Source organism: Erythrobacter sp. HKB08 (assembly GCF_004114695.1).
Lineage (GTDB): Bacteria > Pseudomonadota > Alphaproteobacteria > Sphingomonadales > Sphingomonadaceae > Parerythrobacter_A.
Window position 1 is genome coordinate 1,875,319 of sequence record NZ_CP035310.1, and the last position, 113,078, is coordinate 1,988,396.

Below are 113,078 nucleotides of genomic sequence, written 5' to 3' on the forward strand. Positions count from 1 at the left end.
TGGTCGGACACGATCGGGCGCAAGAGGCCGATTATCATCGGCGCGGTTGCAACACTCTTCCTGCTGTTCCCGGCGTTCTGGGGTCTGGGCAGCCTCGCCAATCCGGGGCTCGCGGAAGCGTCGGAACGCACGCCGATCGTCGTCACCGGACAGCAATGCACGACCGATCCCTTCGCCGACCTGTTCGACCGCGAGCAGACCGATTGCGGCAAGGTGCTGGAGACGCTGACGGCATCGGGTGTCGCCTACACCGTCGAAGCGGGGGGCACCCTCGGCATGTCGGCAGGCGGCAATGCGATCCCGATCGCGCCGGAGTGGCTCGAGAACGCAGGCGAGCGCCGCGACGGCATCCGCGCCGCACTGAGCGAATACGGCTTCGACTTCACCAAGCAGCAGCCCGGTATGGGCGCGATCCTCGGTATCGTCGCGATCCTTCTCGGGCTCGGCGTGTTGTCGGCGCTGACCTATGGCTCGGTAGCTGCGCTGCTGAGCGAAATGTTCCCGCCGAAGATCCGCTATTCCTCGATGTCGATCCCGTATCACATCGGTGCCGGCTACCTTGGTGGCTTCCTGCCGCTCATTGCAGGGGTGATCGTTGCGAGCACCGGGAATATCTATTCCGGCCTGTGGTACACCTGGGTCGTGGTAGCCTTCGGCGTGGTCGTCGCATGGTTCGGCTTGCCGTCGGGCCCACCGAAAGATTTCGAAGAGAATGGCTGACCTGCCGCCGGCTTCGCTCAGGCTCAAAATCGACCGGGATGCGATCGCGCATAACTGGCGCACGCTCGATCGCATGTCCGGCGCCGCGGCAGCAGGCGCTGCGGTCAAGGCCGATGCCTATGGGGTGGGCGTCGACCATGCGGTGCCTGCCCTGCGGGATGCGGGTGCTCGCGCATTCTTCGTTGCGCACTGGAGCGAGGTTCCTGCGGTCCTGAAGCATGTCCCGGCGGAACAGGTCGCGGTACTGCATGGCCCTGCGAATGCAGCCGATGCAGCTTTCGCCCGGGCGACAGGCGTCCTGCCCGTGATCAACAGCATCGCGCAGGCGCGTGTCTGGGCGGAAAGCGGCGGCGGACTGTGCCATGTGATGGTCGATACGGGCATCAATCGCCTCGGCCTTTCGTTGGGCGATATCGGGGACGTGGCAGTCCAGGCACTCGAGGTCGATGTGCTGTTGTCGCACCTCGCTTCGGCGGACGAGGACATTGCGAGCAACCGGAAGCAGCTAGAGCGTTTTGAAACCGCCATCGAGGCAGTCCCTCATCGCCGAACGAGCCTTGCCAACAGCGCGGGCATCGGGCTCGGCACAGAATACGCCTTCGACCTGACCCGACCGGGCCTTTCGCTGTATGGCGGCGTCCAGCGAGAGGAGCTGGTTCGAGAGATTAGGCAGGTCGTCTTTCCGCAGGCTGCAATCCTCCAGACCCGCCGGATCGAGGCGGGTGAGGGTGTCGGCTACAACGCCCAGTTCGTCGCGCCTTGCGACATGGGTATCGCGGTGGTTTCGCTCGGCTATGCAGATGGCTTCTTGCGGATGCTCGGACCCGATGCGGTATTCAGGTTCGACGGCAAGGAGCTGCCGGTTCTGGGCAAGGTCTCGATGGACATGATCGTCGTCGATGCCAGCGAGGTAAAGGACCTGCGCGAAGGGGACTGGGTGGATATACCTCTCTCGCTGCCCGAGACCGCCGCACGTTCCGGCCTGTCGCAGTACGAAATCCTGACCACGCTCGGTTCGCGCTATGATCGGGGGCTTGTTTAGGACGGATATGTTGCACTGCACTTGCTGCACCTGCTAATGCAGCAAAATTGCAGCATGAGAGGTGCTTACATGGCCAAGCGCAGCGCGCAGGATGGCGATACCATCATCATCAAGAAATACGCCAACCGCCGACTCTACAACACCGGGTCGTCGAGCTACATCACGCTGGACGATCTGGCCAAGATGACCCGCGATAACGTCGACTTCAAAGTGGTCGATGCGAAGAGCGGGGACGACATCACCCATTCGATTCTCACGCAGATCATCATGGAGGAAGAGGCGAGCGGAAAGCAGATGCTGCCGGTCAGCTTCCTGCGTGACCTGATCGCCATGTATGGCAATTCGATGCAGGCGATGATGCCTAGCTATCTCGAAGCCAGCATGGCGAACTTCCGCAAGAACCAGGCAAAGATCCAGGAAGCCTTCCAGAACGGCCTTTCCGGCAATCCGATTGCCAAGATCGCGGAAACCAACCTCGCCGTGATGAAGGCAATGGGCGAGGCTCTCCTGCCCGGCACCAAGGCCGATGCCGCCAAGCAGCCGCCAGAGGAAAAAAGCGAAATTGAGGCCTTGCGCAAGCAGATGGCCGCGATGCAGAAGAAACTCGACGAACTCGATAAATAGGCGCCCATCGCGCCGACCAGATCAGCAGGAAAAACAGTGTCCAATATCCGCCACGCCCTGTCGGTGAAGCGCGCCGACGATTTTGCCCAATGGTACCAGGAGGTCATCTCCGCCGCCGACCTCGCCGAAGAATCCGGTGTGCGCGGCTGCATGGTCATGAAGCCGTGGGGCTACGGCATCTGGGAGCGCATCCAGCGCGTGATGGACGCCCGCATCAAGGAAGCGGGTGTCGAGAACTGCTATTTCCCGATCTTCATCCCGCTCTCGAACTTCGAGCGCGAGGCAGAGCATGTCGAAGGATTCGCCAAGGAAATGGCGGTCGTCACTCATCACCGCCTGATTGCGGGCGAGGATGGCAAGCTCATTCCCGATCCCGAGGCGAAGCTCGACGAACCGCTCGTCGTGCGTCCGACCTCGGAAACGATCATCGGCGATGCGATGGCGCGCTGGGTGCAGAGCTGGCGCGACTTGCCGCTGCTCACCAACCAGTGGGCTAATGTCGTGCGCTGGGAGATGCGCACCCGCATGTTCCTGCGCACCAGTGAATTCCTCTGGCAGGAAGGGCACACCGCGCACGAAACACGCGAGGATGCGATCGAGGAAACGCACCGCGCGATCGAAATGTACCGCGCCTGCGCGGAAGACGACCTGTGCATTCCGGTCATCGTCGGCGAAAAGCCGGAGAACGAGCGCTTCCCCGGCGCGGTCGAGACCTGGTCGATCGAAGCCATGATGCAGGACGGCAAGGCGCTGCAGGCGGGCACGAGCCACTATCTCGGAACCAATTTCGCCGAGGCGAGCGGCATCCGCTTCCAGGACCGCGAAGGACAGCAGCAGCTGGCGCACACGACCAGCTGGGGTTTCTCGACCCGCATGGTCGGCGGCGTCATTATGACCCATGGCGATGACGACGGGCTGCGCGTCCCGCCGGTCATCGCGCCTTGGCAGGTCGTGATCCTGCCGATGCTGCGCGACAAGCCCGAAGACGAGGCCCTGCTCGATTATTGCACCAAGCTGGCGAACGAACTGAAGGGCAAGAGCGCGCTTGGCGAACCGCTTCGCGTCCTGCTCGACAAGAAGCCGGGCAAGGCCGCGGCGAAGCGCTGGGACTGGGTTCGCAAGGGCGCGCCCGTCATCATCGAGGTCGGTGGCCGGGACATGGAGAACGGCGTCGTCAGCCTGCTGCGCCGCGATCGCCTGTGGAACACGGACAACGGCAAGCCTGCCTTCCAGACGCCCGCCGTCGGCGAAGCTGCCGACATGCTCCCGGGCCTGCTCGAGGAAATCCAGAAGTCGATTTTCGAGGAGGCGCGCAATCGCCGTGACGAGAACATCACGCGCGGTGTGACGACCTTCGACGAGCTTGCTCAGTTCTACGACGGCAAGACCCGCTATCCGGGCTGGGTCGAAGTGCAGTGGTCGAAGCCGACCGGCGATGCTCTCGAAAAGGTCGTCGAAAAGCTGAAATCGCTCAAGCTCACAATCCGCAATGTGCCCATGGATGCGGAGCCGGTCGACGGCCCCTGCATCTTCACGGGCGAGCCTGCGGTAGAGCGGATCTACGTGGCACGCGCGTACTGACGGGCGAGGGAGGGGACCATGATCGAATCGGTAAAATACAACCTGTCGAACCTGACCAATTTCGAAGGCCGCGATGCGCGCCAGACATTCTGGTTCTACGTGCTGTTTCTCATCATTCTCCAGTTCGTGGCGAGCCTGATCGTCTCGATCCCGATGATGGTTGGCATGTTCCAGGGAGCTTTCGAAGCGGCGCGTTCGGGCGCCGACCCGCAGCAGCTCAACGCGGCGATGTTCGAGCAATTGGAAGGCTCGCTCAAGACGCAGATCTGGATCAGCGTGATCCTAGGCGTGCTGTCTGTGCTCCTTTTTGTCGCAGCCTTCGTCCGCAGGCTTCATGACAGCGGCAAGCCGGGTTGGTTGGCCCTCTTGGCGATCGGTCCTTACCTCGCAGCGCTGGCTATCAACGTGTCGTCTTTCGACAAGATCATGGCGAGCACGCGCGAGGCGATGACAGCGACCGATCCCAACCAGGCGATGGCGATGCAGTCCGAACTCTACGCCTACAGCATCCTGCCATGGATCGGTTATCTCGTCGTGATCGCGTTCGGGGTGATGAAGTCGGACGAGGGGCCGAACAAGTATGGCGAGGCACCTGTCAGGTTCTGAAAAATCGCTTAGGCCGTGACACTTGGCGCGGGCGGTCCCATATGGGCCGCCTATGGCCAAACGCCCTCATAACAAGCGCCCCCAAGGGCTGCCGTCGCGCGAGCAGGTTCTCGAATTCATCCAATCCGCAGACGGCATCGTCGGCAAGCGGGAAATCGGCAAGGCATTCGGGCTCAAGGGTCAGGAGAAGATCGCTCTCAAGCGCCTTCTCAAGGACATGGCCGAGGAAGGCCTGATCGACGGCAAGAAGACGGCCTATCACCGAATGGGCGGTGTCCCGAAAGTGACCGTATTGCGTGTCGTCGATATCGAGGACGGCGAACCCTACGCCATTCCCGATGCCTGGCAACCCGAGGACGGAACCACCCCTCCGCGCCTGCGCGTGATCGAGAATAAGAAGGGCCGCACTCGTCAGGCTGCGCTCAGAACCGGCGACCGGATACTTGCACGGACGGAAGAGACCGGCGGCGGTTGGCGCGCGCATGTGATGAAGAAGCTCCCGGCCCGGACCGAGGGGCTGATGGGCGTGGTCGAGATGGACGGCAGCGGAAAGCCCTGGCTCGCCCCTACCGACAAGCGCGTGCGCAACTCATCCCCGATCGCCGATTTGGGCGGTGCGGAAGAGGGCCAGCTCGTCGTGGCCGAACCCGCCGGTCGCTCGCCGCGATCCGGAGTGAAAGTCGTCGAGGTGCTTGGCGATCCGCTTGCTCCGAAGAGCTTTTCGCTCATCGCGATTTCGAAGCACGGCATCCCGCACGTATTCCCCGAGCAGGCGTTGGAAGAAGCGCGCGCCGCTTCGCAGCTGCATTTGCATGAAGACCACCGCGAAGACCTGCGCGATGTTCTCATCGTCGCGATCGATCCCGCCGATGCTCGCGACCACGACGATGCGATCTGGGCCGAGCCGGACGGGAAGGGCGGCTACAAGGCTCTCATCGCGATTGCGGATGTCTCCTACTACGTCCGCCCGGGCGGCGCTCTCGACCGCGAGGCGCGCAAGCGTGGGAACTCGGTCTATTTCCCGGACCGGGTCGTCCCGATGCTTCCGGAGATCCTGTCGGCCGACAAATGCTCGCTCAAGCAGGGCGAAGACCGCGCCTCGATGGTCTGCCACCTGCACATCGACAGCGAGGGCAAGGTGCTCTCGCAGCGTTTCACCCGCGCAATCGTGCGGATTGCGCAGAATATCGCCTACGAGGATGCGCAGGCGCAGATCGACGACGACAGCGCGCCCGAATACCTGAAGAACCTGTGGGGTTGCTGGAAAATTCTCGCCGCCGCGCGAGATGATCGCGACCCGCTTGAGCTCGAACTGCCCGAACGCCGCGTGATGCTCGACGAGCAGGGCAAGATCGCCGAAATCGCAGTGCGGGAACGGCTCGATGCCCACCGTGTCGTTGAGGACTTCATGATCGCCGCCAACGTCGCGGCGGCAAAGGCGCTGGAGAACAAGTCGGCGCCAGTCGTCTACCGCGTGCACGAGCCGCCGAGCCGCGAAAAGCTGGTTGCGCTTAAGGACTATCTCGCGACGTTCGGACGCAACTTCGCGCTCGGCCAGGTGATCACCCCGGGGCTGTTCAATCGCATGCTCAAGGACGTGACCGACGATGCCGAGAAGGCGCAGGTCATGGAAGCGGTGCTGCGCACGCAAACGCAGGCCTACTACGGGCCCAAGAATGCGGGCCACTTCGGCCTCGCGCTCGGTTCCTACGCGCACTTCACCTCGCCGATCCGCCGTTATTCGGACCTGCTGGTCCACCGCGCGCTGGTCGATGCATACAAGCTCGAACAACCCAAGCCGACGGGCGAACTCCCGCCGACTACCGGCCTCTCGGACCGCGATCGCGAGGACCTCTCGCGCATCACCGATGCCATCAGCCAGGCGGAGCGCCGCGCGATGGAGGCCGAGCGCGAGACGATCGACCGCTATGTCGCAGCATGGTTGTCGGGCCGCGTGGGCGAGACTTTCGACACGCGGATTACCGGCGTCCAGCCTTTCGGTTTCTTCGCCACAATCGAGAAGCTGGGCGGCGACGGGCTTGTGCCTGTGTCGACGCTCGGCCGTGAGCACTTTCGCTACGACGAGGCGGCGCATGCACTGGTCGGTGAGGACAGCGGAACCCGCTACGCGCTGGGCGACCGACTGAAGCTCAAACTGGGCGAGGCGAATCCGATCACCGGCGCTCTCAAGTTCGTGCCGCTCGATACCGAGGGCAATCCGATCGAGGCGCGCGGTGCGCGGCCCGTTCCGAAGCGCAAGGGCAAGTATGTCGGTGGAAAGCGCGGGCGACCGGCAAATATCCGGCACCAGGGCAAGCGTAAACGCTAGGCGGCGAGCCGGTCGATCTCTTCGTTCGTGAAGCGGCCGGGCACGATGTAGAGCGGGCAGGGCAGGTCACCCGAATGGCCCGCGAAGTGCGTAATGAGCGGTCCCGGAGGCCCCTCGGCCGCCGCACCCAGCACCAGCGCTGCCACTTCCGGATGGTCGGCGAGATATTCCTTGATGACCGTCTGGCCATCACCGATCTTGACGGTGATCACCGGCATGCGCCCGCTTTCGGAGAACAGGTTGCCGGCGGCGCTGCTCGCGATCACTTCGGCCCTGTCGCGCGCTTCTTCCTCAATGGTCGCTTGGACCGCGCCAAAGGCGTTGAAATTCTGCTTGGGTACGAGGGCCAGGATGTGGACCGCATCGCCGCTCTGCATCGCTCGCCGCGAGGCAAATCGCAGGGCTTTGCGAGCTTCGTCCGTCTCGTCCATCACCACCAGGTAAACGCGCATCCATCTCTCTCCCGTGGCGCAAGCTATCCGCTGAAAACGTATTCGGCGCAAGAACCTTGCCCGAATGTGCCAAATTGGCCAAAGCAGAGCCGATTTGCCTCCCCAGCGAAGGAAAACCATGCCGACGCCTATCAAGATGCCCGCCCTGTCACCGACCATGGAAGAGGGCACGCTCGCCCGCTGGCTGGTCAAGGAAGGCGACACCGTCAGTGCCGGTGACATCATGGCCGAGATCGAGACTGACAAGGCCACGATGGAATTCGAAGCCGTGGACGAAGGCACGATCGCCAAGATCGAGGTTCCCGAAGGCACGGAGAACGTAAAGGTCGGCACCGTCATCGCGATCCTCGCCGAAGAGGGCGAGGACGTGGGCGAGGCGGCTGCTTCCGGTGGCGGTGCTGCGCAAGAAGCTCCGAAGGTGGAAGAGCCGAAGGAAGAGGCCACTCCTGCGCCAGCGCCCGCTCCCACACCGGCCCCGGCACCGACTCCAGCTCCGAAGGCTGGCGGCGACCGCATCATTGCATCACCCCTCGCCAAGCGCATCGCCGAGCAGAAGGGGCTCGACCTCGCAAGCATCAAGGGTAGCGGCCCGAACGGCCGTATCGTCAAGGCCGATGTCGAAGATGCGCAGCCCGGCGCGGCTCCGGCCAAGGATGCGACCGCGGAAATGGCTGCGCCCCGCACGCCTTCGCAGACCCCGGCGGAGAGCGAATTCGGCGCACCGTTCGAAGCGCACAAGCTCAACAACGTCCGCAAGGTTATCGCCCGCCGCCTGACCGAAGCGAAGCAGCAGATCCCGCATATCTATCTGACCGTAGATGTCCGGCTCGATGCGCTGCTGGACCTGCGCAAGCAGCTCAATGCATCGCTCGAGGCGGACGGCGTGAAGCTGTCGGTCAACGACCTGCTGATCAAGGCGCTCGCCCGCGCGTTGCAGCGCGTGCCGAGCTGCAACGTCAGTTTCCAGGGCGAGGAACTGCACCAGTACAAGCGCGAGGATATCTCCGTCGCGGTCGCCGCGCCCTCGGGGCTGATCACCCCGATTATCGTCGATGCCGGTCGCAAGGGCCTCGCGCAAATCTCGACCGAGATGAAAGAACTTGCGGGCAAGGCGCGCGACGGCAAGCTTCAGCCGCACGAATACCAGGGCGGCACTGCTTCGCTGTCGAACCTCGGGATGTTTGGCACCAAGCAGTTCGACGCAGTCATCAACCCGCCGCAAGCAATGATCCTCGCCGTTGGTGCTGGCGAGCAGCGCCCGTGGGTCATCGATGGCGCGCTAGGCGTCGCGACCGTGATGAGCGCGACGGGCAGCTTCGACCACCGCGCGATCGACGGTGCGGACGGTGCCCAGCTGATGGAAGCGTTCAAGAACCTCGTCGAGAACCCGATGGGGCTGCTGGTTTGAAGCTGATAGCCGCCATTTGCGCGCTCTGTGTTGCGAGCGTTGCAGTTGCGGCACCGCGGCTGGATCGTGCCGTAATGATCGGCCACGATGGGCCGGACTTCGACGCATGCGGAGCGGTCGGCCAGGTCGTGAACCTCAAGCCCGATGGCGATAATTTTCTGGCCGTGCGTTCGGCACCCAATGTCTCGGCGAAACGCATCGATACTCTCGGACCGCACCAGATCGTCTGGATGTGCGACCATGTCGAGGGCTGGCACGGCATCGTTTACGAGGGCTCCGAGGACCAGGACTGCCAGACATCCTCTCCGGTCGACAGCTACCGGGCCTACGATGGCCCGTGCAAGGCTGGCTGGGTCTCCGACCGTTACATCCAACTGATTGCAGGCTGACCATGGCGTCGAATGACAGCAACCTGATGATGCGCGCGACCGCCATGCCGACGGACCTCAATCCCTATGGCGGGGTTTTCGGCGGTTGGCTCATGGCGCAGATGGCGCTGGGCGCAGGTGCGCTCGCTAGCCGGGTCGGGAAAGGCAAGGCGGTCGTCGTTTCGGCCAGCGACTTTGCATTCCCCGGCGCGATGAGCGTTGGCGACGAGCTGTCGGTCTATTGCAATCTCGCCGGTGCAGGTCGGACCTCGGTCACGATTTCGGCCGAGGCGATTTCGCGCGAGCGCCACGGCGAGGCTACGACGAAGGTGGCCGAAGGCGTGTTCAAATTCGTGCTGCTGGATGACGACGGGCGACCTCGCCCGGTTGGCGCGGCAGCGGAAATCCTCCCCAAGGAAGCATAGGTATCATGGCAAACTCCTACGACGTCATCGTTCTCGGTTCCGGCCCCGGCGGCTATGTCGCGGCGATCCGCTGCGCACAGCTCGGGCTGAATACTGCGATAGTCGAGCGCGAGAACCTCGGCGGAATCTGCCTCAACTGGGGCTGCATCCCGACCAAGGCGCTGCTGCGTTCGGCCGAGATATTCCACTACATGCAGAACGCGGGCGACTACGGCCTCAAGGCGCAGAAGATCGAGGCCGATCTCGAAGCCGTGGTAAAGCGTTCGCGCGGTGTGGCGAAGCAGCTCAACCAGGGCGTTGCGCACCTGATGAAGAAGAACAAGATCGCCGTGCATATGGGCGAGGGCACGCTCACCGGCCCCACCTCGCTGACAGTGAAGGGCGAAAAGGGTGAGGAAAAGCTCACCGCCAAGCACATCATCGTTGCCACTGGCGCCCGCGCCCGCGACCTGCCGTTCGCCCCGGCCGACGGCAAGCGCATCTGGACCTATCGCCACGCAATGGTGCCGCCGGAAATGCCGAAGAAGCTGCTGGTTATTGGCAGCGGCGCGATCGGTATCGAGTTTGCAAGCTTTTACAACGATATGGGCGCGGAAGTTACCGTGGTTGAAATGCTTGATCGGATCGTCCCGGTCGAGGATCACGAGGTCTCCGCTTTCCTCGAAAAGTCGCTCACCAAGCAGGGCATGAAAATACTCACCGGCGCTGGTGTCGAAGACCTCAAGGCCGATGCGAAAGGCGTGAAGGCCAAGATCAAGGACAAGTCCGGCAAGGTTGCCGATCACGAGTTCACCCACGCAATCGTCGCCATCGGCATCCAGCCAAACACCGAGAACATCGGCATCGACAAGCTTGCGGAGATGGATCGCGGCTTCATCCAGATCGACGACTACGGCCGCACGAAGTCGAAGGGCCTTTGGGCGATCGGCGACTGCACGCCGGGACCGTGGCTCGCCCACAAGGCCAGTCACGAAGGCGTGACGGCAGCCGAAGCGATCGCGCAGGAACTCGGCAACAAGGAGGTGCATCCGCACGCCCTCGACCGCCGGAACATTCCCGGCTGCACCTATTGCCACCCGCAGGTCGCCAGTGTCGGCCTGACCGAGAAGGCGGCGAAGGAGCAAGGCTACGACCTCAAGGTCGGCAATTTTCCCTTCATCGGCAACGGCAAGGCCATCGCGCTCGGTGAAGCGAACGGCTTCATCAAGACAGTCTTCGATGCGAAAACCGGCGAGCTTCTGGGCGCTCACATGATCGGCGCGGAAGTAACCGAACTGATCCAGGGCTACACGGTCGGCAAGCAGCTCGAGACCACCGAGGCGGAACTGATGCAGACGGTCTTCCCGCATCCGACCCTGTCCGAGATGATGCATGAAAGCGTGCTTTCGGCCTACGGGCGAGCACTCCATATTTGATTTTTGACAGGATTGCGGGGAAGGCGGTGAACGAATGACCGACTTTCTCGTAATCGCCTTCACCATCCTCGCTGCCGGCGTCATCGCGGTGCCTATCGCGACGCGCCTGGGGCTCGGATCGGTACTGGGTTACCTGCTCGCGGGCATGGCGATCAGCCCGCTGCTGATCACACTCGACGTCGATATCGAACAGCTGCAAGTCTTCGCCGAATTCGGCGTCGTGATGATGCTGTTCCTCGTCGGCCTCGAGCTCGAGCCGCGCAAGCTGTGGGAGATGCGAAACCGCCTCCTCGGTCTTGGCGGAGGACAGGTGCTGCTGACGACGCTGGTCCTGACCGGGATCGCGCTGCTCAATGACAATCCGTGGCAAACCGCAGTAGCGATCGGGCTTGTCCTCGCGCTCTCGTCGACCGCGATCATCGTGCAGACACTGAACGAGAAGGGCCTCCTGAAAAGCGAGGGCGGGGAGGCGAGTTTTTCTGTCCTTCTGTTCCAGGATGTCGCGGTCATCCCGATCCTCGCGATCCTGCCGCTTCTCGCCCTGCCGGAACTGGCTGCGGCAGGCGCAGGCCATGGCGAGGGGGCACATGGCCATGGCGGCGGCTTCTCGCTCACCGAGGGCTTGCCTGCATGGCTTGCAGCCATCGTTACCGTCGGTGCGGTCGCGGCGGTGGCGCTGATCGGAAACTACCTGACCCGGCCGATCTTCCGGTTCATCTCCGGCGCCGACCTGCGCGAGCTCTTCACGGCGGTAGCCCTTGCGTTCGTGATCGGCATTGCGCTGCTCATGAGCGCAGTCGGTCTGTCGCCGGCCCTCGGAACCTTCATCGCCGGCGTGGTGCTTGCGAACAGCGAATATCGCCACGAACTGGAATCCGACGTCGAGCCGTTCAAGGGCCTGTTGCTCGGCCTGTTCTTCATCACCGTCGGTGCGGGCATCGACTTCGTGCTGGCCTTCGAGCGCGCCGGAGAGGTCGTGTTCTGGGCGGCCGTCATTATTGCCACCAAGGTCCTGATCCTCCTCGGCATCGCGAAGTTCGCAGGCATCAAGCGGCAGGCGAAGTGGCTGTTCTCGCTCAGCCTCGCGCAGGCTGGCGAGTTCGCATTTGTCCTGATCGCTTTCGCCGTCGCCAACGCTGTGTTCGATACCGAACTGGCCGACCTCTTGCTGCTGATCGTGGCGCTGACCATGCTTGTCACGCCGCTGCTCTTCATCTTCTACGACAAGGTCATCGCGCGCCTGTACTGCAAGGGGCAGGAGCGCGAGCCCGATACGATCGACGAAGAGAATTCGGTGATCATCGCCGGGCGAGGGCGTATCGGCGGGATCGTCGATCGCATCCTGCAGGCGGCGGGCTATTCGACCACCGTCATCGACTACGATTCCAAGCATCTCGAGGTTGTCAGGAAGCTCGGCTACCGGACCTACTTCGGCGACGCGACGCGTCCGGACCTGCTGCATTCGGCGGGCATCGCGCAGGCAAAGATCCTAATCGTGGCGCTCGATGAGCGTGAGCAGATCGACAAGCTGGTGAAATACGCGATTGCCAATTTCCCGAACCTGCATGTCACTGCGAGGGCGATCGACCGGAACCATGTGTTCGACCTGTGGTCCTACGGTTGCCGCGACATCATTCGCGAGACCTACGACAGCTCGCTTCGTATGGGCCGCTCGGCGCTCGAAGCGCTCGGAATCGACCGCCAGCGCGCGCAGGCGATGACCGATGCATTCGAGGAAATGGATCGCAGCTCCATGCGCGAGGTCGCCGACGTCTATCGGATCGACGTGCCCTTCGACGAGAACGAGGCGCTGATGGAGCGGGTGAAAGAGCTTCGGTCGAAGTGGGACCCGGTGTTGCGGGACCAGATGGACGAAATTCTCAAGCGGGGACATTGAGCATGGCAAAGGGCACGCACGACTTCGAAGCCGATCCGCGCAACGAGACGATCCTGATCAATGTGAACGGCGATCTCGTTCCGCGGGCCGAAGCGATGGTTTCCGTCTTCGACAGCGGCTTCATGCTCGGTGACGGGGTGTGGGAGGGGCTGCGGCTGCACCTTGGACGCCTTGCTTTCCTCGATGAACATCTCGACCGGCTGTACGAAGGCGCGAAGGCCATCGCGATGGATATCGGCCTGACGCGCGAGGAGCTGACCACCCGGCTCGAGGAAACGATCGATGCGAACGGCATGCGCGATCAGGAGGGTGTGCATATCCGCCTGATGGTGACGCGAGGCATCCGCTCGACGCCTTATCAGGACCCGCGGGTGGTTATCTCGCCAGCAACAATCGTCATCATCCCGGAGTATAAATCTGCGCTTCCGTCGACGATTGAGCAGGGCATCCGCCTCTTCACAGTCCACGTGCGACGCGGCGATCCGGCGGTTCAGGACCAGAAGCTCAACTCGCATTCGAAGCTCAATTGCATCACCGCCTGCATCCAGGCCGCGCAGGCCGGAGCCGACGAGGCGCTCATGCTCGATCCGCACGGCTTCGTGGCGACTTGTAATTCGACGCACTTCTTCATCGTGCGCAAGGGCGAGGTTTGGACCAGCAGCGGGGACTACTGCCTCGGCGGCATTACCCGCGCCAACGTCATCCGCATCTGCCGAGAGAACGACATTCCCGTGTTCGAGAAGAACTTCTCGCTCACCGATGTCTATGGCGCGGACGAGGCTTTCGTCACCGGAACCTTCGCCGGTGTCGTTCCGGTAACCGAGGTCGATGGCCGCAAGCTGACCGATGCGCGGGGCCCGATGGTCGAGCGACTTCAGGGACTCTACAGAGCGCTGATGGATCGGGACGCGGCGGCATGACCATCCGCATCGCCATGTGGTCGGGACCGCGCAATATCTCGACCGCGATGATGCGCAGCTTCGGGGCGAGGGCGGACTGTGCGGTATCCGACGAACCGTTCTACGGCGCCTTCCTGAAGACCTCGGGCGAGCAGCATCCGATGACCGAAGAGACAATCGCGTCGATGGATTGCGACTGGAACTCGGTCTTGCATACCCAGTCGGGGGATCCACCGGGCGGCGAGCCGGTCTGGTATCAAAAGCACATGCCGCACCACATGGTCGGCCCAATCTCCATCCGCGACATGGCCGACCACCGTCACGCCTTTCTCATCCGGGCACCCGAACGCGTCGTGGCGAGCTACCGTGCCAAGAACGAACTGCGCGAAGCAGAAATGCTCGGCTTTGCGAAGATGCGCGAATATTTCGATTACGAATGCGAGCGTTCGGGGAGAACGCCTCCTGTGGTCGATAGCGACGACATTTTGCGCGATCCTGCCGGGGTGCTTTCGAAGCTCTGCGAAGCGCTCGGCATCGAATGGGACGATGCGATGCTGTCCTGGACAAAAGGCCCGCATCCGGAAGACGGCATCTGGGGAAAGCACTGGTACGACAAGGTCAATTCTTCGACCGGTTTCGGCCCGCCTCCGGGAGAGCTGCCTGAGCTCCGAGGAGAATACGCCGAAGTGGCCGAGCAATGCCGCGCGGATTACGATGCCATGCGGGCATTCCGCATTCGCTGATCGCAACGGTTTAGGGCTTGGCGGACAGGGTGGGATTCGAACCCACGAAGGGCTTGCACCCTTGCCGGTTTTCAAGACCGGTGCATTCAACCGCTCTGCCACCTGTCCGCTGACCGGGCTCGCTAATCGTCTTGCCCTGTCTTGTCACGCCTTTCCGCGCGGATTTCGCGCCCAACTGAACGAGCCTTTGGCGAATTGTGTTTAAGCGCCACGCCGCTTGTGGCACATTGACGTCATGAGGAAATTCAAGGTCGCGCTTCTCGCTTTCGCCGCATTTCTGGTCGCTTCACCGGCAACCGCACAGGACTTGTCCTTCGATGCCTACCTGCAATTGGTGATCGCCAAGGCGCGTGCGGAAGGGGTGAGTGAGAGCACCATTCGCCGCATGACCGAAGGCCTGACGCCCAACCCGCGCGTGATCCAGCTCGACCGCGCACAACCGGGCACGCCGACCAGCAGCGGTTACCCAGCGATGGCCCCCTATATCCGGACCCATGTGAACCCGACGCGGATCGCCCGCGGCCGGGACATGTATTCGGCTACGCGCGGACTGCACGCAGGGATCGAGGCGGAATACGGCGTGCCGGTCGAAGTGCTCATGGCGATCTGGGGACACGAGACGAATTACGGTGGCTACAAGGGCGACTTCGACCTCGCGCGCTCGCTTGCAACGCTGGCCTGGGAAGGGCGCCGCCGCGAACTTTTCGAGAGCGAATTCATCGCCTTGCTCAAGGTTGCTGACAAGGGATACTCGCGCAACCAGCTGGTCGGAAGCTGGGCAGGGGCATTCGGCAATCCGCAATTCCTGCCGAGCGTGTACCTGCGCCTCGCCACCGATGGCGACGGCGACGGGCGGGCCGACATCTTCAACAACCGCGCCGATACGCTCGCCTCTATCGCACGCTATTTCCGCGACAGCGGATGGCGGGCGGGCCAGCCATGGGGTGTTCGGGCGACCGTGCCGGCTGGCTTCAACTGGTCGGCTGTCGAAAGCGAGGTCGTCGCCCCCGTCTGTCCGCGCGTGCACGAGCGGCACAGCCAGTGGAAGACCGTTGCCGAATGGCGCGAACTCGGCGTTCAGCCGCAGCGTTATCTTGCGCCCGACGCGATGGCTTCGCTGTTCCAGCCCGACGGGGCGGGGGAGCCGGCATGGCTCTTAACCGCAAATTATAGGGTTATCCTCGAATATAACTGCTCGAACTACTACGCGATGAGTGTGGGGTTACTTGCAGATGAGATTGCCCAGTGATTACCGGTTTCGCCTCGCCATAGTCGGCGGAACGCTTGCGCTAGCCGCCTGCTCGGGCGGAATGAGCGCGTCCTACGACCCCGCACCGGTGCGCGCGACCAGCGGGCCGGAAGCCGATTATCCGGTCGTGGTCGGCGAACCGTTTACCGTGGACGGTAAGCTATATACGCCGAGCAACAGCCTCAATTACGACGAGGTGGGCTTCGCAGCGCTGGAACGTGACAGCTTCGCCGGCGTGACGGTCGCGCACAAGACGCTTCCGATGCCGAGCTATGTCGAAATCACTGCACTCGACAGCGGCAAGACCATCCTTGCCCGCGTGGAGCGACGCGGTCCGATGACCTCGAGCCGCGTGGTCGCCCTGTCACAAGGGGCTGCAAGCCAGCTTGGAGTAGCCGAAGGTGCACCGGTTCGCGTTCGCCGTGTCAACGCGCCGGAGATCGACAGGGCCAAATTGCGCTCAGGGGAAGCAGCACCCGACCGGATGGAGACGCCGAGCTCGTTGCTCACGGTTCTCAAGCGCAACCTTCCCGAGAGCGGTTCGGCCAACCTGCTGCCGTCAAAAGCGGCGGAACAGGTCGAAGCACCGCAGCTTGCCGAGCAGGCCGTGGAGCTTCCGGAAGTCGCAACGGTCGTTGGGGAGCAGGCGGAAACCGCACCTGTCGAAATCGCACAGGTCGAACCTCAGGCGGAAGTTGAAGCAACACCTGTTACATTCGACGACGCATTTGCCGTCGCCGAGGTGCAACCTGTTCATTTCGTCGAAGAACCGCTCGTCCAACCGGTTGAAGCTGCGAGGGCTGTCGCGGCCAGCACTGCAACTGCAGACGAGGTTCCAGCTTCCGAAGCCGAAGCCGACGGAAATTTCGTCGTCCAGGCCGCTGCTTTCGCCAGCAAGGACAACGCGACGCGCGCGGCAGAAGCGATCGGCGGTTTCGTGGAAACCAGCGGGCGCTTCCACCGCGTCCGGATCGGCCCTTTCACCAGTCGTGGACAGGCCGAAGCCGCGCTCGCCAAGGCACGTGCTGCCGGTTATAGCGACGCAAGAGTTTTCACCCTGGGTTAGAGCGCCGGTATCTCCGGCGAGGAGCCGGTAAGATCCGCAAGACCGTCCTGATTGCATCGCTTGCCGCGCTGGTTTCTGGCGCATCGATCGCCGGTGCGCAGGACACATCGGCGCCCGATCTGGCGGACGTGCCTGTTGTCCTGCTGGCCGATGCCAATACCGGACAGGTGCTGGCCGAGAGGCGCAGCACCCACCGCTTCATTCCTGCGTCCGTTACCAAGGTGATGACGCTCTTCCTTGCTTTCGAGCTGATGGCTGACGGGAAGCTCGATCCCGCCCAGGAAATCACCATGCGCCCCGAAACCCACGAAGAGTGGTTTCGCAAGGGATCGAGCATGTTCATCGAGGAAGGGCAGGCAGTCCCGCTCGATACGATCCTGCAAGGAATCGCTGCCGTGTCGGCGAACGATGGCAGCGTCGCGCTTGCCGAAGCTGCCGGGGGTTCGATCCTGGGCTGGACGGTCATGATGAACGAGAAGGCCCGCGAGATCGGCATGACCGATAGTCATTTCGCGACGCCCAATGGTTGGCCCGATGGCGGCAAGACTTTCACCAGCGCGCGCGACCTCGAAATCTTAGCCCGCGAAATGATCAGGCGGCATCCGGACAAATATGCGCGGTACATCGGGCTGAATGGTCTGGACTTCAACGGGATCGCCCAGGCGAACCGCGATCCGATCACGCGCCGTGTCGAAGGCGCGGACGGCATCAAGACTGGATATACTCGCCACGCCGGGCACTCGTTTCTCGGCAGTGCGGAACGCGACGGAACGCGGCTGATCATGGTCGTGGCCGGAGCCGACGACTACCTCATTCGCGGCGACCTCTCCCGCCAACTGATCGACTGGGGCTTCGAGGGCTTCGATCGGATGACCCTGTTTCCGGCAGGCCGTGAGGTCGGCACCGCGCAGGTGCAGGACGGTTCGCTCGACACGGTGGGGCTGGTCACGATGCAGCCCGTCCGCGTCGCCATCCCGAAAGGTTCGACCGCGTCGCCCGAGCTTTCGATCCAATATCGTGGCCCCCTGCGTGCTCCGCTCGCCGATGGTAGCGAAGTGGCGCAGCTGGTCGTGACGATCGAAGGTATGGCACCAGTCTCCTTCCCTCTGACCGTCGAAACCGAGGTCGAGAAGGCAGGCGTGTTCACCCGGATCCGTCACGGCATTACGAGCTGGTTCTCGTGAAGCGCGGGAAGTTCATTGCGCTCGAAGGCGGCGAAGGCACCGGCAAGTCGACGCAGGCGCGCAAGCTTGCAGAAGCGCTCGAGAACGCGGGGCACGAAGTCGTCACGACAAGGGAACCTGGCGGCACGCCGGGTGCGGAGGCGATCCGCTCGCTCCTGCTCGATCCACCGGGGGAGGGGTGGGGGCCGAAGGCTGAAGCCCTGCTCTTCGCCGCTGCACGTTCCGACCATGTCGAGAGGCTTATCCTGCCATCGCTCGACGCAGGGCGCTGGGTCGTATGCGACCGCTTCGTGGATTCGAGCCGCGCGTACCAAGGCTTCGCCGGCCAGCTCGGCGACGACAAGGTGCGGGCGCTTCATGCCGTCGGCTCGGATGGTATCAGGCCCGATCTCGTGATCCTGATCGACGTGTCGCCCGACGAGATCGCGCGCAGGCTCAGCGTTCGGGACGCAGACGGAAGCGATGCGATCGGCGGGCGGAGCGCAGACTATCACTCGCGGGTCGCTGCGGCCTTTCGCCAGATGGCGGAAGAGGATGCGGCGGGTTTTGTCGTCGTCGACGGGAATGCGGGCGAAGAGACAGTCCACGCTCGCATCCTCGATGCGATTTCGGGCCGGTTCGGAGACAAGCTTTGACCGCGAAATGGCATGACCGCGCGTGGCAGGAATGGCGCTCGGCCATGAACGGTCCGCGCATGCACCATGCGTGGTTGCTCGCGGGGAAGAAGGGCCTCGGCAAGACGGAATTCGCGCTCGCTGCGGCAGCCGAGCTGGTCGGGCACGGTCCGCTTGGGGATGACGAGCATCACCCCGACATCATCTACCTCGACCATCCTCCCAAGGACGACAAGGAAGATCGCAAGCGTGCCGAGGGGAAGCCTTACGAGCGTAAGCGGAACATCACCGTCTCGCAAATCCGCGCAATGCAGCAGCGCCTTACGACCCGCCCGACGCTCGGCGACAAGCGGGCGATCATCATCGATCCGGCCGACGACATGGAGAAGGGCGCCTCTAACGCGCTTCTCAAGAGCCTGGAGGAACCGCCTGTCGGTACGGTCTTCCTGCTGGTGTCGCACAAACCATCGCGCTTGCTGCCGACGATCCGCTCGCGGTGCCGCATGCTGCGCTTCAACGCCTTGGCTGACGAAGAGATCGAGCAATTGCTCAGAAACCAGGCGATGGATGCCGATGGCGGAACGCGCGTTGCAGCCACCATCGCCGCGAACGGTTCGCCCGGCGTGGCGCTCGATTTCGTCGAGCAGGACCTCGGCCGCTTCCTCGATCCGATGCGCCTGCTGCTGGAAAACGGCGACCCGGATTTCGCGCTTCGCGGCAAGCTGACGGAGGCTGTGGGTGCACGTCCGAAGCGTGAAACGCTGGAGGCCGTCATCGACCTTGCGCGCTCGCTTTTGCTGGCCCAGGTCGCCGAAGCCGACCGCGCCTCGCAGGGCCGGATGATCGACGCACATGCGAAGCTGGTCGAACTCTCCGGCCAGGTCGCAACTTACAATTTCGACCCCGGCCTGCTCGTCGCGCAAATCGGGACCTTGCTTGCCTCTGCCGCGCCCGCTAGCGAGCGGGCCAATGTCTGAACCCTATTACATCACGACGGCCATCAGCTATCCCAATGGCCGCCCGCATATCGGCCACGCCTACGAAGCGATCGCGGCCGATGTCATCGCACGTTTCCAGCGTCTTCGCGGACGCGAAGTCCGTTTCCAGACCGGTACGGACGAGCATGGCCTCAAGATGGCCCGCAAGGCCGAAGAGCAGGGCAAGACCGCGCGCGAACTGGCTGACGAGATGTCGGGTTATTTCCGCGACATGTGCGATGCGCTGAACGTGAGCTACGACCGCTTCATCCGCACGGTCGAGGACGATCATCACAAGGCGAGCCAGGCAATCTGGCGTGCGATGGAAGAGAAGGGCGACCTTTACCTCGACCGCTACGAGGGTTGGTACTCGGTCCGCGACGAGGCCTATTACGACGAGAAAGAACTGGTCGAGGGCGAGGGCGGCGAGAAGCTGTCCCCGCAGGGCACTCCGGTCGAGTGGACGGTCGAGGAAAGCTGGTTCTTCCGCCTGTCGAAATACCAGGAGCCGCTGCTCGAACTGCTCAGGACGCCGGGTTTCCTCGAACCGGAGAGCCGCCGCAACGAGATGATTGCATTCGTCTCGGGCGGGCTCAAGGATCTCTCGGTCAGCCGGACCAGCTTCGACTGGGGCGTGCCGGTGCCGGGTAGCGACGGGCATGTGATGTATGTGTGGGTCGATGCGCTGACCAACTACATCACGGGCCTCGGCTATCCCGACGACACGGAGAACTGGCGCAAGTTCTGGCCCGCCGACCTGCATCTCATCGGCAAGGACATCGTGCGCTTCCACACGGTCTATTGGCCGGCTTTCCTGATGAGCGCGGATATCGAGCTGCCCAAGCAGGTGTTCGGCCATGGCTTCCTGCTCAATCGCGGCCAGAAGGAATCGAAGTCGCTCGGCAACGTAACCGATCCGCTCGCACTGGCGGAGCAGTTCGGCGTCGATACGCTGCGCTACTTCCTGCTGCGCGAAGTAGCCTTCGGCCAAGACGGGTCCTATTCGCCCGAAGCTATCGTGACGCGTTCCAATGCCGAGCTTGCCAACAGCTTCGGCAATCTCGCCCAGCGCACCCTCTCGATGATCGCCAAGAACCTCGAAGGCGAAGTTGCCGCGTTCGAACAGGCTGACGACGACACGGCGCTGCTCGCCAAAGTCCGCGAAGCATGTGCCGTGACGCTTCCGGCAGAATTCGAGAAGCTGGCGTTCTCGGTCGGGATCGAGGCCTGGATCCAGGCGGTTTACGCCTGCAACCAGTATATCGACGAACAGGCGCCGTGGACGCTCAAGAAGACCGATCCGGAACGCATGCGCGCGGTATTGCTTACGCTCTATATGGCCATCCGTGACCTCGCCATCGCAATCCAGCCCGTCATCCCGACGAAGGCTGCAGACGTGCTCGACCAGCTTGGCATTCCGCAGGGCGACCGCGCCTATGCAGATCTGGACAACGCGGGCTGGTTCGATGCGCTCGTCGCCGGCGGTCATGCGATCGACAAGCCGACGCCCGCCTTCCCGCGTCTCGAGCTGCCGGAGACCGACGCGGCGTGATGCTAATCGATAGCCACTGCCACCTCGAGTACGAGGGACTTGTCGACCGGCAGGGCGAAGTGCTCGGCCGTGCGCGCGAGGCCGGGGTGGGGGGCTTCCTCAACATCTCGACACGCCACAGCGAGTGGGACCGCGTCGTCGGCACGGCAGAGCGTGAGGACGATGTCTGGGCAAGCGTCGGCATCCATCCGCACGAGGCCGACAATCACGAAGACCTAGGCGCGGACATCCTGCGCAAGGCGACGGAAAACCCGAAGGTGATCGCCATCGGCGAAACCGGGCTCGACTACTATTACGACAAGTCCGACCGTGATGTGCAGCGCGCGCTGTTCCGCATGCACATCGGCGTGGCGCGCGAGACGCAGCTGCCGCTGATCATCCATACCCGCGATGCCGACGAGGACACGGCGCAGATCCTGGCCGAGGAGATGGAGAAGGGCGAGTTTCCCGCGCTGATCCATTGCTTCACCGCCTCCGCCGATTTCGGGAAGAAGGTGCTCGATCTCGGCCTTACGATTTCGCTGTCTGGCATCGTAACTTTCAAGAATGCCAACGACTTGCAGGAAATTGCGAAGACGGTCCCGTCCGACCGCCTGCTTGTCGAAACCGACAGCCCGTTCCTCGCTCCCGTGCCGCACCGCGGCAAACCGTGCGAGCCTGCTTTCGTTCGCAACACGGCCGAATTCCTAGCGGATCTGCGCGGCGAAGAGCTTGAAGAGCTGGCTGAAAATACCACCCGCAACTTCTTAAATCTCTTCGGGAAAGCGACAGCATGAAGCTGATCATGCTGGGCTCCGGAACGTCTAGCGGCGTGCCACGGGTCGGCAATGATTGGGGTTCTTGCGATCCCGAGGAGCCGAAGAACCGGCGGACGCGTGTTTCGATCCTGGTCGAAAGCAAGGACGGCAGCCGTTTGCTGGTCGATACATCGACCGACCTTCGCCAGCAGATGCTCGATAACGGGATAGACCGGATCGACGGCGTATTCTGGACCCACGACCATGCCGATCATTGCCACGGGATCGATGACCTGAGGCCCATGCGATATGGCAGGAAAGCCCCGATCCCGGGATTTGCTTCCCAGGAAACGGTGCGGCGCCTTCGCCAGCGGTTCGACTACGTTTTCGCCGGTCAGTATGGCTATCCGACGATCGTCAAACTTGAGACGCTCGACCGGATGCGCCTGTGCGCCGGCTTCCGGGTCGAATGGTGCCAGATGCCCCACGGGCCGACCGAGACGACTGCTTTCAAGTTCGAAACTGACGGTAAAACAATCGCCTATTGCACGGACTTCAGCGAGATTACCGACCGTACCGTCGATCTCATCTACGGCGTCGATATCCTCGTGACCGACTGCCTTCGCCGCGATCCGCATCCGACCCATGCGAACCTGGACATGGCATTGGAACTGGCGCGGCTGAGCAAAGCCAAGACGACCGTTCTTAGCCATTTGGACAAGAGCATGGATTATGCGACGCTCGCCAGTGAAGTGCCCGAAAACGTGCTGGTCGGGTATGACGGTCTGGAGCTCGAGGCATGAATGAATTCAATGCGCTGTCGCTGGTTTATCTCATCGGCGTGCTGGCGCTGGCGGGATCGGCATTCGCGTCATACCGGATGAATTGGCAGCGCAGTGTGACTTACATGCTGATCTGGGGCGCGATCTTTGCATTGGCATTCCTGTTGATGAGCGCCTTTGCCTGAGAGGGCCTTCCTTAGACCCCTTCGATATTTTACATAATATATATTATCGTTCCAAGGCTAGCGGCGTATCAGGCCGCCCTCTCGCCAGACAATCGCGCTTCGCCACGTTCGATTACCTTGGTGCTTGCGACCTGCGCTTCGAAACGGTCTTCGATTACCTCGATCGCAGCCTGAAGGTTCGATCCACCGCACAGGAAGATGTCGACCGCCGCGTAGTCATGCTCGGGCCACGTGTGGATCGACATGTGCGATTCAGCCAGCAGCACGACCCCGGTGACTCCGAAGCCTTCACCGAAATGATGCATGTGCGCGCCAAGAATGGTCGCGCCTGCAGCCGAAGCCGCATCGCGAAGGATGCTTTCAACGAAGTCCAGGTCCTCAAGCCCGCGCGCGCCGTGGAAGTCGAGCAAGGCATGGACGCCGATCGGGACGGATTCAAAAGCCATAGCGGCGCCATTCCTCGGTAAAGAGCCGGACCAGCGCCTGGTTCTCGAGGCGATTGATGTCGGGCGCGTCGGCAAGCATGTCGGGCGCGAAGGAATACATGCGCAATTCCTCTTCAGGGGTCAGGTATCGCAGGTCATCCGGCAGCGTGCCGAGTTCGCCGACCGGTCCCTTTGACGCGAGAGTGAAGCCCCAGTCGCCAAAGCTTGGTACGTAGGCGTGATAGGACCGGGTCCGGAAACCCGCAGCTTCGAGCGTCGCGGAAATCATCGCGAAACTCTGGGATGCGATAAGCGGAGCGGTACTCTGGATGGTCACGACGCCGCCCGGGGCAACAACCTTGCGCATACTCTTGTAGAATTCGAGGCTGTAGAGCTTGCCGATCGAGTAATTCGTCGGATCGGGGAAATCGACCAGCACGACATCGAACTGCTGGTCCGTGTCGCGCACCCAGGTGAAGGCATCGGCATTGATCGTCCGCACCCGATCATCCGAGAAAGCGTCGCGATTGAGACGGCGCAAGGCCGGCGCACTGCTGAACAGTTCGGTAATCGCAGGGTCGAGGTCGACCAGGGTAACGTTCTCGACGCCTTCATGGGTGAGGACTTCACGAAGGGCCAGCCCGTCACCGCCGCCTAGGATCAGGACGCGCCGCGGGTTCGCTACCCTCCCCATCGCCGGCCATACGAGCGCCTCGTGGTAGCGATATTCATCGCGCGACGAGAACTGCAGGTTCCCGTTGAGGTACAATCGCAAATCGTCCCCACGACGCGTCAATGCGATGCGCTGGTAGTTGCTCGATTTCGCATAGATGAGCGGATCGTCATAAAGCTGCGCTTCCGAGAGCCGCTGGAGGCGCTCGGCCCCGAGCGCTCCTGCGAAAAGAACCAGAGCGACCGCGACGGCGGCAAACCGGTCGAGCAGCAATGACTTGTCGCCCCTCAGCCGGAAAACCAGCAGGACGGCGACGAAGATATTCGCCAGCCCGATGATGAAGCCGCCCCGGATCAGCCCCACGAACGGGACGAGGACGAGCGGGAACAGCAGCGAAGCTGCCAGCGCGCCTATGTAATCGTAAGTCAGGACATTCGAAACGAGATCGCCGAGGTTGTATCGCCCCTTCAGGATCCGCATCAGCAGCGGGATCTCGAGCCCGACAAGGAAACCGATGACGAGGACGATGCCGTATAGGATCGGCCGGAAATCATCGACGATCGGGAAAAGCAGGAACAGCGCCGCTCCCGACACGCCGCCTATCAGAGCAACGAGGATCTCGACCCGGATAAACCAGGCCAGGAAGTTCGAGCGCACATAGCGCGAGAACCAGCTGCCGATCCCCATGGCGAAGAGATAGGTGCCGATGACGGTCGAGAACTGGGTAACGCTGTCGCCCAGCAGGTAGCTCGCGATGGTCCCCGCAAGCAGCTCGTAGACGAGGCCGCAGGTCGCGACCACGAACACCGAAACGAGAAGGATGAGCGACAGGTCGGACTGCGCCGCCGGCGCAGCTGCCCCCTGCCCCGGACCGTGTCCGGTTGCATCGATCGTTCCGGCAGAAGTGTCAGCCATGGATTGCCGCGCCGACCACGATTGCGATGGCGATGGCGCATGCACCGGCCATCGTCGCTACCGCGCGGTTCTGCTTCTCGATGATTTCCTGCCACAGCTTCCCGGGCGTCAGCAGGTCGACGACGACGAATGTCACGATGAACAGGGCGATGCCCATGAGCGAATAGGCCAGACTGGCCAAAAAGGTATCCATATTCAGCATATTGCCTCCCGTATTTGGCAAATCGTTTCGCGGCCAGGCCGCAGCAAATCACTTGTGCCGCGGCCCTCCCCCGGCGGCGTAGACGTTGCGGTCCTGTCGGCCATCGCCGAAGGGTGAGTATCCAGCGAGCGCGGCGGTAACGAACAGCCCGAGCGCGACTAGCGCCCAGACAAGATAAAACAGCTTTCTCATGTGGTTACCGCCCGAAGTTGCTTGAGGTCAGTCGTCATCGTCGCTGCCTCCGTAGTCGTAGTCGCTCCGCCGCGCGCTCTCGAATGCCATCGCACGATACAACGCCCAGCCAACCGGCGCGAAAAGCGCGAGGAACAGCAGGAAAAGGTTGGACCAGAATACCCCGCCCGGTCCGGCCCGGACGATCACCGTCCGGGTAGGAAAGTTGGTATTGTCGAGCCCGAGGTTCCGGCGCCGGGCAACGGAGTTTGGCTCGTCTTCGGGACGGAAAACTTCCGCGCTCAGTTCATACCTGCCGGCCGGGACCGAGGAGATTTTGATCGTCCCGCTGCGATTGTCTTCCTTCCAGTCGGGGCCGTAATAGTACTCGATAGGCTGGTTCGCGACATATTCCTGACCGGTATCGAGCTCTGTCAGCGTGTAGGAAACGTCGAGCCAGTTGTTGTCGCCCGGAAAGCCCTGGGTCTCGATCGTGAATGGCTGCGTTCGATCGACGGTGAACGGACCGAGAGTCGCGGTTTTGGTCGAAGGAATTCCGGTCGTGTCGAGCCTCACTTCCGAGCGTGGCCCCGACGAACCGAGAGCAATGATGAAGACGATAGCGATGAGCAATGCGGCCGAGGCTTCGATCCCCCATTCCTTGAAGCGCTTCCAATGCGGGTTGGGCTGGTGCGCCTGCGGGATCTCGCCGACCTGCGGGTACTGGCCGGTATCCTCGATCCCGAATGCGGCGGCTACCTCCTCGGAGGAAATCCACTGCTCCAGAGTCCAGTTGAACTCGTCACCGCTGACCTCGCAGGCCAGCATCTGGTCGCCCGAAACATATTCGGTGACTTCGCTCTCGTCACCGCGCCTGACCTGCCAGTAAAACTCACCCAGGGCGTATTCGACCTTGTTGGTCGTCAGCGCAAAGCACTTGTTGAACAGCCGTCCGTTGTATCGCTGCGTGAGCGAGCGCGGGTGGCCCGGCTGCGTCATCAGGGATGTGCCGAAACTCCACCCGTTCACCGAATGCGTCAGCCAACGATAGCCGTGATACGGGTTGAACAGCAGGAATTCGGACCACAGGCCCCACCCGTCGTCGCGCTCGATGTAGCCGGTCACGACCCAGTCGATACCGTTGAGCGTGCCCTTGGTGCCGAGCGGTATGGTCAATTCGCCCGCAGCTTGCGCGTGCTCGGAGATCAGCTTCACGTCCGGATTGCTGAGGTCGAGCTCGCTGCTGCAATACTGGCAGACAAGCAGCGTCGTGAAGCCTGCCGCGCGCAGCTCGATCGAGCCGCCGCACGAGGGACAAGTGATGGCCTTGACCGACGGGGTTTCGATGGCGGTCACGCCGAGACCTCGAAGCGGGGCCGGTTCCAGCCCTCCATTGCCCTTAGGTTACCCGGTCGGAGTTCGGCCAGCTCGTAATAGCGGCCGACCCAGCAGCTCGCTCCATTGCGGTCCGACTGGAAAGTGAAGGCACCGCCATCGCCGGTGCGCAAATCGATCGATTCGCGCGGGAAGTTTGCGGTGATGACCTCGGGCAAGTGCCCTTCGCTCGCGATGCAGCGGATCGTCTTGATGTCGGCCACGGTATAAACCGTGTTCTCATGCTGGACCGTCATGCCCAGCGCTGCATTATCGTGCCGGTCGATCTCCTTCAGCCGGTTGACGACATCGCTGCGCGGATTGGCAGGCGACATGACCATGTAGAGGCCGGATTCCTCGGCAACCCAGCGCAGATCGCCTCCGGGAAGGTAGAGTAGCCACTCGTTCCACGATCCGCGCTCCCAGCCCCAGCGCTCACGCCCGACGATCTCGCCACGCGCCCCCTCGACCTGCAAGGTCGTGCCGACCTGCAGGGGGCTGACATCGAACGGTACGCGCCCGCTGTCGCCGACTGCCGAGATCTGGCCGTCGCTGATGACGAGCATCGCGTCGCACGACGAGCAGGTGGTTACCGGCAGGCCCGGCATCGCAGCCTCTACCGCTGCGCCGCACTGCGGACAGTTCGCTCCCCCCACCATCGGATTAGCCCAGGCGCTTGAGCAGCTCGGCCTTCTTGGCGTTGAATTCTTCCTCGCTCAGCGCGCCTGCGACATGGAGCTTGTGAAGCTTTTCGATCAGTTCGAGCGGGTCCCCGCCCTCGCCTCCGGTTCCGCCTGCCGCGGCCGGTTGGGGCGCGGCCTGGCCGCTCAAGCCGCCGCTCATGACCTGGCCCAGCGCCATGGCCGCAGCAACACCCGCACCTGCGCCTGCAACGCCGCCGGACGCTGCAGCGGCTTCATCGAGCGTGTCGGCCGCCTTGAACTTGGCATAGGCATTAAGATCGCCCAGCGCCCGCATGGACGAACCGCTGTCGATCGCTTCCTGCACGGCTTCGGGCAGTGAGAGGCTTTCGACGAAGAGCGTCGGGATGCCGATACCCCACTGGTCGGTGGCATTGTCGGCAGCCTGGCGCAGCTTGTCGGAAAGCAGCTGCTGGTTGGCAGCGAGATCGAGGAAGGCGTTCCCGTCGGCACCAAGCGTCGCTGCGAGGCTCGTCGCGATGATCGAGCGCATCTGCGCTTCCATCTCCGCCATCCACAGTTCCTGCAGGTTGGCGAAAGTCGTGCGGTAGAACTGGCGCACGTCGTTGATGCGGAACGAGTAGGTGCCGAATGCACGGATACGGATCGCACCGAATTCCGGATCGCGCACAGTGATCGGTTGCGCGGTGCCCCATTTCAGGCCCGTAATCTCGCGTGTCGAGAAGAAGGTGACATCGGACTTGAAGGGTGACTTGAAGCCCTTGTCCCAGTTTTCCAGATTGGTGAAGATCGGGAGCGTGTCTGTGTCGAGCGTATAGAGGCCCGGCCCGAAATCGTCCGCCAGCTCGCCCTTGTCGAGGAAGATCGCGTGCTGTCCATCGCGCACCGTGAGCTGCGCGCCATACTGGATTTCGTTGTCCTCCATAGGCACCCGCCAAGCGAGTTGCCCGCGGCTCTCCTCCCACTCGATGACATCGATGAACTGTTTGGAAAAGAACCCCATTTCGTCGAAACTCCCTCGCGCCAAGTATTGGGAACCCTATACAAATATCGAGGCCGCAAAAGGGCGCGGCAGGACTTTCCCACATGGTGGCTGGAATAGAGCCGGACGCGCGCTATAGCTTGGATATGAGCGACACGATTGACCGGCTTCTGCAGATCATGGCGCGCCTTCGCGATCCGCAGGACGGATGCGATTGGGACCTGGCGCAGGATTTTTCGACCATTGCCCCCTACACTCTCGAAGAAGCCTACGAAGTGGCCGACGCGATCGAGCGCGGCGACATGGCAGAACTGAAAGAAGAACTCGGCGACTTGTTGCTGCAGGTCGTCTTTCATTCCCGCATGGCGGAAGAGGCCGGACACTTCAACTTCGGTGACGTCGTGAAGTCGATTTCCGACAAGATGGAAGCGCGCCATCCGCATATTTTCGGCGACGAAGGCGGTTCGATGGGCGAAGCTCGTTGGGAAGCGCTCAAAGCCAAGGAGCGCGAGGCGAAGGGAGCCTCCAGTACTATGGACGGGGTCGCGCTCGCCCTGCCCGCGCTGCAGCGAGCGGAAAAGCTCCAGAAGCGTGCATCGCGCGACGGCTTCGACTGGGGGAATACCGAAGGGCCCACGCAGAAAATTCACGAGGAAATCGCCGAGCTCGCTGAAGCTCCCGATGACAAGCGCGAAGAAGAAGCGGGCGACCTGCTGTTCGCAGTGGTCAATCTCGTGCGGGCCTACGGCATTGCGCCCGAGACCGCGCTGCGCCGTGCGAACCTCAAGTTCGAGAAGCGTTACCGCACGATGGAGCGACTTGCCGAGGGTTCGTTCCCCGAGCTCTCGCTCGATGAGCAGGAAGAATTGTGGCAATCGGCCAAGCGAGCCGAAGCCGACAGCGCTTAAAGCGTTTCGAACTGGCCGAATTCCTTGGGGCTCAGCCGGACTTCGATCAGCCGGCCGGGTTCATCCCCCGTCGCATCGCTTTCCGACAGGACATGTCCGTGCTGGTGCAGCCAGGCGATCTTGTGCCCTTCGCTCATCGGGATTTCGAAGCGATAGACCTTGCTGCCTTCGGTCAGGATCGCATCGACCCGCGCCAGAAGATCGTCAACGCCCTTCCCCTCGATCGCGCTGATGGCGACAACATCCTCGTCGCTTTCGGCGAGCCCCGTCAGCTCGGTCCTCAGCTCGTCATCGAGCAGGTCCCACTTGTTCCATGCCTCGACGATGGGAATGCGGCCCTCGCCTTCCGGGCCATCCATGATGCCGAGGTCTTTGAGGACCGCGAGCACTTGCTGCTTCTGCGCCTGGGCGGCCGGATTGGCCATGTCGCGCACATGCACGATGACGTCGGCGCCGGTCACTTCCTCCAGCGTCGCACGAAAGGCCGCGACGAGTTGGGTCGGGAGGTCGGAAATGAACCCCACCGTGTCGGACAGGATCGCCTTTTCGACACCGGGTAGCCGGATCGCCCGCATCGTCGGATCGAGCGTCGCGAACAGCAGGTCTTCGGCCATCACCTCTGCACCGGTCAGGCGGTTGAAGAGCGTGGACTTGCCCGCGTTGGTATAGCCGACGAGCGCGATGACCGGCCAAGGCGCCCTGCCCCGCCGTTCACGGTGTAGCGTTCGGGTCTTGCGCACCTGCTCGAGTTCGCGGCGCAAGCGCCCCATCCGCTGGCGGATCATGCGCCTGTCGGCCTCGATCTGCGTCTCGCCCGGACCACCGAGGAAGCCGAAGCCGCCGCGCTGGCGCTCGAGGTGGGTCCAGCTCCGCACGAGCCGGCTCTGCTGGTAGTCGAGATGGGCGAGCTCGACCTGGAGCCGCCCCTCGGCAGTCGCCGCACGCTCGCCGAAGATTTCGAGGATAAGCCCGGTACGGTCGATGACCTTACGCTTCAGCCGATCTTCGAGATTGCGCTGCTGGATCGGGCTGAGCGCGCCATCAACGATGACAAGCTCGGCCTCATGCAATTCGCACTGGGTCGCGATGTTCTCGACCTGACCCGAGCCGAAGAGCGTATTCGGCTTCACGCTGCGCACGGGCAGCACGAAGCTCTCGGCAATTACGATCCCAATTGCGAGCGCAAGGCCGCACGCCTCGGCCAGACGTTCGTCGGCATCGAGGTCGTAATTCTGCCCGCGAATGTCGGGACATACGACAAGGGCCCGCGCGCCGCGGGAAACCTCGCCCATCAGGTCATCGTCGAAACTCAGTCTTCGTCGCCTTCCCAGTCGCCCGACAGGTCGACGGGCGTTGCAGGCTGGATCGTCGAGACGGCATGCTTGTAGGCAAGCTGCACATAGCCTTCGCGTTCCAGCAGCATGCAGAACAGATCGTATGCCGCAATCGCGCCCTGCAGCATCACGCCGTTGACGAGGAACATCGTCACCTGAGCTTCGGCATCACGGACACTGGCAAGGAAAACGTCCTGCAACAGGCGCTGCTTCTTGCTGGTATCGGTGCTCGAGAACTGGCGCGCATCCATCGGCTGCGACGGCATGATCGTGCTGATCGCATGCTTGTAGACCAGCTGGGATTGGCCGTCGCGGCGCAGCAGGATCGAGAAATTGTCGAACCAGGTCACGATGCCCTGAAGCTTGACGCCCTTCACCAGGAACATGGTGACAGGCATCTTCTCCTTGCGCAGGGCATTGAGGAAAGCGTCTTGTAGGTTGCCCTGCTTGACGGACTGTGCCGCCTCCTTGGGCTTGGAAACCGGGCGCGCGGAGAGGGTGCGGCCATCCGACATAATATTCTCCATTATTGGCAGCCGCTCTGACGGCGACCGCAATCTGGCGCCATATTGGGCATGGCGCCGGTTAGACCCTGATTTTGGGACGTTTTGAGAAGGATTTCAACTCGAAATCCAACTTTGTCATATTGCGCAAGGCTTTAATCGGAACGGTCTTTCTTTCGTTCGCCCATTCCGAGCAGCTTCAGCTTGCGGTGCAGCGCGGAGCGTTCCATCCCGATGAAGCTCGCAGTCTTAGAGATATTGCCCGAGAACCGTCGGATCTGGACGCTGAGATATTCGCGCTCGAAAGTCTCGCGGGCTTCGCGCAGCGGCACACCCATCAGGGCCGAAATACCCCCTCCCCCGCCGAGACGGTTGCCGGTGACTTCGGTTGGCAGCATGTCCGCCTCGATCACCGAGAGTTCTTCGCGCGGCGTGAGGATTATCGTGCGCTCGATCACGTTGCGAAGCTGCCGCACATTGCCCGGCCAGTCGTAGGCCTGCAGCGCAGCCATCGCTTCCTCGGAGATTTCCGGCGCACGGATACCTTGCTCGGCGGCGTGGTGGGTGAAGAAATGCTCCGCGAGCTCGGGGATGTCGTCGCGGCGCTCGGCAAGCGAGGGGACCGTGACCGGCACGACGTTGAGGCGATAGAACAGATCTTCGCGGAAGCGCTTCTCTTCCATCTCGCTCGGCAGGTCGCGTGCCGTTGAGGAGACGACGCGCACGTCCACGCCGATCTGCCGGCTGCCCCCGACACGCACGAAGCTCTGTTCAGTCAGGACACGAAGGATACGCGCCTGCGTACTGAGCGGCATATCGGCGACCTCGTCGAGGTAGAGCGTGCCACCATCGGCGATCTCGAGCAGGCCCTGCCGCACGAGCTTGCCGTTCGCTTCCTCGCCGAACAGTTCCTGCTCGAAGCGCTCTGGCGTGATGCGCGCGGAATTGACGATCACGAACGCCTTCTCGGCGCGCGGGCTCCAGCTGTGCAAGAGGCGCGCGGCGACTTCCTTGCCCGCGCCGGCCGGGCCGGTGATCATCACGCGGCTGCCGGTGTTCGCGACGCGTTTGAGCGTTGCCCTGACCTGGTTGATCGCGGGGGAATTGCCGGTGAATTCCTCTCCGCGGCTGAAGCCCTGGCGCAGCTGGTTGTTCTCGCGGCGTAGGCGCTCGGTCTCGGTGGCGCGGGCGACAAGGTGCAACAGGCGTTCTGCCTCGAACGGCTTCTCGATGAAGTCCATCGCGCCGCGGCCGACTGCGGATACGGCCGTGTCGATATTACCGTGCCCGGAGAAGATGATCACCGGAAGCGCCGGCTCGCGCTGCTTGATCGCGTCGAGCACTTCGAGGCCATCCATCGGGCTGCCGTGCAGCCACACGTCGAGCAACACGACGCTGGGTCGCCGCTCGTCGATTTCATTGAGTGCGGTCGTACTGTCACCCGCGGTCCGGCATTCGTAGCCTTCGTCCGAGAGGACGCCGGATACGAGATCGCGAATGTCTTGCTCGTCGTCGACGATCAGGATGTCTACCGCCATGGGCTGGCTCCGATTGTATTGGTCATTGTGCTGCGGCCTCGACCTCGACACGCGGATCGCGCGCGAAGCTCATTGTCACCCGAGTGCCCCCCTCGGGTGCGTTGGCGAAGGCCATTTCGCCTCCGTGTTCCTCGACGATCTTGTTGACGATCGCCAAGCCGAGCCCGGTGCCCTTCTCGCGGTGGGTCACATAGGGCTCGACGATACGTTCGCGGTCCTGTGGCAAACCGATGCCGTTATCTTCCACCGACACGGTCACGAATGCATCGTCGGCAACGATCTCGACTGCGATGCGGCCGCGGAAATCGGGTTCGCTCTGCTTGGCCTTCCCCTCGACCGCCTCGACCGCGTTCTTGAGGACATTGGTGAGCGCCTGCCCGACCTGATGCCGGTCGCAGGCGATGCGGGCATCGGTCTCGATATCGGTAGCAAGGCCAAAGTCGAGATTGGGATGCGCAACTTCCTGCAGGAACAACGCCTGTTTGACGAGATCCAGCGCGTCCTCCTGCCGGAAGACCGGCTTGGGCAACCGCGCGAAGGAGGAGAATTCGTCGACCATTTTCCTGAGATCGCCGACCTGTCGTACGATCGTATCGGTCAGATCGTCGAACAACTCGCCGTCCTTGACGATGTCCTTGCGATAACGACGCTTGAGGCGTTCGGTCGCGAGCTGGATCGGGGTCAGCGGGTTCTTGATCTCGTGTGCAATGCGGCGTGCCACGTCGGACCAAGCTGCCTGGCGCTGGTCGAGCAGCTGGCGCGTGATGTCCTCGAAAGTGATGACCTTGCCATCGGGCGTCTGGGTGATCTTCACCGCGAGGGTGAGCAGTTCGCTACCCTTCGCATGGGTCACGATACCGTTGGCAACACCCGCCTCGAGCAAGGCAGCAATTTCAGGTGCGATGGCCTGCAGGTCTTTCTCATCGGCGCTCTCGTCGACGAGAAGGAGCCGCTGGGCCGAGCTGTTCATCAGTGTGATCTGACCATCGTGGTCGAGCGAGATGATGCCGGCCGTAATGGATTCGAGCAGCGCTTCCATGAAAGCGCGGCGCTCGTCGAGCTGCGCATTGGCGCCGACCAGCGCATCAGTCTGCCGCTCGATCTGCGCGGTCATCCGGTTGAAGGCGCGGTTCAGTAGGCCGATCTCGTCTGCGCCCGTCCGGCCTTCGACGCGCATTGCGAAATTGCCTGCCCCGACTTTGCGCGCAGCCGCGACGAGGTCGGTCAGCGGCTCGACTTGGCGATCGGCGAAGCGAAGAGCGAACCACACGGCCAGTCCGACGAGGGCCAGCGACACGAAATAGAGCGCCAGATTGAACCGCAGCTGGAGGGCGCGCGCCCGGGTCGTCAAATCCTGGTAGGCACTGGCGATGGCACTCGCACGCTCCCACGATCCGAAGCCGCGTTCCTCGAGATTGCGAACGGCATAAAGATACACGCCGGCTTCACGGTCGATTGCCGCTATCGCCTCGATCCGCGCGTCATTGGCTTCCATGACGGAGCGCTCCCCGGCGCGGAGCCGCTCGAGCGCCCTTGTTCCGAAGGCCCCCGGATCGCTGGCTTCGGAAATGTCGTAGACGGCGACAGTCTGCGCCGAACCATCTTCGCTTTGCCGCAGGATGGCGGATTCATTGATGTTCCGCCCGCCCATCTGGAAGGTCACGAACTCGACGAAGTCCACATCGGTGAACGAAGTCTCTTCGCTGTTCTCGAAATAGTAGCGCAGGTCGCCAGCCATCGCGACGGTCTCGTTCGCGACCTGCGACTGGTTCTGCTCGTAATAGATGCGCGAGAACTCGTTCGCATTGCGCATGAGCCCGCGCGAATTGTCGGAGAACCAGAAATCGACACCCGACTGGAAGAGGAAGGCGGCGAAGCCGGCGACCAGCAGCGTCGGGATTGCAGCGACGAGCGAGAAGAAGAACACCAGCCTCACGTGGAGCCGCGCGGTGCTGCCTGCCGCCCGTCGAAGCGCCATGCGGCGGCCTATCAGGACTATCAGCGCCAGCGACGGAATCAGCGTGCCGATCAGGAGCGTCGCGACCTGCCTTGCAGGCAGCAATTCACCGTCGGGCGGTGCGCTCGAGAAGGTGTACCAGGTGAGCCCAGCCATCGCGATGACCGAAACGACAGCAAGGATCTCGAGGTATCGGAAGACATTGGCGCGGCGCGAGGCCACGATGAACCGCCGCCACCAGCGGGGACTTTTCTGGCTCAGGGGGATGGCGGCGTCAGCCATAGTTGCGTTCTTACAACGCGACTGTTGCATCGTTGCAAGAGTTTTCTCGCAACACTCTGTGGATCACTTTCCACCAGTGCAATTCTAGCGATCGGTGAAAGCGTCCGGCTCGATCGAAAGTTCGTCCAGTTTCTTGCGCAATGTGTTGCGATTGATGCCGAGCAGGGAAGCCGCGCGGAGCTGGTTGCCGCGCGTTTCCTGCAATGCCCATTCGATCAAGGGCTTCTCGAAAGCAGCCTGGGCCCGGTGATAGACCGTTCCGCTCGGCGGATTGTTCTCGACCAGCCAGTTTCGCACAGACGCTTGCAAGTCGCCGCCCACCACCGGGTCGGCCTCCTGCGAAGCCTTGCCGATGATCTCTTCGACGGCATTCGCGTCGATGATGTCTTCGCGAGCGAGCAAGGCGAGGCGCATGACCGTGTTGCGGAGCTCGCGAACGTTGCCCCGCCAGGGCATCCGCTCGAGCAGCGCCACCGCTTCCGGGGAAAGCTGGTGCGCAGGCAAGCCCTCGTTAGCGGCCAGCTTGAGGAAGTGCGCTGCAAGCGACCCGACGTCCTCGGTGCGCTCACGAAGCGGCGGAATCTCGATCGGGACGACGTTGAGGCGGTAATAGAGATCCTCGCGGAATTTGCCGGCCTCGATCATCGGCTGAAGGTCGCGATTGGTCGCCGCCACGATACGCACGTCGATGGCGATTTCCTGTCGTCCGCCGACCCGCCTAATGCGTCCCGACTGCAATGCCCGCAGCAAGCGCGTCTGCGCCTCGAACGGCATGTCGCCGATTTCGTCGAGGAATAGCGTGCCGCCATTGGCTTGTTCGAACTTGCCGATGGTCTGCGAGACGGCACCGGTAAACGCGCCCCGCTCATGCCCGAAGAGCTCGCTTTCTATGAGCTCGCTCGGGATGGCGGCCGCATTGACGGGGACGAAGGGGCCGGTCTTGCGTCGACCGAGCTGGTGGATCGCTTCTGCAACCAGTTCCTTGCCAGTGCCGGATTCCCCGAGGATCAGGACAGTGAGGTCGTTGCGCAGCACGCGGGTGATCATGCGGTAGACGCCCTGCATTGCCGGGCTCCGGCCGACGAGGCCGAGGCTGTCTCCCATGTCGCCTTCGTCGGCCGATGCGGCGCTGCTCGTGCCGACCGCTTGCGAAACCGCGCGGACGAGCTCGTTGAGGTCGAACGGCTTGGGGAAGTACTCGAACGCGCCCGTCTCCGTCGCGCGCACTGCCGTGTCGAGCGTGTTCTGGGCCGAAAGCACGATGATCGGCATCTCGGCGAAGCTGTCGCGAATGGTCGGCAAGTCCTCGATGCCGTCGCCGTCTTCAAGGACGACATCTGTCAGCATCGCATCGAAGCGGTCGGCGGCCAGCAGCCGGTCGCGCTTGGCAATGCTGGCGCAGCGCGAGACGTCGAAGCCTTCGTCCTGCAGCGCCGCAGTGACCACGGTCGCGATGGCGCTGTCGTCCTCGACCAGCAGGATGCTCTTAGCCATTGGCCATCTCCAGGTCGCCGTCGGCAACCGCAAGGTGCAGTTTGAAAATCGTCAGCCCGGCCCGCTGGTCGCGCCGATGGGCGACACGCCCGCCCATATTGGCAATCATCTTCTTGACGAGAGCAAGGCCGAGGCCCTGACCGCTTTTCTTCGACGTCACGAAGGGCTCGAAAATATGATCAGCAAGATCGGGATCGATGCCGGGGCCGTTGTCCGCAATCGAAACTTCGATCGGCAGGCGCAGCGCCACACCGAAGCGAAGGACGTTGGCGGCCAGCCCGCTCACGAAACGCGTGCGAACCGATATGCGTGGATCGTCGGCAGCTGCGGCTGCATCGCTCGCATTGGTCAGCAGATTTATTAGCACCTGCTCCAGCTGGTCGCGATTGGCGAGGACGGGCGGCAAGGAAGGGTCGAACTCCTCGACGAACTCCACCCTCGATCCCGGCTTGGTGCGCACGGCTGCAATCGCCTTGCGGATCGACTCGTGCAGATTGACTGGGCCGAGCGGTTCGAGCGTGCTGCTGCCCAGTTCCTGCATGCGGTCGATCAGGCCTGCGATCCGGTCGACCTCGGTCGAAATGAGCGATGTCAGGTGCTGGTCGCTGGCAGCGAGCTTGCGTGAAATGAGCTGGCCCGCACCGCGGATCGCGGACAGCGGGTTCTTGATCTCATGCGCGAGTATTGCCGGTGCGCGGAGCGACGCGTCCGCACCTGTCTCGCCCGACATGTCGGCCTGACCCGCGTCCGTCAGCGTCAGTACGCGCCATCCCGGGTGCGAATGCATCGGGCTGACAGTCATGTTGACCTCGCGTTCCACCCCGTCGATGCCGACCGAAACGCCGCGAGCAACGAGCTGGTCGTCAGCCTGCAGCATCCGCTCGCGCAGATTGCCTTCGGGCAGGTCGATGATGTCGAGCAGCGGCGTTCCGACCAAGCGTTTTGCGCTTCGCCCGAGAAGGTCTTCGGCCGCCGGATTGGCCTCGGTGATGACCATGTCGGGATCGAGCGAGACCAGCGCAAAGACCAGTCCCGAAATCTGAGCCCGCGCATCGGGGCCACCGCCGGCCTCGTTCACGCAGCCTGCCTGTGGATGAAGGGATCGTAGAACCGCTCGATTTCACCGAGCACTTGGCGGGGATCGTCGATGAAGTTCACGTGGTTCCGGAACTCGGCCGAACCATGCATTCCCTTGGTGTACCAACCGAGATGCTTGCGGGCGACCTTGGTGCCGACATCCTCGCCGTAATGGTCGAGCATCCGCTGATAGTGTTCGACGAGCACGTCGTATTGTTCCCCGAAGCTCGGGCTCTCGCGAAACTCGCCGGTATGCCACCAGTGCATGACTTGCCCGAGCAGCCACGGCTTGCCGTAAGCCCCGCGCCCGATCATCAGGCCGTCCGCGCCCGATTGCTCGAGCGCCTTTGCAGCATCCTCGATGCCGCAGATATCGCCGTTCACGATGACGGGGATCGAGACCGCATCCTTCACCTTGCGGACGAAGCTCCAGTCGGCACTGCCCTTGTACATCTGGTTGCGCGTGCGGCCGTGCACGGTGATCATCTTGACGCCGAGGTCTTCGGCGATCCGCGCAAGCTCGGGTGCGTTGAGACTTTCGTGGTCCCAGCCCATGCGCATCTTCACCGTGACCGGAACGTCGACCGCCTTGACGGTCGCTTCCATCAGCTTGGTTGCCAGCGGCACCTCGCGCATCAGCGCGCTGCCGGCCATGCCGTTGACGACCTTGCGGACCGGGCAACCGAAATTGATGTCGATGATCGCCGCGCCGCGATCGGCATTGAGCTTGGCAGCCTCGCCCATGCTTTCCGGATCGCAGCCGACTAGCTGCATCGAGACGGGCTCCTCGATCGGGTCCCATGCCGCTTTCTGGATCGACTGCCGCGTCTCGCGGATCGCGGCCTGGCTCGCGATCATCTCGGTGACGTTGAGCCCCGAGCCATAGCGGCGCACGAGCGTGCGGAACGGCAGGTCGGTGACGCCCGTCATCGGAGCGAGCAGGACCGGCGTGTCGATCGTGACCGAGCCGATGTCGATCGGCTTCACGGCAGGAGGTTTGGGGAGCGAATTCATGTCTGTGCCTAAAATTTAGGCAGCCAATAGTGGATTGCCGACCACGGTGCAAGGCGCTAGCGCCCGCATCCGCATGACTGACCACTCCCCTCGCCCGGCGTTCAGTGCCGTCATCGTTGCCGGCGGCAGCGGGACGCGTGCAGGGCTGGGTGTCCCAAAGCAATATGCGCCATGGAAGGGCAAGCCGGTTCTGGCTCATTCCCTTGATGCGTTTGCCAAGGCGGGTGCGCAGGAGCTCGTTGTGGTGGTCCCCGATCCATCCGACTTGACGGCGCAGGACATTGCCCGCCCCTTCCCAACCGCCAAACTGGTACGGGGCGGAGAGACGCGTCGCCTTTCGGTGAAGGCGGGGCTCGAAGCATTGTCGGGCGGTCCCGACCAACCGGTCCTGATCCACGACGCCGCACGCCCGGGGCTTTCGGGCGAGGTGATCGACCGACTGCTCGATGCGATCGGCCCGGCTCGTGGCGCGATCCCGGTTCTTCCGGTGGTCGACAGCCTTGCGGTTGCTGGCGACGGATTGATGACCGGCACGGCAGTCCGTGAGGAATTGCGGCGCGTGCAGACCCCGCAGGCATTTCGCCTCGGCGAGATCCTTGCAGCCCACCGCGCCTGGAACGGCCAGAGCGAAGCCGGTGACGACGCGCAGGTCGCCCGAGCACACGGGATGCAAGTCGCACTCGTCGAGGGCGACGAGGGCCTCGCCAAGCTTACATTCGCAGAGGATTTCGCCGTGACGACAGCATTCCCGCGGATCGGAACCGGGTTCGACGTTCATCGCCTTGCAGAAGGCGAGGAACTGTGGCTCGGCGGTCTCAAGATCGAGCACGATCGCGGTCTTGCGGGACACAGCGATGCCGATGTCGCGCTTCATGCGATCACCGACGCTATTCTTGGCGCTGCCGCCGCGGGCGATATTGGGCAGCACTTCTCGCCCAAGGACGAGCGTTGGCGCGGTGCATCCTCGGACCGGTTCCTCCGCCACGCGCAATCGCTTGCAGCGGAGCGCGGCTACGTGGTCGGAAATGTCGATCTCACCATCATCTGCGAAGAGCCGAAGATCGGTCCGCACCGGGAAAAGATGCAGCAGCGGATCGCTCAGATATTGGAAGTCGATCCGGTTCAGGTTAGCGTCAAGGCGACAACCACAGAAGGCCTGGGAATGACCGGTCGTCGTGAGGGCATTGCCGCGCAGGCAGCCGTCACGCTTTTTCCAGAGGGATAATTCATGAGTTCACGTAAAACCTTCAAGCTGGCTGCCGCGATGACGGCCACGCTCGCCATCATGCAGCCGTCGGTCCTCGCCGCGCAGGAGTGCATCGAGCAGGACGACCTGTCCGACACGCTGATCTACGCGATGCCGCTGATGGTCGATGCGGTTTCGACCAAGTGCAACGGCTCGCTATCGCCCACCGGTTTTCTCGCCACGAATGGTGATACCTTTGTCGCTCCCTACGCCGCGCTGCAGGAAAACTCGTGGACAGGCGCCTTTCGCGTCCTCCAGCAGTTTGCCGGTGCCGGCAGCAAGGACAAGGCGGGCAGCGACGAGATGGCGCAAATGCTCGGCGCGCTCCCGCCCGAAGCGCTTCGCCCCTTCGTCGATGCGATCGTCGTCCAGAAGCTCGGTGAAGAGATCAAGACCAAGGATTGCTCGAAGATCGAGCGGGGCATGGAACTTCTCGCCCCCCTTCCCCCGGAAAATGCCGGTGGCCTCGTCGCCTTCCTGTTCGACCTGGCAAAGGTCGACCGCCCGTCAGTCTGCGCTTACCGCCCGGAATGACCGACACGCTCCTCCCTGCCGAAGTTCGCGACCTTGCTGCCAAGGTCGTTGAAGCCAACCGGGTCGCCGGTCGCACGATCGCTCTTGCGGAATCGTGCACCGGCGGGCTCGTGTCTGCTGCGCTGACTGAAATCCCGGGTTCGTCGGCCGTGCTCGACCGATCCTTCATCACCTATTCGAACGAAGCGAAGATGGAGAGCCTTGGAGTCGCCAGCGACATTATCGAGACCTTCGGTGCCGTCTCGATCGCCTGCGCATGGGCGATGGCGCAGGGAGCGCTCGATCACAGCAAGGCAGATATCGCCGTCGCGATCAGCGGTGTTGCTGGGCCGAGCGGCGGGACGAAGCTCAAGCCTGTCGGAACGGTAGTTTTCGCGCGAGCGATCCGCGGGAATTCTTGCACCGAAGAAGGCGACTTGAAGCAGTTCGGCGACCTCGGACGCGCCGAGATCCGCCGTCAGGCGACCGTCTGCGCGCTGGAATTGCTGCTGCCGTAAAGCTCTTCCGCACGCGCTTCGAAAGCGCCCATCAGCTTGCGGAATGCGCGGTCGACATATTGGCCCGCCATTGCCTCGAAAACGCGGTTCTTGAAGGTGAAGTCGACGCAGAAATCGACCTCGCTTACGCCGTCCTCGGTCGCTGAAATCTGCCAGCTGTTGTCGAGATTGCGCATCGGGCCGTCGACATAGTGCACGACGATCCGGTTCGGACGCGACTTTTCGACGCGCGACGTGAAACGCTCACGCAAGGATTTGAAGCCGACCACCATGTCGGCGACCATTTCGGTCTCGCTGTTCGAGCGCACCCGCGTCGCGACGACCCAGGGCAGGAACTTGGGGTAGCTGTCGACATCGGCAACGAGGTCGAAGATCTGCTCCGGTGTATAGGGCAGTTTGCGATGTTCGCGGATGAGCGGCATCAGGCTTTGGTCTTGGCCGCCTTTGCCAGCTTGGCCTCGCGCGCAGCCCGCATTTCCGCGAAATCGTCGCCGGCATGATAGCTCGAGCGTGTGAGCGGGCTCGAGGCGACCTGGAGGAAGCCCTTGGCCCGTGCGATCGCGCCATAGGCGGCAAACGCCTTGGGCGTGACGAAATCCTCAACCTTCGCATGCTTGGGCGTCGGCTGGAGATACTGTCCCATGGTGATGAAATCGACGTCCGCGCTGCGCATATCGTCCATCACCTGGTGCACTTCGAGCCGCTGCTCGCCAAGGCCAAGCATGATGCCCGACTTGGTGAAAATCATCGGGTCGTGGCTCTTCACCTCCTCGAGCAGGCGCAGCGAAGCATAGTAGCGCGCGCCCGGCCGGATCGTCGGATAAAGACGCGGCACGGTTTCGAGGTTGTGGTTGTAAACATCTGGACCGGCTTCACAAATCGCCTCGACCGCCGCGCGCATCTTGCCGCGGAAGTCGGGCGTGAGGATTTCGATCGTCGTGTCCGGAGTCTCGCGGCGCAGGGCCTTGATGACTTTCACGAATTGCCCTGCCCCGCCATCGGGCAGGTCGTCGCGGTCGACGCTGGTGATGACGATGTGTTCGAGACCCATCTGCCCTGCCGCGATCGCCACGTTCTCCGGTTCCATCGGATCGACGAGACGCGGCATGCCGGTCTTCACATTGCAGAAGGCGCAGGCGCGCGTGCAGACATCGCCCAGGATCATGACGGTCGCATGTTTCTTGTCCCAGCATTCGCCGATGTTGGGACAGGCCGCTTCCTCGCAGACCGTGTTGAGCTTGAGGTCGCGCATCAGCTTGCGCGTTTCGTGATAGCCCTTGCTGACCGGGGCCTTGACGCGGATCCAGTCGGGCTTGCGCTGGCGAGCCGGGCGCTCGCCGTCCGGCTGCGGAGCTGATGACAGGTCGTTCATGGCGCCCATCTAGTCGGGAGGGGCAAGCGGCGCAATGCCTGCGGAAACGAATGCGTATGCATCTTGCCTAAGCCAAAAGGCTCGGCTAGCCGCGCCCACATGGACCAGCTTGCGATACAAACCTTCACATCGCCAGTCGTTCTCTTCTTCGTTCTCGGCTTGCTTGCCGCCTTCGCGCGCTCCGACCTCGCCATTCCCGAGGCGCTGGCGAAAGGCATGTCGCTCTATCTGATGGCAGCGATCGGCCTGAAGGGCGGCGTCGCGGTTTCCAAATCCGGCTTCGACACCACGGTGCTCTCGGCTCTCGGTGCCGGGATCGCGGCAGGCCTCCTCCTGCCCGTATTCGCCTATGTGGTGATCAAGAAGTTCGGCAAGCTCGACCGGATCAATGCCGGCGCGGTCGCCGCGCATTACGGCTCGATCAGCGTCGTGACCTTCGTGACCGCAGTCGAAATCCTCGAATTCCAGTCGAAGCCCGCGGGTGGCTACATGGTCGCAGTGATGGCGGCGATGGAAAGCCCGGCGATCCTCTCCGGCCTCCTGCTTGCACGCGGGCTCGGCTCGCAAAGTGGGCAGAGCACCAAGGAGATGCTGCACGAGGTCGCTTTCAACGCCTCGGTCGTCTTGCTGCTGGGCGCATTCGCGATCGGCCTGATCGGGGGCGCGGACGGCTTTGCGGACGTCAGCCCCTTCTTCGAAGCCGGCTTCAAGGGCGTGCTGTGCATCTTCCTGCTCGACATGGGCCTGATCGCCGCGCGCCGCATCATGGACAGCAGGGCGATCACCTGGCGCCTTGCCGTGATCGCGATCTTCCTGCCCATCGTGAATGGCGCGGTCGGGACGCTTGTCGGCGTGGGCATCGGCCTCGATGCTGGTTCGGCAGCGGCGCTCGGCGTACTGTGTGCGAGCGCGAGCTACATCGCGGTTCCCGCCGCCATGCGCCTCGCCCTGCCCGAGGCTGACCCGGGAATTTACCTGACCATGTCGCTCAGCATCACCTTCCCGTTCAACGTGCTGATCAACATCGGCCTTATCAGCGCTTTCGCATCGATCCTCACCGGTAACCCAGGAGTTTCGCCATGATCGAAACCGTGACCCGCAAGCGGATCGAAATTCTTGCCGATGCGGCGCTCATCAAGCGCGTGACCACTGCCATCGACGCTGCCGGGATTACCGGTTGGACCGTCACTCCGGTTCAATCCGGCAAGGGGCGCGACGGATACTGGCGCGAAGAACGCGTGACCGGTTCGGACAAGGTCTTCATCCTGACGATCGCGCCTGAGGACAAGGCGATGAAGCTCGCCGAAGACCTTGCGCCCATTCTTACTTCGCACCGGCTCCTCCTCACCATGTGGGATGTTCAGGTCATTCGCGGCGAGAGGTTCTAGAATGCCCGAATTTGCAGCCCTTCTCGAAGGTTATCGCCGCTTTCGCACCGATGGCTACCCACGCCAGAAAGCGCGCTACGACCACCTCGTAGCCGAGGGTCAGAGCCCCAAGCTGATGATTATCGGTTGTTCGGACAGCAGGGTCGATCCGGCGCAGATCTTCGATGTCGACCCGGGCGAGATTTTCGTCGTTCGCAATGTCGCAGCGCTCGTCCCGCCTTTCGAGACGACACCTGGCCAGCACGGCGTTTCGGCAGCGATCGAATTCGCGGTGCAGGTCCTTGGCGTGAAGCAGATCGTCGTCATGGGCCACGGCATGTGCGGCGGTTGCAAGGCGGCTCTGACGCAGGAGATGCACGGCAATGAGCCGGGCGCAGGCGGTTTCGTCGCCCAGTGGATTCACCTGCTCGACGATGCCCGCGAGCCGGTCGCCGAAAAGTTCGGCACGGAATCGCGCGAGGCGGAGCGGGCGATGGAACTCGCTGCCGTTCGCGTAAGCCTTGCGAACCTGCGGACTTTCCCCTGGGTCGCCGACAAGGAAAAGAGCGGCGAGATCAAGCTTCGAGGAACATTTTTCGCTATTTCTGAAGGCGTTCTCTACCACCTTGAAGACGAGAGCGGCGAGTTCGAAGCGGTCGAATAGCGCTTGAGGATATCCCGCCAGCGCCCCATGTAGCGCGCATGGATAGCAATCGCCCGAGAAACATCGCCCTCCTGATCGACGCCGACAATGCGCGCGCAGAAGGTATCGACCCGGTCCTGACCGTTCTTGCAGAGCTCGGTTCGGTCAATATCCGCCGGGCCTATGGCAACTGGCGCAAGACGTCGCTCAAGGGCTGGGCCGACCGGGTGCACAAATACGGCATCGAGCCGCAGCAGCAGTTCGACCTGACCAAGGGCAAGAACGCGACCGATATGAAGATGACGGTCGACGCGATGGACCTGCTCTACAGCGGCCGCGTGCACGGTTTCGGCATCATGAGTTCCGATAGCGACTTCATGCCGCTCGCGATGCGCATCCGGCAGGATGGCTACCCGGTCTACGGTTTCGGCCAGGCCAAGACGCCGGAAGGCTTTCGCGAGGCTTGCTCGCGTTTCATCGATGTCGATGCCCTCATCAAAGCGGAAAGCGAGGATCGCCGAGACACCCCGGGAGGCTCGATCCAGGACGAACTCGTCCAGTTGCTGATCGATGCCTACAATAACTCGAAACGCGACGCTCAGGGCTTTGCCAAGCTGTCGGAAGTCGGCCAGCGGGCTGGCAACCGCTCCAGCTTCGATGTCCGCAATTTCGGCTTTGCGCGCCTCACCGACATGATCGAGGCAGCCGATATCTTCACCCACGAACGCCGCGACAATGGCGAGGTTTTCATCAAGCGCCTGCGCTGAGGAAAAAGAAAAAGGGCGCGAGCCAAAGCCCGCGCCCTCTTCAACCTAGCGAAGGATGACCGGTCACATCGTGCCGGCAGCACCCGCGCCCTGGATTTCGGCATAGACCGACCACAGGCGAGCGATCGGTGCGCGCTTGCCGTCAACCTTGGCAAAGGTTTCCTGAGCTTCGGCAACCTTGCCCTGCAGGAGCTGGGCAATACCGAGACGCGTGTTGAGGCGCGCGGTGTCGGCACCCGGCTTGGTCAGCGCGATTTCGTACATCGCTTCCGCCTTGTCGCCCATTTCGTAGGCGAGGAAAGCATCGCCCGCACCAGCCACCAAGCTGCCACTGGCGCCTGCTGCCCGTGCATCGCTTTCGAGGCCGGCAAGGTCTGCCTTGTCGGCTGCGATGCGTGCATTAGCCGAACGCAGGGTTTCCGCGATCAGGGTCTCGCTCGGATCGACGACGCCGGAAGCGACGCCCTTGTCGATAATGCGCTTCACTTCACCCGGGAAACGGAGGACGTTCGCTGCATCGACATAGTCGACGTAGTCGCGCAGCTGGACCATCGTGTTGGTCTTGTCGGCGAGACGCATCAGGTCGAGCAGTTCCGGGTTCTCGTAGAGGAACAGGTTACGCTGGATGTTGATCGCATCCTTCCAGCTCGTGTCCGACGGGTAGTGACGCGCATACATGGCGGAGAACTCGACTGCCTCGGCAGCCATGTCGTTGTTGTATGCGTTCGCAACGCCGCGCTTGAGCCAGTCTTCCGGCGGCTTCTCGCCAGCCTGCAGCTTCGCGTCGATGCGGCCCTTCATGTATGCGAGGCCTTCACCGTACTGTTCCTGCTGGAAATAGGTGTCGGCGATGACCGGAACGAGGTCCATACCGGTGTAGCCGGCAGCGTCCGCCTTGCTCAGCTGCTCGCGGGCGACCTGGAAGTCGTCGTCGTTATAGGCGAGCTGGCCTGCGGTGTAATAGAACTGGCCGAGACGCTCGGGAGCGACCTTGCCGCTTTCGAGCATCATGTTGATGCCCTGGCGCATGAGCGCGCGGTCGTCGAGAGCGACGCCGATGTTGTTCAGGATGCCGCCAGCGGCATTCTTGTCGTCGTCGTTTTCGATTGCTGCGATCATCGCCGGGATGCCCGCGCGGATAGCAGCTTCGTCCTTGGCTTCTGCGTTCAGAGCCTCGTTCACCGGCGTATAGGCGGCAATGAAGCCTTTCGAGTAGCTCGGCTTGTCTTCCTTATCGCGCTTCTTCTGCGCGTATGCCGGAGTTTCGAGTGCAGTGACGCCGACGGCGGCACCGGTCATGAGGGCGATCGCCATTGCGATCGACGATCCGGCACGTTTGGCCTTCTTGCGGGCAAGGAAAGTCATTCGGGTGTCTCCCAAGAGTGGAAAGGGTATGCCTTTTAGGGGCGAAAAACGGTTCACACGCGCGCTACTGCCGCTTCGCGTTCCGTATTGCAAATCCTGATAGGGATCGGCGGCTGAACGGGCTTTGAATAAGGCCCGTGCCTGCCGTTCAGCCAAAACCCACGCACATGTGGAAAAACCGCAGAAATAAGAGGGTTTCAGACCTCCCAAACTGGCGAAATCGCGCCCCCTTCCCTACATTGCAGGCTCGAATTGTCCGTCCAATGGACGCAGCAGAAAAGATCTCTCTTGAGCGACGATACCGAAACTCTCGAACCGCCGGTTCCCTCCAACGATTACGCACGCGTCGACATCGTCGACGAGATGAAGACGAGCTACCTCGATTACGCGATGAGCGTGATCGTCAGCCGTGCTCTTCCCGATGTGCGCGATGGGTTGAAGCCGGTTCACCGCCGCATCCTATTCGCCAGCCAGGAAGGCGGCTTCGTCGCAGGGCGCCCCTATCGCAAGAGCGCCAAGATCGTCGGCGACGTGATGGGTAACTATCACCCGCATGGCGACGCCGCGATATACGATGCTCTCGCGCGCATGACGCAGCCCTGGTCGCTGCGCGTGCCGCTGGTCGATGGTCAGGGGAACTTCGGTTCGATGGACCCCGATCCGCCGGCATCCATGCGCTATACCGAGGCGCGCCTTGCCAAGGTCGCGAACAGCCTGCTCGACGACCTCGACAAGGACACGGTCGACTTCGCCGACAACTACGACGGTTCGCGCCAGGAGCCGACGGTCCTTCCGGCGCGTTTCCCGAACCTGCTGGTTAACGGCGCGGGCGGCATCGCGGTCGGCATGGCGACCAATATCCCGCCGCACAACCTCGGCGAAGTGATCGACGGCTGCCTCGCTTTCATCGAGAATCCGGGCATCACCTCGGAAGAACTGTTCGAGATCATCCCGGGGCCGGATTTCCCGACCGCCCCGCTGATCCTCGGCCAATCCGGTGCCCGCGCGGCCTATACTACCGGTCGCGGTTCTATCCTGATGCGCTGCCGCCACGAGATCGAGACGAAGCGCGGCGACCGCCAGAGCATCGTCCTGACCTCGATCCCGTTCCAGGTCGGCAAGTCCAATCTGGTCGAGAAGATCGCCGATGCCGCGAAGGAAAAACGGATCGAAGGCATCTCCGACATCCGCGACGAGTCGAGCCGCGAAGGCGTGCGCGTAGTCGTGGACCTGAAACGCGATGCGTCACCGGAAGTGGTGCTCAACCAGATCTGGCGCTACACGCCTGCGCAGGCGAGCTTCCCGGCGAACATGCTCGCCATTCGCGGCGGTCGCCCCGAAGTGCTCTCGCTGCGCGACATCGTGCAGTCGTTCATTGGCTTCCGCGAGGAAGTCATCACCCGTCGGACCAAGTTCGAGCTCAACAAGGCCCGCGAACGGGCGCACATCTTGCTCGGTCTGGTCGTCGCGGTATCGAACCTCGACGAGGTCGTCGCAATCATTCGCGGCGCGGCAAACCCTGCCGAGGCGCGCGAGAAGCTGATCCGCAAGGAATGGCCGATCGGCGACATCGCCCAGTACATCAAGCTGGTCGAGGCCATCGAGCCGACTGCCGATCAGGAAGGCGGTACTTATCGCCTTTCCGAGCGTCAGGTGAAAGCGATCCTCGACCTGCGCCTCCATCGCCTGACGGCGCTCGGCCGCGACGAGATCGGCGACGAGCTCAAGGAACTCGCCATGGCGATCGAGGAATATCTCTCGATCCTCGCCGACCGGGTGAAGCTCTACGGCGTGATGCGCGAAGAGCTCGAGGAGATCCGCGAGCAGTACGCAACGCCGCGTGTCAGCGAGATCGCCCCCGCATGGGACGGTATCGAGGACGAGGACCTGATCGAGCGCGATGAGATGGTCGTGACCGTCACGCATGACGGCTACATCAAGCGCACAGCGCTCTCGACCTTCCGGGCCCAGAACCGTGGCGGCAAGGGCCGCGCCGGCATGGCGACGAAGGATGAGGATGCCGTCAGCGAGCTGTTCGTTACCAGCACGCACAATCCGGTGCTGTTCTTCTCGACCAAGGGCAAGGTTTACCGCCTGAAGGTCTGGAAGCTGCCCGAAGGCGGGCCGAACACGCGCGGGCGCCCGATCATCAACCTGCTGCCCTCGCTCGATGACGGAGAGACGATCCGCACCGTCCTGCCGCTGCCGGAAGACGAGGATAGCTGGGGCGCGCTCAGCGTCGTCTTCGCCACGGCGAAGGGTAACGTGCGTCGCAACAGCATGGACGCCTTCACCAACATCCCGTCGAACGGCAAGTTTGCCATGAAGTTCGACGAAGACAGCGACGATCGCCTGATCGGCGTAAAGCTGCTGGAAGCGGGCGACGACGTCCTGCTTGCGACCCGGATGGGCAAGGCGATCCGCTTCGCCGGCACCGACGTCCGCGAGTTCACCTCGCGCACCTCGACCGGTGTTCGGGGCATGAAGTTCAAGGAAAAGGGCGACGAGGTCGTCTCGCTTGCCATCCTCCACGAAGGTTCGGCCACTCCCGACGAACGCGACGCCTACCTCAGGGTCGCCCCGTGGAAATCGGACGAAGACGCGCCCGAGCTTTCCGAAGAGCACCGCAAGATGGCGGAGGAGGAAGAGTTCATCCTCACCGTCTGCGCCAATGGCTACGGCAAGATCTCGTCCGCCTACGAATACCGGCGCGCCGGTCGTGGCGGCATGGGCATCACGAATATCGACAATATCGAGCGCAACGGCCCGGTCGTGGCGAGCTTCACCGCTACCAAGAACGACCAGCTCATGCTGGTGACCGACCAGGCGAAGCTGATCCGCATCGGCCTCGACACCTTGCGCGTCCTTGGTCGCAACACGGCGGGCGTCAGGCTGTTTAACGTTGCGAAGGGCGAGACGATCGTCAGCGTTGCTCGCCTCGATGAACAGGAAGAGCCGGAAAACGCTGCCGAGGAAGCGATAGCGGAAGAGATCGTCGGTCGCGGGACCGAGGAAACCACTCCGGACACGACTGCGCATTCGGACAAGAACATCGACGGCGAAGCCGGCGGATGACATTGGCGGTAGAGCGGTCGGACAGCAGTTGCGGAGCAACCATCCGCGGCGTCGACCTGTCCGGCCCGCTCGACCCGGAACTCGTTTCACAAATCCGCTCGATCTGGCTCCAGCACAAGGTCGTCGCATTTGCCGATCAGCAGATGGACGACGATGCCCTCGAACGCTTCACCCTCGCCATGGGCGGCTTCGGGGAAGATCCGTTCTTCGATCCCATCGCTGGCAGCGAGCATGTCGCGGCGATCCTGCGCGAAGCGGACGAGACCTCCGGCTTGTTCGCCGAAAGCTGGCACAGCGACTGGAGCTTCCTGCCCAAGCCTCCCGCCGGTACCTGCCTGTTGGCAGTCGACATCCCGCCGGTCGGTGGGGACACGCTATTTGCCGACCAGGTCGCCGCTTTCGCGGTCCTTCCCGAAGAGCGCAAAGAATACCTTCGCAGCCTGACGGCCATTCATTCGGCCCAGCGGGGCTATGCGCCGAGCGGCCTTTATGGCGATGCCGACGAAGGCAGGTCGATGGCAATCCGCTCCGATGAGAGCGCGAACGAAACCTTCGAGCACCCTCTCATCATCACCCACCCCGAAACCGGGGAGGAAGCGATCTTTGCATCCTTCAGCTACACGGTCGGGATCAAGGGCATGAGTGACGAGGAGGCACTCGCCTTCGTCCTCGATCTCCAGTCATGGCAGACACGTGACGAGATCGTTTATCGCCACCGCTGGGAACCAGGCATGCTGCTGATGTGGGACAACCGCTCCGTCATTCACCGCGCGACCGGTGGGTACGAGGGTTATCGGCGCGAATTGCACCGCACGACCATTGCTGCTGCGGCCTGAGGGCTCAGTCCCTGTCGAGCGGCAGGTCGTTGCGCAGCGACTGGACCACCCCGGTCGCAATCATGAACTGGCCCGAATAATAGAGCGGCCACACCAGCCAGTCTGCCAGCGCGCTCTGCCCGCCCTGCCCCATGCGGTAGAAAATGAGCCAGTCGGAAACGACGAACAGGACGGCGCCGACCCCGACGCGGTAGCGCGGAAAGCGGCTCAGCCACGCAAGCGCTGCCATCGTGCCAAGCCCGGCCGCGTAGAAGGTAACGCCCGCATCCTTCGTCAGCAGGTAGGATATCACCGGCGTGAAAATGAACAGCGCCGCCCCGGCCAGTTTCTGGCTGCTTGTGGGGTGCTGCCTTCGATGCCTGAAGTAGAGCGCAATCGCCGCGATGTGCGCGAGGAAGAACGCAGCGCCGCCAGCGATAAAGCTGACTTCGATCGCCATGTCGCCGATGGCGGAAAGCGCCATCACGGCTGCCAGTATGCCGCCATCGACCGAGAGATGGCGCCGCAGCACATAGATCGCGAGCAGGGCAACGCCCAACCCCTTGAGCAGCATCAACTGGATACCGCCGATGGGATCGTTCGACAGGAAGTAGAACGCCGTTGCCGCAGCTACGCTGGCGAGAAGCCAGGGGCGATGTTTCAGAAGTGCGCGTTTGGGCATTTTGCCTCCCGGGCGAAGCTTGGGCTTGAACCATAGGGCAAGCAAGCACTAGGTGCGCATCCATGTCCCACGATGTCCACATAATCGGCGGCGGCCTCGCCGGAAGCGAGGCTGCATGGCAGCTCGCTCGCCGCGGCTACAAGGTACGCCTGTCGGAAATGCGCGGCGGCGGCGATTGCACGCCCGCGCACCAGACCGATGGCCTCGCCGAACTCGTCTGCTCGAACAGCTTCCGCAGCGACGACGACGAGCGCAACGCGGTCGGCCTGCTGCATCACGAAATGCGCCGCCTCGACAGCCTCGTCATGCATGCCGGTGAAGTCGCCCGCGTGCCGGCGGGCAGCGCGATGGCTGTAGACCGCGATGTCTTCTCCGCCGAGGTCGAGCGCACCCTTCTCGAGCATCCCAACGTCACAGTGGTGCGCGAGCGGGTCGATACCCTCCCCGAAGCCGGTCTTACCATCGTCGCCACGGGACCGCTGACCGCGCAGTCGCTGGCCGACAGCATCGTGAAGGCGACGGGGCAAGACCGTCTCGCCTTCTTCGATGCAATCGCGCCGATCGTGCACCACGAGAGCATCGACATGTCGAAGTGCTGGATCCAGTCCCGCTGGAACAAGCGCACGGAAGCTTCGAACGAGGGTGGCGATTACATCAACTGCCCGATGACGAAGGAGCAGTATCTCGCCTTCCACCAGGGCCTGATCGACGGCGAGAAGACCGAATTCCGCGAGTGGGAGAAGGATACGCCCTATTTCGACGGCTGCATGCCGATCGAGGTGATGGCGGCGCGCGGCGTGGAGACTCTGCGATACGGTCCGATGAAGGGCGTGGGTCTCGACAACCCCTACGACACGACCGAGGAACATCCGCAGGGGCGCTGGCCCTATGCCGTCGTCCAGCTGCGGCAGGACAACAAGATGGGTACGCTGTGGAACATGGTCGGCTTCCAGACGAAGCTGAAATACGGCGCACAGATAGAGCTGTTCCGAACAATTCCCGGCCTCGAAAACGCCGAGTTTGCGCGCCTTGGCGGGCTGCATCGCAATACCTTCATCAACTCGCCCATGGTGCTCGACCGGCAGCTACGCCTGCGCGGGGCCGAGCACATCCGCTTCGCCGGGCAGATCACCGGTTGCGAGGGTTACGTGGAAAGCTCGGCAGTCGGGATCCTCGCCGGGATGATGACTGCATTCGAACTTGGTGGGGAAACATGGGAATCGCCGCCGCGCAGCACTGCGATGGGTGCGCTTCTCGCGCATATCACCGGTGACGCGGAGGCCGAGACGTTCCAGCCCATGAATGTCAATTTCGGCCTGTTCGATCCCCTTCATGACGTGAAGAAGAAGCAGCGCAAGGAAGCCTACACCTCGCGCGGCAAGGCGGATTTCGGCGAGTGGCTTGCGAAGCGGGAGAAGGTCGCCGCCTAGCAGCGGCAGCGCTGTTTGCGTGCACTGCGCTTCGGCGCGGTGGTCGCGAACTCGTCCTGCGTAAGTTCCCGATTGCCGTCGGCATCCGCCTGGTCGAAGCGCGTGGCGGTGGCGACGGCCCATTCCTCGAACGTCAGCAGATTGTTGCCGTCGACGTCGAGCTTGCGAAACGCGTCGGTCCGGCTCGAGAGCATTTCCGCGCGCGTGATGCGCAGGTCGCGGTTGCGGTCGTAGCGGAAGAAGCGCCGCTGTTCGCGCGTCAGTTCGCTCGCCTCGGGAGGTTCGGGGCCCTCCATGTCGGCGGGATCGGAGATCGGGATGTCCGGCAGGTTTAGCGTGGCTTCGGGCGCGGGAGGCGGCGGTGCTGCGGCCTCGACCTGTGCCCTTCCCTGCCACCAGAATGCACCCAAACCGACCAGCGCCAGCGCACAGACGGCGCCCAGCAAAATCCTGTTCATGCGACCTTCCCTTCGGGCCGCATGATAACCTAGCGCCCGAACATTCCAAGCCGCATTACAAGGAGATAGTCGCTACGTGTCTCGATCAGGGGCGAGCCTCCCCTAGCCAGCGAGCGCCGCGCCAGTTCCCCGAGGATCGTCAGGTGGCGCAGGCTTCGCGGCAGCGCATGGCGATCGCTCGCCAGACCGCCGAACTTCTCGAGCAGGAAACCGCGCTCGCCGTCATCGCTGGTGCGCGCGATGAGGTCGGCGGCGGCCCACGTCCGGCCCATCTTGAGTGCCTTGCCCGCCAGCGAAGCCTGTCCGGCCTTGCTAGCGAGCAAAGCGAAGATGCCCGCCCGCGCGCCGACGAACTCTTCAGCTGCATCCTCCGGCAGAGGCGGTTCGGCAAGCAACCGTTCCCACCCGTCGACCAGAGCTGTCATCTCCCCTTCGACCTCCGGCCAATGGTGCGAGAGCGCATCGAGAACCTCGTCGCCTTTCGGTCGCTGGTCGGCAGGCTTGGCCAGCTGCTCGCGCCACCAGGAGATACGCAGTTGCGCCACCAGCGGCTCGCTCGCCTGGCTGACGAACTGGCCGAGGCGTGAGTCCAGCGCGAACAGCGCGTGGGCGGCAGGCCGCTGCGAAAGCGGGGCGTGCGTCAGCGCCAGTCGCACCGGGAAAGAGGAAATAGAGTTCTCGAGGCCGTCCATCCCGCCCGCCCTTCGGCAGAGGACATCCGATGTCAAGCCACGGCCGAATCCGTGAAACCGCGTTTACCCTTTCCCTCCGCAGAAAGCCCCTAAACGCCGGGTGCGAAACTCCATTTTAACCCTCTGGCTTCATAGGACACTCACAACTCGCCCTTAAACGGGCACGATGTCTGTGGACCATTCGAGGAATTGGCAATGAGGGCTGTTCGCAAGCTCTGCAAAGCACTGACCAGGAGCCGGACCGGCAACGCGACGATGCTCGTGGCAATGGGCGTGCCCGCTCTCATCGGCGGGGCCGGTTTCGCGGTCGATACTGCGCAGTGGTACATGTGGCAGCGCGAGCTGCAGCACGCAGTCGACCAGGCCGCCTACGCAGGCGCATGGGCGCTCGCCCGTGAAGATAGCGAAGGCTATTACGAGAAACGCGCGCTGCAGGAATACGGTGCGAATATCTCGAAGACCGACGACTTCGACACCACCCCGACCGTGCAGCTTGCCGACTATGCTGGCGGTACGGACAACAGCCTGATCGTCAGCTCGACGGCGACCAGGACCCTGCCCTTCAGCAGCTTCCTGACCGGCGGATCGACCACGATCCGTGCGACCGCGCAGGCCAGCTTCGCCGAAGGCTACGACTTCAACGCCTGCCTCACGTCGCTTAAGACGACTGGTACCGGGACCATGATCGGCGGTAGTGCGAAGGTCCGTGCAGCATGCGGTCTAGCTGCGCTGAGCTGCTCCGAAGATGCCATCACGATCGATGGCAACGCGGACGTCCTGACCGATGTCATCGTCGCCTGCGGTACGATCGATGCCGAGGACAATGACGACGTAATCGTCGAAAACGTCCGCGGGCTGGAGGATATTTACGCCGATCTCGAGCCGCCGACCAACGATACGCCGCGCACCTACAATTGCACCGGCAAGGGCAAGAACAAGCAGGCATCGCTCCTGCCCGGGACCTACAGCGGTCTCGTCGTGAAGTGCACCACGACGCTGTCGAGCGGCATTTATGTGATCGACGGCGGCACGCTCGACCTTACCGGTAACTTCGATGTCACCGGTTCGGGCGTCATGTTCGTGCTGCGCAACGGGGCGCATGTGAAGCTTGGCGGTAGTGGCAACGGCAACAGCCTCAACCTGACCCCGATGTCGGCTTCGGACTTCATCGGCACGGCCTATGAATCGCAGGCCGACCAGCTGTCCGACATCCTCATCTTCGAGGAGCGCGACAACGATCCGGGCCAGGACCACATCTTCAACGGCAACTCCAACTCGATCATCGAAGGCCTGATCTACCTTCCGTCCGGCAACATCCGGATCAACGGTACGGCCGACGTCGTGGCCCAGTGTCTCCAAATCTCGGCCTATTCGATCGACATCCGCGGCGGCGCGTTCCTCGAAACGCTTTGCCCGACCAAGGACGCGACGAAAGTCGGGTCGTCCACCCCCGATGTGAGGCTGGTAGGCTAAGTCATGAAGAACCTTTGTTCCCTCATCCGCGATATCCGCGGCACGATGGCTATCGAAACCGCCATTGTTGCGCCCGTCCTCGTGCTTCTCGCACTTGGTACGTTCGAGGTGAGCAATATCGTCTCGCGCCAGCACGAGCTGCAGACCGCGGCGAACGAGGGTGAGGTCATCGCCCTGGCAACCGCACGCGGTGCAACCGTGGAAGTAAGCACGATCAAGGAAATCCTGGCCAAGTCGGTCAGCCTGAGCGACGACCAGATCACCATCAGCCGGTTCTATCGCTGCAACGACAGCGACGTGACCACGACCGACCCGGACAGCTGCGGAACGGATGCCGTCGTTGCCTCCTATATCGAACTCGACATCACCGACACCTACACGCCCGTCTGGACGCAGTTCGGTGTCGGCAAGCCGATCGATTTCAACGTCGAACGCACGGTGCAGCTGTCATGAAGCGTTTTGCCAAACATCTCGCCCGCGACCTTCGCGGTGCCATCGCGATCGAATTCGCCCTGCTCGCTCCGGTGCTGATCACCATGATGGTCGGCGTGTTCCACATGGGCGTCTACATGCAGAACTACAACGCGGTCCGCTCGATCGCGTCGGACGCTGCCCGTTACACGATGGTGGAATACCAGAAGGGCAATGAACTCACGACGACGCAGATCCGTTCGGTCGTCCTCGCGAGCGCGGTGAACACGCCCTACATGCTCGATTCCGACCGCCTGACCATCTCGGTCCGGGAAGTCGGCACGAGCCGCGTCACCGATGCGACGGAGCTCGATCTCGACATCACCTACACGATGGAAGACTGGCTGCCGTTCGTGACGCTTCCGGCGACCACGTTAACCTACTCGCGGCCCATTTTCGTCGTCGAGACCTGAGGTTGCAGGGCTTCTGCGCCCTGCCCTTCACCATCGCTTAACCATGTGCATTTGCGAAACCTTCTCGCCTGCTCGCTAGGGGGCGGAAGGTCGCATAGTTTCGAGGACGAGCAAGTCGGTGCAAAAGCACAATTGCCAGACCAGGTTGCAGCAGGCGGGCGAGTTCCTTCGCCGCCTTGCGCGCGACCGTGCCGGCAATACGCTTGCACTCATCGCCGCCGCGATCCTTCCCCTTCTGGGCATGGTCGGTGGCGGCATCGACATGGGCCGCGCCTACCTCGCCGAGAACCGGCTGCAGCAAGCATGCGATTCCGGCGTCCTGGCCGCGCGCAAGGTGATGGGCACGGAGGTCGTATCGAGCGGACAGGTTCCCGACGATGTCGAAACCTTCGGCACGCGCTTCTTCGATGTGAACTTTCGCGACGGCGCCTACGGCACGCAGAACCGTGATTTCCGCATGACGCTGGAGGCGGACTACGCAATTTCCGGGGTCGCCTCGGTCGACGTGCCGACGTCGGTCATGGTGGTCTTCGGGATCGACAAGGTACCCCTGTCGGTCGAATGCCAGGCGCGCCTGAATTTCCCGACCGTCGACGTGATGATGGTGCTCGATGTCACCGGTTCGATGCGCCACACCAACCCGGGCGACCCCAAGTCGCGTATCGAAACCCTCAAAGACGTCATCCGCGACTTTCACACCCAGCTGGAAGGCAGCAAGGCCAGCAGCTCGACCGTGCGCTATGGCTTCGTGCCCTACGCGACCAATGTGAACGTGGGACACTTGCTCGAAGACGACTGGGTCCAAACGGACTGGACCTATCAATCGCGCGTCAGCCGCGGCTTCGTCGCTACAAGAGAAGAGCAAACCTACAGTCGCAACTGGCGGTTTGTGGGCGGCAACCGATCCTCGAAGATCATAGTCGAAAGCTACGCGGCGACCTTCAATCCGAACGCAAGCGGCGACCAAGCCAGCAGTTGGAGTTGCAGCAGGCCAAATCCTGCAAATACCTTGACGCAAAACTTCTCTGAGAACGGCGATATTTACACCGAGATCAAGCGCCAGCCACCTGCGGTCCTTTACATCACACCCATGAAACGCATCCAGAACGGACGCATCTATCGGACTGAACTGAATGGCTCCATCTGCGAAGTAAGCTATGTCGAGCACACCAATTACACGCACACATATGAAGACGTCCGCGAGGTTCCGCGTCTCGACGAACGCTGGCGCTACAAGCCGGTCGAATACGACATGTCCGACTGGCGCACGACGACCGGCGGCTGCATCGAGGAACGCAAGACGACGCAGATCACCGATTTCAGCAATGTCGACCTGAGCGAGAATCTCGACCTCGACATCGATCTCATCCCCTCGCCCGGCAACCCGGATACGCAGTGGAAGCCGCGCAATCCGTCGGCCATTTTTGTCCGCTCGATTCAGCGGAACGGTTCGGGTTCCATCTCCGTGCCGGAAGTGACCACCACCGATGACTATGCAGACACCGGGAACTGGTGGTTCTCCGATTGTACGCGCGCCAAGGCGAAGAAGCTGGAGACCATGACGTCGGCTGAGCTCGACACCTATCTTGCAACGCTGACGCCCTATGGCGCGACCTATCACGACATCGGCATGATCTGGGGCGCGCGCCTCATCTCGCCGAGCGGCCTGTTCGCCGACGAGAATGCCGCCGCCGACGGCTCTTCCGTCTCGCGGCACATCATCTTCCTCACCGACGGCCAGACCGAGCCGTATGACATTTCCTATGGCGCATACGGCGTCGATGCACTCGACCAGCGTCGCTGGGACCCGACCGACAATTCGATGACCCTTGCCCAGGTCGTCGAGGCGCGGTTCGGCTTTGCCTGCAACGAGGTCAAGAAGCGCAACGTGACCGTCTGGGTCGTCGCTTTTGGTACGAGGGTAAATGATGCCATGGTCGACTGCGCGGGCGCGGGCCAGTACTTCGAGGCGAAGAATGCCTTCGAGCTTGGGGTGGCCTTCGCGACCATTGCGCGATCGATCGGCGACCTGAGGATTTCGCGGTGATGGTCGGACTTCTCTCTCGCCTCAAGCGCGATCGGACGGGTGCCTCCATCGTCGAATTCGCGCTCATCGCGCCGACGCTGATGGTGCTGCTCATGGGCGGGTTCGACATTTGCTATAACGTCTATTCGGGCATGATGCTTCGCGGCGCAGTGCACGAGGCGGCGCGCGATTCCGCCATCGAGAATGCGACGCCCGCCGAGATCGACGCCCATGTCGCTGGAATGATCCACCACCTCGTGCCCAACGCCGAGCTCACATTCTCGCGCAAGGCGTATGGCAGGTTCGACGACGTCGGACGGGCGGAGGAATACAACGATCTGAACGGCGACGGCTATTGCAACGATGGCGAGCCTTACATCGATGCGAACCGCAACGGATCATGGGATTCCGATCGCGGCGAAGCGGGCCTCGGCGGTGCGCGCGATGCCGTGCTCTACGAAGTGGACATCACCTATCCGCGTGCCTTCCCGGTCGCCAATCTGATCGGGCTGCCGAACACGCACAGCACGACCGTTTCGACCATCATGCGCAACCAGCCCTTCACCAAGCAGCAGTCGCGCGACCGGACGGAGAATTGTTCGTGAAGCATTTCCTCTCCACACTCGCCCGCGATCGCGCCGCGGTTGCCATGACCGAGTTCGCTCTTGCGACCCCTCTCATGCTGACGGCAATCCTCGGCGGCGTCGAAATGACGCACTATATTTCGACCACCATGCGGGTCGAACAGGTGGCCGCCAGCGTGGCGGACAATATCGGACGCGTCGGTGACCAGACCGAGTTGCAGGATCGCAAGCTCTACGAGAACCAGATCAACGATATCCTGATGGGCTCGGAGTACACCGCGACGGAGGAGATCAACTTTCTCAAGCGCGGTCGGATCATCGTCAGCAGCCTGGAGATCTTCAGTACCCTCACCCATTGCCGGGGCGGTGCGTGCAACAGTGGCGGCAAAGCCAGCCTAACGGACGGCGACCAGTTCATCGCCTGGCAGCGCTGCCTTGGCGAGAAGAACGCGACCTCGAGCTACGGCACGCTCTATTCGCTCCAACCCGATGGGATGGGCCCTTCCGATGCGCGGGTTTACGCCGAACCGTCGGGCTCCACGATCTTCGTCGAAGTTACCTACGACTACGAGCCGATCTTCACGGATACGATCATCCCGACGACCGAAATCCGCGCTGTGTCCTCCTTCATCGTGCGCCACCAGCGCGACCGCAGCGAGATCTACAAGCGCAACGACTTCGGCACGTCGACCGAAGCACGCTGTGACGTCTATACCGACACGATTAGCTGACGTGCCGGCCCGCTACGCTCAGTCGACGTAGCAAACCTTCTTCACCGCTTTGACGATCTTCGCCGCATCGATCAGCGCGAGCTTTTCGAGGTTCGCTGCGTAGGGAAGCGGCACGTCTTCGTCGCATACGCGCAGGACCGGGGCGTCGAGGTGGTCGAAGCCCTCTTCCATGCAGATCGCGATGATTTCCGATGCGATGGAGCAGGTTGGCCAGCCCTCTTCCGCGACCACCAGGCGGTTGGTCTTGGCGAGGCTTTCCAGCACGGTCTGCTTGTCCAGCGGACGAAGCGTGCGAAGGTCGATCACTTCCGCATCGATCCCTTCCTCGGCAAGCTTCTCGGCTGCCTCGAGCGAGAAGCCGACGCCGATCGAGTAGCTGACGATGGTGACGTCCGAACCCTCGCGCATGATGCGCGCCTTGCCGATCGGCAGGACATGGTCATCGAGTTCCGGAAGCTCGAAGCTCTTGCCGTAAACCAGCTCGTTCTCGAGGAACACTACCGGGTCGTCGCTGCGGATGGCGGCCTTGAGCAGGCCCTTCGCATCCGAGGAATCATACGGCGCGATGACGATGAGGCCCGGCACGCTCGCGTACCATGGGCCGTAGTTCTGGCTGTGCTGCGCGCCCACGCGGCTTGCGGCAGCGTTCGGACCGCGGAATACGATCGGGCAACGCATCTGGCCGCCGGACATGTAGTTGGTCTTCGCGGCCGAGTTGATGACGTGGTCGATCGCCTGCATCGCGAAGTTGAAGGTCATGAACTCGACGATCGGGCGCAGGCCGCCCATCGCCGCGCCCGCACCGATGCCGGCGAAGCCGTACTCGGTGATCGGGGTGTCGATGACGCGCTTGGGGCCGAATTCATCGAGCAGGCCCTGGGTGACCTTGTAGGCGCCCTGATACTGCGCGACTTCCTCGCCCATCACGAAAACGCGTTCGTCGCGCCGCATTTCCTCGGCCATCGCATCGCGCAGCGCTTCGCGGACCGTGACGCTCGCCATGTTGGTACCGGCGGGAATTTCCGGATCGGATTTCGGTTCGCGCGCCGGAGCCTCGGGAGTGATCGAGCCGTCCTCGTCGGAACGGCCTACGTCCTTGCCCTCGCCCGGAACGTCGGCCGGAGCTTCGTCGGAAGCTGCGGGAGCTTCGACGCTGCCCGCGTCCTCGCCCTCGCCCGCCAGCATGGCGATGACCGTGCCGACCGCGACATTCTCCGTACCTTCGGGAACGAGGATCTTGGCAAGCGTGCCTTCGTCGATCGCCTCGAATTCCATCGTCGCCTTGTCGGTTTCGATCTCGGCGATGATGTCACCCGGCTCGATGGAGTCGCCTTCCTGCTTCAGCCACTTGGCAAGCGTGCCCTCCTCCATGGTGGGCGAAAGGGCCGGCATCTTGAGTTCGATAGCCATCGATCAATACTCCCCGACCAGGACATCGGTGTAGAGTTCGCTCGGATCTGGTTCGGGCGAGCTTTCCGCGAAGTCGGCCGCTTCCGACACGATCTTGCGGATGTTCTTGTCGATCGCTTTCAAGTCGTCCTCGGTCTTGCCCTTCTCCATCAGTGCCTTCTTCAGGCCCTCGATCGGGTCCTTGGTATCGCGGTAATCCTGCACTTCCTCGCGCGTGCGATATTTCGCCGGGTCGGACATGGAGTGCCCGCGATAGCGATAGGTGTTGAGTTCCATCAGCACCGGGCCATTGCCTTCGCGAACATGCTTGAACGCGATCTCGGCCGCGTTGCGCACTTCGAGCACGTCCATGCCGTTCACGTCCATGCCGGGAATGCGGAATGCCGTGCCGCGGCGGTGGAATTCGGTTTCGGCCGAGCTGCGAGTGACCGCGGTTCCCATGGCGTACTGGTTGTTCTCGATCACGAAAACGATCGGCAGGTTCCACAGGGCGGCCATGTTGAAGGTCTCGTAGACCTGGCCCTGGTTTGCCGCGCCGTCGCCGAAATAGGCAAGGCAGAGGCCACCGTCGTTGTTGTACTGGTGAGCGAGCGCAAGACCGCCGCCGAGCGCAACCTGCGCGCCGACGATGCCGTGGCCGCCGTAGAATTTATGCTCGGTGCTGAACATGTGCATCGAGCCGCCCTTGCCCTTCGAGATGCCGGCCTGGCGCCCGGTCAGTTCCGCCATGATGACGTTGGGATCGATACCGTAAGCGAGCATGTGGCCGTGATCGCGGTAGCCGGTGATCACGCTGTCCTTGTCGCTGTCGAGCGCGCTCTGCAGGCCGATGGCGACCGCTTCCTGGCCGATATAGAGGTGGCAGAAGCCGCCGATCAGGCCGAGGCCGTAAAGCTGGCCGGCCTTTTCCTCGAAGCGGCGGATAAGCAGCATTTGCTCGTAGAAGTGCAGCATTTCCTCGACGCTTGCATCATAGCGCGGCGATTTCTCGTGCGCTTCCTGCAGGCTGTGGAGGACGAAATCCTCGTCGGTCGCGATCGCTTTCGACTTCGACGGCGTTTTCTTCGCTGCGGCGGGTTTCTTTGCCGCCGGTTTTTTCGCCGGTGCTTTTTTGGTCCGGGGTTGCTTGGCCAAGGCTGCTCATCCCTGTTTTGTGTTCACCTGGGGAGGTTTGTGCCAGCCTCTTGGCGCAAGACGTAGCGTCACGCAACGGGGGCGTGAGCCATGCATACGAAATTCAAGGGATTGCCCGAGGGCGGAGCGTGTCAGTCAGCTTCGGGAAGCGTCAGGACGACCTCGTCCGGATGGATCATGTTCTGGTTACGGCGAAGCAGTTCGCCAACGAGATCCGGATCGGCATTGTTGAGATTGAGCAGGTCGACCCGATTCTTCAGCGCATCGCGCTCTTCAACCAGGGCTGCCACCTGCATCTTGCGCTGCTCGAGGAGCTGGCTGTTTTCACCCCATGCGAGCAGCCCGCTGGGCCCGGCAATCGCAAGTCCCGTGATGGCGAGCAGGATCGCAAGGGCAATGCCCTGCATCATCTGCTCCCTCGGGAGTGAAATTTTATGCCCCTCTCGCGTCACGTTAACTACAGAATCACAACTGATTCAGCGGGTCAAGAAACATTTGCGAATTATCAGTAGGAACGCGGCAGGCCGAGTACGTGCTCGGCCAGGTAGCTGAGGATCAGGTTGGTCGAAATCGGCGCCACCGTATAGAGCCGCGCCTCGCGGAACTTGCGCTCGACATCGTATTCCTCGGCGAATCCGAAACCGCCGTGAGTCTGGACGCACATGTCCGCTGCCGCCCAGCTCGCTTCGGAGGCGAGCATCTTGGCTATGTTTGCCTCGGCCCCGGCATTGCCGCCCTCGTCATAGACCTCGGCGGCGTGGTGAACCATCAGTTCGGCAGCCCGCATCTGGGCGTAGCAACGCGCGATCGGGAACTGCACGCCCTGGTTCTTCCCGATCGGCGCGCCGAAGACATTGCGCTCTTTCGCATAGTCGCTCGCCTTCTCGATGAACCACTTGGCATCGCCGATGCACTCGGCGGCGATCAGGATGCGTTCCGCGTTCATGCCCGACAGGATGTAGCGGAAGCCCTTCCCTTCCTCGCCGATCAGCGCACTGGCCGGGATGCGCATGTCGTCGAAGAACACCTCTGTGGTCGAGTGGTTCATCATCGTGCGGATCGGCTTGATGGTCATGCCATTGCCGACGACTTTGCGCATATCGACGAGGAACAGCGATAGCCCGTCCGTTTTCTTGGCCACTTCCTCGCGCGGAGTCGTGCGCGCGAGCAGCGCCATGAGGTCGGAATGCTCGGCGCGGCTCGTCCAGATCTTCTGGCCGTTGATGACGTATTCGTCGCCTTCGCGCTTAGCGAATGTGCGCAGGCTGAGCGTATCGGTCCCGCTGGTCGGCTCCGAAACCCCGAAGGCCTGAAGGCGCAGCTCTCCGCTGGCGATACCTGGAAGATATTCCTGCTTTTGCTCTTCGGAGCCGTAGCGAAGCAGCGTGTTCATCACGTACATCTGCGCGTGAGCGGCCGCGCCGTTGCAGCCTGCTGCCTGGATTTCTTCCATGATCACGGCTGCCGCATCGAGCTTGAGCCCGCTGCCGCCATATTCGTCGGGAATGAGCGCCGCGAGAAAGCCCGCCTTGGTCAGCGCGTCGACGAACTCGCCGGGATAGGCGCGTTCGCGATCCTTCTCGCGCCAGTACTCGCCCGGAAACTCGTCGCACAGCGCTCGTACCGCGCGGCGGATTTCGGCAAGCTCTTCATTCTCTCGCATGGTCTCTCCCAATCTCGCGATTGATGGAGCGATTAGCGCGACAATGCGTTGTGTCAAATGATGCAGACCGCTTGATTTCCTCGAGCAAACTGGTTACAAATGAAACCAATCTTGGAGGATCTGATTTCTATGGCTGACCTGTTCGAAAATCCCGCTGGCCTGGACGGCTTCGAGTTCGTCGAATTCTGCGCCCCCGAGAAGGGCGTGCTGGAGCCGGTGTTCGAAGCAATGGGCTTTACCCATGTCGCGACCCACCGCTCGAAAGACGTCCACCTGTGGCGCCAGGGCGGCATCAACCTGATCGCCAATTACGAGCCGCGCAGCGCAGCTTGGTTCTTCGCGCGCGAACACGGTGCATCGGCTTGCGGCATGGCTTTCCGTGTCCGTGATGCGCAGAAGGCGTGGGACCACCTGATCGAACAGGGCGCAGAGCCCGTGCATGTCGAAACCGGCCCGATGGAACTGCGCATCCCGGCGATCCGCGGCATCGGCGGCGCAATCCTTTATCTCGTCGACCGCTACGAGGACGAGAACGGCGACGGCCTGTCGATCTACGACATTGATTTCGAATTCCTGCCGGGCGTCGAGAAGCACCCGGAAGGTGCCGGCTTCAAGCTGATCGACCACCTGACGCACAACGTCTACACCGGTCGTATGTCCTATTGGGCGGACTACTACGAGAAGCTGTTCAACTTCCGCGAGATCCGTTTCTTCGACATCAAGGGCGAGTACACCGGCCTCACCTCCAAGGCGCTCACTGCGCCCGACGGCAAGATCCGCATTCCGCTCAATGAAGAAGGCGAAGGCGGCAAGGGCCAGATCGAGGAGTTCCTGCGCGAGTTCAACGGCGAAGGCATCCAGCACATTGCGCTGATCTGCGACAACCTTGTCGAAGCATGGGACCGCCTCAAGAAGCTCGGCGTTCCGTTCATGACCGCACCGCCGGAAACCTATTACGATATGCTCGACGAGCGCCTCCCCGGCCACGGCGAGAATGCCGATGAGCTCAAGATGCGCGGCATCCTGCTCGACGGCACGACCGAAGGCGGCCAGCCCCGCCTGCTGCTTCAGATTTTTGCCGAAGCGCAGGTCGGTCCGGTGTTCTTCGAATTCATCCAGCGCAAGGGTGACGAAGGCTTCGGCGAAGGCAACTTCAAGGCGCTGTTCGAAAGCATGGAACGCGACCAGATCCGTCGCGGCGCCCTGCAGGTCGACGAAGCCGAAACGGAGCCGGCGGAATGAGCGAGCACCCGGTAAAGCTGGGCGGCGTCCACCACGCTGCCTATCGCTGCAAGGACGCGAAAGAGACGGTCGAGTGGTACCAGAAGGTGCTCGGCATGGAGTACACCACGGCCTTTGCCGAGGACCATGTTCCTTCGACCGGCGCCTACGATCCCTACATGCACGTCTTCCTCGACGCGGGTAACGGCAATATCCTCGCCTTCTTCGAGCTGCCGAACCAGCCCGACATGGGCCGCGACGAAAACACGCCGCAGTGGGTCCAGCACCTCGCATTCCGCGTCGGCAGCGAAGAAGAACTGCTTGCCGCCAAGGACCATGTCGAGAGCCTCGGCATCGACGTTCTCGGCCCGACGCATCACGGCATCTTCAAGTCGATCTACTTCTTCGACCCGAACGGCCACCGCGTCGAGCTGGCTGCCGATATCGGCACCGATGAGCAGTATGCCGAGCTGAAGCGCGTCGCGATGCCGATGCTCGAGGAATGGTCGCAGACCAAGAAGGCTCCGCAGCACGCGGCCTGGCTCCACGAGATCGCCCGCAAGGAACATGGCAACGCCTGATTGCCGCGATCGGCACGGGCCGACGGTCGGAACTGCCCCTCCCTTCACCCGTTGAGGGCGAAAACGAAGGGGACATCATGAGCAATCCGACCGCCGGCGCGTCCGGCGAAACTTACGACCAGACCGTGAACACCCTGGCGACGCTGCAGGACCAGCTCGTCGGCATGGCGGAGGGCTTCGTTCGCGCCCTGCCCAACATGGTGATCGCGCTGGTCATCCTGCTGATCACCTGGATCGTCGCGAAATTCGCAATGCGAATCGCCGACCGGCTGGTCGGCTCGACCGAAATCCGGCCCAGCCTTAAGAACCTGATCGACACCGTCGTGAAGCTGGTCATCTGGCTCGTGGGCCTGATGATCGCGCTGATCGTCGTCATGCCGGGCATGACCCCCGCCAGCCTCGTTGCGGGCCTCGGCATCGGTGCCGTCGCCATCGGCTTCGCCTTCCAGGACATTTTCGAGAATTTTCTCGCCGGCGTGCTCATCATGCTGCGCGAGAAGATGCGTATCGGCGACATCATCGAGTGCGAAGGCATAAAGGGCAAGGTCGAGCACATCACCCTTCGCGAAACTTATGTCCGCAAGCTTTCGGGCGAAGTGACGCTCGTTCCAAACGCGATGCTGTTCAAGAACCCGGTCGAGATCCTGACCGACGAAACGCAGCGTCGCCACGAGGTGGTCGCAGGCGTTTCCTACGACACCGACCTCGACCACGCAGCCGAAGTCATTCGCAAAGCGGTCGAAGGCGTGGAAGGTATCGATGCCGACAAGGGCGTCGACGTGTTTGCGACGACCTTCAACTCCAGTTCGGTCGACTTCAAGGTGCGCTGGTGGGCTGGCTCAAAGCCGCGCGACATGTGGGTCTCGACCGACAAGGTGGTGCGCGCAATCAAGCGTGGTCTCGACGATGCGGGCATCGAAATTCCGTTCCCCTACATCACGCATACCTTCAAGGAGCGCGTGCCAATGGGCAATGCGCCCGGCGAAGCGAAGTAACGCCAAGCTAAAGAGAAGCGATCTGGCGCAGCACCCGTTTCCAGCCTAGTCGGCGGAGACGGGTGCGCGTTTTGCGTCATGATGGGGACACGGTGGAAACGGCGGCAATGAGCGCATCAGCCTATCTCTCGCGCAGGCAGGAGTTCGCGCTTTCCGTCGTCGTGGCGGTGGTCACCGCGAACGCTTATTACATCCACCCGATTATCGGCGAAGTCGCCGCACATTTCGGCATCAGCGAAGCGCGCATCGGGCTGGTCCCGGCACTCAACCAGATCGCGCTGGCGATCGGCATCTTCCTGCTGCTGCCCCTGGGCGACAGGTTTTCCAACAAGCGCCTTACCGTCGTATTCGTGAGCGGCCAGACACTGTCGCTCGCCGCGATGACGCTGTCGGATAGCTTCACGGTCTTCACCATCGGCTCAACCGCGCTCGGCTTCTTCACCATCGCGCCATACCTGCTGCCCGCCTATGCCTCGAAGCGCGTAGCGCCCGAGCGATTGGGACAAGTCACCGCCCTGCTCACTGCCGGCGTAATTCTCGGCATCTTGATCGCACGGGTCGGCGCAGGCGTGGTGACCGAACATTTCGGGTGGCGCGCGGTTTACTGGATCGCGACGAGCCTCATGCTCGCCATCACCCTCGCCCTCCCCTTCCTTATGGAAGGTCGCCGCGGGGGTGCCGATGAAAACCGGACCGGATACGGAGCACTCGTCGCTTCCCTCTTCCCTCTGATGAAGCAGCATCGCGAAGTCCTGTTGTCGGGCGCGATCCAGGCACTCAACTTCGGCGGCTTCATTGCATTGTGGCTCGGTCTCGCGCTGCATCTCACCAGTGATGAGATGGGATACGGCGTCGATACGGTCGGCTACCTCGCGGGCATTTCGGCGGTCAGCATTTTCTCGACTCCGCGTCTGGGGCGCTGGGCGGACTCGGTCGGTCCACGCAAGGCGCGCTTCGTGTTCGCGCTGATCCAATTCGGCGGCCTACTTCTGCTCTGGCCACTCGGCCAGTCGCTGTGGTTGCTGCTCATTCCGCTGTTCATCGGCAATCTCGTCGGCCCCGGTATCGACGTAACCGGCCGGATGACCTTCCTGTCGCTCGAGCCGAGCCTGAGAACCAGGCTGACGACGATCTACATCGTGCTCATGTTCATCGGCGGCGGACTGGCCAGCATCCTCGGCACGACCGTCTACGATGCGTTCGGCTGGGCCGGAACCTGTGCATTGCTTGTCGGGATTTCCGGATCGCTCGGCGTGTTGTCTTACCTGGCGCGAAGCTTGTACGAGCAGCGCGTGCCCGCCTGATGAGCCCTACCCGCCGAACTGCTCGAACACTTCCGCCAGCCCGGGAACGTCGGTTTCCTGCTTGAGCGTTGCGAGCGCGTTTTCGATGTCGATCTCGAACTGCGATACGCCGGATTCGTAGCCGACATGCTCCGCGCCAAGCGATTTGGCGAGCGTGAGCGCAGGCTTGTTCTCCGGCAGGATATGGACCGACAGCCGGTCGTAATCCTCGTCGCGGCAGTCGAGCAGCAGCACCGCCGTCAGCAGGCGTGCAAGGCCGCGCTTGTGATACTCGTCGATCACCGCGACCGAGAAATCCGCCACCGAAGCGTCTTCCCTATCGCGAAATGCATGGACCACGCCGATTGCCGGCGCCTCATCCAGATCGGTCCGGATCGCGCCCCATGCGATATGGTCGTGGCCGTCGACATCGAGCAGCCGGTCGAGCACCGTTTGCGGCGGCTGGGGCATGCCGGAAAAGAAACGCAGGTATCGCGACTGCGGCGAGAGTTTCGCAATGCCTTCGCGCAGGCGCTCCTCATCCTCCTTGCGCACCGACCGGATGCAGACCGGGCTGCCGTCGTTGAGATGGGTTTCGATGATCATCAGCCGAAATAGCCCCTGCGTATGCGACCACGCATATGCAGAGTGCCGCAACGGACGGCTGCAACTCAAGCTGAATTTCGCGGGAAGTGGTGCGCCCGACAGGATTCGAACCTGTGGCCCCCAGATTAGGAATCTGGTGCTCTATCCGACTGAGCTACGGGCGCCCCGGAAGGCTCCATAAGGGGCGCTCCGAACCGATGCAATCAGTTGAGTTCGTCGGGCTCGGCGATCGGAAACGGCAGCGGCGCGACGTCGATGCCCTCGTCGAGCAATTCCTTAGCTTCCTTGAGCGTCGCCTTGCCGTGGATCGCCTCGAGGTCCTTCTCGCCGTAATGCATCGCGCGCGACTGTTCGGCGAAGTCGTCGCCAACCCACTTGCTCTGCGCGAGAGCCTTCTTCTGCGCTTCGGCGAGCGCCTTCATCGCTTTCCTCACCTCGGGCGGGATTTCGCCGCTGGTCATCGGGGTGCGATTGTCGGTGGTGTCGACCTGCTGGTTACCCTTGCGCGGGACGGCAGGAGCCATCGGCGCTTTCGACACTTCGGGCGAAGCGCATTCGGGACAACTTACCAGGCCGCGATCCTGCTGGTCTTCGAAGTCGCCGGACGAGCCAAACCAGCCCTCGAAACGGTGGCCGTTTGCGCAGTGGAGGTCGAAAACGATCATCGCGCCTAAATGGCGATTTTCCGCCGGTTGGCAAGGCTCGGCACCTGGCGCCTGACCTCCTCGATCCGAGCGGGATCGATCTCGGCAAAGGCGAGACCCGGGCCCTCCCCGCCCATATCGAGCAGCACTTCCCCCCACGGATCGACGACGAGGCTGTGGCCGTATGTTTCGCGCCCGTCCTCATGTTTGCCGACCTGCGCGGCCGCGACGACAAATGCGCTCGCCTCGATCGCCCGCGCGCGTTGGAGCACGTGCCAATGCGCCTTGCCGGTCGGGCGAGTGAAAGCAGCTGGGATGGCGATCGCATCGCATTTCGCATCGCCGAGGGCTGCAAACAGAGAGGGGAAGCGGATATCGTAGCAAACGGTCAGGCCAAGGCGTCCAACCGGGGTTTCGGCCGTCACCACCTTTTCACCGGCAGCATAAGCGTTCGACTCCCGCCAGCTTTCACCGGTCGAAAGCTCGACGTCGAACATGTGCATTTTGTCGTATCGCTCGACGATTTCTCCGTCGCTTCCGACGACGAACGACCGGTTCACCCACTTGCCGCCCTCGCCCACCAAGGCGAGCGATCCGATTGCAACCGTCACCCCGTTCTCTCGTGCGGCCGTCCTGACTGCAGCCAGCACAAGGTCGCTGTCCTCGCTCGATACATGCTTGGCAGCCCGCTCGCGGTTGCGGTCGAGCATGCCGGACATTTCAGGCGTAAAGAGCATTTCCGCCCCACCCCTCGCGGCTTCCCCGACTGCGCCGACGAGCACTTCGGCATTGGCTTCGGGATCGACGCCCGAAGTCATCTGCAAGACGGCGATGCGCGTCATTCAACCGGCCAGCAGCGCGTCGAGCTTGCCTTCGCGCTCCAGCGCGTGGAGCTCGTCCGAGCCGCCGACATAGGTGTCCCCGATGAAAATCTGCGGCACCGTGCGGGCATCGGGTGCGCGTTCGAGCATTTCCTCGCGCTTCGGCCCGCCCATGGTGATGTCGAACTCGTTGAATTGCGCGCCCTTGCGTTCGAGCAACTGCTTCGCGCGGTAGCAATAACCGCAGCCGAATTTGGTGTAGATGTCGATTGTCGGTCCGCTCATGAAATCACCTGCATTCCGGCCCGTTGGCCGAATCTTGAAATACCCATCCACCCACCTATCTGGGACATGGAGCCCGTCGCCGCAACGGGGCAGGCTTCTCGACTGGAAGGTGCCGGATGTCCGGGCCATCCGATAGGCAAGTTGCTCAATGGAGGATTTGAACAATGTCACGTTTCGATTTCACCCCCTATCGCCGCTCGACCGTCGGTTTCGACCGCCTGTTCGACATCCTGGAAAACCAGGCGCGTGCGAACTCCGGGGACAATTACCCGCCTTTCAATATCGAGCGCCGCGGCGATGACGAATATCGCATCACGCTGGCCGTCGCCGGCTTCAAGCCTGCTGACCTCGATATCACCGCCCAGCAGAACCTGCTCGTAGTCCAGGGCAAGAAGCGCGACGAAGCGCAGGACGGCGAAATGCTGCACGTTGGCATCGCCAACCGCGGTTTCGAACGCCGCTTCGAGCTGGCCGACTATGTCCGCGTTGAAAACGCCGCGCTTGAAGACGGCCTGCTGGTGATCGACCTGCTGCGCGAAGTGCCCGAAGCCATGAAGCCGAAGAAGATCGCCGTGAACGGCCAGTCCGGCCTTTCGGTCATCGAAGGCAATAAGGGCGACGAGGCCGACGCCGCGTAAGAACGCCCTAAGCTGAAACGAATACGGCCCGCTCCTCACCGGATGCGGGCCGTTTTCTTATGCGAAGGGGGCGAACCCGAAAGCCCGCCCCCGCGACGTTAACGCCGCCTTGTCCGGAAAATGACCGTCCGGGTCGCAGAAGACGATCAATTTCGGACAAGCACTTTAACCGGGGCAGCGCCCGGCAAATGCTCCAATCCCATGAGTGGGTTGTCCTCCAGTCGCTTCATGCGGGAAAACTATCAAAAGATAAAGAGTGATAGCCTGAAAATGGCTATGAAAATTGCGTCACGCTAAGCGCATATAAAGCATCGCGTTGCACGCAGGTTATATAACTGCGCGCAACGCGTTGAATTTGTGCAGATTGTATCAGACGAGGCGTGATTGGTGCAGCGCGGCCTTGATGAAGCCATCGAACAGCGGATGTGGCTCAAAAGGCTTGGATTTCAGCTCCGGATGGAACTGGACGCCGACGAACCAGGGGTGGTCGGGCCGCTCGACGATCTCCGGAAGAAGGCCATCGGGCGACATTCCCGAGAACACCAGCCCCGTCCCTTCGAGCGAGTCGCGGTAAGCGCCGTTGACCTCGTACCGGTGGCGATGCCGCTCGGAAATCTCGGTCGCGCCGCCGTAGATCGCGCTAACATGGCTGTTGCCGGCGAGTTTCGCCGGATAGGCGCCGAGCCGCATGGTGCCGCCAAGGTCGCCGCCCGCCTCGCGGGTCTGCAGGCCCTCCTCGGTCATCCATTCGGTGATGATGCCGACGACCGGTTCTTCGGTCTCGCCGAACTCGGTCGAGGAAGCCTTGTCGTGTCCGGCTTGGCGTGCCGCCTCGATGCAGGCCATCTGCATGCCGAGACAGATGCCGAAGAACGGCACGCCTCGTTCGCGCGCGAAACGCACGCTGGCAATCTTGCCTTCGCTGCCGCGCTCGCCGAAGCCGCCCGGCACGAGGATGCCGTGCATCGGCTCAAGCTTGGAGGCGATCGCCGCGTCGTCTTCCTCGAAGATTTCCGCGTCGATCCACTTGATGTTGACCTTCACGCGGTTGGCGAGGCCGCCATGGATCAGCGCTTCGTTGAGCGACTTGTAGGCATCCTGCAGGCCGACATACTTGCCGACGACGCCGATAGTGACTTCGCCTTCCGGGTTGAAATAGCGGTCGGTCACGTCGTTCCAGCGCGCAAGGTCCGGTTCGGGTGCATCGGTGATGCCGAAACCGCGCAGAACCTCGGCGTCGAGGCCTTCCTGGTGATATTGCAGCGGAACCGAATAGATCGACGGCGCATCGAGTGCGGGAATGACCGCCTCGGGACGCACGTTACAGAATTGCGCGATCTTGCGGCGCTCGTTCTCGGGCAGCGGATGCTCCGCACGGCACAGCAGCACGTCGGGCTTGATCCCGAGCGACGCCAGTTCGCGAACCGAGTGCTGCGTCGGCTTCGTCTTCAGCTCGCCCGCTGCCGCGATATAGGGCACGAGCGTGACGTGGACGCTGAGCGTTTGCATCGGCTCGAGCTCGTTCCGCAACTGGCGGATGGCTTCCATGAAGGGCAGCGACTCGATGTCGCCGACGGTCCCGCCGATCTCGCACAGGATGAAATCGAGGTCGTCTTGGTCGGCGAGCGCGAATTCCTTGATTGCGTCGGTCACGTGCGGGATCACCTGGACCGTCGCACCGAGGTAGTCGCCGCGGCGCTCCTTCGCGATGATCTGCTGGTAGATCCGGCCAGAGGTGATGTTGTCGCTCTGCCGCGCCGAAACGCCGGTAAAACGCTCGTAGTGCCCAAGGTCGAGGTCGGTTTCCGCCCCGTCGTCGGTGACGTAGACCTCGCCATGCTGGTATGGGCTCATCGTACCCGGATCTACATTGAGATACGGATCGAACTTGCGAATACGGACCTTGTATCCGCGTGCCTGCAGCAAAGCACCGAGGCTTGCTGCCATGAGACCTTTACCGAGCGAGGAGACCACGCCGCCGGTGATAAAAATATACCGCGCCATGGGAGTCGGCCCTTACGCTTGAAATCGGATTCGGCGCAAGCGGATTGCTGCGGCAAAATGCCGCAATCCACAAACGCAGGTGAAATGCTTACTCGGTCGCGCCGGAAAGCGGGTCGTCTGCCGGAGCCGTTTCGGCCGGAGCAGGCGTCGAGCTGGTGCCTCCACCGGTGATACCGGCAAGCGGGTCTTCCTCGGCAACGACGTTACGATCGATGGTCGAGGTGATTTCCGCATCCGAGCCCTGGCCCACGGCAACGGCAGCTAGCGCAATCGACAGGATCACAAAGGCAATTGCGAGCCACTTGGTCGCGCGCGACAGGAAATCCGCCGCGCCGCGTGCGCTCATCATGCCGTTCGGGTTGCCGCCGATACCGAGGCCGCCACCTTCCGAACGCTGCATCAGGATTACACCGACTAGCGCTGCGGCGACGATCGCCTGGAGCACGGTGAGGAAAAGAAAAAGGGACATTGGGAAATTCTCGATCTGTGTGCTGGCACGCATCTAGTGCCGCACAGGGAAAACGGCAAGTTCGCTCAGGCCGGCTGGTCCTGCAGCTCCGCAGCGGCAATCACGATGCCGAGGAAGCTCTCTGCAGTGAGGCTCGCACCGCCGACCAGTGCTCCGCCGACTTCGTCTGCTGCGAGCAGGTCGCGCGCATTGTCGGCATTGACCGAACCGCCATAGAGAATGCGGACGGCCTGCCCCTGCTCTTCACCGTATAGCTCGACCAGCGTCGCGCGGATCGCGCAGTGCATCGCGCCGATGTCTTCGACGGTGGGCGTCCGACCAGTGCCGATGGCCCAGATGGGTTCGTAGGCGACGGTGAGGCTTTCTTCCGGGTTGTCGAGCGTCTCGGGCAGCGAGGCCTTGAGCTGGCGAGTAACGAAGCTTTCCGCCTTCCCTTCGTCGCGGGTCTCTTCCGATTCGCCGACGCACAGCAGGATGCGCATGCCGGCTTCGAGCGCAGATGCGCCCTTCTCGCGGATCAGCGTGTTCGTTTCGCCATGGTCCTGGCGACGCTCGCTGTGGCCAAGGATGACGAATTTCGCACCGGCGTCGGCCACCATCGACGCCGAGATGTCACCGGTGTGCGGCCCGTCTTCACCCGGATGGCAATCCTGCGCGCCGACGCCGATCTGCTCGGCTTCGCGGTGAACGGGGTGGATAAGCGTGTAAGGCGGCGCGAGCGCGACTTCGACCTTCATCAGGTTCTGAGCGGCGCGGTCGATCGAGCGCGCCTGCGACAGCATCGCGCGCGTCCCGTTCATTTTCCAGTTGCCAACGATATAGGGCCGGTCGGCCATACGACATTCCTGCGATTTAATGTGAGTTGGCGCACCTATATGGGTGCGGGGGCGCGGTCCGCTAGCGCGACTTGTCGATAAGGTCAAAACAAAGCGGCGAGTGTTGCGGCGAGGTCGCAGGGCGGATAAAGCGCCCCTTCACATCACCGGCCACGCGCCGCAGCAATTTCCGGACCGACCACCACATGCAGTTTTTCCGTAATTTCTTCAAATCGAAGTTCGGCGTTCCCGTTACCCTGGCCTTCGTCGCCCTGATCGGCTTCGCCTTCGCGACGAGCGATGTGGCGATGAATTCGACATTCGGCGGCATCGCAGGTGGCGAGCGCGTCGCAGTCGTCGGTGACGAGAAGATCAGCAGCTCGGACCTGACGACCGCTGCAGCATCCGCGGTCGATTCGGCACGCCAGCAGAATCCGACGATCTCGATGCCGGTCTTTATCGAACAAGGCGGCCTCGACGACGTGCTCGACCAGCTGCTCGAACGCACGGCGATTGCGGTCTACGCGAAGAACAACGGCCTGCGCGCCGGCGACAATCTCGTGAATAGCGAGATCATGAATATCCCGGCCTTTCGCGGGGCGGACGGCAATTTCGACCAGGAAGCCTATCGCCAGGCGCTCGCCTCGCGCCGCCTGACCGATGCGCAGGTCCGCGACGACCTTGGCCAGGGCCTGCTCGCACAGCAGGTGCTCGTGCCCGCCGCATTCGGTGCCAAGGCACCCGACAGCATCATTCGCCGCTACGCCGCGCTTCGCAAGGAAAGCCGCGAAGGTTCGATCGCCATCCTGCCGAGCGCCGTCTTCGCCCCCTCGGACGACCCGTCGGCCGATGCACTGCAGAAGTTCTACACCGCGAACCGTGGCGACTTCATCCGTCCGGAACGTCGCCAGATCCGCTACTTCACTTTCGGCGCAGAACAGCTCGGCGATCGGGCCATCCCGACCGATGCCGAGATCGCAGCTTATTACCGCGAGAATTCTGCCCAGTTCGCAGCGATTGAACGTCGCACGGTCACGCAGCTGATCGTCCCGACCCAGCAGGCGGCCGAGGCTATTCGTAACCGGGTCCGCTCGGGTGGATCGCTCGAACAGGCGGCGCGCGAGGCGCGTCTCAGCACGACGACCATCGACAATGCGACCAAGGCGGAGTTTTCCTCGCAGACTTCCTCGGCAGTGGCGAACGCCATCTTCGCGGCAGAGCGCGGGACGGTTGCCGCCCCGGCTCGCAGTGGCCTCGGCTTCCACGTTGCCCGGGTCGATGCGATCGACCGGCAGGCTGCCCGCACCCTCGACCAGGCTCGCAGCGAAATCCGTGCAGCACTCGAAGTGCAGAAGCGCCGCACGGCCCTCACCGATCTTGCCGAGCTGGTCGACGGGCTGATCCAGGAAGGCGCCGCCCTCCCCGAAATCGCCGCCGAAGTCGGTGCTCAGGTACAGACCACGCCGGCCCTCACCGCGGCGGGCGCAGTGTACGGGACGCAAACGCGCGCTCCCGACGCGATCCTGCCGGCGCTGCAGACCGCATTCGAGATGGATGAAGGCGAACCGGAAATCACCGAGATCCCGCCGGGCGGCACGTTCCTCGTCTTCGAGACGGCCGACATCACCGAATCCGCAGCCGCTCCGCTGGCCGAGATCCGCGACCAGGTCATTGCGGCCTATCGCCTGTCGGAAGGATCGAAGCTCGCCAAGGCAGCCGCAGATCGCGTCCTCGAACGCCTGAAGGACGGCCAGACCCTCGCCGCAGCCATTCGCGCTGAGAGCAAGCCGCTCCCGGCTGTCGACAGCATCAACCTCTCGCGTCAGCAGCTCGAGCAGTCGGGGCAGCGCGTTCCCGCCCCGCTCGCGCTGATGTTCAGCATGGCCGAAGGCACCGCGAAGAAGCTGGAAGCACCGTCGAACGCGGGCTGGTTCATCGTCGACCTCGAAAACATCGAGACCGGCACGCTGGCGGACAACGATCCGGCTCTCGAGCAAACCCGCCGCGAACTCGCCCAGCTCTTCGGCCGCGAATATGCCGAGCAGATGCGCGATGCGATCAAGGACGATGTCGAGATCGAGCGTAACGAGACGGCAATCGAGGCAGTGCGCAAGGCGCTCCTCGGCGAACGCTAAGGGGCCGCATGCCCCGCGAGGCCCAGCCTTCCAGCGCCGCACCGATCAATGCGGATGACGCGATTGCCGCCCTCGGCAGGGGCGAGGCATCGCTCGTCTGGCGCCGAGTGGTCGCGGATACCGAGACACCCGTTGGCGCAGCTGCCAAGCTGATCGAGGAAGGCCGTGGCGATTTCCTGCTGGAATCGGTCGAGGGTGGCGAGATCCGCGGGCGCTACAGCCTGCTCGGCCTCGCTCCCGATCTCGTCTTCCGCGCCAAGGGCGAGGAAGCGGCGATCAATCGCAACTGGCAGCATGACCGAGACGCATTCGACGCATGCACGGTCGATACGATGGCGGCGCTGCGAGAACTGGTCGCTGAATGTCGGATCGACGTGCCCGAGGGACTTCCACCGGCGCTTGCCTGCCTCGTGGGCTATTTCGGCTACGAAACCATAGGCCTCGTCGAGAAATTGCCGCGCGCGAAGAACGACGGGCTTGGCCTGCCGGACATGCTGTTCGCCCGGCCGACGGTCATCCTCGTTTTCGATGGATTGAAAGAAGAGCTTTTCGCGATCGCGCCGCTTTGGCCTTCCGACGCCGAACCTGCGAAGCAGGTTGATCTGGCCGGCGAACGTATCGACGAGACGCTGCGCGCGCTCGCCCGCTCCGCCCCGCCGCAACAGCGCCTGCCGGTCGCTCCCGACATGGCTCTCGAGCCGCAGATGGATGCGGCCGACTATGCGGGAATGGTCACCCGGGCGAAGAGCTACATCGAGGCGGGCGACATCTTCCAGGTCGTCCTCTCGCAGCGCTTCGAGTGCCCCTTCCCGCTCCCGCCGATCCAGCTTTACCGGGCGCTTCGCAGGGTGAATCCCTCGCCCTTCCTCTATTTCCTCGATCTGCCCGGCTTCGCGGTTGTCGGTTCGAGCCCCGAAATCCTTGTCAGGGTGCGCGATGGCGAAGTCACCATTCGCCCGATCGCCGGCACGCGGCCGCGCGGTGCAACGCCGCAGGCCGACCGCGAGGCGGAGGAAAGCCTGCTCGCCGATCCCAAGGAACGCGCCGAGCACCTGATGCTGCTCGACCTTGGGCGCAACGACGTTGGCCGGGTTGCTGCGAAAGGCACGGTCGAGGTGACCGACAGCTTCACCATCGAACGCTACAGCCACGTCATGCACATCGTCTCCAACGTGGTCGGTCAGCTCGACCCACAGCACGATGCGCTCGAGGCATTGTTCGCAGGATTTCCCGCAGGGACGGTCAGCGGCGCCCCGAAAATCCGCGCCTGCGAGATCATTGCAGAGCTGGAGCAGGATGCGCGTGGTCCCTACGCCGGCGGTGTCGGCTACTTCGCACCGGACGGCTCGGTCGATAGCTGCATCGTCCTGCGCACCGCGGTCGTAAAGGACGGAACCATGCACGTACAGGCAGGCGCCGGCATCGTGGCTGACAGCGATCCCGCCTATGAACAGCGCGAATGCGAGGCCAAGGCAGGCGCCCTGCTGGCTGCCGCGAAAGAGGCTGCGCGCGTGGCAAGCGAGCCGGAGTTCGGCCAGTGAAACGCCTCCTTCTTATCCCACTGCTCGCGTTGACCGCCTGCGACCCCGCGCCCGAAGGCAAGCCGGTCATGCGGACCGAGATCGGGAGCGGCGTCGCGGAGGAACCGGCACTTCCGGCGCGTGAGTCGGCTTGTCGGACTGTCGAGTTCGAAGCGTCGACCTTCACGCATTGCATCGCCGATCCGGCCAAGCACAGCATCACCACCGATCTCGGCCCGGACGACGGTGCACCCTATCGCAGCCTGCCCAACCTGGCCGGAAGCCGCGCCTCCGACGCGCCGCTCGTCGCATTCGCCGTCAATGGCGGAATGTTCGACGGCGAAGGCGATCCGATCGGATACTACGTCGAGAATGGCGAAAGGCTCGAAGAGCTCAACCGCAATGACGGCCCAGGCAATTTCCACCTCAAGCCGAACGGCGTGTTCTTCGGGACCGGTGGCAAATGGCAGGTGCGCACAGCCGACGACTTCTACTCCAACGTCGGCGATCGCCCGGCTTTCGGCACCCAGAGCGGCCCGATGCTGGTGATCGACGGCAAGATCCACCCGGAAATCACCGAAGACGGACCAAGCAAGGCGATCCGCAACGGCGTCGGCATCGATGCCCAGGGCCGCGCGCATTTCGTCAAGTCGGAGGACGCGATCAGCTTCGGCCGCCTCGCCCGTTTTTTCCGCGACGAACTCAAGACACCAAACGCGCTGTTCCTAGACGGCAATATCTCCGCACTTTGGGACCCGGCGAACGACCGCCTCGACAATGGCGCGGCCCTTGGCCCGCTGATCGTGGTCGAAGAGAAGGAATGATCCGAGCATGACCATCCAGTACGAACGCACGCTCTATCCCGAGATCGAGCCCTACGAGACCGGAATGCTCGATGTCGGCGAAGGCCACTCGCTCTATTACGAGCGCGTCGGTACGCCGGGCGCGAAACCTGCCGTCTTCCTGCACGGCGGACCCGGCGGCGGCATGAGCCCGTCGCACCGCCGGCAGTGGGACCCCGACCTCTACGACGTTCTGCTGTTCGACCAGCGCGGTTGCGGCAAATCGCTTCCCTTCGCCGAGATCGAGAACAACGACACCTGGCGCATCGTCGAGGATATCGAGCGGCTGCGCGAAATGTGCGGTCACGATGCATGGCAGGTCTTCGGCGGCAGCTGGGGAGCGACCCTCGCACTGGCCTACGCCCAGAAATATCCCGAGCGCACGACCGAACTCGTCCTGCGCGGCGTCTTCCTCGCTCGCCAGAAGGAGAAGGACTGGCTCTACACCTACGGCGCCAGCGAGATCATGGCCGAGCAGTGGGACGACTTCTCCGGCCACATCCCGGAAGAGGAGCGCGGCAACCTCGTCGAGGCGTACCACACCCGCCTCACCAGCGACGACGAAGCCACCCGCCTCGCTGCTGCGAAAGAATGGTCGCTGTGGGAGGGCAATGTCGCGACGCTGCTGCCCGACGAAAACCTGCTCGACGATTTCGCCGACCCGTCGAAAGCCGTCCCCTTTGCCCGCATCTGCGCGCGCTTCTTCCTCAACGATTTCTACCTCGAGGAAGCGCAGCTTCTGAAGAATGTCGACAAGCTGAAAGGCATTCCCGGCATTATCGTGCAGGGCCGCCACGACATCTGCACCCCGCCGACCTCGGCATGGGCGCTCAAAAAGGCATGGCCCGAAGCGGATCTGTGGATCGTGCATGATGCCGGTCACAGCGCAGGCGAGCCGGGCATCATCGACGGTCTGGTCCGCGCGACCGACAAGCTTGCCGGCAAGACCGCCTGAAACCGAAACTTTCTTGATTGCCCGCGTGATAAGGGCGAAGGCCGCACGGCAATGATCCTCGTCATCGACAATTACGACAGCTTCACCTTCAACCTCGTCCATTATCTGATGGAACTGGGGGCCGAAGTTCGTGTCGAGCGCAACGATGCGATCTCGGCCCGCGAGGCACTGGCGACAGGCGCGAAGGGCTTCCTGATTTCGCCGGGTCCGTGCACGCCGAACGAGGCCGGCATCAGCCTGGATCTGGTTGCTGCCTGTGCCGATGCCGGAGCACCGCTGCTCGGCGTATGCCTCGGGCATCAGTCGATCGGGCAGCATTTCGGAGGACGCGTGGCCCGCGGCGGGCTGATGCATGGCAAGACCTCGCCGGTCGACCATAATGGGACGGGCGTCTTCAAGGGCCTGCCTTCGCCCTTCACCGCCACGCGCTACCACTCGCTCATCGTCGAGGACATTCCCGAGGTGCTGCAGGTCAATGCAACGAGCGAAACGCCCGGTCTCGACGGCACGAGCGTAATGGGCTTCCGCCACCGCGACCTGCCCATCCACGGCGTCCAGTTCCACCCGGAAAGCATCGCGACCGAGCATGGTCACGACCTGCTCGCCAATTTCCTCGCGATCTGCGGCATCGAAGCAAAGGAGCCCGCATGAAGACCCTTCCCCTCGAAGTCCCGCACATGAGCGAGGCAGAGGCCGAGGAGGTTTTCGGCTGGATTCTCGATGGCGAGGCTACGGACGAGGAGATCGCCCGATTCCTCCTCGCGATGACCGAACGCAGCGAGACCTCGGACGAGATCGCTGGCGCGGCTCGCGCGCTGCGGGCACGGCTCATCCCGATCGAAGCGCCCGATAACGCAGTCGATTGCTGCGGCACCGGCGGCGACGGTCACCACACGCTCAATGTTTCGACGGCGGTCAGTCTCGTCGTGGCTGCGACCGGTGTTCCGGTCGCGAAGCACGGCAACCGGGCAGCCTCCTCGAAATCCGGCGCGGCGGACACGCTAGAGGCACTGGGGCTCAACATGGAAGCGGCCGGGCGCACGGCGGAGAAGACGCTCGCCGAACTCGGCATCTGCTTCCTGTTTGCCAAGAACCACCACCCGGCGATGGGCCGCATCCAGCCCATCCGGCAGAAGCTCGGCAAGCGTACGATTTTCAACCTGATGGGGCCGCTTTCCAACCCGGCCGGCGTGAAGCGCCAGCTGATCGGCATCGCGCGCCCGGGCTACGTTCCGATCTATGCGGCGGCCAAGGCCAAGCTCGGGACCGAGCGGACTTTCATTGCGTCGGGCGACGAGGGCCTCGACGAACTCTCGCTGGCAGGCGGCAACGAGCTGGCGGACGTGGTTGGCAACGACTTCGAGATGCGCCGCGTCGATGCATCCATGGCGGGGCTCGACCATGCACCGGTCGAGGCAATCCGCGGCGGCGATGCGCAGCACAATGCGAAAGCGCTGAAGGCGCTGCTCGAAGGGACGCCCGGCCCCTACCGCGACGCGGTCCTGCTCAATGCTGCGGCAACGCTGATGGTGGCCGGCAAGGTCGAAGGCTGGAGCGAAGGCGCAAGCCTCGCAGCCGAGGCACTCGATAGCGGAAAGGCAGCCAAGCTCCTCGCCGACTGGATCGAGATGGCGGCGTGAACAAGCTCGAGGAAATCTGCGCAACCAAGCGCACTGAAGTCGCCGACCGCAAGGGCCGTGCGACAATCGACGATCTCGACCGGATTGCGCTCGAGGCCACTCCTCCGCGCGGTTTTCGCGCCGCTCTCGAAGCCAAGTCGCAGGACGGTTTCGCATTGATCGCGGAGATCAAGAAGGCCTCGCCTTCCAAGGGCCTGATCCGCGCCGACTTCCGCCCGCACCAGCATGCGATGGACTATGAGAAAGGCGGCGCGGCATGCCTCTCGGTTTTGACAGATGCCCCCTATTTCCAGGGCCACGAGGACTACCTCGTCGAAGCGCGAAAGAGCTGCGCCCTGCCCGTCCTGCGCAAGGACTTCATGGTTGATCCCTGGCAGGTCGCCGAAGCACGCGCGCTGGGGGCAGACGCGATCCTCATCATCGTTGCCGCGCTCGATGACGGGCTCATGCAGGAAATCGAAGCCGCTGCTATCGAGCGCGCCATGGACGTTCTCGTAGAAGTGCATGACGAGGGCGAGATGGAACGCGCCGCAGCCCTCAAATCCCGCTTGATCGGGGTAAACAACCGCAATCTCAAGACCTTCGAGACCGACCTTGCGACGACCGAACGCCTTGCGCCGCTTGCGCCGGAAGGTTCACTGCTGGTCGGTGAAAGCGGCATCAACACCCATGCCGATTGCCAGCGGCTCGCGAAAAGCGGGGTGCGCAGTTTCCTCGTCGGCGAAAGCCTCATGCGGCAAGACGATGTGGAAGCAGCGACGCGGGAACTTTTGGGCGGGTGAGCAAGCCGCCGCTCTCCCATATCGATGCGGAAGGCACCGCGCGCATGGTCGATGTCGGAGACAAGCCTGCCACGAAACGCGTGGCCATCGCCGAGGGGCGTATCTCGATGTCATCCGATGCATTGCAAGCTGTCCGGCAAGGCGATGCTCCGAAGGGCGACGTCCTCGGCACGGCCCGCGTTGCGGGGATCATGGCGGCCAAGCGCACCGGCGACCTCATTCCCATGTGTCACCCGCTTGCGCTCGATCATGTCGACGTCGAATTCGCCTTCGCAAGCGATGCGATCTCGGTGCGCGCCACCGCCTCGCTTCGCGGAAAGACCGGCGTGGAGATGGAGGCGCTGACGGCGGCTTCGGTTGCATTGCTCACGATCTACGATATGGCAAAGGCGCTCGATAAGAGCATGGTGATCGAGCAGGTCATGCTCGTCGAAAAGCGCGGCGGAAAATCGGGCCACTGGTCGCGGGAAAATGGCTGAACCGCCGCTGGACCTGGACGAGGCGCAGCGCAGGCTTTTGGCGCTCGTTTCGCCCGGTCCTAGCGAGATCGTCAGTCTGGCAAAGTCGCTCGGGCACTATCTTGCGGCCGCACCGGTTGCCCGCCTTTCCCGCCCCCATGCCAACCTCTCGGCAATGGATGGTTTCGCAACGAGCGGCGACGGTCCTTGGGCAGTCGTAGGCGAAAGCCGCTGCGGGTCTGCATTTGCCGAAGCGCTCTCGGCAGGCCAGGCGGTCCGAATTTCGACTGGAGCAGAGATACCGCTCGGCGCCGATGCGATCGTCATCAAGGAGGAGGCGCAGCTTTCGGGCGATCGACTTTCGGCTACCGAATTGCCCCAGCCCGGCCGCTATATCCGCCGGGCCGGAGAGGATTTTGAGACCGGCGAGGAACTGCTCGATGCAGGTCGACGGATGGGGGCAGCTCAACTATCGCTCTGCAAGGCAGCAGGCGTCGACGAAGTGGCTGTGTTCAAGCCTCCGCGCATCGTCGTCCTGGAATGCGGCGACGAACTGATTGCCGAACCGTCGCGCGCTACCAACGGCGACATGCTGGCGGCGATGTTCTCGGGAGAGCACGCCACTGTAGCTGTCGAGCCACCCCTGCCCGACGATCTCGAGACGATCTCGCGAGCGCTGGCTAGTCACCGCGATGCCGATCTGATCGTGATATCCGGCGGTGCATCGGTCGGCGATCACGACCTAGTGCGACCGGCCCTCGCCGAGATTGGCGCCACGATCGACTTCTGGCGCGTCGCCATGAAGCCCGGGAAACCCCTCATGGTCGCGACACGTGGCTCGCAGCTTATTCTCGGCCTGCCCGGCAATCCGGTCAGCAGCTTCGTGACCGGGTTTCTGTTTGCGCTCCCCGCCGTTCGAGCGATGGCCGGGGCATCCGACCCTTTTCCGAAAGTTACGATGCGACCTTGCGCGACGGCCCTTCCCGCGAACGGCAAGCGACGCCAGTTCCTGCGCGCAAGGACAACCGCCAATGGATCCGTCGAACCGCTGGAGAACCAGGACAGCGCTGCGCTCCATGCTCTCGCCCGAGCAGATTGCCTTATCGACCGGCCATGTGATGCCGGGGAGACCAAAAGCGGAACGCCTGTTCCGGTTTATCCGCTCCAAAATGGCGGAATCGCTTGACCTCACCAAATTGGTTGCTTACTTGTTCCGCATTCGTTCGCATTTTATGAACGACACACGCGGCGACGAGGGAGTACACCGCAATGCTGACGAAAAAGCAGCACGAACTGATCCGCTTCATCCAGGAAAGGTTGGAGGAAACCGGCATTTCCCCCTCATTCGAGGAAATGAAGGAAGCGCTCGATCTGAAGAGCAAGTCCGGCGTCCATCGACTGATCTCGGCTCTGGAAGAGCGCGGTTTCATCAGGCGCTTGCCGAACCGCGCGCGTGCGCTCGAGGTGCTCAAGCTTCCGGAAGATAGCGTCGGCGGGGCGAAGCCTGCTGCCAACGATGTCGTCGCCCGCGCGACCGCCAAGCCAAGCGCTGCTCCCGAGCCTGCAAACGACGTGATCGAAATCCCGCTCCATGGGCGGATCGCAGCCGGCGCCCCGATCGAGGCGTTCGAAGGCCAGTCGAGCCTTCCGGTCCCGGCAGCCCTGCTCGGACCGGGTGAGCACTATGCGCTCGAGGTATCCGGCGACTCGATGATCGAAGCAGGCATCTTCGACGGCGACTTCGCACTTATTCGCCGGACCGATACGGCACGCGACGGCGAAATCGTGGTTGCACTGGTGAACAACGAAGAAGCGACGCTCAAGTATCTCCACAAGGACGGCGGCCTTGTCCGGCTCGATCCGGCTAATGCGAGCTACGAGCCGCAGGTCTATGCACCCGACCAGGTACAGGTGCAGGGCAAGCTGGCGGGTCTGCTGCGCCGCTACCACTGATTGCAGGCTGCGGGCGGGCTAGTCGGCTAGTCGGTCCGCCCGCGCCACCATCCATGCTGCCCCTGCCCTTCGGCAACGGTCCTGAATTCCTCATTCGACAGATCGATCGCCAGGCCGCCCGTTCGATCCAGGAAGTTTCGATCAGCCTTGAGCCACCGCGGCCGACAGCTTCGCGGCAGGTAGCGATCGGCAATCACGATATCACTTCGCTCGCAGGCTGCCGCCAGCGCTCGCTCTTCGATCCGTTCGCGTGAGCGCGCCATCAGGAGCGACCAGTTCCGGCCCTCCCGCTCGATCGCGAGAACACAAAAGTCCCGCGAGCACTGCGCATCAGGCCATTGCGCCAGCGGCACCGGCTCCCCGTCCATGCCGGCCAGTTCGAGCAGATTGTCCTTTGCATAATCGCTCCTGCTTTCACGCAGGACTAGAAGGCGCTCGCCTCCGCTGACTATCCCGACATGGCGCCCATCTCCCGACACCAGCACATCCGGCGTGGGAGAGACGAGAAAAGCGGCCAAACCTATCAGCCAAGGCAAGAAACCCAGTAGCCGCATCCTTGATTGCCAAAGGGCCAGCCAAAGCGATCCCGCCACGAACAGCGCAAAGACGTAGAGCGGCATCTCCGGCATCAGCTTGACCGAACCCGGTTGTTCGGCAGTGAAATGCGCGATCGCCAGCAACAGTTCGAGCGAATTGTCGACGATCCACCATGCCGGCGCGCCGAGGCCGACGAGGTCGAGAGTAAGAGCAACTGCGAGCGCTGGCATCGCCACGAAGGTGACGAGTGGGATCGCGACGACATTCGCGAATGCGCCATAGACTCCCGCCCGATGGAAATGGAACAGGACGATTGGCATCAGCGCAATCTCGATCACCAGCCCTGTCACCAGCAACATGATCGCACGCCGCCCCAGCCTGCTCGCCCAACTTTCTTCTCGGGGGGCAAGGAACGCCTTTACCGGGCCGCTGTTGTGAAGCGCGACGATCGCCAGCACCGCCGCAAAGCTCATCTGGAAACTTGGCCCGACGAGCGCTTCGGGCCATGCGAGCAATACCGCAAATGCTGCAGCTGCGACCATGCGCATCGACAATGGCTCTCGCCCGAGAGCAAGCGCCGCAAGGACCAGCAAGGCTCCGATGCAGCTACGAACGGTCGGAACTTCCGCGCCCGTGAGCAAGGTGTAGCCGATACCCGCCAGCGCTCCGACGCTTGCTGCGACCAACGGCAATCGGACCCTCAACGCAATCCAAGGAAACAGTCCGACCAGCTTGAGCGCCAGCAGATACGCCGCTGCGATCACCGCGCTGACATGAAGACCGCTGATCGAAAGCAAATGGGTCAAGCCAGCATCGCGCATCGCCTCCTCATCGGCCTCGGCAATCGCGCCTCGGTCGCCGCTGGCGAAGGCGGCTGCGATCGCGGCAGGCGATCCGTCGAGCCGCTCGCGAACATGGCTGGAAAGGCCGCGTTGCAACGGTGCGATTCGAGAGCCCGCCTGCCCTTGTTCGATAACCTCCATCTCACCGATCAGCGAGCCGGTGGCGGACAAGCCGTCGAACCAGGCGGTTCGGGCGAAATCGTATCCTCCGGGCAACATGGGCGCGGCAGGCGGCATCAAGCGCGCACGCAGCCTTACCACAGCGCCCTCCGACGCCGCCGGCACATCGCTTTCAAGCGGAATGTTGATCCGAACCTTGCGGGCGATCCCGTAGCTGGCATCGCGATATGCGAGGATCACCCTGACGCGCTCGCGCGCTGGTTGCTCTTCCCGCTCGAGGATGCGTCCTTCGATAGTTTCGACCCGTGGTCGGTCGATAGGCTCGGCCCCGGCGATCTCCGACCGGACCCACACGAGGCTCAGGCCGATAGCGAAGCAAATGCCAAGCCCGCTCGCAGCCAAGCGAAGATTGCTCCGCTCCTCGCGCCCCTTCCAGACTGCATTTGCAGCTACGACCACGAGCAGCGCGGCCCCGATCGCAGCACACCACTGCCACGGACTGTCGAGCAGGAACCAGCTGGCAATTCCGCATGCCAGGGCGACGGTCAGCCACGGCGCCCTGTCGAACCCGTTGGCGCCCAGAAGACGCTCTGCCGCATCGCCAACACTGGACAATCGCGCCCTGCTGCGCCAAGGGCGCTGCACTGCAACATTGCCGTTATCGGGGCCATCCCCCATCGGCACGCCGGGCGCTGAATGCGTCGCCATGCAAGTGATTGAAAAGGAAGCGAGACGTTATGGCAAGCGATAGTGGCGCGGTTGGTTCGAAAGTTGTCACGCGCTTCGCTCCTTCGCCGACCGGCTACCTGCATCTCGGGGGCGCTCGTACCGCCCTGTTCAACTGGCTTTTTGCCCGGCACCACGGCGGCAAGGCGCTGCTCCGCATCGAAGATACCGACCGCAAGCGCTCGACCCAGGATGCAATCGACAAGATTCTCGAAGGACTCGACTGGCTGGGCCTCGAATATGACGAGGCGCCCGTGTTCCAGTCGCAGCGCGCAGATCGCCACCGCGAAGTCGCGCTGAAGCTGTTAGAAGCCGGTCACGCCTACAAGTGTTTCGCCACGCCTGAAGAGCTCGAAGCAATGCGCGCCGAGCAGCGCGCCAACAAGCAGCCGCAGCGCTACGACGGCCGCTGGCGCGATCGCGACGCTTCGGAAGCTCCCGAAGGCGCGCCCTATGTCGTGCGCCTGAAAACGCCGACCGAGGGCGACACCGTCATCGAGGATGCCGTGCAGGGCAAGGTGCGCGTGGCCAATGTCGAGATCGACGACTATGTCCTGCTTCGCGCTGACGGCACGCCGACCTACATGCTCGCGGTGGTGGTCGATGACCACGACATGGGCTGCACCCACATCATCCGCGGCGACGACCATCTGAACAATGCTTTCCGCCAGTTGCCGATCATCAAGGCGATGGACGAGATCGAGGGTGGCTGGCCGATGCCGGTCTACGCCCATGTCCCGCTGATCCACGGTGCCGATGGCGCGAAACTTTCCAAGCGCCACGGCGCGGTCGGCGTAGAAGCCTATCGCGATGAGCTCGGCGTGCTTCCGGAAGCGCTCTTCAACTACCTCTTGCGCCTTGGCTGGGGCCACGGGGACAAGGAAGAGTTCACCAAGCAGGAAGCGATCGAGCTGTTCGAACTCGACGGAGTCGGCAAAAGCGCCGCTCGCTTCGACCTGAAAAAGCTCCTCAACCTCAACGGCCACCACATTCGCGAAGCCGATGATGCCCGCCTGGCGAAGCTGGTCGCGCAAGAGCTCGGCCCGAATGCCGACGAAGCGATCCTGACCGAGGCCATGCCGGTCCTGAAAGTTCGTGCGAAAGACATCCACGAACTTGCTGAATGTGCAGCCTTTTTGTTCAAGAAGCGCCCGCTCGAAATGACCGAGAAGGCAGCCGGCCTGCTCGATGACGACGGTCGCCAGCGCTTGAAGGCGATCCACGGGCGCCTCTCGGCGGAAAATGACTGGACAATAGAGGCACTCGAAGCCACTACGAAGTCGCTCGCCGAAGAGCTCGAACTGGGCCTCGGCAAACTGGCGCAGCCCATGCGAGCGGCGCTGACGGGGACCACCACGTCCCCGGGAATTTTCGACGTACTGGTCCTGCTCGGACGAGAGGAAGCCCTCGCGCGGATCGAAGCGCAGGCTGCCTGAGCAGGCAAGAAAGACAAACGCAGGAGACTGACATTGGCTGACAAGCAGGCGAAACTCGAAATCGGCGGCCAGAATTACGAATTCCCGGTGCTGGAAGGCAGCTGCGGCCCCGACGTCGTCGACATCCGCAAGCTCTACGGCCAGACCGGTCACTTCACCTTCGATCCCGGCTACAAGTCGACCGCGAGCTGCGAGAGCGCCCTCACCTATATCGACGGTGACGAAGGCGTCCTGCTGCACCGCGGCTATCCGATCGGCCAGCTGGCCGAGGATTCCTCCTTCATGGAAGTCAGCTACCTGCTGCTGAACGGCGAACTGCCGAACCGTGAAGAGCTCGACGACTTCACCTACACGATCACGCGGCACACCATGCTGCACGACCAGCTTCGCCAGTTCTACCAGGGTTTCCGCCGCGACGCGCACCCGATGGCGATCATGTGCGGCGTCGTCGGCGCGCTGTCGGCCTTCTACCACGACAGCACCGACATTTCGGACCCCGAGCATCGCAAGATCTCGAGCCACCGCCTGATCGCGAAGATGCCGACCATCGCCGCGATGGCGTACAAGTATTCCATCGGCCAGCCCTTCATGCAGCCGAAGAACGAGCTGTCCTACACCGGCAACTTCCTGCGCATGACCTTCGGCGTTCCGGCCGAGGAATATGAGATCCACCCCGCCGTCGAGCGTGCGATGGACCGCATCTTCATCCTCCACGCCGACCACGAACAGAACGCTTCGACCTCGACCGTGCGTCTTGCCGGTTCGTCGGGCGCGAACCCGTTCGCCTGCATCGCGGCCGGCATCGCCTGCCTCTGGGGCCCGGCGCATGGCGGCGCGAACGAAGCAGCGCTCAACATGCTTCATGAGATCGGTACGCCGGACAAGATCCCGCACTACATCGAGCGTGCGAAGGACAAGAACGACCCGTTCCGCCTGATGGGCTTCGGTCACCGCGTCTACAAGAACTACGACCCGCGTGCGACGGTCATGCAGAAGACCGTGCGCGAGGTGTTCGAGGCGCTGAACGTCAAGGACCCGGTGTTCGAAACCGCCCTGCAGCTCGAAGAAATCGCTCTCAACGACGATTACTTCAAGGAAAAGAAGCTTTTCCCGAACGTCGACTTCTACTCGGGCATCATCCTTTCGGCGATCGGTTTCCCGACGACCATGTTCACCGCGCTCTTCGCCCTCGCCCGTACCGTGGGCTGGGTTGCGCAGTGGAACGAGATGATTTCCGATCCCGGCCAGGTCATCGGTCGTCCGCGCCAGCTTTACACCGGCCCGACGCAGCGCGACTACGTCCCGGTCGACAAGCGCTGAGCAGCGCCGGGGCGGCTCAGTCCGCTATCGGCAGATCGAGTATGAAGCGCGCCCCTTCACCGGGCGCGCTTTTTACTGTCAGCTCTCCGCCCATCGCGCGTGCGATGCGGCGCGAAATATAGAGGCCGAGGCCCGAGCCCCCGTCTCCCTTGCGGCCCAGGCGTTCGAACTTCTCGAAGACGCGCGCCTGTTCTTCCTCGTCGAGCCCCGGCCCCTCGTCGGCAACGATGATGCGCGAGCGGCTCTTGAGCCGCTTGGTCGAAACAGTGACCGTCGTGCCCTCCGCCGAGTAGCGGATCGCGTTTCCGAGAAGGTTAAGGAGGATCTGAAGCACGCGGCGGAATTCCGCGGTCGCCGGGACAGGCTCCTCGGCAGGTGCCGCAATCGCGATGCCGTTTTCCTTTGCGCGGACCGACAGGATGCCGATTGCACGCCGGGCAACGTCGCCGAGTTCGACGATGTCCGGAGCGGTCGAGAAGTCGTCTGCCTCTATTACCTCCAGGTCGGCGAGGTCGTCCAGCAGCGAAAGCAGGTGCTGCCCGGCTGTCGCGATGTCCGCTGCATAAGCGCTGTAGTCGTCGGCGATCGGCCCGGCCATCTTGGTCCGGATCGTCTCGGCGTTGGCAATGATCCGGGCAATGGGCTTGCGCAGCACCGGCGCAAGGTCCCGGCCGATCGAGCGCGAAACACCGCCAGCAGCATCGCTCGACGAAACCCGCTCGGGTGCGAGGATGCGGTCGGGGACGAGATAGAGTTCGAAGCCTTGCTGCGCGGAGCCGACAGGGTGCAGGTGCACCGCCCATTCGCGCTCCGATCCCTCGATCGTGCAGCTGGTTCCGTCGAGCAGTCGCCAATGCATCGGCTGCTTGAGCGCGAGGCCGGAAAGCGAAACGAAATCGGTCCAGGGCCGTCCGGCACCCGCCCGCATGGCCTGGACTGCTTCGGCGAGGTCGTTGGCCTCGCTTTCGACCACGAGCAGCCGCTGCTCGGCATCGAGACGGGCGTAGAGCTCGGCAACGCTGCGATCGACATCGAGCCGCCGTTGTTCCTCTGCCTCGCCTTCGGGTTCGACGAAGGGTTCGGCCTTCCAGTCGGTTATCCCAAGCAGGCAGCCGCTTCCTGATTTGCTGTCGGGCACGATTTCCGCCTTGGCCGTGATCGTCTCATCGCCGTCGAATGCCGAGAAGGCACGCGAAACCGTCACCCCCTTGTCGATGCACTGCAGAACCGCTTCGCGCAGTTCCGGGATCGCAAGCGGCCCTGGCAATTCACCGCCGCACCGCAGCTGCAGCGTGGCGAGCGGGTCCTGCGCTTCGAGCAGGACCGCTTCGCCATCGACGCGCGCACGGGCGAGAAACTGGCCGGATAGCTTGGCCATTGTTACGCCGCTCCCACGTTGCCGGAAGCGGAAAGGAGCTGGCCGGCCCGGTCAGAGCGCAACGCATCGAACCCTTCCGGCAATGTCGTCTCCGGGTGAAGATGGAGGAACACCTCCTCGATCTGTGCAGTCGAGAGACCGGCAGCGCGCAGGGAAAGGGCCAGTCGGCCCATCTGCTGCTCGCTCGTCGCCAGCATGGCGACCTGGCGCGACTGCCCGGTCGCAGCAGCAAGTGCCGTGGCAAATAGAGAAATGCCCGCCGAACCGATGCTCAGGGCCTTCGAGCGGTCCTTGCCAAGCAGTTCGATCAGCCGGGAAAGCAGGCCGATACGCGCAGTCGCTTCGTTGAAATTGCTGCGCAGCTTCATCTCGGCCTTGACCGCATGATCGGCCTCTTCGGCACCGACGAACTCGCGCCAGACCTTGATGGCCGCGTCGAAAACCGGCCCGGGCAGCTCTTCCAGCGGCAGTTCCATGCGTTGCTGCTGCTGCATGAAGCGTGCTTGCCCGGCGAGAGCGGCCATGGCGAGCTGCGCGGTCTTCTCCTCCTTCGAGGCAATGAGCGACTGGAGAAGCGAAGGAAGAACGGGATCGACGGAATTGCGCTGCTGCAGCCGCTTCGCCGTCTGGCATTCGATGATCTGGGCATGACAGTGGAGCAGGAAGGCAGGCTCTGCCAGGAGCGCGGCGGCAAGCCCTTCAGACCCCGCCCGGGCAAAGCCATGCGGATCATCGGCCCCGGCGGCAATCGCCTGTGCTTCCAGCAGCTTGGTCGCCACGAATGTCGCACAGCCACGCAGCGTTGCTACCACCTGATCGTTGAAGAGCGCATTGGCAGGGGTCGCGACGAGATGGCCGAGAATGGGCGCAAGCGAACCGAGCACGGCATCGCCATGCGCGAGCTCGTCACACAGGATCGTTTCGACCGGGCTGGCAGGTTGCGCGCTCATTCACTCCTCGTACCCACACGTCATAGCGCTGCATGGTTAAGCGCGCGTTAGCTTCGAACGATAGGAAAGAAATAGTCCGACGAGCAGGAAGAGCGCCCCAAGCGCCTGAACAATCGGGAGATATGCCGTGGTTGCAAGTGCGGCGAGCATGATTGCGGATACTACCCCGCGATCGCCGAGCACGGGCACAGGCTGGCGGGTGTTGATTGCATCAGACAGGTTCAGCCCGAGCACGAGGACGATGGCCGCGAAAACCAGTTCGCGCTCCAGCCCGATCGCACCCGCTGCGACAACGCATCCCGCGAGCGAGAAATCCGCAAGAATGCGCCGCACGCCCTTGAAAACAAACGATGCTCTCGTTTCCCCGCCCGACGCCGTCGCACGGTCGAGCAGGTCCGAACCGGCGACGATAACAAGCCCGACGATGAGGAGCGCAAAGCCGGCCCAGGCATAGCTCGTTGCCGCAACGAAGGGCGCACCGAACAAAGCCAGCAGGCCGACGATGGTCGCTCCGCCCACGACGGTCCGCGATGCACCGCGACGCGCAAATTCGAGGCCGATCCTTTCACCGACGGCTTTTACCGGCCACAGCCAATGCCGTGGGGAAAGCAGCGAATTCAGCCGAGCTTGTCGGATTTCAGCAGCTTCCGCGGAGGTCCTGACGAGTTTCCAGTTGCCGGAAACCAGCTCGTCCTCCGACAGGCGGAGCGATTTGACATCGGCCTGAAGCGCTATCCGCAACAGCGCCGAGAGAATGTCGATATCGTCGGGAAGGTCCTGCAATCGCTCGAAAACCGTGCCCCGCACAGCGAGAGCGCCGCCCCACGCGCGTGTCAGGTCGATCCGCTCGAAACCGCGCTGGATCGCAGGCTCGGCGTCGAAACCGGCGACGAACTGTCCCTTGGCAAGAGCACTGGCGAGAAGCTCTGTGTCCGGCATCAGCCCCTCTGCAAGCACGACAACCCGGTCATCTGCTCGCACCAGGCGGGAAAGGTCGTTGGCCGAACGAGCCGTCTGGAAGGTCACACCGGCCTTCTCCGCGATGTGCTGCGCCTCAAGCAGAGCACCGCGCGGCATGTCGGCGAGGCAAATGATCCGTTCGCATCCGATCTCAACCGCTTGGCGCACCTGGTGCGCAACAAGGCTGTCCGCCCCGATACGCATATCGGCGATGAATTCGGATGGCTCACCCGTGGTGGCTCGTGCGGAAAGAAGGGCTGTCAGCATCGGCAGGCTAGTAACATTCGCGCGCAGTTATGCGCAGCGTGCCAGCCTTGCCAAGAAGAACCGTGCGGCTAGCCCGATTCCTCAACAAATTCGCGGTGAAACGTTTCGATCTTGCGGATGACCGTCGGCTCGCCGGGCGCAGAGGTCAGTGCCTCTTCGGCCAGTTCGATCAACCCGTCGGCGTTGAAACCGGCCGCTACCCCCTTGAGGCGCTGGGCGGCCATTTCCCAGTTCGCATCACAGCGCGAACGGCGCAGCAAGTCGAGCTGGCGCTCGACGCTTTCGGCGAAGACATCGCGGAGCTCGCGCATCAGCGCGGGATCATCGCCCGCCGCCGCCGCAAATGTTGAGTCCAGATTGCCACACTCGAATGCCATTCGTCGCGCAATAAGCCCGTTTGGTTAAGGCAGGGTTTAACCCGTTCCAAAGTGTGATATTCTGTTGAAATGACCGGGGGATCGAACATCAGGGCCATTGGGCCGGACGCACCTGCCGAAGCCGAAGTTTCGGAAGGGCCGATCGAGGAAACCACGCTCGAAACGAGCGAAGAGGACATTTACGAGGAATGGGAGGAGGAAGTTTATTCCGGTCCTTCCAAACTTCGATTTGTCGCCCCGACCCTCGCGGTATTGCTCGCTGCGGGCTGGACCGGCTTCTTCGGTTGGGCTTACCGCACCGAAATCATGTCCCAGCCCGATCCTCAAGGATGGGTGAGCCTGATCGCTGCGTGGTCGATGCCGGTAGCGCTGATCGTCGGCCTATGGCTGCTGGCAATGCGTAACAGCCGCCGCGAAGCCATCCGCTTCGGCGAAGTGGCAGCCACCCTTTCCGACAAGTCCGCCGAGCTCGAACAGCGCCTGTCGGTCGTGAACCGCGAGTTGAGCCTGGCGCGCGAATTCCTGGCTGCGCAATCGCGCGAGCTTGAATCGCTCGGCCGTGTCGCAAGCGAGCGCCTCTCCGAAAATGCAGATCGCCTCCAGGCACTGGTCGTCCAGAACGGCGAGCAGGTCGACGCCATCGCCAATGTCAGCACCACCGCGCTCGACAATATGAACCGCCTGCGGGACGACCTGCCGGTCATCGCCAACAGTGCCCGCGACGTATCCAACCAGATCGGCTCGGCGGGACGCACCGCACATGGCCAGATTGCCGAGCTGGTGTCCGGCTTCGAGCGGTTGAACGAATTCGGCAAGGCGAGCGAGCAGCAGGTCGAGACCATTCGCGCACGTATCGAGGCTGCTCTCGGAACATTCGAGACGCAGACGGCCGAGATGGAAGAACTGGCCGAAGCGCGCTTCGGTGCGCTGCGCGAACAGAGCGAGCAATTCCGCACCGAACTCGATGGGCGCGAGGTCGAGGCGCTGGCGGCAATGCGTCGCCGTGCCGACGCGCTGGCAGAGGAATTCGCCAAGACCCGCTCCGCCCTCGAGGACGAGGAGGAAGAAGCGCTGCGCTCGCTGCGTGCCCGCCTCATGGCAATGCGCGAGGAAGCGCAGACCGTCAGTTCCTCGGTTTCGGGTGCAGAGGAAACCGCGCTTGCCGCATGGAAGGGCCGCGTCGAGCAGCTCGACGGGCAGCTTCGCGAAGCTATCGCGGAAATCCAGCGCATCGACCAGGCTGCGCTCGAATCCGCCAATCGCAAGCTCGATGCGCTTCGCGAGGAAGCCGAGGCGGTCGACGACAACATCGCCCAGCGCGACCGCAAGCTGCTGGCGACCATCCTGCAGCGCCACCAGCTGATTGCCGACCGCGAAAAGCAGGCGATCGAGCAGATGACCGAGCAGCTCGACCAGTTCGATGCCGCGCTCGAAGAGAAACGCGCTGCGCAGCTCGCTCATGCCGAAGAGATCGCGGAGCGCGGCGATGCGGTTGCCGAGCGGATCGAGCACCTTCGCACGACCCTCGCCGAAATGGCGGAAAGCGGCAGTGCGACGCAGCAGTCGCTCGCCGAGAATACCGACGCCATCGTTGCCAAACTGACCGAGGGCCGCTCGGTAATGGAAGGCATCGACGCTTCGGTGGCGCAGCTGACCGAAGCGAGCGTGCGCCTCCTCGAGCTGATCCAGGCCAGCTCCGAGCATACGAGCAAGGCCCTGCCCGCTACCCTGACCGATGCCGAGACGCGCCTGACTGCCGCAAAGGAACATGCCAACGAACTGCGCGCCGTGATTGGCGAAGCCGGCATGAAAAGCGAGGACCTCTCGAGCTACGTCATCACCGCGCGCGATACCAACCGCGCGGCGATCCACGATCTCGACGGCTTGTCGCATCGCCTCGGCGAATCCTTCGACGAGCATGACAAGCGAATTGCCGCCCTACGCGAGAACCTCGAAAGTTTTGCGGGTAGGAGCGACGAACTGGGCGAACAGGCCCGCTCGGCACTCCAGAAAGCTGTTGAAGCGCTTGAAGAAGCCGTCGCGGCCACGCCGGACAAGCTGGAAACGCTCATGGGCGAGCGTATCGAGCGCATCACCGAAAGCGTCGGCTCAACCACCGCGGATGCCGTTGAAAAAGCGCTGCAGGAGAGCGTCACCAGTTCCCTCGTCGAACTGGAAGCTGCGACCGACCGGGCTACCGGCGCCGGTCGCGAGGTGACCGTCCAGCTGCGCGACCAGCTGGCCAAGGTCAACGAACTTGCCGGCAACCTCGAGACCCGCGTCGCTAGGGCCCGCGAGATGGCGGAGGAAGAGGTCGGCAACGACTTCGCCCGCCGCGTTGCGCTCATTACCGAGGCGCTCAATTCCAACTCGATCGACATCGCGAAATCGCTGTCGGAGGATGTCAGCGACACCGCCTGGGCAAGCTACCTGCGCGGCGACCGCGGCATTTTCACCCGTCGTGCCGTCCGCCTGCTCGACAACAGCGAGGCACGCGAGATCGCGGAAATCTACGATACCGACCCGGACTTCCGCGAAAACGTCAGCCGCTACATCCACGACTTCGAAGCGATGCTGCGCACCATGCTGTCGACCCGAGACGGCAATGCGCTCGGCGTGACGCTACTGAGTTCGGACATGGGCAAGCTGTACGTTGCCCTTGCCCAGGCGATCGAGCGGCTGCGCGATTAATCGAGAAATAGCGGACCGAGGAAATTGAGGTCCTCGACCCCGATCCAACCGAAAGTGTAATTCGCGATGTAGAGCGCGGTCAGCACCGCAGCGATCACGCTTGCGCGAAAGACGAGCACCCTTGGCCTGAAATTGGCTGGAGCACTGTCGGCCTGGCCAGGCACTTTCGGCACGCCCGCCTCGTCATGCGTTTTCACGCCGAACGGCAACATGACGAATGCCGTCATCACCCAGACGAGCGCGTAGATCGCGAGGATGGAGGTCCACTGCATGGGGCTATCCTACCAGCATGACGCGGACTTGAGGACGCTTTCCGCTCCAGCGCTGTGCAGCACGGCGGGTGGCGAGACGAGCCGCTTCGGCAATCGCACCGGGCTCGCTGCGCATCGCGCCCTTGAGCTTGCCGATCGCCTCGGAAATGTCTTCCTTGGTTTCTGCGATGAAATCGGCTTCGTCTTCGTCGAGCGGCAGGCCGAGCAGGTCGATGTGAGCCTCAAGGTCGCGGGTCAGCGCGACGAAGATCGCGCCATTGTAGGCAATCCGGCGCCGCATCGCGACCGCTTCCCCGTCGGCCGGCACGATGATGTCGCCATCGAGGACAAGGCGCCCTGCCCTCACCTCGGCCAGCTTTTCAGGCTTGCCCGGCGCGAGGCGGACGATGTCGCCGTTCTTCTGCACGACGGTATGCTCGATGCCGTTGGCGCGGCCGAGGCGAGCCTGTTCCTGCATGTGCCGCATCTCGCCATGCACCGGCACGAGAACCTCGGGACGGATCCAACCGTAAAGCGCCTCTAGCTCAGGCCGTCCCGGGTGGCCGGAAACGTGGATTTCGCTCTGGCGGTCGGTCACCATGACGATACCGCGCTCGGCGAGCTGGTTCTGCACCTTGCCTATAGAAATCTCGTTGCCGGGTATCTGGCGGCTTGAGAAGAGCACGACATCACCGGACACCAGTTCCAGCGGATGGTTCTCTTCCGCAATGCGCGAGAGGGCCGCACGCGGCTCCCCCTGCCCGCCGGTGGCGATGATCAGCACCTCGCCGCGCGGAAGGCGCATGGCGGTATCGAAATCGACCGTTTCCGGGAAATCGAGCAAATAGCCGTTCGCTTGCGAGACATCGATGATGCGATCGAGCGAGCGACCGGCCACGCAGATCTGCCGTCCAGTCTCCCGCGCGACTTCGCCCAGCGTATGCAGGCGCGCGACGTTGGAGGCGAAAGTCGTGACCAGCACGCGGCGCCCACTGTGCTTTGCGACCTCCTCCATCAGCCCCTTGAACACCGCGCCTTCGGATCCGCTGGGGTTGGGATTGAAGACGTTGGTCGAATCGCACACCAGCGCCGTGATGCCCTCGTCGCCGAGCGCGGTCAGTTCCTCTTCGGTGGTAGGCTCGCCGATGATGGGATCTTCGTCGAGCTTCCAGTCGCCGGTGTGGAAGATGCGCCCGTGTGCGGTCTCGATCAGCAGGGCGTTTCCTTCCGCGATCGAATGGGCGAGCGGGACGTACTGGACCGAGAACGGCCCGAGCTCGAACTGCTCGAGATCGTCGACTTCATGCAGTTCGACCTCGTTGGTCAGTCCGGCTTCCTCCAGCTTGCGACGAACCAGCTCTGCGGTGAACGGCGTCGCGTAGAGCGGCACACCGAGGTCGGCGGCGAAATACGGCACCGCGCCGATATGGTCCTCATGCCCATGCGTCAGCACGATGCCGACGAGGTCTTTCAGACGGTCCTCGATAAATTCGAGGTCGGCAAATACGAGATCGATCCCCGGGTACTCGTTGCCCGAGAACGTCATGCCGAGATCGACCATCAGCCATTTCCCGTCCGCCCCGTAGAGGTTGACGTTCATGCCGATTTCGCCCGACCCGCCAAGGGCCAGGAAGAGCAGTTCCTTCTCGGGCGTGAAATTGCGTTTCATATTTCGTCTTTATTGTGCGGCCCGCTCCGCGAGGATTGCGAGCCCTTCGAGGGTAAGATCGGAATCGACAGCGTCGAACATGTCCGTGTGCTTGTCGAACAGGATGGCGAGGCCGCCGGTCGCGATGACCTTGGCCGGGCGACCGATCTCGGCGCGCATGCGCTCGATCAGCCCTTCCATCATCGCGACATAGCCCCAGAAGACGCCGATCAGCATCTGGTCTTCGGTGTTGGTTCCGATGACGCTGTCGCTTTCCGGCGACTTGATGGCAATGCGCGGCAGCTTGGCGGTGTTCCCGACGAGTGCGTCGAGCGAGAGGTTGATGCCCGGAGCGATGATGCCGCCCTTGTAAGCACCGTTGAAATCGACCGCGTCGAAAGTGGTCGCGGTGCCGAAGTCGATGACGATCAAGTCGCCGTCATATTTGGCATGCGCGGCGATGGCGTTGAGTGCGCGGTCGGCGCCGAGCGAGCGCGGCTCGTCGACATCGACCGAAATGCCCCAGTCCGCGTCGGCCTGCCCGGCGATCATCGGCGTGACGCCGAAATACTTCTCGCTCAGGACGGTCAGATTGTGGATCGCGCGCGGGACGACCGAACCGACGATGATGTTGGTGATCTCCTTGCGATCCACGCCCTCGATCTGGAGCAGCTGGAGGAGCCACACGGCATATTCATCGCCCGTCCTGCGCGGATCGGTCGCGATGCGCCAGCGCGCCTTGATCTCCCGCCCGTCGAACAGGGCGAAGACCACATTGGTGTTTCCGACATCGGCAGCAAGCAGCATGACAGCCTTCTCCTTCAGGCGAGCATCACGTCGCCGGCATGGATGGCACGTGTGGTGCCGTCTTCCAAGCGCAGCAAGAGCGAACCTTCATCGCTCAATCCGGCAAACTGGCCCTCAACGGCCTGCGATTCTTCGCCATGAACCTGCAGCGGAGTGCCCACCGGATGGGCCGCAGCGAGCCAACGCCGCATGATCGGGGCAAGGCCAAACTGCCGCCAGCGGTCGAGCTCGCGCGCGACGCTATCCGCCAGCGTTTCGGCAAATACATCGCGCGAAGGGGCCGGACCGACATCGGAAAGCGCAATTGTCGCGCGATCCTCGAGTTCTGGCGCGGCGGCGAGGTTCACGCCGATGCCGAGGACCACAGCCTGCCCTTCCCGCTCGAGCAGGATGCCCGAAAGCTTCGCGCCTTTGAGCATCAGGTCGTTCGGCCATTTGATCTGCAGGGCCGAGGGATCGGGGATCAAGGGAAGCAGCGCCTCGTAGAGCGCGAGGCTCGCAACCAGGGTTAGCGTGTGGACGGGCGGGTCTCGATCGGTGGGATGGATCACGGTCGAGCCCATGAAGTTCCCGCTACCGTCGAACCACTTGCGTCCCTGCCGCCCCCGACCGGCGACCTGGCGGTCGGCGACCAGCCAGTCGCCTTCGGGCACGTGCCGACCGTCGCGGATCCGCGATGCGAGATCCGCGTTGGTCGATCCGGTTTCTGCGACGGTTTCGATCAAGCCGAGAAGAAGAGCGCTGCTGCTGCCCGGTCGGCCCAGTCACCCAGCCAGATGGTCAGCAGGAAGCCGAGCGGCGAGACAAACAGCGTAGCGAGTGCGAGCACGACCCAGTGCGAAGTCTCGCCCTTGCCTTCCACGACCTCTGCCGGATCGTCGAAGTACATGACCTTGACGATCTTGAGGTAGTAGAACGCGCCGATGACGCTGGCCGCGATACCGATCGCCGCGAGCAGGATGAGGTCGGCCTCCACCGCGGCGCGGAAGACGACGAACTTGCCCCAGAAACCCATCAGCGGCGGGATACCGGCCAAGCTGAACATCATGATCGCAAGGCACAGCGCGAGCGCACCATGCGAGCGCGACAGGCCTGCGATGTCCGCAATGCTTTCGACCTGCTTGCCGTCCTTGTCGCGCAGCAACAGGATCGCGACGAAACTGCCGAGCGTCATGGCCACGTAGAAGGCGAGGTAGATCAGCATGGCCGCTGCGCCTTCCTGCGTACCGGCGGCAAGGCCGATCAGGATGAAGCCGACGTTGTTAATCGAGCTGTAGGCGAGCAGACGCTTGAGGTTCTCCTGCCCGATCGCTCCGAGTGCACCGACTACGATCGATGCAAGCGCCGCGAAGATCACGATCTGGCGCCAAGCATCGAGCTCCGGCCCGAACGGGTCGAGCGCGATGCGCATGAGCATCGCAACGGCAGCAACCTTGGGCGCAGTGGCGAAGAAAGCGGTGACGGGCGTCGGCGCGCCTTCGTAGACGTCGGGCGTCCACATGTGGAACGGCACGGCGGCGATCTTGAACGCGAGGCCAGCGAGGACGAATACGACACCGAACAACAAGCCGGTCGACATGCCATCACCCATGGCGGCACGGATCGACAGGTAGTCGGTCGCGCCGGTGAAGCCGTAGACGAGGCTCATGCCGTAAAGCAGGATGCCCGAGGCGAGCGCGCCGAGGACGAAGTACTTGAGGCCCGCTTCCGCCGAACGGCCATCGCTACGCGCGAAGCTCGCAAGGCAGTAGGACGCGAGGCTCGACAGCTCGAGGCCGATGTAGAGCGTCATCAGGTCGACGGCCGAAACCATCATCCCCATGCCGACGGCACCGAAGACCATGAGAACCGGATATTCGGGGCGGTACTCGCCGCTCGCCGCGAAGAAGCGGGGCGTCACGATGAGACAGCCGATGGTCGCGAGATAGATCAGTATCTTCGACAGGCTGCCGAACGCGTCCATGCGGTACACGCCGCCAAACGCATCTCCGCCCAGGGCATAGGACGGATCGGTCAGCAGGTGAGCGGTGAAGATGCCCGCGCCGAACAGCGCTACGACCGCAAGGATCGTCACCAAACGCGCCGAGGATTTGCCCGCAAAGGCCGAAACCAGCACGAGGATCAGGCCGGCAACCGAAAGGATGATTTCCGGCAGCGTGAAATAGAGGGAAGAGGCGTAGCTCATCAGTGTTCTCCCTCGCCTTCATGGCCTTCGCCATGCGTCTCCGAGGGTTCGACGAAATTGGCATTGCGGTCGCGCGGGGCGCCCGCTTCGAGTTTGGCGTCACCGGCCGGCTCGGCCCGCGAGAGGCGTGCATCGAGTGCGGCGATGTCCTGGCGCATCGGCGCGAGGAAGCTTTCGGGATAGACACCCATCCACAGCACTGCCGCAGCGATCGGGGTCAGCATGATCCATTCGCGCAGGTTGATGTCGGGCATCGCGGCCGCATCGGCGTTCTTCTGTTCGCCGAAAGCAATCCGGCGGTAGAGATAGAGCATGTAGCCCGCACCAAGGATGATGCCGGTTGTCAGGACGAAGGTCGCAACGCTCGACACCTCGTAAACGCCCATCAGGCTGAGGAACTCGGCAACGAAGCCGCTGGTGCCCGGCAGGCCGATGCTCGCCATGGTGAAGAGCAGGAAGAAGAGCGCGTACTTCGGCATGTTGATCGAGAGGCCGCCGTAGCGGTCGATCTCGCGCGTGTGCAGGCGGTCGTAGATGACGCCGACGCACAGGAACAGCGCGCCCGACACCAGGCCGTGGCTCAGCATCATGATCATCGCGCCTTCGAGGCCCTGCGGATTGAAGGCGAAGAGGCCCGCCGTCACGATCGCCATATGCGCGACCGAGGAATAGGCGATCAGCTTCTTCATGTCGTGCTGCACGAGCGCAATGAGGCTGGTGATGACCACCGCCGCCATCGACAGGCCGAGGATCAGCCAGACGAACTGTGCGCTCGCTTCGGGGAACATCGGCAGGCTGAAGCGGATGAAGCCGTAGCCGCCCATCTTCAGCAGTACGCCGGCCAGGATGACCGAACCCGCAGTCGGCGCCTGAACGTGCGCATCGGGCAGCCAGGTGTGGACCGGCCACATCGGCATCTTCACCGCGAAGCTCGCGAAGAAAGCCAGCCACAACCAGGTCTGTGCGCCTGCCGGGAAGTCGTACTGCATCAGCGTCGGGATGTCGGTCGTGCCTGCAGTGCTCACCATCCACAGCATCGCGATCAGCATCAGGACCGAGCCGAGCAGCGTGTAGAGGAAGAACTTGTAGGCTGCGTAAATGCGGTTCGCCCCGCCCCAGATACCGATGATCAGGTACATCGGGATCAGGCCGGCTTCGAAGAAGATGTAGAACAGGAACAGGTCCTGCGCGGCGAATACGCCGATCATGAGCAGTTCCATGACCAGGAAGGCAGCCATGTACTCGCCGACGCGGGTCTTGATCGCGTCCCAGCTGGCGAGGATGCAGATCGGCATCAGGAAGACGCTGAGAACGATCAGCATCAGTGCGATGCCGTCGATACCGAGCGCGTAGCTGAAGCCCGCGAACAGCTCAGCCCGCTCGACGAACTGCCACTGGGCACCGCCGATATCGTAGTTGAGCCATAGCAGGATGCCGAGCGCGAGATTGGCGAGCGTCGCCACCAGCGCCGTCCAGCGGGCACCGTTCGCATCGAGGAACAGGCACGCCGCTGCCGCCACGAGTGGCACGAGGAGCATCACGGAAAGGATCGGGAAGCCGTCCATTACATCAGGATCCAGGTGATTGCGGCGACCAGGCCGAGGAGCATGACCAGCGCGTATGTATTGAGGAAGCCGGACTGCACGCGCTTCGCAGCGACGGAGCCCTTGGCGACGACCCATGCGGCACCGTTAGGCCCGAAGCGGTCGATGATACCGACATCGCCCTTCTGCCAGAACTGGCGACCGATCCAGAAGGCCGGCTTGACGAAGACGAGGTTGTAGAGCTCGTCGAAGTACCACTTGTTGTACAGGAAGGCATGCAGGTAGCCGAACTGCTCGACGAACTTGCCCGGGATCGACGTGTCCTTGATGTAGGCGAACCACGCGATCACGAGGCCGACCACCATCACCGCGAAAGGCGCGTATTTCACCCAGGTCGGGACGCCGTGCAGCGCGTGGATCAGGTTTTCGTTGTAATAGACCGAGCCTGCCCAGAACTCCGCGCCGTCGACGAACGCTTCGCTGAACAGGAAGCCTGCGAAGATCGCGCCGAGCGATAGCACGCCGAGCGGGACGAGCATCGAGATCGGGCTTTCATGCGGGTGGTAGCCACCGGTCGTGTCGGCACCGGCTTCTTCCGGCGTCTTGTGGACCGAGTGCTGGATGTGTTCGCTCTCGATCCAGCGCGGCTTGCCCCAGAAGGTGAGGAACATCAGGCGCCAGCTGTAGAAGCTGGTCAGCAGCGCGGCGAAGCAGCCGACGAAGAAGGCGAACTGCGACAGCTCGGTGCCGCGACCGAAAGCCGCCTCGAGGATCGCATCCTTGGAATAGAAGCCCGCGAAGCCTCCAAGGCCGTAGAGACCCACGCCGGTGATCGCGAGCGTGCCCGCCATCATCGCCCAGAAGGTGATCGGGATTTCCTTACGCAGCGCGCCGTAATAGCGCATGTCCTGCTCGTGGTGCATCGCGTGGATGACCGAGCCTGCACCAAGGAACAGCAGCGCCTTGAAGAAGGCGTGTGTGAACAGGTGGAACATGGCGACGCCGTAGGCGCCCACGCCAGCGGCGAAGAACATGTAGCCGAGCTGCGAGCAGGTCGAATAGGCGATGACGCGCTTGATGTCCCACTGCGTCGTGCCGACGGTCGCTGCGAAGAGGCAGGTCGCGGCACCAACGAAGGTGACGATCGCGAGCGCGGTCGGCGCGGTTTCGAACATCGGCGAAAGGCGGCAGACCATGAACACGCCGGCGGTAACCATGGTGGCTGCGTGAATCAGCGCGGAGACCGGCGTCGGGCCTTCCATCGCGTCCGGCAGCCAGGTGTGCAGGCCGAGCTGGGCCGACTTGCCCATCGCGCCGATGAACAGGAGGATACACAGGATATCCATCGTGTAGAGGCGCATGCCGAGGAAGGTGATGTCGCTGCCGCTCATGGCGGGCGCGGCTTCGAGGATCTCGGGGATCGACACCGTGCCGAACACCAGGAACGTACCGAAGATGCCGAGCATGAAGCCGAGGTCGCCCACGCGGTTGACCACGAATGCCTTGATCGCGGCGGCATTGGCGCTCGGCTTGCGGAACCAGAAACCGATCAGGAGGTAGGATGCAAGGCCGACGCCTTCCCAACCGAAGAACATCTGCACCAGGTTGTCCGCCGTCACCAGCATCAGCATGGCGAAGGTGAAGAGCGACAGGTAGGCGAAGAAACGCGGCTGGTCCGGGTCTTCCTCCATGTAGCCCCAGCTATAGAGATGGACGAGCGCGGAGACGGTGTTGATGACCACCAGCATGACCGCGGTCAGCGTGTCGACGCGCAGCGCCCAGTCGAACTCCAGCGAGCCAGACTGGACCCACTGAAGCACGGGGACCACGGTCGCCTGTGCATCGCCGGCCCAGAAATCGAGGAAGATCGGCCAGCTCAGGCCTGCCGAAATGAACAGCGCGCCGGTCGTAATCGACTTGGCGAAGACGCTCGGCGCGGCCTTGTTGACCAGCCCTGCGACGATCGCAGCCAGCAGCGGCAGGAAGACGATGATGAGAATTTCGGACAAGAGCTTAGCCTTTCATCCGGCTGACATCATCGACCGCGATCGTGCCGCGGTCGCGGAAGAAAATAACGAGAATGGCGAGCCCGATGGCCGCCTCGCCCGCCGCGACGGTCAGCACGAACATCGAGAAGACCTGGCCGACGAGGTCGTTCAGGAATGCGCTGAAAGCGACGAGGTTGATGTTGACGCTGAGCAGGATCAGCTCGATCGCCATCAGGATGATGATCACGTTCTTCCGGTTGAGGAAGATACCGAGCACGCCAAGCACGAACAGGACTGCGCTCACGACGATGTAATGTTCGACGCCGATCATTTGCGTCCCTTTCTCGAAGCTACAAGGACGAGTGCGCCCAGTCCCAGTGCGCCCAGGACGATCAGGAAAATCAGGATCTGCCAGATACCGAGGCCCATCAGAGCTCGACCCCCTTCCCGACTTCAGGACGCTTCATGACGGTCGCGTCCTCGGGGCGGCGCTGGTTCTGCTTGGCGATGTTCTGGTGGCCGCGCTGCGTCTTGGGCGGACGGTGCGTCAGCACGATCGCGCCGATCATCGCGATGAGCAGGATGATGCCCGCAGCCTCGAACAGGAACAGGTACTTGCCGTAAAGCAGGACACCGAGGCTCTCGATATTGCTTTCACCCACGCGCGGGGCGCCCTCGCCGCTCGGCGTGCCGAGTTCGAGCGCTCCGGCCTGGTAGGCGCCGATGCCCAGCACCAGCTCCGCCAGCAGGACCAGCGCGATGGCGATCCCGAGAGGGAAATTGCGGATGAAACCGGCGCGCAGTTCGGCGAAGTCGATGTCGAGCATCATGACGACGAACAGGAACAGCACCGCGACCGCGCCGACGTAGACGACGACCAGCAGCATCGCGATGAATTCCGCGCCGACCAGCACCATCAGGCCCGCCGCGTTGAAGAACGCGAGGATCAGCCACAGCACCGAGTGGACCGGGTTTTTCGCCGTGATCACCATCACCGCGCTGGCGATGACGAGGACCGCGAAAAAGTAGAAGGCGATTGTTTGAATCATGTGCCCCGTTTCTCAGTTGCGGCGCGGTTAGCGGTAGGGCGCATCGGCTTCAAGGTTCGCGGCGATCGCACGCTCCCACTTGTCCCCGTTGGCCAGCAGTTTTGCCTTGTCGTAGAGCAGTTCCTCGCGCGTTTCGGTCGCGTATTCGAAGTTCGGCCCTTCGACGATCGCATCCACCGGGCAGGCTTCCTGGCAGAAGCCGCAGTAGATGCACTTGGTCATGTCGATGTCGTAGCGCGTGGTGCGGCGGCTGCCGTCCTCGCGCGGTTCGCTCTCGATAGTGATTGCCTGCGCCGGGCAGATCGCCTCGCACAGCTTGCAGGCGATGCAGCGCTCTTCCCCGTTGGGATACCGGCGCAGGGCATGCTCACCGCGGAAACGCGGGCTGAGCGGGTTCTTCTCGAACGGATAGTTGATCGTCACCTTGGGCTTGAAGAAGTACTTCAGCGTGAGGGCATGCGCCTTCACGAACTCCCACAGGGTGAACGATTTTACGAGATGCGCGACCGAGGTCATGCGGCGGCTCCATAGTGGCCCGTGGCCATCAGATATCCGGAAATGGCGACGACGAAGAACAGGCTCAGCGGCAGGAAGACCTTCCAGCCAAGCCGCATCAGCTGGTCGTAGCGATAGCGCGGTACGGTCGCCATGACCCAGCTGAACATGAAGAAGAAGAACAGGATCTTGGCGAACAGCCAGATGATGCCCGGCACTTCGTAGAGCGGCGCCCAGTCGACCGGCGGCAACCAGCCACCGAAGAAGAGCAGCGCGTTGAGCGTGCACATCAGCAGGATGTTGGCATATTCGCCGAGCCAGAAGAGCGCGAAGCTCATCGAGCTGTATTCGGTCTGGTAACCGGCGACGAGTTCCGATTCAGCCTCGGTAAGGTCGAAGGGAACGCGCTGCGTTTCCGCGAGGCTGGAGATGAAGAACATCACCCACATCGGGAAAAGCAGCAGGTTGAACCAGTAGCCGTTCACGAAGCCGAGGCCGTGGCCCTTCTGCGCCTCGACGATGTCGCTGAGGTTGAAGGTGCCCGCCCACAGCACGACGCAGATCAGGATGAAGCCGATCGAGACTTCGTAAGAGATCATCTGTGCGGCGGCGCGCATGGCGGAGAAGAACGGGTATTTCGAGTTGGACGCCCAGCCCGACATGACCACGCCGTAAACCGACAGCGAGCTGATCGCGAGGATGTAGAGCAGGCCGACGTTGATGTCCGCCAGCACCACGCCCGCATCGAACGGCACCACGGCCCAGGCGGCGAGCGCCACGGTGAAGGTGATGATCGGCGCGAGGATGAAGATGCCCTTGTTCGCCGCGCTCGGGATAATGGTTTCCTGCAGGAATACCTTGAGACCGTCGGCGAAAGACTGGAGCAGGCCGAAAGGCCCGACCACGTTCGGCCCGCGACGCAGGTTGATCGCCGCCCAAACCTTGCGGTCCATGTAAATGATCATCGCGACTGCCAGCATGAGCGGCAGCGCGATCAGCAGGATGCCTGCGACGGTCGCAGTGAACCACGCCCATTCGTAGGTCATGCCGAGGTTCTGGAAGAATTCGGTCATTCCGCTGCCTCCGCAAGTTCTTCGCCGTGCAGCAGCTCGGCCGAGCATTGCTGCATCACGCCGCTCGCACGCGCGATCGGGTTGGTGAGGTAGAAATCCTTGATCGGATAGGCATCGATCGTGCCTTCAGCCTTCGCAGCGCCATCGGCCTTCGGCAGCGATCCGAGGTCGGCAAGGCCTTCCTCGCCGAGCGCAGGCACGGCCTTGATCATGGCCGACTGCAGTTCGTCGAAGCTGTCGAAGCCGACGTTCACGCCGAGCGCATCCGCAAGCGCGCGAACGATCGTCCAGTCCTCGCGCGCGTCACCCGGCGCGAAAACGGCCTTCTCGGCATATTGCACGCGGCCTTCGGTGTTGACGAAGGTTCCGTCCTTCTCGGCGAAGCTTGCCGCCGGGAGGATGATGTCGGCCGAATGCGCGCCCTTGTCGCCGTGATGGCCGATGTAGACCTTCAGGCTGTCGGCGTAAGGCTCGTAATCCATCTCGTCCGCGCCGAGCGAGAGGAGCACTTTCGGAGCAGCTTTGGCGATATCCGCCATGCCGCCCTTCTGCGCGAAGCCGAGCATCAGGCCGCCCATGCGCGCCGCGGAGAAGTGCAGCACGTTGAAGCCGTTCCACCCGTCCTTGACGACGCCAAGCGCGTCTGCCGCAGCAAGGCCCGCAGCGAGCGCACCCTTTGCAAGCGCGGCGCCGCCCATGATGATCGCCGGGCGCTCGGCACCATTGAAGGCGTCGGTAACGCTGGCCGGAAGGTTCGACAGGGCCGAAAGATCGTTGCCGATGAATTCGGCAGGATAGGTCGGATCCCATTCCGGGCCGAGCACGAAGACTTTCGCCCCGCGCTTGACCGCCTTGCGCAGGCGGACATTCACCAGCGGCGCTTCCCAGCGCACGTGGCTGCCGACGATCAGGATCGCATCGGCGGTCTCGATACCCGCGAGGGTCGAGTTGAAATTCACGGCCGCGAGGTTCGACACGTCGTAATCCATGCCGGTCTGGCGACCTTCGACGAGGTTCGAACCACATGCCTTGAGCAGCGACTTGGTAGCGAACATCGTTTCGCAGTCGACCATGTCGCCCGCGACGGCCGCGATGCTCTTGGTGTTGCCCTTGAGCTGCTTGGCGATCGCCTTGAAGGCCTCGTCCCAACCGGCAGGCTGGAGCTTGCCGCGCTTGCGCATGAAGACCTTGTCGAGGCGGCGGCGAGTCAGCCCGTCGACCTGGTAGCGCCCCTTGTCGGACAGCCATTCCTCGTTGACGTCGTCATTGTTGCGCGGAAGCGCACGCATGACTTCGCGGCCCTTGGAATAAAGGGTGATGTTCGCGCCGACCGCGTCGGAAACATCGATGCTGAGCGTCTTCTTGAGCTCCCACGGACGCGCTTCGAACGCATAGGGGCGCGAGGTGAGCGCGCCGACCGGGCAAAGGTCGATGACGTTTGCGGACAGCTCGTGCTGCGCGGCCTGCTCGAGATAGGTGGTGATCTGCATGTCCTCGCCGCGATACAGCGCGCCGATTTCGTCCACGCCGGCGATCTCTTCGGAGAAACGCACGCAGCGGGTGCAGTGGATGCAGCGGGTCATCACCGTCTTGATCAGCGGACCCATGTACTTCTCGGTCACCGCCCGCTTGTTCATCTGGTAGCGCGAACCGCCACGACCATAGGCAACAGCCTGGTCCTGCAGGTCGCACTCGCCGCCCTGGTCGCAGATCGGGCAGTCGAGCGGGTGATTGATGAGAAGGAATTCCATCACGCCTTCGCGCGCGGTCTTCACCATTTCGGTGTCGGTGCGGATGTCCTGCCCTTCGGTCGCCGGGAGCGCACAGCTCGCCTGCGGCTTGGGCGGTCCGGGCTTCACCTCGACGAGGCACATGCGGCAGTTGCCGGCAATCGACAGCCGCTCGTGATAGCAGAAACGCGGGATTTCCTTCCCGGCCATTTCGCAGGCCTGCAGGACGGTCGCACCGTCCGGAACCTCGATTTCCTGTCCGTCTACTGTGACCTTAGGCATTATTCGGCTGCCTCAGCGAATTTGGCGTTGTGTTCGTGAATCCGGCGCTCGAGCTCCGGACGGAAATGGCGGATGAGGCCCTGAATCGGCCATGCGGCCGCATCGCCCAGGGCGCAGATGGTATGGCCTTCGACCTGCTTGGTGACCTGTTGCAGCATGTCGATTTCCTCGATCGCCGCATCGCCTTCGCGCAGGCGCTCCATCATGCGCCACATCCAGCCAGTACCTTCGCGGCAGGGCGTGCACTGGCCGCAGCTCTCGTGTTTGTAGAAGTAGCTGATGCGGGAAATCGCGCGGACGATGTCGGTCGACTTGTCCATCACGATGACACCGGCCGTGCCGAGGCCCGAGCCGAGGTCCTTGAGGCCGTCGAAATCCATCGGTGCGTCCCAGATCTGCTCTGCCGGGACCAGCGGAACCGACGAACCGCCGGGGATCACGGCGAGGAGGTTGTCCTTGCCGCCGATGATACCGCCGCAGTGCTTCTCGATCAGCTCGCTGAACGGGATGCTGAGCGCTTCCTCGACCACGCAAGGCTTGTTCACATGGCCGCTGATCTGGAACAGCTTGGTGCCCTTGTTGTTCTCGCGCCCGAAGCTGGCGAACCACGAACCGCCGCGACGCAGGATCGTCGGGACGACCGCGATGCTCTCGACGTTGTTGACCGTGGTCGGGCAGCCATAGAGGCCCGCGCCTGCCGGAAACGGCGGCTTGAGGCGCGGCTGGCCCTTCTTGCCTTCTAGGCTTTCGATCATCGCGGTTTCTTCACCGCAGATGTAGGCGCCCGCGCCGCGGTGCAGGAAGACGTCGAAATCGTAGCCCGACTTCGCAGCGTTCTTGCCGATCAGGCCGGCATCATAGGCCTCGTCGATCGCAGCCTGCAGCGTCTCGGCCTCGCGGATGTATTCGCCGCGGATGTAGATGTAGGCCGCACGCGCGCGCATGGCGAAACCGGCAACCAGCGCGCCTTCGATCAGCTTGTGCGGATCGTGGCGGATGATCTCGCGGTCCTTGCACGAACCCGGCTCGGATTCGTCGGCATTGATGACGAGGAAGCTGGGACGGCCGTCCTTGCTTTCCTTCGGCATGAACGACCACTTGAGGCCGGTCGGGAAGCCCGCACCGCCGCGGCCGCGCAGGCCAGAGGTCTTGATTTCCTCGATGATCGCGTCCTGGCCGCGCGCGATGAGCGACTTGGTATCGTCCCAGTCGCCGCGCTGTTGCGCTGCCTTCAGGCCCCAGTCCTGGAAGCCGTAGACGTTCGTGAAGATGCGATCCTTATCGGCCAGCATCGTCGATATCCTTCGTTTTCGCCAGTTTCAGCTGCCGCAGGCACAGCACCTGGAAAATCAGTCCCATCGCCATCAGCGCGATGCCGGTCGAACGCTCGCCCGCCGAGGCGAGATAGGCGCCGGCGAGAAAGCCGACGACACCGGCAATTGCGAGGGCGATCACTCCGCCGTTCATGACCACTCACCGCGATAGTCGTGGTTCGCCTCGACCATTTCCTTGAGCGTGGTCGGACCGCCGCTCGGCTCGGACGTATGACGGCCCGGCTCCTGCGTACCGGCCTTCGGCTGTTCGCCCCTGGCAAGCGCATCGAGCACGGCGTCGAGACGCTCCGGCGTCAGGTCTTCGTAATTATCGTCGTTGATCTGGACCATCGGCGCGGTTGCGCAATTGCCCATGCATTCGACTTCGGTGAGGGTCCACAGGCCGTCTTCCGACACCTCGCCCTTCTTCATGCCGCGCTTCTTGCAAGTCTCGAACAGCCCGTCCGAACCGCGCAGCATGCACGGCGTCGTGCCGCAGACCTGCACGTGATAACGGCCTACCGGCTTGAGATTGTACATGAAATAGAAGGTCGCGACTTCGAGAACGCGGATGACCGGCATGCCGAGATAGTCGGCGACATATTCGATCACCGGCAGCGGCAGCCAGCCCTGCGTGTTGGTCTCTTCACCGACCTGGCGCTGGGCAAGGTCGAGCAGCGGCATCACCGCAGAGCGCTGGCGCCCTTCGGGATAGCGCGCAATCGCCTTGTCGGCCTTCGCCTTGTAGTCGGCGTTGAAGGCGAAATTGCCCCAACGCTCGCGCAGTTCCGGCGTATCGGGTGCGGGTGTACGATCAGCCATGGATCAACCTGTGTTGCAGATAACGGCCGACATAGAGGCCGATGACGGCAGCGAAGGCCGTCGAGAGGATTTCCTTGAGGCTCGATTGCCCGTGAAACGCGACGAGATACGCCGCCACCGCCGAAGCGAAGGCCGCGAATGCCGCGATGAAGATGAAAATTTCGCGGAGCACTAGCGGTCACACTCCCCGAACACGACGTCGATCGCGCCGAGAATGGCGGTCGCGTCGGGCAGCATGTGGCCTTTGCTCATCATGTCCATCGCCTGGAGGTGACTGAAAGCGGTCGGACGGATCTTGCAGCGGTAGGGTTTGTTCGACCCGTCGCTGACGAGATAGACGCCGAATTCGCCCTTGGGGCTTTCGGTCGCGACGTAGACTTCGCCCGCCGGGACATGGAAGCCCTCGGTGTAGAGCTTGAAGTGGTGGATTAGCGCTTCCATCGACTGCTTCATCTCGCCGCGCTTGGGCGGGGAGACCTTGCCGTCGGTGCTCGCGACCGGACCTTCCGGCATTTCGGCGAGGCACTGCTTGATGATCTTCGCGCTCTCGTAGACTTCCTTCACGCGCACGACGAAGCGGTCGTAGCAGTCGGAATTCGTCCCGACCGGGATTTCGAAGTCCATGCGGTCGTAGACGTCGTAAGGCTGCGCCTTGCGCAGGTCCCACGGAACGCCGGCGGCGCGGATCATCGGGCCCGAGAAGCCCCAGGCGATCGCGTCGTCACGGCTGACGACAGCAATGTCGACGTTGCGCTGCTTGAAGATGCGGTTGTCGAGAACGAGGCTCATAGCGTCGCCGAACAGCTCCGGCAGACGCGTATCGAGCCATTCGCCGATGTCGACGAGGAGCTTTTCCGGCACGTCCTGATGGACACCGCCCGGACGGAACCACGCGCTGTGCATGCGCGCGCCCGAGGCCCGCTCGAAGAAGTTCATGCAGTCTTCGCGCAGCTCGAACACCCATAGGTTCGGCGTCATCGCGCCAACGTCCATCACGTGGGCGCCGATGTTGAGCATGTGGTTGCAGATGCGGGTCAGCTCGGCGAACAGCACGCGAAGGTACTGCGCACGCTCCGGCACCTCGACATTCAGCATCTTCTCGATAGCGAGGACGTAGCTGTATTCCTGCGCCAGCGGCGAGCAGTAGTCGAGACGATCGAAATAGGGCAGCGACTGAAGGTAGGTGCGCTGCTCGATCAGCTTCTCGGTACCGCGGTGCAGCAGGCCGACATGCGGGTCGATACGCTCGATGATCTCGCCATCGAGCTCCATGACCATGCGAAGAACGCCGTGCGCCGCCGGGTGCTGCGGGCCGAAGTTGATCGTGTAGTTGGTGATGACCTCGTCGCCGGTGGTCGGCGACTCTTCGAGCTGCAGGCTCATGCTGCTTCTCCTGTGGTGCAGGTCCAGGTTCCGGTAGGATAGCGGCGTTGCCCCGCACCGCTGGTGATGACGAGCTGGGCCGGCCACTGGTAAGTGTTGACAGCCGGCTCTTTCGGAGCGCCCTCGCCCCGGATGACGGAGACGGTGAATTCACCGTCGCCAACGGTCGGGCCGGATTCAATCGCCTGGGCGCCGCCGAGATCGGCTCCGCCCATGACGCGCTCGACCCCGTTGATCACGACGACAGCGCGGCCCGAGGTATCGGTATTGCTGGTAGCGCCCGCGACGAAGACGGTTTCGCCGCCCTGCTCGAACTTGCAGCCGCCGTCGGTCTTGCCGAGCCTGGCGGCGGCGTTCTGCGACACGGCGACGAGTTTCTCGGGCGGCTGGGCAGTGCCGGTCGGCGCACCGAGCGGACCCGATGCGATGCGGTCGGCGAAGTCGTCGGCGCCATCGTCGTTCGCGCTTTCGACGCGTTCGGCGAATTCCTCGGCGCTTTCACCGGGCGCAGCCGACTGCTCCGGCGTGCATTGGCACCCGGCGACGAGGCTGACGCCTCCGAAAACAACAAGGAGAGGAATTTTCCTCACTTCTCGTCGTCCTCCTTGTCGACCTCGGTGGCAGCCGGGGTGTCCTTGGTCTTGCCCTTGCGCTCCGCGCGGTCGGCCCGGTCCTCGGTCGGCTCGGGCGCATCCTCGGCGACGTCGGTGTCCTTCTCGGCCGGCGCGTCGGCGCTGACTTTCTCGGCAGCCTTGGCGTCGGCCTTGGCACCGGCACCGGTATCGGACGGCTTTTCCGTGGTCTTCGGCTCGTCGACAGGAGGCGTATCCGCCTTCTCGTCGCCCGGGAGCACGTAATCCGCGCCTTCCCAAGGGCTCATGAAGTCGAAGGTGCGCATGTCTTGCGCGAGCTTCACCGGCTCGTACACGACGCGCTTCTCGTCTTCCGAATACCGCAGCTCGGTATAGCCGGTCATCGGGAAGTCCTTGCGGAAGGGATGCCCTTCGAAGCCGTAGTCGGTCAGGATGCGGCGCAGGTCGGTG

Annotated in this window: 113 protein-coding genes and 2 tRNA genes (2 of these 115 only partly in view); 57 read left to right on the forward strand and 58 right to left on the reverse strand. The window is 63.0% G+C overall.

Going from position 1 to position 113,078, the window contains the following annotated elements; genetic code table 11:
• The 6 genes from EO245_RS09040 to rnr form a co-directional block, all read left to right on the forward strand.
• A protein-coding gene (locus EO245_RS09040; protein WP_128892612.1) for an MFS transporter crosses the window boundary here: on the forward strand, positions 1-720 show its 3' end. The gene continues 915 nt to the left of window position 1, outside the view; the window shows 720 of its 1,635 coding nt (coding positions 916-1,635); the start codon falls outside the window, past its left edge; its stop codon occupies positions 718-720.
• Positions 713-1,762 (forward strand): alanine racemase, encoded by a 1,050-nt coding sequence (gene alr, locus EO245_RS09045; RefSeq protein ID WP_128892613.1) that lies wholly within the window; start codon positions 713-715, stop codon positions 1,760-1,762. Before EO245_RS09040 ends, alr begins: the two co-directional genes overlap by 8 nt.
• Before the next feature lie 69 nt (positions 1,763-1,831).
• On the forward strand, positions 1,832-2,386 hold the full coding sequence (phaR, locus tag EO245_RS09050; RefSeq protein WP_128892614.1) for a polyhydroxyalkanoate synthesis repressor PhaR: 555 nt from the start codon (positions 1,832-1,834) through the stop codon (positions 2,384-2,386).
• Between the two features lie 36 nt (positions 2,387-2,422).
• Positions 2,423-3,967 carry a proline--tRNA ligase gene (gene proS / locus EO245_RS09055; protein WP_128892615.1) on the forward strand — a complete coding sequence of 515 codons (1,545 nt, stop codon included), beginning with the start codon at positions 2,423-2,425 and terminating at the stop codon, positions 3,965-3,967.
• A gap of 18 nt (positions 3,968-3,985) precedes the next feature.
• Complete coding sequence (locus EO245_RS09060; protein ID WP_128892616.1) at positions 3,986-4,573, forward strand: DUF805 domain-containing protein; 588 nt, start codon at positions 3,986-3,988, stop codon at positions 4,571-4,573.
• 52 nt (positions 4,574-4,625) lie between these two features.
• Positions 4,626-6,902 carry a ribonuclease R gene (gene rnr / locus EO245_RS09065; protein WP_128892617.1) on the forward strand — a complete coding sequence of 759 codons (2,277 nt, stop codon included), beginning with the start codon at positions 4,626-4,628 and terminating at the stop codon, positions 6,900-6,902.
• Here rnr and EO245_RS09070 read toward each other — a convergent pair.
• Positions 6,899-7,354 carry a universal stress protein gene (locus EO245_RS09070; protein WP_128892618.1) on the reverse strand — a complete coding sequence of 152 codons (456 nt, stop codon included), beginning with the start codon at positions 7,352-7,354 and terminating at the stop codon, positions 6,899-6,901. The two genes, rnr and EO245_RS09070, sit on opposite strands and share 4 nt — an antisense overlap.
• A gap of 118 nt (positions 7,355-7,472) precedes the next feature.
• On the opposite strand from EO245_RS09070, the gene EO245_RS09075 reads away from it, so the two are divergent.
• The 7 genes from EO245_RS09075 (at position 7,473) to EO245_RS09105 (ending at position 14,509) form a co-directional block, all read left to right on the forward strand.
• Positions 7,473-8,762 (forward strand): pyruvate dehydrogenase complex dihydrolipoamide acetyltransferase, encoded by a 1,290-nt coding sequence (locus EO245_RS09075; protein ID WP_128892619.1) that lies wholly within the window; start codon positions 7,473-7,475, stop codon positions 8,760-8,762.
• Between the two features lie 74 nt (positions 8,763-8,836).
• Positions 8,837-9,151: an SH3 domain-containing protein gene (locus EO245_RS09080; protein WP_128892620.1), complete on the forward strand. Its 315-nt coding sequence runs from the start codon at positions 8,837-8,839 to the stop codon at positions 9,149-9,151.
• Between the two features lie 26 nt (positions 9,152-9,177).
• Entirely contained in the window at positions 9,178-9,555 is a 378-nt protein-coding gene (locus tag EO245_RS09085; RefSeq protein WP_234026866.1) for an acyl-CoA thioesterase, read from the forward strand.
• 5 nt (positions 9,556-9,560) lie between these two features.
• Positions 9,561-10,970, forward strand: coding sequence for a dihydrolipoyl dehydrogenase (gene lpdA / locus EO245_RS09090; RefSeq protein ID WP_128892621.1), 1,410 nt, complete (start codon positions 9,561-9,563; stop codon positions 10,968-10,970).
• Between the two features lie 34 nt (positions 10,971-11,004).
• Positions 11,005-12,867: a cation:proton antiporter gene (locus tag EO245_RS09095; protein WP_128892622.1), complete on the forward strand. Its 1,863-nt coding sequence runs from the start codon at positions 11,005-11,007 to the stop codon at positions 12,865-12,867.
• Between the two features lie 2 nt (positions 12,868-12,869).
• On the forward strand, positions 12,870-13,787 hold the full coding sequence (locus tag EO245_RS09100) for an aminotransferase class IV (protein ID WP_128892623.1): 918 nt from the start codon (positions 12,870-12,872) through the stop codon (positions 13,785-13,787).
• Complete coding sequence (locus EO245_RS09105) at positions 13,784-14,509, forward strand: HAD family hydrolase (protein ID WP_128892624.1); 726 nt, start codon at positions 13,784-13,786, stop codon at positions 14,507-14,509. The genes EO245_RS09100 and EO245_RS09105 overlap by 4 nt, the downstream gene beginning before the upstream one ends.
• Before the next feature lie 18 nt (positions 14,510-14,527).
• Here EO245_RS09105 and EO245_RS09110 read toward each other — a convergent pair.
• Positions 14,528-14,617: transfer RNA gene (locus tag EO245_RS09110), tRNA-Ser, on the reverse strand.
• A gap of 127 nt (positions 14,618-14,744) precedes the next feature.
• Between EO245_RS09110 and EO245_RS09115 the strand changes: the two genes are divergently transcribed.
• The 9 genes from EO245_RS09115 to EO245_RS13405 all read left to right on the forward strand — a co-directional run bounded on the left by EO245_RS09115 (position 14,745) and on the right by EO245_RS13405 (position 22,855).
• Positions 14,745-15,758, forward strand: a complete 1,014-nt coding sequence (locus EO245_RS09115) for a lytic transglycosylase domain-containing protein (protein WP_128892625.1) — start codon at positions 14,745-14,747, stop codon at positions 15,756-15,758.
• Positions 15,759-15,819: 61 nt separating this feature from the next.
• Complete coding sequence (locus EO245_RS09120; protein WP_164931296.1) at positions 15,820-16,824, forward strand: septal ring lytic transglycosylase RlpA family protein; 1,005 nt, start codon at positions 15,820-15,822, stop codon at positions 16,822-16,824.
• Positions 16,825-16,952: 128 nt separating this feature from the next.
• The gene (locus EO245_RS09125) at positions 16,953-18,008 is read left to right on the forward strand and encodes a D-alanyl-D-alanine carboxypeptidase family protein (RefSeq protein ID WP_234026867.1); all 1,056 of its coding nucleotides are present in this window, start codon (positions 16,953-16,955) and stop codon (positions 18,006-18,008) included.
• Positions 18,005-18,643, forward strand: coding sequence for a dTMP kinase (tmk, locus tag EO245_RS09130; RefSeq protein ID WP_128892627.1), 639 nt, complete (start codon positions 18,005-18,007; stop codon positions 18,641-18,643). The genes EO245_RS09125 and tmk overlap by 4 nt, the downstream gene beginning before the upstream one ends.
• Positions 18,640-19,599 (forward strand): DNA polymerase III subunit delta', encoded by a 960-nt coding sequence (locus EO245_RS09135; protein ID WP_128892628.1) that lies wholly within the window; start codon positions 18,640-18,642, stop codon positions 19,597-19,599. Before tmk ends, EO245_RS09135 begins: the two co-directional genes overlap by 4 nt.
• Entirely contained in the window at positions 19,592-21,151 is a 1,560-nt protein-coding gene (gene metG / locus EO245_RS09140; RefSeq protein WP_128892629.1) for a methionine--tRNA ligase, read from the forward strand. Before EO245_RS09135 ends, metG begins: the two co-directional genes overlap by 8 nt.
• Positions 21,151-21,927, forward strand: a complete 777-nt coding sequence (locus EO245_RS09145; RefSeq protein ID WP_128893526.1) for a TatD family hydrolase — start codon at positions 21,151-21,153, stop codon at positions 21,925-21,927. Before metG ends, EO245_RS09145 begins: the two co-directional genes overlap by 1 nt.
• Positions 21,924-22,691: an MBL fold metallo-hydrolase gene (locus EO245_RS09150; protein ID WP_128892630.1), complete on the forward strand. Its 768-nt coding sequence runs from the start codon at positions 21,924-21,926 to the stop codon at positions 22,689-22,691. The genes EO245_RS09145 and EO245_RS09150 overlap by 4 nt, the downstream gene beginning before the upstream one ends.
• On the forward strand, positions 22,688-22,855 hold the full coding sequence (locus EO245_RS13405; protein ID WP_164931297.1) for a hypothetical protein: 168 nt from the start codon (positions 22,688-22,690) through the stop codon (positions 22,853-22,855). The genes EO245_RS09150 and EO245_RS13405 overlap by 4 nt, the downstream gene beginning before the upstream one ends.
• A 68-nt stretch (positions 22,856-22,923) precedes the next feature.
• Here EO245_RS13405 and speD read toward each other — a convergent pair whose 3' ends face one another.
• The 7 genes from speD to EO245_RS09180 are packed head-to-tail and all read right to left on the reverse strand — an operon-like array spanning position 22,924 to position 28,280.
• Positions 22,924-23,301: an adenosylmethionine decarboxylase gene (gene speD / locus EO245_RS09155; RefSeq protein WP_128892631.1), complete on the reverse strand. Its 378-nt coding sequence runs from the start codon at positions 23,299-23,301 to the stop codon at positions 22,924-22,926.
• On the reverse strand, positions 23,291-24,868 hold the full coding sequence (locus EO245_RS09160) for a polyamine aminopropyltransferase (protein WP_128892632.1): 1,578 nt from the start codon (positions 24,866-24,868) through the stop codon (positions 23,291-23,293). Before EO245_RS09160 ends, speD begins: the two co-directional genes overlap by 11 nt.
• On the reverse strand, positions 24,861-25,061 hold the full coding sequence (locus EO245_RS09165; RefSeq protein WP_370246136.1) for a DUF350 domain-containing protein: 201 nt from the start codon (positions 25,059-25,061) through the stop codon (positions 24,861-24,863). Before EO245_RS09165 ends, EO245_RS09160 begins: the two co-directional genes overlap by 8 nt.
• Before the next feature lie 57 nt (positions 25,062-25,118).
• Positions 25,119-25,262 (reverse strand): hypothetical protein, encoded by a 144-nt coding sequence (locus tag EO245_RS13410; RefSeq protein WP_164931298.1) that lies wholly within the window; start codon positions 25,260-25,262, stop codon positions 25,119-25,121.
• 27 nt (positions 25,263-25,289) lie between these two features.
• Positions 25,290-26,597 carry a DUF4178 domain-containing protein gene (locus tag EO245_RS09170; protein WP_164931299.1) on the reverse strand — a complete coding sequence of 436 codons (1,308 nt, stop codon included), beginning with the start codon at positions 26,595-26,597 and terminating at the stop codon, positions 25,290-25,292.
• Positions 26,594-27,274: a DUF4178 domain-containing protein gene (locus EO245_RS09175; protein ID WP_128892635.1), complete on the reverse strand. Its 681-nt coding sequence runs from the start codon at positions 27,272-27,274 to the stop codon at positions 26,594-26,596. The genes EO245_RS09170 and EO245_RS09175 overlap by 4 nt, the downstream gene beginning before the upstream one ends.
• Before the next feature lie 4 nt (positions 27,275-27,278).
• Entirely contained in the window at positions 27,279-28,280 is a 1,002-nt protein-coding gene (locus tag EO245_RS09180) for an SPFH domain-containing protein (RefSeq protein WP_128892636.1), read from the reverse strand.
• Between the two features lie 125 nt (positions 28,281-28,405).
• Here EO245_RS09180 and mazG point away from each other — a divergent pair, with 125 nt between their 5' ends.
• Positions 28,406-29,167, forward strand: coding sequence for a nucleoside triphosphate pyrophosphohydrolase (mazG, locus tag EO245_RS09185; protein WP_128892637.1), 762 nt, complete (start codon positions 28,406-28,408; stop codon positions 29,165-29,167).
• Here the strand turns inward: mazG and hflX are convergent.
• The 7 genes from hflX to dusB form a co-directional block, all read right to left on the reverse strand.
• On the reverse strand, positions 29,164-30,459 hold the full coding sequence (gene hflX / locus EO245_RS09190) for a GTPase HflX (RefSeq protein ID WP_128892638.1): 1,296 nt from the start codon (positions 30,457-30,459) through the stop codon (positions 29,164-29,166). The genes mazG and hflX overlap by 4 nt on opposite strands.
• A gap of 17 nt (positions 30,460-30,476) precedes the next feature.
• Positions 30,477-31,016 (reverse strand): RNA chaperone Hfq, encoded by a 540-nt coding sequence (gene hfq / locus EO245_RS09195; protein WP_128893527.1) that lies wholly within the window; start codon positions 31,014-31,016, stop codon positions 30,477-30,479.
• Between the two features lie 143 nt (positions 31,017-31,159).
• Positions 31,160-32,542, reverse strand: coding sequence for a sigma-54 dependent transcriptional regulator (locus EO245_RS09200; protein ID WP_128892639.1), 1,383 nt, complete (start codon positions 32,540-32,542; stop codon positions 31,160-31,162).
• A gap of 22 nt (positions 32,543-32,564) precedes the next feature.
• A complete protein-coding gene (locus EO245_RS09205) occupies positions 32,565-34,781 on the reverse strand; it encodes an ATP-binding protein (RefSeq protein ID WP_128892640.1) in 2,217 nt (738 codons plus the stop codon).
• A gap of 84 nt (positions 34,782-34,865) precedes the next feature.
• Positions 34,866-36,275 carry a sigma-54 dependent transcriptional regulator gene (locus tag EO245_RS09210; RefSeq protein ID WP_128892641.1) on the reverse strand — a complete coding sequence of 470 codons (1,410 nt, stop codon included), beginning with the start codon at positions 36,273-36,275 and terminating at the stop codon, positions 34,866-34,868.
• Positions 36,268-37,353 (reverse strand): nitrogen regulation protein NR(II), encoded by a 1,086-nt coding sequence (locus EO245_RS09215; RefSeq protein ID WP_128892642.1) that lies wholly within the window; start codon positions 37,351-37,353, stop codon positions 36,268-36,270. Before EO245_RS09215 ends, EO245_RS09210 begins: the two co-directional genes overlap by 8 nt.
• Positions 37,350-38,366, reverse strand: a complete 1,017-nt coding sequence (gene dusB / locus EO245_RS09220) for a tRNA dihydrouridine synthase DusB (RefSeq protein ID WP_128892643.1) — start codon at positions 38,364-38,366, stop codon at positions 37,350-37,352. Before dusB ends, EO245_RS09215 begins: the two co-directional genes overlap by 4 nt.
• Positions 38,367-38,439: 73 nt before the next feature.
• Here dusB and EO245_RS09225 point away from each other — a divergent pair, with 73 nt between their 5' ends.
• From EO245_RS09225 to EO245_RS09235, 3 genes are read left to right on the forward strand one after another with little or no spacing between them, the layout of a single operon-like run.
• The gene (locus EO245_RS09225; protein ID WP_128892644.1) at positions 38,440-39,591 is read left to right on the forward strand and encodes a bifunctional 2-C-methyl-D-erythritol 4-phosphate cytidylyltransferase/2-C-methyl-D-erythritol 2,4-cyclodiphosphate synthase; all 1,152 of its coding nucleotides are present in this window, start codon (positions 38,440-38,442) and stop codon (positions 39,589-39,591) included.
• A gap of 3 nt (positions 39,592-39,594) precedes the next feature.
• Complete coding sequence (locus tag EO245_RS09230) at positions 39,595-40,146, forward strand: hypothetical protein (protein ID WP_128892645.1); 552 nt, start codon at positions 39,595-39,597, stop codon at positions 40,144-40,146.
• Positions 40,143-40,643, forward strand: a complete 501-nt coding sequence (locus EO245_RS09235) for a CinA family protein (protein ID WP_128892646.1) — start codon at positions 40,143-40,145, stop codon at positions 40,641-40,643. The genes EO245_RS09230 and EO245_RS09235 overlap by 4 nt, the downstream gene beginning before the upstream one ends.
• Here EO245_RS09235 and EO245_RS09240 read toward each other — a convergent pair.
• Both EO245_RS09240 and lipA read right to left on the reverse strand, forming a co-directional pair.
• Complete coding sequence (locus EO245_RS09240) at positions 40,604-41,065, reverse strand: type II toxin-antitoxin system RatA family toxin (RefSeq protein WP_128892647.1); 462 nt, start codon at positions 41,063-41,065, stop codon at positions 40,604-40,606. The two genes, EO245_RS09235 and EO245_RS09240, sit on opposite strands and share 40 nt — an antisense overlap.
• A complete protein-coding gene (lipA, locus tag EO245_RS09245; protein WP_128892648.1) occupies positions 41,065-42,015 on the reverse strand; it encodes a lipoyl synthase in 951 nt (316 codons plus the stop codon). Before lipA ends, EO245_RS09240 begins: the two co-directional genes overlap by 1 nt.
• Positions 42,016-42,114: 99 nt before the next feature.
• Here lipA and EO245_RS09250 point away from each other — a divergent pair, with 99 nt between their 5' ends.
• From EO245_RS09250 to EO245_RS09265, 4 genes are read left to right on the forward strand one after another with little or no spacing between them, the layout of a single operon-like run.
• The gene (locus tag EO245_RS09250; protein ID WP_128892649.1) at positions 42,115-43,098 is read left to right on the forward strand and encodes a sodium-dependent bicarbonate transport family permease; all 984 of its coding nucleotides are present in this window, start codon (positions 42,115-42,117) and stop codon (positions 43,096-43,098) included.
• Positions 43,095-43,403, forward strand: coding sequence for a transcriptional regulator (locus EO245_RS09255; RefSeq protein WP_128892650.1), 309 nt, complete (start codon positions 43,095-43,097; stop codon positions 43,401-43,403). The genes EO245_RS09250 and EO245_RS09255 overlap by 4 nt, the downstream gene beginning before the upstream one ends.
• Before the next feature lies 1 nt (position 43,404).
• The gene (locus EO245_RS09260; protein WP_128892651.1) at positions 43,405-44,046 is read left to right on the forward strand and encodes a carbonic anhydrase; all 642 of its coding nucleotides are present in this window, start codon (positions 43,405-43,407) and stop codon (positions 44,044-44,046) included.
• A gap of 38 nt (positions 44,047-44,084) precedes the next feature.
• A complete protein-coding gene (locus EO245_RS09265) occupies positions 44,085-44,792 on the forward strand; it encodes an NYN domain-containing protein (RefSeq protein WP_128892652.1) in 708 nt (235 codons plus the stop codon).
• A 63-nt stretch (positions 44,793-44,855) separates the two neighbouring features.
• On the opposite strand, the gene EO245_RS09270 is transcribed toward EO245_RS09265, so the two are convergent.
• Positions 44,856-46,157, reverse strand: a complete 1,302-nt coding sequence (locus EO245_RS09270) for a hypothetical protein (protein WP_128892653.1) — start codon at positions 46,155-46,157, stop codon at positions 44,856-44,858.
• A gap of 288 nt (positions 46,158-46,445) precedes the next feature.
• Here EO245_RS09270 and gyrA point away from each other — a divergent pair, with 288 nt between their 5' ends.
• Positions 46,446-49,232: a DNA gyrase subunit A gene (gyrA, locus tag EO245_RS09275; RefSeq protein ID WP_128892654.1), complete on the forward strand. Its 2,787-nt coding sequence runs from the start codon at positions 46,446-46,448 to the stop codon at positions 49,230-49,232.
• The gene (locus tag EO245_RS09280; RefSeq protein ID WP_128892655.1) at positions 49,229-50,068 is read left to right on the forward strand and encodes a TauD/TfdA family dioxygenase; all 840 of its coding nucleotides are present in this window, start codon (positions 49,229-49,231) and stop codon (positions 50,066-50,068) included. Before gyrA ends, EO245_RS09280 begins: the two co-directional genes overlap by 4 nt.
• Before the next feature lie 4 nt (positions 50,069-50,072).
• On the opposite strand, the gene EO245_RS09285 is transcribed toward EO245_RS09280, so the two are convergent.
• Complete coding sequence (locus EO245_RS09285) at positions 50,073-50,729, reverse strand: lysoplasmalogenase (protein ID WP_128892656.1); 657 nt, start codon at positions 50,727-50,729, stop codon at positions 50,073-50,075.
• Positions 50,730-50,791: 62 nt separating this feature from the next.
• On the opposite strand from EO245_RS09285, the gene trmFO reads away from it, so the two are divergent.
• Positions 50,792-52,159, forward strand: coding sequence for a methylenetetrahydrofolate--tRNA-(uracil(54)-C(5))-methyltransferase (FADH(2)-oxidizing) TrmFO (gene trmFO / locus EO245_RS09290; protein WP_128892657.1), 1,368 nt, complete (start codon positions 50,792-50,794; stop codon positions 52,157-52,159).
• Here the strand turns inward: trmFO and EO245_RS09295 are convergent.
• On the reverse strand, positions 52,156-52,617 hold the full coding sequence (locus tag EO245_RS09295) for an EF-hand domain-containing protein (RefSeq protein ID WP_128892658.1): 462 nt from the start codon (positions 52,615-52,617) through the stop codon (positions 52,156-52,158). The genes trmFO and EO245_RS09295 overlap by 4 nt on opposite strands.
• Before the next feature lie 29 nt (positions 52,618-52,646).
• On the reverse strand, positions 52,647-53,309 hold the full coding sequence (locus EO245_RS09300) for a squalene/phytoene synthase family protein (RefSeq protein WP_128892659.1): 663 nt from the start codon (positions 53,307-53,309) through the stop codon (positions 52,647-52,649).
• Positions 53,310-53,504: 195 nt separating this feature from the next.
• Here EO245_RS09300 and EO245_RS09305 point away from each other — a divergent pair, with 195 nt between their 5' ends.
• The 6 genes from EO245_RS09305 to EO245_RS09330 all read left to right on the forward strand — a co-directional run bounded on the left by EO245_RS09305 (position 53,505) and on the right by EO245_RS09330 (position 59,007).
• A complete protein-coding gene (locus EO245_RS09305) occupies positions 53,505-54,782 on the forward strand; it encodes a TadE/TadG family type IV pilus assembly protein (protein ID WP_128892660.1) in 1,278 nt (425 codons plus the stop codon).
• A 3-nt stretch (positions 54,783-54,785) separates the two neighbouring features.
• Positions 54,786-55,235: a TadE/TadG family type IV pilus assembly protein gene (locus EO245_RS09310; protein WP_128892661.1), complete on the forward strand. Its 450-nt coding sequence runs from the start codon at positions 54,786-54,788 to the stop codon at positions 55,233-55,235.
• Positions 55,232-55,666 carry a TadE/TadG family type IV pilus assembly protein gene (locus EO245_RS09315; protein ID WP_128892662.1) on the forward strand — a complete coding sequence of 145 codons (435 nt, stop codon included), beginning with the start codon at positions 55,232-55,234 and terminating at the stop codon, positions 55,664-55,666. The genes EO245_RS09310 and EO245_RS09315 overlap by 4 nt, the downstream gene beginning before the upstream one ends.
• 118 nt (positions 55,667-55,784) lie before the next feature.
• Positions 55,785-57,713 (forward strand): VWA domain-containing protein, encoded by a 1,929-nt coding sequence (locus EO245_RS09320; protein ID WP_164931300.1) that lies wholly within the window; start codon positions 55,785-55,787, stop codon positions 57,711-57,713.
• Positions 57,713-58,297 carry a TadE/TadG family type IV pilus assembly protein gene (locus tag EO245_RS09325; RefSeq protein WP_128892664.1) on the forward strand — a complete coding sequence of 195 codons (585 nt, stop codon included), beginning with the start codon at positions 57,713-57,715 and terminating at the stop codon, positions 58,295-58,297. The genes EO245_RS09320 and EO245_RS09325 overlap by 1 nt, the downstream gene beginning before the upstream one ends.
• Complete coding sequence (locus EO245_RS09330) at positions 58,294-59,007, forward strand: TadE/TadG family type IV pilus assembly protein (RefSeq protein ID WP_164931301.1); 714 nt, start codon at positions 58,294-58,296, stop codon at positions 59,005-59,007. The genes EO245_RS09325 and EO245_RS09330 overlap by 4 nt, the downstream gene beginning before the upstream one ends.
• An 18-nt stretch (positions 59,008-59,025) precedes the next feature.
• Here the strand turns inward: EO245_RS09330 and EO245_RS09335 are convergent, their stop codons facing one another.
• From EO245_RS09335 to EO245_RS09350, 4 genes are all read right to left on the reverse strand, one after another.
• Positions 59,026-60,417, reverse strand: coding sequence for a pyruvate dehydrogenase complex E1 component subunit beta (locus EO245_RS09335; RefSeq protein ID WP_128892666.1), 1,392 nt, complete (start codon positions 60,415-60,417; stop codon positions 59,026-59,028).
• A gap of 3 nt (positions 60,418-60,420) precedes the next feature.
• Entirely contained in the window at positions 60,421-61,455 is a 1,035-nt protein-coding gene (gene pdhA, locus EO245_RS09340; protein WP_370246181.1) for a pyruvate dehydrogenase (acetyl-transferring) E1 component subunit alpha, read from the reverse strand.
• 227 nt (positions 61,456-61,682) lie between these two features.
• On the reverse strand, positions 61,683-61,961 hold the full coding sequence (locus EO245_RS09345; protein ID WP_128892668.1) for a septum formation initiator family protein: 279 nt from the start codon (positions 61,959-61,961) through the stop codon (positions 61,683-61,685).
• Between the two features lie 95 nt (positions 61,962-62,056).
• Entirely contained in the window at positions 62,057-63,214 is a 1,158-nt protein-coding gene (locus EO245_RS09350) for an acyl-CoA dehydrogenase family protein (protein WP_128892669.1), read from the reverse strand.
• Between the two features lie 129 nt (positions 63,215-63,343).
• Here EO245_RS09350 and hppD point away from each other — a divergent pair, with 129 nt between their 5' ends.
• The 4 genes from hppD to EO245_RS09370 all read left to right on the forward strand — a co-directional run bounded on the left by hppD (position 63,344) and on the right by EO245_RS09370 (position 67,315).
• Positions 63,344-64,456 (forward strand): 4-hydroxyphenylpyruvate dioxygenase, encoded by a 1,113-nt coding sequence (hppD, locus tag EO245_RS09355; RefSeq protein WP_128892670.1) that lies wholly within the window; start codon positions 63,344-63,346, stop codon positions 64,454-64,456.
• Positions 64,453-65,016 (forward strand): VOC family protein, encoded by a 564-nt coding sequence (locus tag EO245_RS09360; protein ID WP_128892671.1) that lies wholly within the window; start codon positions 64,453-64,455, stop codon positions 65,014-65,016. The genes hppD and EO245_RS09360 overlap by 4 nt, the downstream gene beginning before the upstream one ends.
• A gap of 77 nt (positions 65,017-65,093) precedes the next feature.
• Positions 65,094-66,011, forward strand: coding sequence for a mechanosensitive ion channel family protein (locus tag EO245_RS09365; protein ID WP_199798644.1), 918 nt, complete (start codon positions 65,094-65,096; stop codon positions 66,009-66,011).
• A gap of 107 nt (positions 66,012-66,118) precedes the next feature.
• On the forward strand, positions 66,119-67,315 hold the full coding sequence (locus EO245_RS09370; protein ID WP_128892672.1) for an MFS transporter: 1,197 nt from the start codon (positions 66,119-66,121) through the stop codon (positions 67,313-67,315).
• Positions 67,316-67,321: 6 nt separating this feature from the next.
• Here EO245_RS09370 and EO245_RS09375 read toward each other — a convergent pair whose 3' ends face one another.
• The 5 genes from EO245_RS09375 to grxC form a co-directional block, all read right to left on the reverse strand.
• On the reverse strand, positions 67,322-67,900 hold the full coding sequence (locus EO245_RS09375; protein ID WP_128892673.1) for a GNAT family N-acetyltransferase: 579 nt from the start codon (positions 67,898-67,900) through the stop codon (positions 67,322-67,324).
• A gap of 87 nt (positions 67,901-67,987) precedes the next feature.
• Positions 67,988-68,064: transfer RNA gene (locus EO245_RS09380), tRNA-Arg, on the reverse strand.
• Between the two features lie 39 nt (positions 68,065-68,103).
• Positions 68,104-68,565 (reverse strand): DUF1178 family protein, encoded by a 462-nt coding sequence (locus EO245_RS09385; RefSeq protein WP_128892674.1) that lies wholly within the window; start codon positions 68,563-68,565, stop codon positions 68,104-68,106.
• A 5-nt stretch (positions 68,566-68,570) separates the two neighbouring features.
• The gene (locus tag EO245_RS09390) at positions 68,571-69,386 is read right to left on the reverse strand and encodes a carbon-nitrogen hydrolase family protein (RefSeq protein WP_128892675.1); all 816 of its coding nucleotides are present in this window, start codon (positions 69,384-69,386) and stop codon (positions 68,571-68,573) included.
• Positions 69,387-69,650 carry a glutaredoxin 3 gene (gene grxC / locus EO245_RS09395; RefSeq protein WP_128892676.1) on the reverse strand — a complete coding sequence of 88 codons (264 nt, stop codon included), beginning with the start codon at positions 69,648-69,650 and terminating at the stop codon, positions 69,387-69,389.
• Between the two features lie 164 nt (positions 69,651-69,814).
• On the opposite strand from grxC, the gene EO245_RS09400 reads away from it, so the two are divergent.
• Positions 69,815-70,288, forward strand: coding sequence for an Hsp20 family protein (locus EO245_RS09400; RefSeq protein WP_128892677.1), 474 nt, complete (start codon positions 69,815-69,817; stop codon positions 70,286-70,288).
• Positions 70,289-70,657: 369 nt separating this feature from the next.
• On the opposite strand, the gene EO245_RS09405 is transcribed toward EO245_RS09400, so the two are convergent.
• The 3 genes from EO245_RS09405 to tpiA form a co-directional block, all read right to left on the reverse strand.
• On the reverse strand, positions 70,658-72,292 hold the full coding sequence (locus tag EO245_RS09405) for a CTP synthase (RefSeq protein ID WP_128892678.1): 1,635 nt from the start codon (positions 72,290-72,292) through the stop codon (positions 70,658-70,660).
• Between the two features lie 88 nt (positions 72,293-72,380).
• Entirely contained in the window at positions 72,381-72,761 is a 381-nt protein-coding gene (gene secG / locus EO245_RS09410; RefSeq protein ID WP_128892679.1) for a preprotein translocase subunit SecG, read from the reverse strand.
• Between the two features lie 65 nt (positions 72,762-72,826).
• Positions 72,827-73,597 (reverse strand): triose-phosphate isomerase, encoded by a 771-nt coding sequence (gene tpiA / locus EO245_RS09415; RefSeq protein ID WP_128892680.1) that lies wholly within the window; start codon positions 73,595-73,597, stop codon positions 72,827-72,829.
• 185 nt (positions 73,598-73,782) lie between these two features.
• Here tpiA and EO245_RS09420 point away from each other — a divergent pair, with 185 nt between their 5' ends.
• From EO245_RS09420 to lexA, 10 genes are all read left to right on the forward strand, one after another.
• Positions 73,783-75,711, forward strand: a complete 1,929-nt coding sequence (locus EO245_RS09420) for a peptidylprolyl isomerase (protein WP_128892681.1) — start codon at positions 73,783-73,785, stop codon at positions 75,709-75,711.
• A gap of 8 nt (positions 75,712-75,719) precedes the next feature.
• Positions 75,720-77,252, forward strand: a complete 1,533-nt coding sequence (gene trpE, locus EO245_RS09425) for an anthranilate synthase component I (protein ID WP_128892682.1) — start codon at positions 75,720-75,722, stop codon at positions 77,250-77,252.
• A complete protein-coding gene (locus EO245_RS09430; protein ID WP_234026868.1) occupies positions 77,249-78,055 on the forward strand; it encodes a phosphodiester glycosidase family protein in 807 nt (268 codons plus the stop codon). The genes trpE and EO245_RS09430 overlap by 4 nt, the downstream gene beginning before the upstream one ends.
• A gap of 7 nt (positions 78,056-78,062) precedes the next feature.
• On the forward strand, positions 78,063-79,028 hold the full coding sequence (gene pip, locus EO245_RS09435; protein WP_128892683.1) for a prolyl aminopeptidase: 966 nt from the start codon (positions 78,063-78,065) through the stop codon (positions 79,026-79,028).
• A 51-nt stretch (positions 79,029-79,079) separates the two neighbouring features.
• On the forward strand, positions 79,080-79,679 hold the full coding sequence (locus tag EO245_RS09440; protein WP_128892684.1) for an aminodeoxychorismate/anthranilate synthase component II: 600 nt from the start codon (positions 79,080-79,082) through the stop codon (positions 79,677-79,679).
• Positions 79,676-80,668, forward strand: coding sequence for an anthranilate phosphoribosyltransferase (gene trpD, locus EO245_RS09445; RefSeq protein WP_128892685.1), 993 nt, complete (start codon positions 79,676-79,678; stop codon positions 80,666-80,668). Before EO245_RS09440 ends, trpD begins: the two co-directional genes overlap by 4 nt.
• Entirely contained in the window at positions 80,665-81,450 is a 786-nt protein-coding gene (gene trpC, locus EO245_RS09450) for an indole-3-glycerol phosphate synthase TrpC (protein ID WP_128892686.1), read from the forward strand. Before trpD ends, trpC begins: the two co-directional genes overlap by 4 nt.
• Complete coding sequence (gene moaC, locus EO245_RS09455) at positions 81,447-81,929, forward strand: cyclic pyranopterin monophosphate synthase MoaC (RefSeq protein WP_128892687.1); 483 nt, start codon at positions 81,447-81,449, stop codon at positions 81,927-81,929. Before trpC ends, moaC begins: the two co-directional genes overlap by 4 nt.
• Entirely contained in the window at positions 81,922-83,094 is a 1,173-nt protein-coding gene (locus EO245_RS09460) for a molybdopterin molybdotransferase MoeA (protein WP_128892688.1), read from the forward strand. The genes moaC and EO245_RS09460 overlap by 8 nt, the downstream gene beginning before the upstream one ends.
• 83 nt (positions 83,095-83,177) lie before the next feature.
• On the forward strand, positions 83,178-83,861 hold the full coding sequence (lexA, locus tag EO245_RS09465) for a transcriptional repressor LexA (protein ID WP_128892689.1): 684 nt from the start codon (positions 83,178-83,180) through the stop codon (positions 83,859-83,861).
• Between the two features lie 26 nt (positions 83,862-83,887).
• Here the strand turns inward: lexA and EO245_RS09470 are convergent, their stop codons facing one another.
• The gene (locus EO245_RS09470; protein WP_128892690.1) at positions 83,888-86,068 is read right to left on the reverse strand and encodes a ComEC/Rec2 family competence protein; all 2,181 of its coding nucleotides are present in this window, start codon (positions 86,066-86,068) and stop codon (positions 83,888-83,890) included.
• 29 nt (positions 86,069-86,097) lie between these two features.
• On the opposite strand from EO245_RS09470, the gene gltX reads away from it, so the two are divergent.
• Both gltX and EO245_RS09480 read left to right on the forward strand, forming a co-directional pair.
• Positions 86,098-87,522, forward strand: coding sequence for a glutamate--tRNA ligase (gltX, locus tag EO245_RS09475; RefSeq protein ID WP_128892691.1), 1,425 nt, complete (start codon positions 86,098-86,100; stop codon positions 87,520-87,522).
• 33 nt (positions 87,523-87,555) lie between these two features.
• On the forward strand, positions 87,556-88,842 hold the full coding sequence (locus tag EO245_RS09480; RefSeq protein WP_128892692.1) for a citrate synthase: 1,287 nt from the start codon (positions 87,556-87,558) through the stop codon (positions 88,840-88,842).
• Between the two features lie 16 nt (positions 88,843-88,858).
• Here EO245_RS09480 and EO245_RS09485 read toward each other — a convergent pair whose 3' ends face one another.
• The 4 genes from EO245_RS09485 to EO245_RS09500 all read right to left on the reverse strand — a co-directional run bounded on the left by EO245_RS09485 (position 88,859) and on the right by EO245_RS09500 (position 92,708).
• Positions 88,859-90,220, reverse strand: a complete 1,362-nt coding sequence (locus EO245_RS09485) for a sensor histidine kinase KdpD (RefSeq protein ID WP_128892693.1) — start codon at positions 90,218-90,220, stop codon at positions 88,859-88,861.
• Between the two features lie 2 nt (positions 90,221-90,222).
• On the reverse strand, positions 90,223-91,170 hold the full coding sequence (locus tag EO245_RS09490) for a hypothetical protein (protein ID WP_128892694.1): 948 nt from the start codon (positions 91,168-91,170) through the stop codon (positions 90,223-90,225).
• Between the two features lie 36 nt (positions 91,171-91,206).
• Positions 91,207-92,397, reverse strand: coding sequence for a hypothetical protein (locus EO245_RS09495; protein WP_128892695.1), 1,191 nt, complete (start codon positions 92,395-92,397; stop codon positions 91,207-91,209).
• Positions 92,398-92,465: 68 nt separating this feature from the next.
• The gene (locus EO245_RS09500) at positions 92,466-92,708 is read right to left on the reverse strand and encodes an Hpt domain-containing protein (protein WP_370246153.1); all 243 of its coding nucleotides are present in this window, start codon (positions 92,706-92,708) and stop codon (positions 92,466-92,468) included.
• 135 nt (positions 92,709-92,843) lie between these two features.
• Between EO245_RS09500 and EO245_RS09505 the strand changes: the two genes are divergently transcribed.
• On the forward strand, positions 92,844-95,465 hold the full coding sequence (locus EO245_RS09505; protein WP_128892697.1) for an ATPase: 2,622 nt from the start codon (positions 92,844-92,846) through the stop codon (positions 95,463-95,465).
• Here the strand turns inward: EO245_RS09505 and EO245_RS09510 are convergent.
• From EO245_RS09510 to EO245_RS09600, 19 genes are all read right to left on the reverse strand, one after another.
• On the reverse strand, positions 95,462-95,737 hold the full coding sequence (locus EO245_RS09510; protein ID WP_128892698.1) for a DUF1467 family protein: 276 nt from the start codon (positions 95,735-95,737) through the stop codon (positions 95,462-95,464). The genes EO245_RS09505 and EO245_RS09510 overlap by 4 nt on opposite strands.
• 4 nt (positions 95,738-95,741) lie before the next feature.
• Positions 95,742-97,385, reverse strand: coding sequence for a ribonuclease J (locus tag EO245_RS09515; protein ID WP_128892699.1), 1,644 nt, complete (start codon positions 97,383-97,385; stop codon positions 95,742-95,744).
• Positions 97,386-97,394: 9 nt separating this feature from the next.
• On the reverse strand, positions 97,395-98,171 hold the full coding sequence (locus EO245_RS09520; RefSeq protein WP_128892700.1) for a type III pantothenate kinase: 777 nt from the start codon (positions 98,169-98,171) through the stop codon (positions 97,395-97,397).
• Positions 98,172-98,185: 14 nt separating this feature from the next.
• A complete protein-coding gene (locus EO245_RS09525) occupies positions 98,186-98,896 on the reverse strand; it encodes a biotin--[acetyl-CoA-carboxylase] ligase (RefSeq protein ID WP_128892701.1) in 711 nt (236 codons plus the stop codon).
• Positions 98,893-100,356, reverse strand: coding sequence for an NADH-quinone oxidoreductase subunit NuoN (nuoN, locus tag EO245_RS09530; protein WP_128892702.1), 1,464 nt, complete (start codon positions 100,354-100,356; stop codon positions 98,893-98,895). Before nuoN ends, EO245_RS09525 begins: the two co-directional genes overlap by 4 nt.
• Positions 100,356-101,921: an NADH-quinone oxidoreductase subunit M gene (locus EO245_RS09535; RefSeq protein ID WP_128892703.1), complete on the reverse strand. Its 1,566-nt coding sequence runs from the start codon at positions 101,919-101,921 to the stop codon at positions 100,356-100,358. Before EO245_RS09535 ends, nuoN begins: the two co-directional genes overlap by 1 nt.
• Positions 101,921-103,909, reverse strand: coding sequence for an NADH-quinone oxidoreductase subunit L (nuoL, locus tag EO245_RS09540; RefSeq protein ID WP_128892704.1), 1,989 nt, complete (start codon positions 103,907-103,909; stop codon positions 101,921-101,923). The genes EO245_RS09535 and nuoL overlap by 1 nt, the downstream gene beginning before the upstream one ends.
• A 4-nt stretch (positions 103,910-103,913) precedes the next feature.
• A complete protein-coding gene (nuoK, locus tag EO245_RS09545; RefSeq protein WP_128892705.1) occupies positions 103,914-104,219 on the reverse strand; it encodes an NADH-quinone oxidoreductase subunit NuoK in 306 nt (101 codons plus the stop codon).
• 97 nt (positions 104,220-104,316) lie between these two features.
• Entirely contained in the window at positions 104,317-104,937 is a 621-nt protein-coding gene (locus tag EO245_RS09550) for an NADH-quinone oxidoreductase subunit J (RefSeq protein WP_128892706.1), read from the reverse strand.
• A 27-nt stretch (positions 104,938-104,964) separates the two neighbouring features.
• Complete coding sequence (gene nuoI, locus EO245_RS09555; RefSeq protein WP_128892707.1) at positions 104,965-105,453, reverse strand: NADH-quinone oxidoreductase subunit NuoI; 489 nt, start codon at positions 105,451-105,453, stop codon at positions 104,965-104,967.
• Positions 105,450-106,505, reverse strand: a complete 1,056-nt coding sequence (nuoH, locus tag EO245_RS09560) for an NADH-quinone oxidoreductase subunit NuoH (RefSeq protein ID WP_128892708.1) — start codon at positions 106,503-106,505, stop codon at positions 105,450-105,452. Before nuoH ends, nuoI begins: the two co-directional genes overlap by 4 nt.
• The gene (gene nuoG, locus EO245_RS09565; RefSeq protein WP_128892709.1) at positions 106,502-108,517 is read right to left on the reverse strand and encodes an NADH-quinone oxidoreductase subunit NuoG; all 2,016 of its coding nucleotides are present in this window, start codon (positions 108,515-108,517) and stop codon (positions 106,502-106,504) included. The genes nuoH and nuoG overlap by 4 nt, the downstream gene beginning before the upstream one ends.
• Positions 108,517-109,809, reverse strand: a complete 1,293-nt coding sequence (gene nuoF / locus EO245_RS09570; protein WP_128892710.1) for an NADH-quinone oxidoreductase subunit NuoF — start codon at positions 109,807-109,809, stop codon at positions 108,517-108,519. The genes nuoG and nuoF overlap by 1 nt, the downstream gene beginning before the upstream one ends.
• Entirely contained in the window at positions 109,796-109,984 is a 189-nt protein-coding gene (locus EO245_RS09575; RefSeq protein WP_128892711.1) for a hypothetical protein, read from the reverse strand. The genes nuoF and EO245_RS09575 overlap by 14 nt, the downstream gene beginning before the upstream one ends.
• A complete protein-coding gene (gene nuoE, locus EO245_RS09580) occupies positions 109,981-110,652 on the reverse strand; it encodes an NADH-quinone oxidoreductase subunit NuoE (RefSeq protein WP_128892712.1) in 672 nt (223 codons plus the stop codon). Before nuoE ends, EO245_RS09575 begins: the two co-directional genes overlap by 4 nt.
• Positions 110,645-110,824 (reverse strand): hypothetical protein, encoded by a 180-nt coding sequence (locus EO245_RS09585; RefSeq protein WP_128892713.1) that lies wholly within the window; start codon positions 110,822-110,824, stop codon positions 110,645-110,647. Before EO245_RS09585 ends, nuoE begins: the two co-directional genes overlap by 8 nt.
• Complete coding sequence (locus EO245_RS09590; protein WP_128892714.1) at positions 110,824-112,035, reverse strand: NADH-quinone oxidoreductase subunit D; 1,212 nt, start codon at positions 112,033-112,035, stop codon at positions 110,824-110,826. The genes EO245_RS09585 and EO245_RS09590 overlap by 1 nt, the downstream gene beginning before the upstream one ends.
• Positions 112,032-112,625 (reverse strand): hypothetical protein, encoded by a 594-nt coding sequence (locus tag EO245_RS09595; RefSeq protein WP_128892715.1) that lies wholly within the window; start codon positions 112,623-112,625, stop codon positions 112,032-112,034. Before EO245_RS09595 ends, EO245_RS09590 begins: the two co-directional genes overlap by 4 nt.
• On the reverse strand, positions 112,622-113,078 hold the 3' portion of the coding sequence (locus EO245_RS09600) for an NADH-quinone oxidoreductase subunit C (RefSeq protein WP_128892716.1). 398 nt of this gene lie beyond the right edge of the window; 457 of the gene's 855 nt are visible here — the last part of the coding sequence; its start codon lies beyond the right edge, outside the window; the stop codon is at positions 112,622-112,624. Before EO245_RS09600 ends, EO245_RS09595 begins: the two co-directional genes overlap by 4 nt.

Bases quoted from the DNA above. Each gene is read 5' to 3' on its own strand.
- EO245_RS13410 (WP_164931298.1), bottom strand. From the start codon at position 25,262: ATGAGAAAGCTGTTTTATCTTGTCTGGGCGCTAGTCGCGCTCGGGCTG.
- EO245_RS09390 (WP_128892675.1), bottom strand. From the start codon at position 69,386: ATGACGCGCATCGCCGTCTTGCAGATGACTTCGGGCGTCGATCCCGAA.
- EO245_RS09590 (WP_128892714.1), bottom strand. From the start codon at position 112,035: ATGAGCCTGCAGCTCGAAGAGTCGCCGACCACCGGCGACGAGGTCATC.
- trpE (WP_128892682.1), top strand. From the start codon at position 75,720: ATGCCCCGCGAGGCCCAGCCTTCCAGCGCCGCACCGATCAATGCGGAT.
- EO245_RS09440 (WP_128892684.1), top strand. From the start codon at position 79,080: ATGATCCTCGTCATCGACAATTACGACAGCTTCACCTTCAACCTCGTC.
- nuoE (WP_128892712.1), bottom strand. From the start codon at position 110,652: ATGGCTGATCGTACACCCGCACCCGATACGCCGGAACTGCGCGAGCGT.
- EO245_RS09070 (WP_128892618.1), bottom strand. From the start codon at position 7,354: ATGCGCGTTTACCTGGTGGTGATGGACGAGACGGACGAAGCTCGCAAA.
- nuoG (WP_128892709.1), bottom strand. From the start codon at position 108,517: ATGCCTAAGGTCACAGTAGACGGACAGGAAATCGAGGTTCCGGACGGT.
- EO245_RS09550 (WP_128892706.1), bottom strand. From the start codon at position 104,937: ATGATTCAAACAATCGCCTTCTACTTTTTCGCGGTCCTCGTCATCGCC.
- EO245_RS09460 (WP_128892688.1), top strand. From the start codon at position 81,922: ATGGCTGAACCGCCGCTGGACCTGGACGAGGCGCAGCGCAGGCTTTTG.
- EO245_RS09180 (WP_128892636.1), bottom strand. From the start codon at position 28,280: ATGGGGTTCTTTTCCAAACAGTTCATCGATGTCATCGAGTGGGAGGAG.
- metG (WP_128892629.1), top strand. From the start codon at position 19,592: ATGTCTGAACCCTATTACATCACGACGGCCATCAGCTATCCCAATGGC.
- EO245_RS09280 (WP_128892655.1), top strand. From the start codon at position 49,229: ATGACATTGGCGGTAGAGCGGTCGGACAGCAGTTGCGGAGCAACCATC.
- nuoH (WP_128892708.1), bottom strand. From the start codon at position 106,505: ATGACCGAATTCTTCCAGAACCTCGGCATGACCTACGAATGGGCGTGG.
- EO245_RS09305 (WP_128892660.1), top strand. From the start codon at position 53,505: ATGAGGGCTGTTCGCAAGCTCTGCAAAGCACTGACCAGGAGCCGGACC.
- EO245_RS09520 (WP_128892700.1), bottom strand. From the start codon at position 98,171: ATGCTGCTTGCTGCCGATGTCGGAAACACCAATGTGGTCTTCGCCCTG.
- EO245_RS09370 (WP_128892672.1), top strand. From the start codon at position 66,119: ATGAGCGCATCAGCCTATCTCTCGCGCAGGCAGGAGTTCGCGCTTTCC.
- EO245_RS09080 (WP_128892620.1), top strand. From the start codon at position 8,837: ATGATCGGCCACGATGGGCCGGACTTCGACGCATGCGGAGCGGTCGGC.
- gltX (WP_128892691.1), top strand. From the start codon at position 86,098: ATGGCAAGCGATAGTGGCGCGGTTGGTTCGAAAGTTGTCACGCGCTTC.
- EO245_RS09495 (WP_128892695.1), bottom strand. From the start codon at position 92,397: ATGCTGACAGCCCTTCTTTCCGCACGAGCCACCACGGGTGAGCCATCC.
- EO245_RS09145 (WP_128893526.1), top strand. From the start codon at position 21,151: ATGCTAATCGATAGCCACTGCCACCTCGAGTACGAGGGACTTGTCGAC.
- EO245_RS09250 (WP_128892649.1), top strand. From the start codon at position 42,115: ATGGACCAGCTTGCGATACAAACCTTCACATCGCCAGTCGTTCTCTTC.
- EO245_RS09515 (WP_128892699.1), bottom strand. From the start codon at position 97,385: ATGAAACGCAATTTCACGCCCGAGAAGGAACTGCTCTTCCTGGCCCTT.
- EO245_RS09485 (WP_128892693.1), bottom strand. From the start codon at position 90,220: ATGGCCAAGCTATCCGGCCAGTTTCTCGCCCGTGCGCGCGTCGATGGC.
- EO245_RS09345 (WP_128892668.1), bottom strand. From the start codon at position 61,961: ATGATGCAGGGCATTGCCCTTGCGATCCTGCTCGCCATCACGGGACTT.
- EO245_RS09535 (WP_128892703.1), bottom strand. From the start codon at position 101,921: ATGGACGGCTTCCCGATCCTTTCCGTGATGCTCCTCGTGCCACTCGTG.
- grxC (WP_128892676.1), bottom strand. From the start codon at position 69,650: ATGAGCGGACCGACAATCGACATCTACACCAAATTCGGCTGCGGTTAT.
- lexA (WP_128892689.1), top strand. From the start codon at position 83,178: ATGCTGACGAAAAAGCAGCACGAACTGATCCGCTTCATCCAGGAAAGG.
- lpdA (WP_128892621.1), top strand. From the start codon at position 9,561: ATGGCAAACTCCTACGACGTCATCGTTCTCGGTTCCGGCCCCGGCGGC.
- EO245_RS09165 (WP_370246136.1), bottom strand. From the start codon at position 25,061: ATGGATACCTTTTTGGCCAGTCTGGCCTATTCGCTCATGGGCATCGCC.
- EO245_RS09200 (WP_128892639.1), bottom strand. From the start codon at position 32,542: ATGGCGGTAGACATCCTGATCGTCGACGACGAGCAAGACATTCGCGAT.
- nuoK (WP_128892705.1), bottom strand. From the start codon at position 104,219: ATGATCGGCGTCGAACATTACATCGTCGTGAGCGCAGTCCTGTTCGTG.
- EO245_RS09255 (WP_128892650.1), top strand. From the start codon at position 43,095: ATGATCGAAACCGTGACCCGCAAGCGGATCGAAATTCTTGCCGATGCG.
- EO245_RS09105 (WP_128892624.1), top strand. From the start codon at position 13,784: ATGACCATCCGCATCGCCATGTGGTCGGGACCGCGCAATATCTCGACC.
- lipA (WP_128892648.1), bottom strand. From the start codon at position 42,015: ATGAACGACCTGTCATCAGCTCCGCAGCCGGACGGCGAGCGCCCGGCT.
- secG (WP_128892679.1), bottom strand. From the start codon at position 72,761: ATGTCCCTTTTTCTTTTCCTCACCGTGCTCCAGGCGATCGTCGCCGCA.
- EO245_RS09310 (WP_128892661.1), top strand. From the start codon at position 54,786: ATGAAGAACCTTTGTTCCCTCATCCGCGATATCCGCGGCACGATGGCT.
- EO245_RS09240 (WP_128892647.1), bottom strand. From the start codon at position 41,065: ATGCCGCTCATCCGCGAACATCGCAAACTGCCCTATACACCGGAGCAG.
- EO245_RS09150 (WP_128892630.1), top strand. From the start codon at position 21,924: ATGAAGCTGATCATGCTGGGCTCCGGAACGTCTAGCGGCGTGCCACGG.
- nuoI (WP_128892707.1), bottom strand. From the start codon at position 105,453: ATGACCTCGGTCGCGCATCTCGTAAAATCGTTCACCCTGTGGGAGTTC.
- EO245_RS09365 (WP_199798644.1), top strand. From the start codon at position 65,094: ATGAGCAATCCGACCGCCGGCGCGTCCGGCGAAACTTACGACCAGACC.
- alr (WP_128892613.1), top strand. From the start codon at position 713: ATGGCTGACCTGCCGCCGGCTTCGCTCAGGCTCAAAATCGACCGGGAT.
- EO245_RS09325 (WP_128892664.1), top strand. From the start codon at position 57,713: ATGGTCGGACTTCTCTCTCGCCTCAAGCGCGATCGGACGGGTGCCTCC.
- EO245_RS09115 (WP_128892625.1), top strand. From the start codon at position 14,745: ATGAGGAAATTCAAGGTCGCGCTTCTCGCTTTCGCCGCATTTCTGGTC.
- EO245_RS09205 (WP_128892640.1), bottom strand. From the start codon at position 34,781: ATGGCTGACGCCGCCATCCCCCTGAGCCAGAAAAGTCCCCGCTGGTGG.
- EO245_RS09210 (WP_128892641.1), bottom strand. From the start codon at position 36,275: ATGGCTAAGAGCATCCTGCTGGTCGAGGACGACAGCGCCATCGCGACC.
- EO245_RS09470 (WP_128892690.1), bottom strand. From the start codon at position 86,068: ATGGCGACGCATTCAGCGCCCGGCGTGCCGATGGGGGATGGCCCCGAT.
- EO245_RS09120 (WP_164931296.1), top strand. From the start codon at position 15,820: ATGAGCGCGTCCTACGACCCCGCACCGGTGCGCGCGACCAGCGGGCCG.
- EO245_RS09160 (WP_128892632.1), bottom strand. From the start codon at position 24,868: ATGGCTGACACTTCTGCCGGAACGATCGATGCAACCGGACACGGTCCG.
- hfq (WP_128893527.1), bottom strand. From the start codon at position 31,016: ATGTCGGATGGCCGCACCCTCTCCGCGCGCCCGGTTTCCAAGCCCAAG.
- mazG (WP_128892637.1), top strand. From the start codon at position 28,406: ATGAGCGACACGATTGACCGGCTTCTGCAGATCATGGCGCGCCTTCGC.
- EO245_RS09285 (WP_128892656.1), bottom strand. From the start codon at position 50,729: ATGCCCAAACGCGCACTTCTGAAACATCGCCCCTGGCTTCTCGCCAGC.
- EO245_RS09235 (WP_128892646.1), top strand. From the start codon at position 40,143: ATGACCGACACGCTCCTCCCTGCCGAAGTTCGCGACCTTGCTGCCAAG.
- EO245_RS09230 (WP_128892645.1), top strand. From the start codon at position 39,595: ATGAGTTCACGTAAAACCTTCAAGCTGGCTGCCGCGATGACGGCCACG.
- tpiA (WP_128892680.1), bottom strand. From the start codon at position 73,597: ATGGCCGACCGGCCCTATATCGTTGGCAACTGGAAAATGAACGGGACG.
- hppD (WP_128892670.1), top strand. From the start codon at position 63,344: ATGGCTGACCTGTTCGAAAATCCCGCTGGCCTGGACGGCTTCGAGTTC.
- EO245_RS09260 (WP_128892651.1), top strand. From the start codon at position 43,405: ATGCCCGAATTTGCAGCCCTTCTCGAAGGTTATCGCCGCTTTCGCACC.
- EO245_RS09500 (WP_370246153.1), bottom strand. From the start codon at position 92,708: ATGCGCGAGCTCCGCGATGTCTTCGCCGAAAGCGTCGAGCGCCAGCTC.
- EO245_RS09385 (WP_128892674.1), bottom strand. From the start codon at position 68,565: ATGATCGTTTTCGACCTCCACTGCGCAAACGGCCACCGTTTCGAGGGC.
- EO245_RS09350 (WP_128892669.1), bottom strand. From the start codon at position 63,214: ATGCGAGAGAATGAAGAGCTTGCCGAAATCCGCCGCGCGGTACGAGCG.
- EO245_RS09300 (WP_128892659.1), bottom strand. From the start codon at position 53,309: ATGGACGGCCTCGAGAACTCTATTTCCTCTTTCCCGGTGCGACTGGCG.
- EO245_RS09575 (WP_128892711.1), bottom strand. From the start codon at position 109,984: ATGAACGGCGGAGTGATCGCCCTCGCAATTGCCGGTGTCGTCGGCTTT.
- EO245_RS09095 (WP_128892622.1), top strand. From the start codon at position 11,005: ATGACCGACTTTCTCGTAATCGCCTTCACCATCCTCGCTGCCGGCGTC.
- pip (WP_128892683.1), top strand. From the start codon at position 78,063: ATGACCATCCAGTACGAACGCACGCTCTATCCCGAGATCGAGCCCTAC.
- EO245_RS09490 (WP_128892694.1), bottom strand. From the start codon at position 91,170: ATGAGCGCGCAACCTGCCAGCCCGGTCGAAACGATCCTGTGTGACGAG.
- speD (WP_128892631.1), bottom strand. From the start codon at position 23,301: ATGGCTTTTGAATCCGTCCCGATCGGCGTCCATGCCTTGCTCGACTTC.
- dusB (WP_128892643.1), bottom strand. From the start codon at position 38,366: ATGAATTCGCTCCCCAAACCTCCTGCCGTGAAGCCGATCGACATCGGC.
- EO245_RS09400 (WP_128892677.1), top strand. From the start codon at position 69,815: ATGTCACGTTTCGATTTCACCCCCTATCGCCGCTCGACCGTCGGTTTC.
- EO245_RS09375 (WP_128892673.1), bottom strand. From the start codon at position 67,900: ATGATCATCGAAACCCATCTCAACGACGGCAGCCCGGTCTGCATCCGG.
- EO245_RS09225 (WP_128892644.1), top strand. From the start codon at position 38,440: ATGACTGACCACTCCCCTCGCCCGGCGTTCAGTGCCGTCATCGTTGCC.
- EO245_RS09175 (WP_128892635.1), bottom strand. From the start codon at position 27,274: ATGGTGGGGGGAGCGAACTGTCCGCAGTGCGGCGCAGCGGTAGAGGCT.
- EO245_RS09420 (WP_128892681.1), top strand. From the start codon at position 73,783: ATGCAGTTTTTCCGTAATTTCTTCAAATCGAAGTTCGGCGTTCCCGTT.
- nuoF (WP_128892710.1), bottom strand. From the start codon at position 109,809: ATGCTGGCCGATAAGGATCGCATCTTCACGAACGTCTACGGCTTCCAG.
- EO245_RS09335 (WP_128892666.1), bottom strand. From the start codon at position 60,417: ATGGCTATCGAACTCAAGATGCCGGCCCTTTCGCCCACCATGGAGGAG.
- EO245_RS09085 (WP_234026866.1), top strand. From the start codon at position 9,178: ATGATGCGCGCGACCGCCATGCCGACGGACCTCAATCCCTATGGCGGG.
- EO245_RS09315 (WP_128892662.1), top strand. From the start codon at position 55,232: ATGAAGCGTTTTGCCAAACATCTCGCCCGCGACCTTCGCGGTGCCATC.
- EO245_RS09075 (WP_128892619.1), top strand. From the start codon at position 7,473: ATGCCGACGCCTATCAAGATGCCCGCCCTGTCACCGACCATGGAAGAG.
- phaR (WP_128892614.1), top strand. From the start codon at position 1,832: ATGGCCAAGCGCAGCGCGCAGGATGGCGATACCATCATCATCAAGAAA.
- nuoN (WP_128892702.1), bottom strand. From the start codon at position 100,356: ATGAGCTACGCCTCTTCCCTCTATTTCACGCTGCCGGAAATCATCCTT.
- EO245_RS09505 (WP_128892697.1), top strand. From the start codon at position 92,844: ATGACCGGGGGATCGAACATCAGGGCCATTGGGCCGGACGCACCTGCC.
- EO245_RS09265 (WP_128892652.1), top strand. From the start codon at position 44,085: ATGGATAGCAATCGCCCGAGAAACATCGCCCTCCTGATCGACGCCGAC.
- EO245_RS13405 (WP_164931297.1), top strand. From the start codon at position 22,688: ATGAATGAATTCAATGCGCTGTCGCTGGTTTATCTCATCGGCGTGCTG.
- EO245_RS09510 (WP_128892698.1), bottom strand. From the start codon at position 95,737: ATGCAGTGGACCTCCATCCTCGCGATCTACGCGCTCGTCTGGGTGATG.
- hflX (WP_128892638.1), bottom strand. From the start codon at position 30,459: ATGGGCGAGGTTTCCCGCGGCGCGCGGGCCCTTGTCGTATGTCCCGAC.
- EO245_RS09270 (WP_128892653.1), bottom strand. From the start codon at position 46,157: ATGACTTTCCTTGCCCGCAAGAAGGCCAAACGTGCCGGATCGTCGATC.
- trmFO (WP_128892657.1), top strand. From the start codon at position 50,792: ATGTCCCACGATGTCCACATAATCGGCGGCGGCCTCGCCGGAAGCGAG.
- EO245_RS09100 (WP_128892623.1), top strand. From the start codon at position 12,870: ATGGCAAAGGGCACGCACGACTTCGAAGCCGATCCGCGCAACGAGACG.
- trpD (WP_128892685.1), top strand. From the start codon at position 79,676: ATGAAGACCCTTCCCCTCGAAGTCCCGCACATGAGCGAGGCAGAGGCC.
- EO245_RS09295 (WP_128892658.1), bottom strand. From the start codon at position 52,617: ATGAACAGGATTTTGCTGGGCGCCGTCTGTGCGCTGGCGCTGGTCGGT.
- EO245_RS09360 (WP_128892671.1), top strand. From the start codon at position 64,453: ATGAGCGAGCACCCGGTAAAGCTGGGCGGCGTCCACCACGCTGCCTAT.
- rnr (WP_128892617.1), top strand. From the start codon at position 4,626: ATGGCCAAACGCCCTCATAACAAGCGCCCCCAAGGGCTGCCGTCGCGC.
- EO245_RS09405 (WP_128892678.1), bottom strand. From the start codon at position 72,292: ATGGCGCGGTATATTTTTATCACCGGCGGCGTGGTCTCCTCGCTCGGT.
- EO245_RS09060 (WP_128892616.1), top strand. From the start codon at position 3,986: ATGATCGAATCGGTAAAATACAACCTGTCGAACCTGACCAATTTCGAA.